104 protein-coding genes (1 of these 104 running past the window's edge) are annotated in these 115,343 nt (G+C 33.0%); 48 read left to right on the plus strand and 56 right to left on the minus strand.

All coding sequences use genetic code 11. The annotated features are described in order from the left end of the window. Positions 1-1,029 (plus strand): T9SS type A sorting domain-containing protein (locus ACRHNM_RS04250; RefSeq protein WP_431134030.1); only part of this gene is annotated, 1,029 nt, incomplete at its 5' end. 78 nt (positions 1,030-1,107) lie between these two features. Here the strand turns inward: ACRHNM_RS04250 and ACRHNM_RS04255 are convergent. Both ACRHNM_RS04255 and ACRHNM_RS04260 read right to left on the minus strand, forming a co-directional pair. After that, positions 1,108-1,488, minus strand: coding sequence for a hypothetical protein (locus tag ACRHNM_RS04255; protein ID WP_431134031.1), 381 nt, complete (start codon positions 1,486-1,488; stop codon positions 1,108-1,110). Between the two features lie 27 nt (positions 1,489-1,515). Continuing rightward, a complete protein-coding gene (locus tag ACRHNM_RS04260) occupies positions 1,516-2,715 on the minus strand; it encodes an alanine dehydrogenase (RefSeq protein ID WP_431134033.1) in 1,200 nt (399 codons plus the stop codon). 99 nt (positions 2,716-2,814) lie between these two features. On the opposite strand from ACRHNM_RS04260, the gene ACRHNM_RS04265 reads away from it, so the two are divergent. Further along, positions 2,815-3,417, plus strand: a complete 603-nt coding sequence (locus ACRHNM_RS04265; RefSeq protein ID WP_431134035.1) for a hypothetical protein — start codon at positions 2,815-2,817, stop codon at positions 3,415-3,417. Further along, the gene (locus tag ACRHNM_RS04270) at positions 3,418-4,035 is read left to right on the plus strand and encodes a hypothetical protein (protein WP_431134037.1); all 618 of its coding nucleotides are present in this window, start codon (positions 3,418-3,420) and stop codon (positions 4,033-4,035) included. Positions 4,036-4,040: 5 nt separating this feature from the next. On the opposite strand, the gene ACRHNM_RS04275 is transcribed toward ACRHNM_RS04270, so the two are convergent. The 5 genes from ACRHNM_RS04275 to ACRHNM_RS04295 all read right to left on the minus strand — a co-directional run bounded on the left by ACRHNM_RS04275 (position 4,041) and on the right by ACRHNM_RS04295 (position 7,638). After that, positions 4,041-4,397 carry a hypothetical protein gene (locus ACRHNM_RS04275; protein ID WP_431134039.1) on the minus strand — a complete coding sequence of 119 codons (357 nt, stop codon included), beginning with the start codon at positions 4,395-4,397 and terminating at the stop codon, positions 4,041-4,043. A gap of 303 nt (positions 4,398-4,700) precedes the next feature. Further along, complete coding sequence (locus ACRHNM_RS04280) at positions 4,701-5,255, minus strand: hypothetical protein (protein ID WP_431134041.1); 555 nt, start codon at positions 5,253-5,255, stop codon at positions 4,701-4,703. Then, positions 5,197-5,340, minus strand: a complete 144-nt coding sequence (locus tag ACRHNM_RS04285) for a hypothetical protein (RefSeq protein ID WP_431134043.1) — start codon at positions 5,338-5,340, stop codon at positions 5,197-5,199. The genes ACRHNM_RS04280 and ACRHNM_RS04285 overlap by 59 nt, the downstream gene beginning before the upstream one ends. A gap of 155 nt (positions 5,341-5,495) precedes the next feature. After that, positions 5,496-5,963, minus strand: a complete 468-nt coding sequence (tsaE, locus tag ACRHNM_RS04290; RefSeq protein WP_431134045.1) for a tRNA (adenosine(37)-N6)-threonylcarbamoyltransferase complex ATPase subunit type 1 TsaE — start codon at positions 5,961-5,963, stop codon at positions 5,496-5,498. Positions 5,964-6,084: 121 nt separating this feature from the next. Further along, complete coding sequence (locus ACRHNM_RS04295; RefSeq protein ID WP_431134047.1) at positions 6,085-7,638, minus strand: response regulator; 1,554 nt, start codon at positions 7,636-7,638, stop codon at positions 6,085-6,087. A gap of 35 nt (positions 7,639-7,673) precedes the next feature. Here ACRHNM_RS04295 and ACRHNM_RS04300 point away from each other — a divergent pair, with 35 nt between their 5' ends. The 15 genes from ACRHNM_RS04300 (at position 7,674) to ACRHNM_RS04370 (ending at position 26,131) form a co-directional block, all read left to right on the plus strand. Beyond that, positions 7,674-8,897, plus strand: a complete 1,224-nt coding sequence (locus ACRHNM_RS04300; RefSeq protein WP_431134049.1) for an HD domain-containing protein — start codon at positions 7,674-7,676, stop codon at positions 8,895-8,897. Positions 8,898-9,083: 186 nt separating this feature from the next. After that, positions 9,084-10,112: a UDP-3-O-(3-hydroxymyristoyl)glucosamine N-acyltransferase gene (gene lpxD, locus ACRHNM_RS04305; RefSeq protein WP_431134051.1), complete on the plus strand. Its 1,029-nt coding sequence runs from the start codon at positions 9,084-9,086 to the stop codon at positions 10,110-10,112. Beyond that, positions 10,099-11,505: a bifunctional UDP-3-O-[3-hydroxymyristoyl] N-acetylglucosamine deacetylase/3-hydroxyacyl-ACP dehydratase gene (locus tag ACRHNM_RS04310; RefSeq protein ID WP_431134053.1), complete on the plus strand. Its 1,407-nt coding sequence runs from the start codon at positions 10,099-10,101 to the stop codon at positions 11,503-11,505. The genes lpxD and ACRHNM_RS04310 overlap by 14 nt, the downstream gene beginning before the upstream one ends. A 46-nt stretch (positions 11,506-11,551) precedes the next feature. Further along, the gene (lpxA, locus tag ACRHNM_RS04315; protein WP_431134055.1) at positions 11,552-12,337 is read left to right on the plus strand and encodes an acyl-ACP--UDP-N-acetylglucosamine O-acyltransferase; all 786 of its coding nucleotides are present in this window, start codon (positions 11,552-11,554) and stop codon (positions 12,335-12,337) included. A gap of 131 nt (positions 12,338-12,468) precedes the next feature. Further along, positions 12,469-13,035: an elongation factor P gene (gene efp / locus ACRHNM_RS04320; RefSeq protein WP_431134057.1), complete on the plus strand. Its 567-nt coding sequence runs from the start codon at positions 12,469-12,471 to the stop codon at positions 13,033-13,035. Beyond that, positions 13,035-13,973, plus strand: a complete 939-nt coding sequence (locus ACRHNM_RS04325; protein ID WP_431134059.1) for a UDP-3-O-(3-hydroxymyristoyl)glucosamine N-acyltransferase — start codon at positions 13,035-13,037, stop codon at positions 13,971-13,973. Before efp ends, ACRHNM_RS04325 begins: the two co-directional genes overlap by 1 nt. Further along, positions 13,970-14,374, plus strand: coding sequence for a nuclear transport factor 2 family protein (locus tag ACRHNM_RS04330; protein ID WP_431134061.1), 405 nt, complete (start codon positions 13,970-13,972; stop codon positions 14,372-14,374). The genes ACRHNM_RS04325 and ACRHNM_RS04330 overlap by 4 nt, the downstream gene beginning before the upstream one ends. A gap of 81 nt (positions 14,375-14,455) precedes the next feature. Then, positions 14,456-15,328, plus strand: a complete 873-nt coding sequence (sucD, locus tag ACRHNM_RS04335; RefSeq protein WP_431134063.1) for a succinate--CoA ligase subunit alpha — start codon at positions 14,456-14,458, stop codon at positions 15,326-15,328. 105 nt (positions 15,329-15,433) lie between these two features. Then, positions 15,434-18,406: a M16 family metallopeptidase gene (locus tag ACRHNM_RS04340; protein ID WP_431134065.1), complete on the plus strand. Its 2,973-nt coding sequence runs from the start codon at positions 15,434-15,436 to the stop codon at positions 18,404-18,406. A 132-nt stretch (positions 18,407-18,538) separates the two neighbouring features. After that, positions 18,539-21,811, plus strand: a complete 3,273-nt coding sequence (locus tag ACRHNM_RS04345) for a glycosyl hydrolase (protein ID WP_431134067.1) — start codon at positions 18,539-18,541, stop codon at positions 21,809-21,811. Between the two features lie 140 nt (positions 21,812-21,951). After that, complete coding sequence (locus tag ACRHNM_RS04350; RefSeq protein ID WP_431134069.1) at positions 21,952-22,320, plus strand: hypothetical protein; 369 nt, start codon at positions 21,952-21,954, stop codon at positions 22,318-22,320. A gap of 84 nt (positions 22,321-22,404) precedes the next feature. After that, on the plus strand, positions 22,405-22,956 hold the full coding sequence (locus tag ACRHNM_RS04355; RefSeq protein WP_431134071.1) for a DUF4251 domain-containing protein: 552 nt from the start codon (positions 22,405-22,407) through the stop codon (positions 22,954-22,956). Between the two features lie 135 nt (positions 22,957-23,091). After that, complete coding sequence (locus ACRHNM_RS04360) at positions 23,092-23,637, plus strand: Pycsar system effector family protein (RefSeq protein WP_431134073.1); 546 nt, start codon at positions 23,092-23,094, stop codon at positions 23,635-23,637. Positions 23,638-23,683: 46 nt separating this feature from the next. After that, the gene (locus ACRHNM_RS04365; RefSeq protein WP_431134074.1) at positions 23,684-24,274 is read left to right on the plus strand and encodes a hypothetical protein; all 591 of its coding nucleotides are present in this window, start codon (positions 23,684-23,686) and stop codon (positions 24,272-24,274) included. Positions 24,275-24,457: 183 nt separating this feature from the next. Further along, complete coding sequence (locus ACRHNM_RS04370; RefSeq protein ID WP_431134075.1) at positions 24,458-26,131, plus strand: adenylate/guanylate cyclase domain-containing protein; 1,674 nt, start codon at positions 24,458-24,460, stop codon at positions 26,129-26,131. A 17-nt stretch (positions 26,132-26,148) separates the two neighbouring features. Here the strand turns inward: ACRHNM_RS04370 and ACRHNM_RS04375 are convergent, their stop codons facing one another. The 9 genes from ACRHNM_RS04375 to ACRHNM_RS04415 all read right to left on the minus strand — a co-directional run bounded on the left by ACRHNM_RS04375 (position 26,149) and on the right by ACRHNM_RS04415 (position 42,671). Continuing rightward, complete coding sequence (locus ACRHNM_RS04375) at positions 26,149-26,706, minus strand: hypothetical protein (protein ID WP_431134077.1); 558 nt, start codon at positions 26,704-26,706, stop codon at positions 26,149-26,151. Positions 26,707-26,748: 42 nt separating this feature from the next. After that, positions 26,749-26,985, minus strand: a complete 237-nt coding sequence (locus tag ACRHNM_RS04380) for a YceI family protein (RefSeq protein ID WP_431134942.1) — start codon at positions 26,983-26,985, stop codon at positions 26,749-26,751. After that, the gene (locus tag ACRHNM_RS04385) at positions 26,982-27,314 is read right to left on the minus strand and encodes a hypothetical protein (protein WP_431134079.1); all 333 of its coding nucleotides are present in this window, start codon (positions 27,312-27,314) and stop codon (positions 26,982-26,984) included. The genes ACRHNM_RS04380 and ACRHNM_RS04385 overlap by 4 nt, the downstream gene beginning before the upstream one ends. Before the next feature lie 104 nt (positions 27,315-27,418). Further along, positions 27,419-28,423: a PorP/SprF family type IX secretion system membrane protein gene (locus ACRHNM_RS04390; protein WP_431134081.1), complete on the minus strand. Its 1,005-nt coding sequence runs from the start codon at positions 28,421-28,423 to the stop codon at positions 27,419-27,421. Between the two features lie 31 nt (positions 28,424-28,454). Further along, entirely contained in the window at positions 28,455-36,674 is an 8,220-nt protein-coding gene (locus ACRHNM_RS04395; protein ID WP_431134083.1) for a T9SS type B sorting domain-containing protein, read from the minus strand. A gap of 74 nt (positions 36,675-36,748) precedes the next feature. After that, positions 36,749-39,070 (minus strand): PorP/SprF family type IX secretion system membrane protein, encoded by a 2,322-nt coding sequence (locus ACRHNM_RS04400; RefSeq protein WP_431134085.1) that lies wholly within the window; start codon positions 39,068-39,070, stop codon positions 36,749-36,751. A gap of 1 nt (position 39,071) precedes the next feature. Continuing rightward, complete coding sequence (locus ACRHNM_RS04405) at positions 39,072-40,535, minus strand: gliding motility-associated C-terminal domain-containing protein (protein ID WP_431134087.1); 1,464 nt, start codon at positions 40,533-40,535, stop codon at positions 39,072-39,074. Between the two features lie 95 nt (positions 40,536-40,630). Continuing rightward, positions 40,631-41,944 (minus strand): hypothetical protein, encoded by a 1,314-nt coding sequence (locus tag ACRHNM_RS04410; RefSeq protein ID WP_431134089.1) that lies wholly within the window; start codon positions 41,942-41,944, stop codon positions 40,631-40,633. A 271-nt stretch (positions 41,945-42,215) separates the two neighbouring features. Beyond that, positions 42,216-42,671: a hypothetical protein gene (locus tag ACRHNM_RS04415; protein ID WP_431134091.1), complete on the minus strand. Its 456-nt coding sequence runs from the start codon at positions 42,669-42,671 to the stop codon at positions 42,216-42,218. Between the two features lie 440 nt (positions 42,672-43,111). Here ACRHNM_RS04415 and ACRHNM_RS04420 point away from each other — a divergent pair, with 440 nt between their 5' ends. Continuing rightward, a complete protein-coding gene (locus ACRHNM_RS04420; protein WP_431134093.1) occupies positions 43,112-43,729 on the plus strand; it encodes a hypothetical protein in 618 nt (205 codons plus the stop codon). Here ACRHNM_RS04420 and ACRHNM_RS04425 read toward each other — a convergent pair whose 3' ends face one another. Beyond that, on the minus strand, positions 43,730-44,638 hold the full coding sequence (locus ACRHNM_RS04425) for a peptidoglycan DD-metalloendopeptidase family protein (protein ID WP_431134094.1): 909 nt from the start codon (positions 44,636-44,638) through the stop codon (positions 43,730-43,732). Between the two features lie 239 nt (positions 44,639-44,877). Between ACRHNM_RS04425 and ACRHNM_RS04430 the strand changes: the two genes are divergently transcribed. Continuing rightward, complete coding sequence (locus ACRHNM_RS04430) at positions 44,878-45,504, plus strand: SDR family oxidoreductase (protein ID WP_431134097.1); 627 nt, start codon at positions 44,878-44,880, stop codon at positions 45,502-45,504. Positions 45,505-45,558: 54 nt separating this feature from the next. Next, on the plus strand, positions 45,559-46,065 hold the full coding sequence (locus ACRHNM_RS04435) for a peroxiredoxin-like family protein (protein WP_431134099.1): 507 nt from the start codon (positions 45,559-45,561) through the stop codon (positions 46,063-46,065). A 96-nt stretch (positions 46,066-46,161) separates the two neighbouring features. Here the strand turns inward: ACRHNM_RS04435 and ACRHNM_RS04440 are convergent, their stop codons facing one another. Both ACRHNM_RS04440 and ACRHNM_RS04445 read right to left on the minus strand, forming a co-directional pair. After that, entirely contained in the window at positions 46,162-47,559 is a 1,398-nt protein-coding gene (locus ACRHNM_RS04440) for an NAD-dependent succinate-semialdehyde dehydrogenase (protein ID WP_431134101.1), read from the minus strand. An 18-nt stretch (positions 47,560-47,577) separates the two neighbouring features. Then, positions 47,578-48,318 carry an SDR family oxidoreductase gene (locus ACRHNM_RS04445; protein WP_431134103.1) on the minus strand — a complete coding sequence of 247 codons (741 nt, stop codon included), beginning with the start codon at positions 48,316-48,318 and terminating at the stop codon, positions 47,578-47,580. A 184-nt stretch (positions 48,319-48,502) separates the two neighbouring features. Between ACRHNM_RS04445 and ACRHNM_RS04450 the strand changes: the two genes are divergently transcribed. Together ACRHNM_RS04450 and ACRHNM_RS04455 are read left to right on the plus strand one after the other, a co-directional pair. Continuing rightward, a complete protein-coding gene (locus ACRHNM_RS04450) occupies positions 48,503-50,533 on the plus strand; it encodes a M13 family metallopeptidase (protein WP_431134105.1) in 2,031 nt (676 codons plus the stop codon). A gap of 165 nt (positions 50,534-50,698) precedes the next feature. Continuing rightward, on the plus strand, positions 50,699-50,890 hold the full coding sequence (locus ACRHNM_RS04455) for a cold-shock protein (RefSeq protein ID WP_431134106.1): 192 nt from the start codon (positions 50,699-50,701) through the stop codon (positions 50,888-50,890). A 53-nt stretch (positions 50,891-50,943) separates the two neighbouring features. Here the strand turns inward: ACRHNM_RS04455 and ACRHNM_RS04460 are convergent, their stop codons facing one another. The 3 genes from ACRHNM_RS04460 to ACRHNM_RS04470 all read right to left on the minus strand — a co-directional run bounded on the left by ACRHNM_RS04460 (position 50,944) and on the right by ACRHNM_RS04470 (position 53,307). Next, on the minus strand, positions 50,944-51,687 hold the full coding sequence (locus tag ACRHNM_RS04460; RefSeq protein WP_431134108.1) for an acyl-CoA desaturase: 744 nt from the start codon (positions 51,685-51,687) through the stop codon (positions 50,944-50,946). 82 nt (positions 51,688-51,769) lie between these two features. Further along, entirely contained in the window at positions 51,770-52,339 is a 570-nt protein-coding gene (locus ACRHNM_RS04465) for a Crp/Fnr family transcriptional regulator (RefSeq protein ID WP_431134109.1), read from the minus strand. Positions 52,340-52,563: 224 nt separating this feature from the next. Next, positions 52,564-53,307 carry an arylesterase gene (locus ACRHNM_RS04470; protein WP_431134111.1) on the minus strand — a complete coding sequence of 248 codons (744 nt, stop codon included), beginning with the start codon at positions 53,305-53,307 and terminating at the stop codon, positions 52,564-52,566. 26 nt (positions 53,308-53,333) lie between these two features. Here ACRHNM_RS04470 and ACRHNM_RS04475 point away from each other — a divergent pair, with 26 nt between their 5' ends. The 3 genes from ACRHNM_RS04475 to ACRHNM_RS04485 all read left to right on the plus strand — a co-directional run bounded on the left by ACRHNM_RS04475 (position 53,334) and on the right by ACRHNM_RS04485 (position 57,318). Further along, the gene (locus ACRHNM_RS04475) at positions 53,334-54,026 is read left to right on the plus strand and encodes an ABC transporter ATP-binding protein (protein ID WP_431134113.1); all 693 of its coding nucleotides are present in this window, start codon (positions 53,334-53,336) and stop codon (positions 54,024-54,026) included. 48 nt (positions 54,027-54,074) lie between these two features. Continuing rightward, positions 54,075-56,570, plus strand: coding sequence for an ABC transporter permease (locus ACRHNM_RS04480; RefSeq protein ID WP_431134944.1), 2,496 nt, complete (start codon positions 54,075-54,077; stop codon positions 56,568-56,570). A 178-nt stretch (positions 56,571-56,748) separates the two neighbouring features. Next, positions 56,749-57,318 carry a hypothetical protein gene (locus ACRHNM_RS04485; protein WP_431134115.1) on the plus strand — a complete coding sequence of 190 codons (570 nt, stop codon included), beginning with the start codon at positions 56,749-56,751 and terminating at the stop codon, positions 57,316-57,318. A 37-nt stretch (positions 57,319-57,355) separates the two neighbouring features. Here the strand turns inward: ACRHNM_RS04485 and ACRHNM_RS04490 are convergent, their stop codons facing one another. From ACRHNM_RS04490 to ACRHNM_RS04525, 8 genes are all read right to left on the minus strand, one after another. After that, positions 57,356-58,477 carry an ABC transporter permease gene (locus ACRHNM_RS04490; RefSeq protein ID WP_431134117.1) on the minus strand — a complete coding sequence of 374 codons (1,122 nt, stop codon included), beginning with the start codon at positions 58,475-58,477 and terminating at the stop codon, positions 57,356-57,358. Positions 58,478-58,600: 123 nt separating this feature from the next. After that, complete coding sequence (locus tag ACRHNM_RS04495; RefSeq protein WP_431134119.1) at positions 58,601-59,707, minus strand: ABC transporter permease; 1,107 nt, start codon at positions 59,705-59,707, stop codon at positions 58,601-58,603. 70 nt (positions 59,708-59,777) lie between these two features. Continuing rightward, positions 59,778-60,506, minus strand: coding sequence for an ABC transporter ATP-binding protein (locus ACRHNM_RS04500; RefSeq protein ID WP_431134121.1), 729 nt, complete (start codon positions 60,504-60,506; stop codon positions 59,778-59,780). Positions 60,507-60,579: 73 nt separating this feature from the next. Then, positions 60,580-61,482, minus strand: coding sequence for an ABC transporter ATP-binding protein (locus tag ACRHNM_RS04505; RefSeq protein WP_431134123.1), 903 nt, complete (start codon positions 61,480-61,482; stop codon positions 60,580-60,582). Between the two features lie 63 nt (positions 61,483-61,545). Next, positions 61,546-62,028 (minus strand): hypothetical protein, encoded by a 483-nt coding sequence (locus ACRHNM_RS04510; RefSeq protein WP_431134125.1) that lies wholly within the window; start codon positions 62,026-62,028, stop codon positions 61,546-61,548. A gap of 11 nt (positions 62,029-62,039) precedes the next feature. After that, the gene (locus tag ACRHNM_RS04515; RefSeq protein ID WP_431134127.1) at positions 62,040-62,948 is read right to left on the minus strand and encodes an HlyD family secretion protein; all 909 of its coding nucleotides are present in this window, start codon (positions 62,946-62,948) and stop codon (positions 62,040-62,042) included. 11 nt (positions 62,949-62,959) lie between these two features. Beyond that, complete coding sequence (locus ACRHNM_RS04520) at positions 62,960-64,210, minus strand: TolC family protein (RefSeq protein WP_431134129.1); 1,251 nt, start codon at positions 64,208-64,210, stop codon at positions 62,960-62,962. A 1-nt stretch (position 64,211) separates the two neighbouring features. Further along, the gene (locus ACRHNM_RS04525; RefSeq protein ID WP_431134131.1) at positions 64,212-64,829 is read right to left on the minus strand and encodes a TetR/AcrR family transcriptional regulator; all 618 of its coding nucleotides are present in this window, start codon (positions 64,827-64,829) and stop codon (positions 64,212-64,214) included. A gap of 243 nt (positions 64,830-65,072) precedes the next feature. On the opposite strand from ACRHNM_RS04525, the gene ACRHNM_RS04530 reads away from it, so the two are divergent. Further along, a complete protein-coding gene (locus ACRHNM_RS04530; RefSeq protein WP_431134133.1) occupies positions 65,073-65,318 on the plus strand; it encodes a hypothetical protein in 246 nt (81 codons plus the stop codon). A 63-nt stretch (positions 65,319-65,381) separates the two neighbouring features. Further along, a complete protein-coding gene (locus ACRHNM_RS04535; protein WP_431134134.1) occupies positions 65,382-67,454 on the plus strand; it encodes a glycosyltransferase family 9 protein in 2,073 nt (690 codons plus the stop codon). Positions 67,455-67,540: 86 nt separating this feature from the next. On the opposite strand, the gene ACRHNM_RS04540 is transcribed toward ACRHNM_RS04535, so the two are convergent. The 4 genes from ACRHNM_RS04540 to ACRHNM_RS04555 all read right to left on the minus strand — a co-directional run bounded on the left by ACRHNM_RS04540 (position 67,541) and on the right by ACRHNM_RS04555 (position 71,334). Beyond that, on the minus strand, positions 67,541-68,242 hold the full coding sequence (locus ACRHNM_RS04540; protein ID WP_431134136.1) for a TVP38/TMEM64 family protein: 702 nt from the start codon (positions 68,240-68,242) through the stop codon (positions 67,541-67,543). A 2-nt stretch (positions 68,243-68,244) separates the two neighbouring features. Then, complete coding sequence (locus ACRHNM_RS04545) at positions 68,245-69,123, minus strand: SdiA-regulated domain-containing protein (protein ID WP_431134138.1); 879 nt, start codon at positions 69,121-69,123, stop codon at positions 68,245-68,247. A 258-nt stretch (positions 69,124-69,381) separates the two neighbouring features. Further along, positions 69,382-70,662 carry an ATP-binding protein gene (locus ACRHNM_RS04550; RefSeq protein WP_431134140.1) on the minus strand — a complete coding sequence of 427 codons (1,281 nt, stop codon included), beginning with the start codon at positions 70,660-70,662 and terminating at the stop codon, positions 69,382-69,384. Continuing rightward, positions 70,663-71,334, minus strand: a complete 672-nt coding sequence (locus ACRHNM_RS04555) for a response regulator transcription factor (protein WP_431134142.1) — start codon at positions 71,332-71,334, stop codon at positions 70,663-70,665. It lies immediately after the preceding gene. A gap of 199 nt (positions 71,335-71,533) precedes the next feature. Between ACRHNM_RS04555 and ACRHNM_RS04560 the strand changes: the two genes are divergently transcribed. From ACRHNM_RS04560 to ACRHNM_RS04590, 7 genes are all read left to right on the plus strand, one after another. Then, on the plus strand, positions 71,534-71,971 hold the full coding sequence (locus ACRHNM_RS04560; protein ID WP_431134144.1) for a PepSY-like domain-containing protein: 438 nt from the start codon (positions 71,534-71,536) through the stop codon (positions 71,969-71,971). 119 nt (positions 71,972-72,090) lie between these two features. Further along, positions 72,091-72,753, plus strand: coding sequence for a DUF2490 domain-containing protein (locus tag ACRHNM_RS04565; protein ID WP_431134146.1), 663 nt, complete (start codon positions 72,091-72,093; stop codon positions 72,751-72,753). Between the two features lie 244 nt (positions 72,754-72,997). Then, positions 72,998-73,852, plus strand: a complete 855-nt coding sequence (locus ACRHNM_RS04570; protein ID WP_431134148.1) for a CPBP family intramembrane glutamic endopeptidase — start codon at positions 72,998-73,000, stop codon at positions 73,850-73,852. Positions 73,853-73,870: 18 nt separating this feature from the next. Next, positions 73,871-74,905 (plus strand): serine hydrolase domain-containing protein, encoded by a 1,035-nt coding sequence (locus ACRHNM_RS04575; protein ID WP_431134150.1) that lies wholly within the window; start codon positions 73,871-73,873, stop codon positions 74,903-74,905. Between the two features lie 266 nt (positions 74,906-75,171). Next, positions 75,172-76,149 (plus strand): AAA family ATPase, encoded by a 978-nt coding sequence (locus ACRHNM_RS04580; RefSeq protein WP_418638712.1) that lies wholly within the window; start codon positions 75,172-75,174, stop codon positions 76,147-76,149. 3 nt (positions 76,150-76,152) lie between these two features. Further along, positions 76,153-78,624, plus strand: coding sequence for a S8 family peptidase (locus ACRHNM_RS04585; protein WP_431134153.1), 2,472 nt, complete (start codon positions 76,153-76,155; stop codon positions 78,622-78,624). Between the two features lie 163 nt (positions 78,625-78,787). Further along, a complete protein-coding gene (locus tag ACRHNM_RS04590) occupies positions 78,788-79,585 on the plus strand; it encodes a hypothetical protein (RefSeq protein WP_431134155.1) in 798 nt (265 codons plus the stop codon). Positions 79,586-80,274: 689 nt separating this feature from the next. Here the strand turns inward: ACRHNM_RS04590 and ACRHNM_RS04595 are convergent. Further along, positions 80,275-80,994, minus strand: a complete 720-nt coding sequence (locus ACRHNM_RS04595) for a hypothetical protein (RefSeq protein ID WP_431134157.1) — start codon at positions 80,992-80,994, stop codon at positions 80,275-80,277. 197 nt (positions 80,995-81,191) lie between these two features. Here ACRHNM_RS04595 and hpf point away from each other — a divergent pair, with 197 nt between their 5' ends. The 5 genes from hpf (at position 81,192) to ACRHNM_RS04620 (ending at position 86,395) form a co-directional block, all read left to right on the plus strand. Further along, positions 81,192-81,494: a ribosome hibernation-promoting factor, HPF/YfiA family gene (gene hpf, locus ACRHNM_RS04600; protein WP_431134159.1), complete on the plus strand. Its 303-nt coding sequence runs from the start codon at positions 81,192-81,194 to the stop codon at positions 81,492-81,494. 124 nt (positions 81,495-81,618) lie between these two features. Then, positions 81,619-82,446, plus strand: coding sequence for an OmpA/MotB family protein (locus ACRHNM_RS04605; protein WP_431134161.1), 828 nt, complete (start codon positions 81,619-81,621; stop codon positions 82,444-82,446). 186 nt (positions 82,447-82,632) lie between these two features. Next, entirely contained in the window at positions 82,633-84,813 is a 2,181-nt protein-coding gene (locus ACRHNM_RS04610) for a T9SS type A sorting domain-containing protein (RefSeq protein WP_431134163.1), read from the plus strand. Between the two features lie 46 nt (positions 84,814-84,859). After that, on the plus strand, positions 84,860-85,150 hold the full coding sequence (locus ACRHNM_RS04615; RefSeq protein ID WP_431134165.1) for a DUF3817 domain-containing protein: 291 nt from the start codon (positions 84,860-84,862) through the stop codon (positions 85,148-85,150). After that, positions 85,151-86,395, plus strand: coding sequence for a mechanosensitive ion channel family protein (locus ACRHNM_RS04620; protein ID WP_431134166.1), 1,245 nt, complete (start codon positions 85,151-85,153; stop codon positions 86,393-86,395). A gap of 3 nt (positions 86,396-86,398) precedes the next feature. Here ACRHNM_RS04620 and ACRHNM_RS04625 read toward each other — a convergent pair whose 3' ends face one another. Together ACRHNM_RS04625 and ACRHNM_RS04630 are read right to left on the minus strand one after the other, a co-directional pair. Further along, the gene (locus tag ACRHNM_RS04625; protein ID WP_431134168.1) at positions 86,399-86,794 is read right to left on the minus strand and encodes an acyl-CoA thioesterase; all 396 of its coding nucleotides are present in this window, start codon (positions 86,792-86,794) and stop codon (positions 86,399-86,401) included. A gap of 24 nt (positions 86,795-86,818) precedes the next feature. Then, positions 86,819-87,703 carry a DUF72 domain-containing protein gene (locus ACRHNM_RS04630; RefSeq protein ID WP_431134169.1) on the minus strand — a complete coding sequence of 295 codons (885 nt, stop codon included), beginning with the start codon at positions 87,701-87,703 and terminating at the stop codon, positions 86,819-86,821. A gap of 173 nt (positions 87,704-87,876) precedes the next feature. Here ACRHNM_RS04630 and ACRHNM_RS04635 point away from each other — a divergent pair, with 173 nt between their 5' ends. Together ACRHNM_RS04635 and ACRHNM_RS04640 are read left to right on the plus strand one after the other, a co-directional pair. Continuing rightward, a complete protein-coding gene (locus ACRHNM_RS04635) occupies positions 87,877-88,290 on the plus strand; it encodes a glyoxalase (protein WP_431134171.1) in 414 nt (137 codons plus the stop codon). Further along, positions 88,287-88,736 carry a hypothetical protein gene (locus tag ACRHNM_RS04640; RefSeq protein ID WP_431134173.1) on the plus strand — a complete coding sequence of 150 codons (450 nt, stop codon included), beginning with the start codon at positions 88,287-88,289 and terminating at the stop codon, positions 88,734-88,736. The genes ACRHNM_RS04635 and ACRHNM_RS04640 overlap by 4 nt, the downstream gene beginning before the upstream one ends. Here the strand turns inward: ACRHNM_RS04640 and ACRHNM_RS04645 are convergent. The 7 genes from ACRHNM_RS04645 to corA form a co-directional block, all read right to left on the minus strand. After that, the gene (locus tag ACRHNM_RS04645; protein ID WP_431134175.1) at positions 88,729-89,409 is read right to left on the minus strand and encodes a DUF2461 domain-containing protein; all 681 of its coding nucleotides are present in this window, start codon (positions 89,407-89,409) and stop codon (positions 88,729-88,731) included. The two genes, ACRHNM_RS04640 and ACRHNM_RS04645, sit on opposite strands and share 8 nt — an antisense overlap. Positions 89,410-89,489: 80 nt before the next feature. After that, entirely contained in the window at positions 89,490-90,035 is a 546-nt protein-coding gene (locus tag ACRHNM_RS04650; protein WP_431134176.1) for a hypothetical protein, read from the minus strand. A gap of 175 nt (positions 90,036-90,210) precedes the next feature. Then, positions 90,211-90,381: a hypothetical protein gene (locus ACRHNM_RS04655; RefSeq protein WP_431134178.1), complete on the minus strand. Its 171-nt coding sequence runs from the start codon at positions 90,379-90,381 to the stop codon at positions 90,211-90,213. Between the two features lie 43 nt (positions 90,382-90,424). Further along, positions 90,425-90,586: a DUF1328 domain-containing protein gene (locus ACRHNM_RS04660; RefSeq protein WP_431134180.1), complete on the minus strand. Its 162-nt coding sequence runs from the start codon at positions 90,584-90,586 to the stop codon at positions 90,425-90,427. 122 nt (positions 90,587-90,708) lie between these two features. Then, positions 90,709-91,611 (minus strand): mechanosensitive ion channel family protein, encoded by a 903-nt coding sequence (locus ACRHNM_RS04665; RefSeq protein WP_431134182.1) that lies wholly within the window; start codon positions 91,609-91,611, stop codon positions 90,709-90,711. 144 nt (positions 91,612-91,755) lie between these two features. Beyond that, positions 91,756-92,259, minus strand: coding sequence for a Dps family protein (locus ACRHNM_RS04670; RefSeq protein WP_431134184.1), 504 nt, complete (start codon positions 92,257-92,259; stop codon positions 91,756-91,758). Between the two features lie 131 nt (positions 92,260-92,390). Next, a complete protein-coding gene (corA, locus tag ACRHNM_RS04675) occupies positions 92,391-93,461 on the minus strand; it encodes a magnesium/cobalt transporter CorA (protein ID WP_431134186.1) in 1,071 nt (356 codons plus the stop codon). Positions 93,462-93,664: 203 nt separating this feature from the next. Here corA and ACRHNM_RS04680 point away from each other — a divergent pair, with 203 nt between their 5' ends. The 3 genes from ACRHNM_RS04680 (at position 93,665) to ACRHNM_RS04690 (ending at position 96,285) form a co-directional block, all read left to right on the plus strand. Beyond that, positions 93,665-93,889: a hypothetical protein gene (locus tag ACRHNM_RS04680; RefSeq protein WP_040249025.1), complete on the plus strand. Its 225-nt coding sequence runs from the start codon at positions 93,665-93,667 to the stop codon at positions 93,887-93,889. Positions 93,890-94,017: 128 nt separating this feature from the next. Continuing rightward, positions 94,018-94,440 carry a hypothetical protein gene (locus ACRHNM_RS04685; protein ID WP_431134188.1) on the plus strand — a complete coding sequence of 141 codons (423 nt, stop codon included), beginning with the start codon at positions 94,018-94,020 and terminating at the stop codon, positions 94,438-94,440. Between the two features lie 114 nt (positions 94,441-94,554). Continuing rightward, positions 94,555-96,285, plus strand: a complete 1,731-nt coding sequence (locus ACRHNM_RS04690) for a sodium:solute symporter family protein (protein ID WP_431134190.1) — start codon at positions 94,555-94,557, stop codon at positions 96,283-96,285. On the opposite strand, the gene ACRHNM_RS04695 is transcribed toward ACRHNM_RS04690, so the two are convergent. From ACRHNM_RS04695 to ACRHNM_RS04715, 5 genes are all read right to left on the minus strand, one after another. Continuing rightward, entirely contained in the window at positions 96,278-96,640 is a 363-nt protein-coding gene (locus ACRHNM_RS04695; RefSeq protein ID WP_431134192.1) for a methylglyoxal synthase, read from the minus strand. The two genes, ACRHNM_RS04690 and ACRHNM_RS04695, sit on opposite strands and share 8 nt — an antisense overlap. Positions 96,641-96,643: 3 nt before the next feature. Beyond that, positions 96,644-97,504 (minus strand): N-acetylglucosamine kinase, encoded by an 861-nt coding sequence (locus tag ACRHNM_RS04700; RefSeq protein WP_431134194.1) that lies wholly within the window; start codon positions 97,502-97,504, stop codon positions 96,644-96,646. A gap of 77 nt (positions 97,505-97,581) precedes the next feature. Then, positions 97,582-98,574: a type I glyceraldehyde-3-phosphate dehydrogenase gene (gene gap, locus ACRHNM_RS04705; protein WP_431134196.1), complete on the minus strand. Its 993-nt coding sequence runs from the start codon at positions 98,572-98,574 to the stop codon at positions 97,582-97,584. Between the two features lie 41 nt (positions 98,575-98,615). Beyond that, entirely contained in the window at positions 98,616-99,602 is a 987-nt protein-coding gene (pfkA, locus tag ACRHNM_RS04710; protein ID WP_431134198.1) for a 6-phosphofructokinase, read from the minus strand. Between the two features lie 137 nt (positions 99,603-99,739). Continuing rightward, on the minus strand, positions 99,740-104,149 hold the full coding sequence (locus ACRHNM_RS04715) for a translocation/assembly module TamB domain-containing protein (RefSeq protein WP_431134200.1): 4,410 nt from the start codon (positions 104,147-104,149) through the stop codon (positions 99,740-99,742). A 106-nt stretch (positions 104,150-104,255) separates the two neighbouring features. On the opposite strand from ACRHNM_RS04715, the gene tsaD reads away from it, so the two are divergent. Then, positions 104,256-105,278 (plus strand): tRNA (adenosine(37)-N6)-threonylcarbamoyltransferase complex transferase subunit TsaD, encoded by a 1,023-nt coding sequence (tsaD, locus tag ACRHNM_RS04720; RefSeq protein WP_431134202.1) that lies wholly within the window; start codon positions 104,256-104,258, stop codon positions 105,276-105,278. Positions 105,279-105,284: 6 nt separating this feature from the next. On the opposite strand, the gene ACRHNM_RS04725 is transcribed toward tsaD, so the two are convergent. Continuing rightward, positions 105,285-106,067 (minus strand): tRNA pseudouridine synthase A, encoded by a 783-nt coding sequence (locus tag ACRHNM_RS04725; RefSeq protein ID WP_431134204.1) that lies wholly within the window; start codon positions 106,065-106,067, stop codon positions 105,285-105,287. Positions 106,068-106,168: 101 nt separating this feature from the next. On the opposite strand from ACRHNM_RS04725, the gene ACRHNM_RS04730 reads away from it, so the two are divergent. Both ACRHNM_RS04730 and ACRHNM_RS04735 read left to right on the plus strand, forming a co-directional pair. Next, on the plus strand, positions 106,169-106,966 hold the full coding sequence (locus ACRHNM_RS04730) for a LytTR family DNA-binding domain-containing protein (RefSeq protein ID WP_431134206.1): 798 nt from the start codon (positions 106,169-106,171) through the stop codon (positions 106,964-106,966). 96 nt (positions 106,967-107,062) lie between these two features. Further along, the gene (locus ACRHNM_RS04735) at positions 107,063-108,304 is read left to right on the plus strand and encodes a S41 family peptidase (protein ID WP_431134208.1); all 1,242 of its coding nucleotides are present in this window, start codon (positions 107,063-107,065) and stop codon (positions 108,302-108,304) included. Between the two features lie 111 nt (positions 108,305-108,415). Here the strand turns inward: ACRHNM_RS04735 and ACRHNM_RS04740 are convergent, their stop codons facing one another. From ACRHNM_RS04740 to hisB, 6 genes are all read right to left on the minus strand, one after another. After that, a complete protein-coding gene (locus tag ACRHNM_RS04740) occupies positions 108,416-111,547 on the minus strand; it encodes a GEVED domain-containing protein (RefSeq protein ID WP_431134210.1) in 3,132 nt (1,043 codons plus the stop codon). Positions 111,548-111,644: 97 nt separating this feature from the next. Continuing rightward, positions 111,645-112,280, minus strand: a complete 636-nt coding sequence (hisIE, locus tag ACRHNM_RS04745; protein WP_431134212.1) for a bifunctional phosphoribosyl-AMP cyclohydrolase/phosphoribosyl-ATP diphosphatase HisIE — start codon at positions 112,278-112,280, stop codon at positions 111,645-111,647. A gap of 8 nt (positions 112,281-112,288) precedes the next feature. Next, positions 112,289-113,044: an imidazole glycerol phosphate synthase subunit HisF gene (hisF, locus tag ACRHNM_RS04750; RefSeq protein WP_431134214.1), complete on the minus strand. Its 756-nt coding sequence runs from the start codon at positions 113,042-113,044 to the stop codon at positions 112,289-112,291. Between the two features lies 1 nt (position 113,045). Next, the gene (gene hisA / locus ACRHNM_RS04755; RefSeq protein WP_431134216.1) at positions 113,046-113,762 is read right to left on the minus strand and encodes a 1-(5-phosphoribosyl)-5-[(5-phosphoribosylamino)methylideneamino]imidazole-4-carboxamide isomerase; all 717 of its coding nucleotides are present in this window, start codon (positions 113,760-113,762) and stop codon (positions 113,046-113,048) included. Beyond that, complete coding sequence (hisH, locus tag ACRHNM_RS04760) at positions 113,759-114,340, minus strand: imidazole glycerol phosphate synthase subunit HisH (protein ID WP_431134218.1); 582 nt, start codon at positions 114,338-114,340, stop codon at positions 113,759-113,761. Before hisH ends, hisA begins: the two co-directional genes overlap by 4 nt. Further along, a protein-coding gene (gene hisB, locus ACRHNM_RS04765) for a bifunctional histidinol-phosphatase/imidazoleglycerol-phosphate dehydratase HisB (protein ID WP_431134220.1) crosses the window boundary here: on the minus strand, positions 114,340-115,343 show its 3' portion. Its footprint extends 130 nt past the window's final position; 1,004 of the gene's 1,134 nt are visible here — the last part of the coding sequence; the start codon falls outside the window, past its right edge; it ends in the stop codon at positions 114,340-114,342. Before hisB ends, hisH begins: the two co-directional genes overlap by 1 nt.

Consider the following 115,343-nt stretch of genomic DNA (forward strand, 5'->3'; position numbering starts at 1 on the left):
CCTGCAATTACAACGACTTATACAGTTACAGGATATGCAAATGGTTGTGAAGCTACAGATGAAATTTTAGTGACTGTAGAGCCATTTATTTTTACTGCAGACGCTGGTGATAATCAATCGATTTGTCAAGGTAGTTCAACAATTCTTACGGCTTCTGAAGGTGATGCTTATTTATGGAGTACAGGAGAAACAACTCAAAGTATAGAGGTAAATCCAGGGACTTCAGAAACGTATACAGTAACAGTATTTGAAGGAGATGAACAGGCTCAAGATGAGGTAACTGTTTTTGTAAATCTCAATCCTAATGTTGTTATTTTGAATGGTGGAGAAGTGACGATTTTAGAAGGAGAATTTATTACACTTTCTGCAAGTGGAGCGAATTCTTACCAGTGGGATAATGGTGCAACACAAGCAAATATAGCGGTAAGCCCTTCAACTTCCAGAACCTATTCAGTGACAGGATTTATTAACAATTGCTCTGATGAAAAATCGATACAGGTCAATGTGGTAGAAACGGTTGAGGCATATGCAGGAGAAGACCTTACAATTTGTGCTGATGAAATGGTAACGCTTACAGCAGATGGAGGCGTTAATGGAGAAGAAGCGTATTTATGGAATAACGGTGAAACGACTCAAAGTATAAATGTAGCTCCAGGAACAGATACTGAATATTCAGTTCTAATTTATAATGAATTATCTTCAGATGAAGCAACTGTTATGGTATATGTTAATGATTGTAGTGCTGAAGAAATTCCGCAAGTCGAAGATGAATTTGATTTCCTTATATATCAGGATGTTAATGCAGATGTACTGAAACTTAAAATCTCAGGCATGAATAGAGTAGATGTTGATCAAATTGTCATTTATGATCTTTCAGGAAAAATTATACATAGAGAGAAAATCACAACCAATGATAATGCGAATTCTTTAGATAAAGAAATTGACAGCTCTCAGTTTTCGAGAGGTATTTATGTGGTACGACTCATTTATGATGATACTGAATTACTGAAAAAAATCCCGATAAGGTAATTTTAATTTGTGTTAGTTAAAAATGCCAATACTTTCTAATGAATGTATTGGCGTTTTTTTTAGTATAAGAGCTTTTTCTTAATTTTTATTTGCAAACTCAAGAGATAAAACCGTTGCTGTAGAATCACAATTCTTGATGACCATTTCTAGGTCATTATCGTTATATGTATTTTCGATGTGGTATGTTTTACAACCTTCAACCCGTGTTTCACTTTTAGAAAAATTAACATCTCCAGTTTTTATAAGATTGGACACCATTAAAGTATCTAAGTTATAATTAGTCATCGATACCATGGCAGCATCAGAATAAGTCCTCTTTTTAATCAATATGTTTTTTATAGTTCTGGCATCAGGTCCATAATCGCAAGATGTCTTTTTTCCGCTTAAAAAAAAGGCAAGTACGATAAGTCCAATTGAAAAGCCGCCTAAGTAGTAGCCAATTCGGTGTATTAATTTCATAAATGAAGCTTAAGATGTTTGTTTTGTTTAGAAAATTAACAGGTTAACATCGCTACAGTCTAAATCAAACCAGTCTGCAACCGATTTATTAGTTAAAATTCCGTGGTAAAAATACAACCCATTTTTTAAACCACGATCAAAACGGATGGCATTTTCAATTCCGCCATCTTCAGCTATTTTTAGTAGATATGGTGTAAAAATGTTACTAATAGATACAGAAGCAGATCGAGAGTAACGTGCAGGAATATTTGGTACACAATAATGTGTAATCCCGTTGTAATCAAATGTAGGTTTGTCATGATTAGTCACTTCACTCGTTTCAAAGCATCCACCCATGTCTATACTAACATCAATGATTACTGCACCAGTTTTCATGCTATCAACCATGGGTTCTGTAACGATAACAGGAGATCTGTTTTTTCCTCTAACTGCTCCAATAGCGACATCACAGCGTTTTAATGCTTTGATTAAATTTTTAGGCTGTAAGGTTGAGGTATAGATGGTTCTACCTAAATTAGATTGAATACAGCGTAATTTCGTAATAGAATTATCAAATACTTTAACATTTGCACCCAAACCAAGTGCAGAGCGAGCAGCAAATTCGCCTACAGTTCCAGCTCCAATAATCACAACTTCTATAGGAGGAACACCACTTATATTGCCAAACATTAATCCGTTTCCACCATTAACGTTAGATAATAATTCTGAAGCAATTAAAATAGAAGCAGTTCCGGCAATTTCACTTAACGAACGTACAGCTGGATAGGCACCATCTTCGTCTTTTATAAACTCAAAAGCCAAAGCTGTTATTCGTTTGGAAGCTAAAGCTTGAAAGTAGGATTTATGTTGTGTTTTTAGTTGTAAAGCAGAAATGAGAATCGTCTGCGGATTAATTAGTTTGATTTCATCAAGAGAAGGCGGTTCCACTTTAAGAATAATAGGGCAGGAATATACTTTAGCGGTATCTTTGGTGACCTCTGCACCAGCTTCACTATATGTTTTGTCTTTAAAATTAGCGCCTTCTCCAGCGCCAGATTCAATCATCACACGATGACCATTAGTTACTAATGCTGAAACAGCATCAGGAGTGAGGCACACACGTTTTTCCTGAAAGTAAGTTTCTTTGGGAATCCCAATAAACAGATTGCCTTTTTGCTTTAATATTTCAAGGGTTTCTTCCTGCGGAAGTAATTGCGCTTTGGTAAAAGGAGATCTTGACTTACTCATTTAACTTTGAATTGAAAATTCAAATTACAAATAATTATTTGAATAGTTAAAATAAAAGTTCATATATTAGACGTAGATAATTTTCTATGTTTGATGATTATGAAAGATTTTAAATTATATGATGTACTGATGTCGGTTTTGATTATTTTCATAACATTAATGTATTTTTTTACAGATAGTTTATTTCCTCCAGGTTTAAAAACAGTTAATGTTTTAGGTTTTGAAGTTGGTAGTTTTGGATTTCCGGACACTTCTAGTTTTACTAATTTTATTAAAACAAAAATATTAATTTTGTTATATGCTTCTATTTGGTTTATTACTTGTAAGTATTGGTGGAAATCAGCAATTTTAATTCCTATAATTATAGAGTTAGTCAAATTATTTTTAGCCTTTAATTCAAGCGTTGACCGTATTGATGTTATTGATTATTTAATAAGTTTACCTATAACTATTCCTTTTATTTTTTTGTTATTTTATATTTCACATAAACTTAATTCTTATAATCTTAAAAAAGAATTAAGAACCCAAATTGATGATGAAATAGATGAAGTTTTTTTTCAGATTCAGAAAATAAAAATTGATGAGCTAAAAGAATTAAAATCTTCACTTACTGAAATTAAAAATAAAAGAACATTGATTAATTCAGAAGATTATTTAAAAAAAATAATTTCGATAAGAAATAAATTTTATAAAACTCAGTGAATGAAAATTATTTTTAGGTTAGCACATAACAAAAAGTTGAAAAGAGATATCCTTATTATGATTCTAATTATAATATTACCTTTTCTTTTTTACCTACATACATTAGTTCCTCAAAACACAAAAGTTTGGATAACACAATTCTATACTTTTAATTCAGGATACTTCGAAAGTATTGATTTATATTTTTGGACATTAAGTATTAAATTTTTAACGTTAGGAATTTTGTCTGTTTGGTTTGTAAGCTGCAACAAAAAATGGAAATATATACTTTTATTCCCTATTGTTTCAGAATTATATAAAGTGTTTATAAATATTAATTATGCTGAAAATGGTAATCAAAATATAAATATTATAGATACTTTGTATGTTTCAATTCCGTATATATTATTTCTATTATTGTTAAGTTCTAAACTAAAGTTTGTTACGAATAAAAATAAAATTAATAAATTGATTAATGAAGAAATTAATGATCAACTAATTAGGGTTTCCAAGTTTAAATCAAAGGATTACAAACTTATCAAAAAGGATTTTGATTTGATTCTAAAAACAAATAAGGATATTAATGAAAGAGAATATTTAGCAAAATTAATTGCTTTAAGAGATCGGCTATCACTTTAGCATAATTATTTTTTTGAGTTCTCAATTTCCGTTAAAATCTCATCTAAAAGGGCTTTCTTTTCATCAGAAAGATTGGACTTTAACCGTTCGTCAATATAGGCTTCAATTTCTTGTTTGCTTCTTGTATTTGGTTTTTTCTGCTCTGAAATGAACATATCACCTTTTCCTGTAATCAACCAAACTAAATTTACTTGAGGGTATTCCTTTATGATTCGCTCTATCACATCACTTCCAACAGAAGCATTGTTTTTTTCCATTCTTAAAATATAACCATTGGCAGTACCAATGGAGATATCAAATTGTCGAGCACTTAAATTTAACTCAGAAACAAGTTTTATTATGCGATGTATGGTTTTACTCATTGTTATATAGGGATTAATTTAGAGTAAATTATAAACTATAATTTTTACAAATGTAATTTTTTTATCTGATATAGCTCATATTAATAGATTATTTTCTATATTTACAGTGTCGCTTTTAGTCTTGGATTTTAAAAGTCATTCAGTTTTAATAGTGATATAAGTAGTAATTCATAAACTAACGTTAGTTTTTATTCAGACTTTGAAATCGCTTTAAGGTGTTAAGACCAACAACATCAAAGTTAATTTAAAAAAAAACACAGCTTATAATTAGCTGTGCGTTGTATTAAAAAATATGAAATCTATTTAGAAATATTGTTTTATTTTACCTAAAAAGGATGTGGGCTTGAACATAAATTCTTCTTCAAGTTCTTGCATGGTTTTGTCAGCATCATTAATTTTATTAAACATTTTAGCTCTTACTAAATATATAGAAGGAATGATTATAGCCATTACAGGGACCATATACATTAAATCAAAATTATCAAAGAAAATAACATCATCATTAATAGTTCCAATTATTTGATAAACATACATGGCGATAGGTACCAATATTGCATGATACCACCAATGGCGACATGTAAAAAACCAAATAAATAATAAAGCTAAAGGAGTAGCTTTTGTCATAATCATCCAAAAACTAGTTCTAGCATCTTCATAAAAGCCACTGTCGTAAGTGAAAATAAATGTATCCCAAGTTTTCTCTTCAGGAACATAAAAATAAGAATAAAAGAAAATGGGAGTTATGGCGATAATAACGCCAATAATACTCCCATTTACTATACTCTTACTGTTAAGTCTATTATCCGTGTGTTGGAATTTTGACTTTTCTTTTGTCGATTTCTGTTTTAATTTGTCCATCTAGATCGATTAAATCAGTTGCTTGAGCTGTAAATAACATACCTCCGAAAATCGCAATGGCTAATACATACTTTTTTGTTTTCATAATATAAGGGATTAATTAATTAATATGTTCAAATATACTTCGAGAATACACTTTTGAACAGTTAAACGAGTGTTAAAAACAACTCAATTAATCGCCTTATGGTTACGGTTTTTCCGTACTTGCCAGTAATTATGCGGTGTAAGGTGGTCTATTTATTACTGCATTTTGCAGCGCTCATAAGCAGGTTTTTGGGTTAATAATTCGTTTTGGCTCAATTTGAGGGTTCTTGAGGTCTTATCTTTTATTGAAATTGTTATCTCACTTACATCTTCTGGAAGTAAGTTGGCAACGTTTTCTGGCCATTCTATAAATAACCAATTTGTATCTAAATTTAAATAGTCTTCAAAACCAAAGTTTAAAGCTTCAATTTCATCTTCTATGCGATACATGTCGAAATGAAATATGCTTCCATTTGAAGACTCATATTCGTTAACTATAGAAAATGTCGGACTAGTAACATCGTCTGTACTGCCTAAAGCTTTTGCCATAGCCTTTATAAGGGTTGTTTTACCAACTCCCATACTGCCATGAAACAACACAATTTTTGAATTGATTTGCTCTAACAGCCTAGTCGCTACCGATTCTAATTCGTTTATACTATAGTTTAATTCCACAGTTAACATTCTACATTTCAAAACTTAAAGTATATTATAAGCTTAAATTATAGGCAATAATACGTATAAAAATTGAAAAAAACTAAAAAAATGTGTATTTCAACGGATTTTTGTGCATTACACGGATATTTTACTTCGGGTTCATTACCACAAACGGAATGATCATTTCTTCTAAAGACACACCTCCATGTTGGTATGTATTTCTATAATAACTCACATAATGATTATAGTTATTAGGATAGGCCAGAAAATAATCACTTTTAGCAAAAATGAATGAGCTACTCATTGTAATACTAGGTAAACCAATGCTTGTCGGGTCTTTTTCTGCTAAAACTTCTCTGTCTTCATAGGTAAGACTTCGTCCTGTTTTATAACGTAAATTTAGACTTGTATCCCGATCACCAATAACTTTTGAAGGATTTTTAACGTTAATCGTTCCATGATCTGTCGTTAAAATCAATTTAAATCCTAGTTGTTGTGCTTGCTGAATCATTTCAAGTAATGGAGAATTCTTAAACCAACTTACCGTTAAAGAGCGGTAAGCTTTATCGTTTGAAGCTAGTTCCTTGACAACATCCATTTCTGTTTTAGAATGTGAAAGCATATCTACAAAATTGTAAACAATCACAGATAAATCGTTATCTTTTAAGGTCTTAAAATTTTCTACTAATCGTTTTCCAGATTTGAGGTTAGTGATTTTATGGTATTCGGTTTTTAAATCCTGAAGGCCAAGACGTTTTAGCTGTCCTTGTAAAAATTCATCTTCGTAAAGGTTTTTTCCACCTTCGTCTGTGTCGTTTTTCCAAAGTTTAGGATGCAAGCGTTCCATGTCACTTGGCATCAATCCTGAAAAAATTGCGTTTCTGGCATATTGGGTTGCAGTTGGTAAAATACTATAAAATGGAGTTTCAGAAACTTTTTTATAGTAATTATTAACGATAGGCTCAAAGGCTTTCCATTGATCATACCTTAAATTATCAATTACAATTAGAAGAGTCGGTTGGGTATCACTTAGCTCAGGAACAATTTTATCTTTAAATAAGGTGTGTGATAGGGTTGGAGCATCACTTTTATGATCAAACCAATCTTTGTATTTTTTTTCGATAAACTTTCCAAATTGGTGATTGGCTTCAGTCTTTTGAGATTCCAGAATTTCAGTCATACCAACATCTTCTATGTCTTCAAGTCGTAATTCCCAGTAGACTAGTTTTTGATAAAGTTCGCTCCATTCTTCATATGAATTTACCATAGATAAATCCATCGCTATTTTTCTGAATTCCTGCTGATAATTAGATGTTGTTTTTTCAGACACTAATCGCGAGTGGTCTAGATTTTTCTTCAAACTCAACAAAATCTGATTTGGATTGACAGGTTTTATAAGATAATCGGCAATTTTATTACCAATGGCTTCTTCCATAATATATTCTTCTTCACTTTTGGTTATCATCACAACAGGAAGATTGGCGCGCTTTTCTTTGATCTCATTTAAGGTTTCTAATCCTGTTAAACCTGGCATGTTTTCATCTAAAAAAACAATATCAAAATTAGAATCATCAATGATTTCTAGTGCTTCAGTACCACTTTGGCAAGTTGTTACATTGTACTGTTTTTGTTCTAAAAAGAGAATGTGTGGTTTTAAAAGATCGATTTCATCGTCAACCCAAAGAATATTTATAGTGTTCATGTATATTTGTTTAAAATTAATGTAAACTTTAATGTTTGATGGTAAGTAACAAACTTAAAATCTTTAACGACCCAATTTACGGATTTATTACTATTCCAAATTCTCAAATATTCGATTTAATTGAACACAAATACTTTCAAAGATTACGTCGAATCACGCAAATGGGTTTATCTTATTTAGTGTATCCTGGAGCAAATCACACTCGTTTTCATCATGCAATAGGTTGTATGCATTTAATGCAAAAAGCAATCAATGTACTTCGTTTTAAGGGAGTTACGATTTCTGAAGATGAAGAACGTGCCTTATATTCTGCCATATTATTGCATGATATTGGTCATGGTCCTTTTTCTCATGCTATGGAGCATAGTATTGTAAATGGAGTATCTCATGAAGAAATTTCATTATTATTCATGGAAAAACTCAATAAAGAATTTAACGGAAGTTTAACGCTTGCCATTAAAATATTTAAAGGAGAATACGAACGTCCGTTTTTATGTGAATTAATATCCAGTCAGTTAGATATGGATCGTGCAGACTATTTAAAACGCGATAGTTTTTATACTGGAGTTGCTGAAGGAAATGTAAATAGTGAACGCTTAATAACCATGCTTAATGTACAAATTGATAGGCTGGTAGTAGAAGAAAAAGGCATTTACAGCGTTGAAAAATTTCTGGTAGCCAGACGGTTTATGTATTGGCAGGTATACCTTCACAAAACAAGTTTGGTAGCAGAGCAATTGTTAACACGAGTTTTAAAACGAGCCAAAGAACTGACTAATTTAGGAGTAGAACTATCATCCAGCCAAGCATTACATTATTTTTTAACCAACGAAGTGTCTTTAAATAATTTTGATGATGTCACTTTAGAAACTTTTTCAAAACTTGACGATACTGATATTATTTCAGCAATGAAAGACTGGCAGTTTCATGAAGATTTTGTACTTAGTCATCTTTGTGAAATGATAATTAATCGAAATCTTTTGAAAATTAAATTGAAAAATAAGCCTATTAAACAAAAACTATTGAATGATCATCTTCAGAAGTTAATGGATAAATATACTATTACAAAAGAGGAAGCTCAATACTTTGTTTTTATTGATAGCATTTCAAATCAAGCATATCAATCTAAAATGCAGGCAATTAAAATTCTTCAAAAGTCTGGAAAGGTTGTAAATATCGCAAAAGCTTCAGATCAATTCAATATAAAAGCATTATCAAAACCAGTTACAAAATATTATATCTGCTTTCCAAAGAAATAGTATTGTCAATGAATCTTCAGTAACCATTATCAGTGATATTTCTTAAATTCAGGATAAATATTACAACACATTATGATAAAAAAAATGATAGCTAATAACAACCAACATTACATCTTCTGTTTTTAAAATATAAACAACTCAAAATCTACTATTAATATGTGATACATTTTTTCTATTTTTGCGAGAATGAAGTTTACAGCACAACAAATAGCTGGAATCTTAGAAGGCGATATTACTGGCAATCCAGATGTTGAAGTTTCTAAGCTTTCTAAGATAGAAGAAGGTACTAAAGGCTCTCTAACCTTTTTGGCTAATCCTAAGTACACTTCATATATTTATTCTACCAAGGCTTCTATTACTATCGTAAATAAAACCTTTAAGCCTGAACATGATATAAGTACAACCTTAATAAAGGTTGACGATGCTTACAAGTCATTTTCTAAACTTTTAGAATACTACAACCAAATAAAGCTCAACAAACAAGGTATTGAAGAGCCTTCATTTATATCACAATCGGCTACTCTGGGAGATGATATATACATTGGTGCATTTTCATATTTAGGAGATAATGTAGCCATTGGTAATAACGTTAAAATTTATCCAAATGCGTACATAGGAGATAATGTTGCCATTGGAGATAATACGATTGTTTTTTCAGGAGCAAAAATATATTCTGAAACGAGTATAGGTCGTAACTGTATTATTAATTCTGGAGTTATTATTGGAGCTGATGGTTTCGGATTTGTTCCAGATGAAAATGGTGTATATAGCAAAGTTCCTCAAATAGGAAATGTAATCATAGAAGATTATGTAGATATTGGAGCAGCAACAACGATAGACAGAGCGACTTTAGGCTCTACAGTTATAAGAAAAGGTGTTAAACTAGACAATCAAATTCAAATTGCACATAATGTTGAAATCGGTGAAAATACTGTCATTGCAGCGCAAACAGGTATTGCTGGTTCTTCTAAAATTGGGAAAAATTGTCAAATAGGTGGTCAGGTGGGAATCGCTGGTCATATTACCATCGGCAATAATGTTAGAGTTCAAGCCCAATCTGGTATTGGTCGACATGTAAAAGACAATGAGATTCTTCAAGGTTCACCATCATTCAATTATGGTGATTGGAATAAATCGTATGTGTATTTTAAAAATTTACCTAAAATTGTCAAAACAATTAATGATTTAGAAAAGAAAGTAGATGGCAATAATTAAAACAGACGTCAAGCAACGTACAATAGAAAAAGAAGTCTCTCTCACAGGAGTTGGATTGCATACTGGAAAAGATGTAACGCTTACGTTTTGTCCAGCACCAGTAAACAACGGATTTTCGTTTAAAAGAGTAGATCTTGAAGGTGCTCCAGTTATTGAGGCTGATGTCAATTATGTAACGAATACTCAACGTGGAACATGCTTAGAAAAAAATGGTGTTACTATTCAAACTTCTGAACATGTATTAGCTGCGTTAGTTGGTCTTGATATCGATAACGCAATTATCGAATTAAATGCATCTGAGCCACCAATAATGGATGGTTCTTCAAAGTTTTTTGTAGAAGCTTTAGAAAAAGCAGGCATTGCTGAACAAGACGACTTTAGAGAAGAATATGTCGTTTCTGATGTTATATCGTATGCCGATGAAGAATCAGGTAGCGAAATTATAGTCATGCCAGCCAAAGAATACCAGGTTACGGCTATGGTAGATTTTGGAACAAAAGTATTAGGAACGCAAAATGCAACTTTAAATCATATTCTGGATTTTAAAGATGACATTTCAGATTCTAGAACATTTAGTTTCTTACATGAACTTGAAACGCTTCTGGAAAACGGACTAATAAAAGGAGGGGATTTAAATAATGCCATCGTTTATGTAGATAAAGAATTGTCTACAGATACTATGGAAAAACTTAAAATAGCATTTAAAAAAGATTCAATTGCTATTAAACCTAATGGTATTTTAGATAACTTGACACTTCATCATCCTAACGAAGCAGCCAGACACAAATTATTAGATGTGGTTGGAGATTTAGCCTTGGTTGGCACAAAGATTAAAGGAAAAGTTATAGCGAATAAACCAGGACATTTTATCAATACCCAGTTTGCTAAGAAAATTTCCAAAATAATAAAAAATGAACGTCGTAACAATGTTCCGCAAATAGATTTAAATCAAGAGCCTTTAATGGACGTGATTCAAATTATGGACATGTTGCCTCACAGACAACCATTTTTACTTTTAGATAAGGTGTTTGAGCTTTCAGATTCTCACGTAATCGGAATGAAAAATGTGACCATGAATGAAGAATTTTTTAAAGGTCATTTCCCTGGAGCTCCTGTAATGCCTGGTGTGCTTATTGTTGAAGCTATGGCGCAAACAGGAGGTATTTTGGTGCTTAGTACAGTGCCAGATCCTGAGAATTACTTAACATTTTTTATGAAAATTGACAAAGTTAAATTCAAACAAAAAGTAGTTCCTGGTGATACCTTAATATTTAAATGTGATTTAATTACACCAATACGAAGAGGAATTTGTCATATGCAAGGTTATGCCTATGCTAATGGAAAACTTTGTGCTGAAGCTGAATTGATGGCCCAAATTTCAAAAGTAAAATAAAAAACGAGCACATTTTTACTGCTTTATTAAAATAAAATTTATAAAAATGAACCAACCTTTAGCATATGTACATCCTGGAGCAAAAATAGCTAAGAATGTAGTCATCGAACCTTTTACAACGATTTACAGTAATGTTACTATTGGTGAAGGCACTTGGATTGGAAGTAATGTAACCATTATGGAAGGTGCTCGTATTGGTAAAAATTGTAATATTTTTCCTGGTTCGGTAATTTCTGCTGTGCCTCAGGATTTAAAATATAATGATGAAGATACTTTAACCATAATTGGTGATAATGTTACCATTAGAGAATGTGTTACAATTAACAGAGGTACAACAGACAGAATGAAAACCGTTATTGGTGATAATTGTTTAATAATGGCTTACTGCCACGTTGCTCACGATTGTATTGTTGGAAATAATTGTATTTTTTCTAACAACAGTACTTTAGCTGGACATATAAATGTTGGAGATTATGTTGTTTTGGCTGGTATGACCGCAGTTCATCAGTTTTGTTCTATTGGAAACCATGCTTTTGTAACTGGAGGTTCTTTGGTTAGAAAAGATGTGCCTCCTTTTGTAAAAGCTGGTCGTGAACCCTTATCCTATGTAGGTATTAACTCCGTTGGATTACGTCGTCGAGGTTTTTCTACTGAAAAAATTAGAGAGATTCAAGATATTTATAGAATGTTATATCAAAAAAATTATAACAATACGCAGGCTTCAGATTTAATTGAAGCAGAAATGGAAGCCACTACTGAGCGTGATGAAATCCTTCAGTTTATAAAAAATTCTCATCGAGGAATTATGAAGGGTTATTTTAAATCGAATTAATGTAAAATTTTAAATAGTGATAATAACTGTTTGTAAATCAAAAAAATATAATGTAATTAGGTTTGAGTTTCCTGATTGCTATTTAAGTTTAAAAAACAACTCAACGAATAAACAATTTTAACAATTAAAATATGGCAAGTACTTCAGATATAAGAAACGGATTGTGCATTAAATACAATCATGATATTTATAAAATTATTGAATTTTTACATGTGAAGCCAGGAAAAGGTCCTGCTTTTGTAAGAACAAAATTAAAAAGTGTAACAACAGGAAAAGTGATTGATAATACGTTTTCTGCAGGTCATAAAATCGACGATGTGCGAGTTGAAACTCATAAATTTCAATACTTATATAATGATGGTGAGTTTTATCATTTTATGAATGAAGCAGATTATACTCAAATTCGGTTATTAGAAGCTGCAATTGATAGAACAGACTTATTAAAAGAAGGTGAAGTTGTGACCATACTTATCAATACTGAAGATAATATGCCTCTTTCAGTAGATATGCCTGCAACAGTCATTTTAGAAGTTACAGCTACTGAACCTGGAGTGAAAGGAAATACAGCAACCAATGCAACTAAACCCGCAACAGTTGAAACAGGTGCTGAAGTAAATGTGCCTTTGTTTATCAATGAAGGTGATAAAATTAAAATTGAAACAGAAAAGGGAACTTACAAAGAACGTATCAAGGAATAATGAAATTTCCTAAACCTTACACACTTAAAGACATTGCTGAAATTATTTCCACAGAATATGTTGGAGCAGAGGATTTCCCTGTTTTAGGAATGAACGAAATACATGTCGTTGAAACTGGTGATATCGTTTTTGTTGATCATCCCAAGTATTATGATAAAGCACTGGAGTCTGCAGCAACTATTGTTCTTATTAACAAAGAAGTTGAATGTCCTGAAGGAAAAGCACTATTAATAAGTGATGATCCTTTTAGAGATTTTAATAAGCTTACACAGCATTTTAAACCATTTCAATCTTCACAAACGTCTATATCTCCTTCAGCAAAAATAGGAAAACATACAGTAATACAACCTAATACATTTGTTGGTAATAACGTAGTTATTGGAGATAACTGTATCATACATGCCAATGTTAGTATTTATGATGATACTGTTATCGGACATGACACAACGATACACTCAGGTACTGTTTTAGGAGCTAACGGATTCTATTATAAAAAACGCCCTGAAGGTTACGATCAGTTATTGTCTGGTGGACGAGTGGTTATTGGAAACCATGTAGATATTGGTGCGTGCTGTACCATTGATAAAGGTGTTACTGGAGATACAACCATTGGAGATGGTACAAAGTTAGATAACCAAATTCAAATTGGTCATGACACCATTATTGGTAAAAAATGCCTGATTGCATCTCAAACAGGAATTGCAGGATGTGTTGTTATTGAAGATGAAGTTACTATTTGGGGACAGGTTGGTACTGCAAGCGGAATTACAATTGGAGCTAAGGCTATCATTCAAGCTCAGGCTGGAGTCACTAAATCCATTGAAGGAAATAAAACATATTGGGGAACGCCAATACAAGAAGCACGATTAGAGTTAAAACGATTGGCTTCAATAAAACAAATTCCTAAAATATTAGAAGAACTAAAAAAGTTAAAATGAATCCTAAAGACATAGTTAGAAAATTTTACGAATCTGATTTAGCAAAAGATGAGAACATCATGGATTTCTTTCACGAAGACTGTGAACTAAAGTGGACCAGTAGTAAAGGATATAGCAAGCTGGATTTTCAGGGCATTAAACAAATGCTTGAAGGTGTTCAAAAATCGTATCATTCATTCAAATATAGTATTAGCCATTTGTTACAAGATGGTAATACCGTAACTGTGAGATCTACCATTTATGCAACTACCATTGAACAATCAGAAAATGAAGACGCTTTAGCACATTTTATTTCTATCTGGGAAGTAAAAGATGGTAAAATGTTTAAAGGTTTTGAAATAAGTCAGTTAGCAGATATCAGTTCTGATAGTTTAAATTCGTATGCTGAAATAAAAGTTTAAAAATATTTAAATATCAGTATCAAAAACTTATTTTTGCAGTACGATTAGCAATTTAAAATTCAATAAAAAAATCAAACACAAATGAGCGTTTTAGTTAATAAAAATTCAAAAATAATAGTACAAGGGTTTACAGGTAGTGAAGGTACTTTTCATGCTGGTCAAATGATTGATTATGGTACCAACGTTGTTGGTGGTGTAACTCCAGGGAAAGGCGGACAAACGCATTTAGATAAACCTGTTTTTAATACGGTTCAAGAAGCTGTAGATAAAGTAGGAGCAGATACAACTATTATTTTTGTTCCACCAGCATTTGCTGCTGACGCCATTATGGAAGCTGCTGAAGCTGGCATAAAAGTGATTATAACTATTACTGAAGGAATCCCAGTTGCAGACATGATTAAAGCTTCAAATTATATAAAAGGAAAAGATTGTCGCTTAATTGGTCCTAACTGTCCAGGTGTTATTACACCTGAAGAAGCTAAGGTTGGTATCATGCCAGGATTTGTTTTCAAAAAAGGAAAAGTAGGTATTGTTTCTAAATCAGGAACTTTAACATATGAAGCTGCTGACCAGGTTGTTAAACAAGGTTTAGGAATCACAACAGCTATTGGTATTGGTGGAGATCCAATTATTGGAACGACAACTAAAGAAGCTGTTGAATTATTAATCAATGATCCAGAAACAGAATGTGTGGTGATGATTGGTGAAATTGGTGGACAGTTAGAAGCAGATGCTGCTAAATGGTATCAAAACAGTGGAAGTAAAAAACCTGTTGTTGGATTTATTGCAGGTGAAACTGCTCCAGCTGGACGTACAATGGGTCATGCAGGTGCCATCGTAGGAGGTAGTGATGATACAGCTCAGGCTAAAAAAGCAATTATGAGAGAATGTGGAATTCATGTTGTTGATTCTCCAGCAGAAATTGGAAAAAAAGTAGCAGAGGTTATTAGTTAATCTGCTGTTAAAATATATACAAAAACATCACGTTATCATTCCGTTAGCTTTATTTTAGCTAACGGAATTTTTTTTCAACACTAATTAACATTATCACTAAAACACATGAAGTACATTAAATTATTTGCTCTGGTTGCATTTGTAACATTTGCTTACAGTTGTAAAACCGAGAACAGCAACAAGGATTTAGCCTATGCTGTCGAATCTAAAAAAGACGCCAACGGATTTTCATATGAAACTGTAGCGAACGACCCAACAGGTTTGAGATTATATACATTAGACAACGGTCTTAAGGTGTATTTAAGTAAAAACAGCGATGAGCCAAAAATTCAAACTTATATTGCTGTTAGAGCAGGTTCTAACTATGATCCTAAAGAATCTACAGGATTAGCGCATTATCTTGAGCATATGGTATTTAAAGGAACAAGTAAAATTGGAACTATTGACTGGGAAAAAGAAAAAGCGTATTTAGATCAAATTTCAGATTTGTACGAACAACATCGAGCAGAATCTGATCCTGATAAAAAGTTAGCGATTTACAAAAAAATAGATGAAGTATCTTTAGAAGCATCTAACTATAGTGTTGCAAATGAATACGACAAAATGACAAGTTCTCTTGGAGCTACAGGTACAAATGCACACACATGGTTTGAAGAAACCATCTACAAAAATAAAATACCTGCTAATGAATTAGATAAATGGTTAACCTTAGAAAATGAGCGTTTTAGTGAACTGGTATTGCGTTTATTTCATACAGAGTTAGAAGCTGTGTTTGAAGAATTCAATAGAGGGCAAGATAATGATGGTCGTAAAAGTTATGCAGCAATGCTGGAAGGGCTTTTCCCAAATCATCCTTACGGACAACAATCTACGATTGGTATTGCTGAGCATTTAAAAAATCCTTCTTTGGTAGATATCAATAACTATTTTGATAAATACTATGTTCCAAACAACATGGCAATGGTTTTAGTTGGTGATTTAGATTTTGATTCAACTATTAAAAAAGTAAATGAAACATTTGGTACGTTAGAAAAGAAAGAAGTTGAACATCCAACACTTCCTAAAGAAGAACCAATTACATCTCCAGTAGTTAAAGAAGTATTTGGACCTACTGCTGAAAGCGTTTCTATAGCCTTCAGATCTCAAGGTGTGAATACTGAAGAAGAAAAATTAATGACAGTTGCAGATATGATTCTGGCTAATGGAAATGCTGGATTAATTGATTTAAACTTAAATCAAAAACAAGCAGTGCAATATGCTGGTTGCTCTCCAACATTTTTAAATGATTATGGATATCATTCATTCAGTGGAGCTCCAAAAGAAGGACAAACACTTGATGAAGTTAAAGATTTATTATTAGAACAAATTGAAAAGCTCAAAAAAGGAGAGTTTGAAGATTGGATGATTGAAGCGGTTGTAAACGATTTAAAATTAAGTCAGACACAACAATATGAAAATAGTACTGCATTAGCATCTATGTATTACAATGCGTTTATTCATCATGAAGATTGGGCTAATAAAGTTAAATTTTTGGACGATTTAAAAAAGGTGACAAAACAAGATGTTATGGATTTTGCAAACCGATTCTATAAAGATAATTACGTGTTAACTTATAAACGTAAAGGTGAAGACAAATCCATTGTGAAAGTTGCAAATCCAGGAATCACACCAGTCAACCTTAATAGAGATAAAAGTTCACAATATATGCAGAATTTCAATACATTAGAGTCTGAACCTCTACAACCTAAGTTTGTTGATTATAAGGAAGCTATCAAAGAAACAACAATGGATAACGGTATCAAAGTGTCTTATATTGAAAATGAATTAAACGATTTATTCGAAATGAATATCATTTTTGATATGGGAAGTGATCATGATAAAAAATTATCACTAGCTGTTGGCTACATGGAATATTTAGGAACCGATAAATACTCAGCAGAAGACATTAAAAAGGAGTTTTACAAATTAGGAATCAAATATTATGTTAGTTCTGCTCCTGATAAATCTTATGTAGGATTGAATGGATTAAAAGAAAATTTACCTAAAGGACTTGAATTACTTGAACACCTTTGGGCTAATGCAATTCCTGATGTCGATGCCTATAATAGTTATGTAGACCAAATCTTGAAAGGAAGAGAAGATGGTAAAACTCAGAAAAGTAATATTCTTTATGGTGGCTTGATGAATTATGGGAAATACGGAGAGAATTCTCGATTGCGAAATATCATGCAGGCAAACGAGTTAAAAGAAATCAATCCACAAACATTAGTAGACATTGTTAAAGATTTAAAAAATTATAAACAACGTGTCTTTTATTATGGTAAAGATGTTAATGCGGCTGTAGCTGCTCTAAATACAAATCATATTGTACCTTCAGAACTTAAAGATTATTCTGAGCCAATGGTTTATGTAGAAAAGGAAACTGGTGGTAATGTGTATTTTGTAGATTATGATATGGTACAATCTGAAATGCTATTCTTAGCTAAAGGTGAGCCTTTTAAAGCTGAAAATATGGCAGCTTCAACCTTGTTTAACACGTATTTCGGAGGAGGCCTGTCTTCGATTGTTTTTCAAGAAATCAGAGAATCTAAATCCCTTGCTTATTCTGCTTGGTCCAGTTATTCTAATGCTTCTAAAAAAGATGATTCTAACTATGTTATGGCATACATTGGCACACAGGCAAATAAAATGCCTCAGGCTGTTGAAGCAATGATGGAACTAATGACGAATATGCCTGAAGCTGAAGAACAATTTAATGCAGCAAAAGAAGCAACATTAAAAAAATTAGCTGCTCAGCGTATTACAAAATCTAATATTTTCTGGACCTATGAAAACCTTAAAGAATTGGGTATTGAAAATGATAATAGAGAAGCGATGTACAACACCATAAAAGAGATGACAATGGATGATTTGCGTGACTTCTTTAATTCAAATATTAGCGGAGAAACTTACAATGTAATGGTTGTAGGAAATAAAAAAGATATTGATTTCAAATCATTAGGTAAATTAGGAAAAGTTCAAGAAATGGATATTGATTATCTCTTTAATTATGAAAAACCTGAAGAGGTTAAAATGTAAAGTAATACCATATCGATTTCTAAAAGACAGCTTTATTATAAAGCTGTCTTTTTGTTTGTTAACCTATGAGATATAAACCTAAAACCAAATTACTTTCTTATCTTTAGAACCTTATTTAAACTAATTTTTAAAATGAAAAAAACAACTATCCTTTATCTTCTTTGCACATTGTTTTGTTTACAATCTGTCGTTGCACAAAAATCAAAAAAAGAGGACAAACAACCATTAGATGATATTAAAATTACCGGATTAAAATGGCGAAGTATTGGTCCATCATTAACGTCAGGACGCATTTCAGATATTGCTGTTAATCCTGATAATCCATTTGAATATTACGTTGCATCTTCTGCTGGTGGTGTATGGAAAACTATAAATTCTGGAGTAGAATTTAAACCAATTTTCGATAATGAAGGCTCTTATTCTATAGGATGCATTACAATGGATCCAAACAATACCAATGTAATTTGGGTTGGTACTGGAGAAAATAACAACCAACGTTCTGTGTCTTATGGTGATGGAATCTATAAATCTATCGATGGAGGAACTACATGGAAACATATGGGTTTGAAAATGTCTGAACACATTGGTAAAATCATTGTACATCCTGAAGATTCAAATGTTGTTTACGTTGCTGCAATCGGTCCTTTATGGAGTAAAGGTGGTGATCGTGGTTTATATAAAACAACTGATGGTGGAGAAACCTGGGAAGCTGTTTTAACTGTAGATGAGCATACAGGTGTTAATGATGTGGTTATGGATTTAACAAATCCAGATGTGCTTTATGCTTCAACGTTTCAAAGAAGACGTCATGTTTATACCTATGTTGGAGGAGGACCAGGTTCCGGACTTCATAAAAGTACAGATGGAGGAAAAACATGGAAAGAATGTCAAACGGGTTTACCTAGTGTTGAATTGGGTAGAATAGGTTTGGCTATTTCACCAGCCGATCCCGATATTATTTATGCCATTGTCGAAGCAGCTGATGGCAAAAGTGGTTTTTTCGCTTCTACCAATAGAGGAGCAAGTTGGGAAAAGCGAAGTTCACATGTGACCAGTGGTAATTATTATCAGGAAATTATTGCAGATCCTATTGATCCTCATACAATTTATTCCATGGATACCTGGATGTCTGTAAGTCATGACGGAGGACGAACTTTTGAAGGTGTTGGTGAGGTGTTCAAACATGTGGATAACCATTGTATGTGGATTGACCCTAACAATAATCAACATTGGCTTGTAGGTTGTGATGGTGGTATGTATGAAACATTTGACGCTGCTAAAACCTGGGATTTTAAAGAAAATATTCCTGTGACACAATTTTATAAAGTTGCCGTAGATAACGATTATCCATTTTATAATGTGTATGGTGGAACTCAAGATAATTTCAGTATTGGTGGTCCTTCAAGAGTATTAACCAATCACGGAATTACAAATTTTGATTGGTTTATTACCAATGGAGGAGATGGTTTCGAATCACAAATAGATCCTGAAAACCCAAATATTGTCTACGCGCAATCTCAATACGGATTTTTAGTACGTTATGATAAATTAAGCGGAGAGATTGTTGGTATTCAACCAGCAGAACGAGAAGGTGAAGATGCTTATCGTTTTAATTGGGATTCGCCTTTGGCTGTGAGTAAACATAAATCAGGTCGTTTATATTTTGCGGCAAATAAAGTGTTTCGTTCAGATGACTATGGAAATAGCTGGAACGTAATTAGTGATGATTTATCGCAGCAAATTGATAGAAATAAATTAAAAGTATATGATCGTGTTGTGAGTATTGATGCTGTTGCAAAAAATGGTTCAACATCTTTATATGGAAGTATTGTTGCTTTATCAGAATCTCCTATTGACGAAAATTTACTGGCTGTCGGAACAGATGATGGTTTGATTCATATTTCTGAAAATGGAGGGAATTCTTGGCGAAAAGTATCAAATATTTCTGGAGCTCCTAACCAATCATACGTCAACGCAGTATATTTATCAAAACATGATGTCAATGTCATGTACGTCGCATTTAATCATCATAAATATGGCGATTTTAAGCCTTATTTGTTTAAGTCTTCAGATAAAGGAGCAACTTGGACAAATATAAGTTCTAACTTACCTAAAGGCAGTGTTTATGCTATTGAAGAAGATCATGTTGATAAGAATTTAATTTTTTGCGGAACAGAATATGGAGCATTTTTCTCTCCAAATCAAGGACAACGCTGGAAAGAATTGTCTGAAGGCTTACCAACAATAGCAGTGAGAGATATTACAATACAAGAACGAGAAAATGATTTGGTTTTAGGAACCTTTGGAAGAGGGTTTTATGTCATGGATGATTATTCTGCATTGCGAACTATTGAAAATAGCAAGCCTTCTGAAACAGCAATATTATATCCAGTTCGTGAAGCCTTAAGTTGGGAACGAAGTTCTCCATTAGGATTGCCAGGAAAAGCATTCCAAGGAGATAATTTTTATACCGCTGAAAATTTAGGGCCTGAAGCTATGATTACCTATTACTATAATGAGACCTACAAATCTCTAAAAGATCAGCGTTCTGAAAAAGAAAAAGCGCTTATTAAAGATAGAAAAGACACACCTTATCCAGATTACAATCAGTTAAAATCTGAACGTGAAGAAGAAGACCCACAACTTGTATTTACCATTAAAAACAGTGCAGGAACTGTTGTTAAAAAGGAATTTAAAACGCCTAAAGAAGGTGTTCAGCGTTTTCATTGGAATTTAAGATATACGCTTCCAAACCCAATAGATTTAAGTTCATCTTCATTTTACAATCCATGGGAACCTATTGATGAAGGTACTTTAGTAGAACCCGGAACTTATACAGTTCAGATGGATTTATTTAAAGATGGTCGTATGACGGCTTTGGTTGGTCCTAAATCATTTTCTGTTAAAGCTCTTAAAAATACGGTAATGCCAGCCGATGATAGAGCGGCTAAAGTGGCTTTCCAAAAAGACGTGGCACAACTTGAAGCAGATTTTGCTGCGACACAAACAATTATTAATGAGACAAATAATAAGTTACGCTATATAAAATCTGCAATAAAGCGTTCAGAACAACCTTATGAAACATTAACAGCTTCTGTAATGACCATTGAAGATAAACTTCAAAATATTAATGTTGAACTTTATGGAGATCCTGTGAAGCGAAACTTAGATATAAGTCAGCCACAATCACCTGCAAACAGAATAGGTACTATTAGTTATGAACAAAAGTATTCTACATCTGCACCAACAGAAACGCATAAAAATAGTTTCGGTATTGCAAAACGAGAAATAAGTGCTATTAAGAAAAAGGTTGAAGCTATTTACAATACAGACATTAAAGAACTTGAACAAAAATTAATTGCTTCTGGAGCTCCTTACACGCCTGGACGTGGTTATAAGGATTAATTGGAACTGTTAAATCGGTTATCAAATCAGCTACTGTTTTAAGTAGCTGATTTTTTTTATCAACTGTTAAGATTTTTTTAAATGATTTGTGTAAATCTATAAGGTTTGTTATCTTATTATAAATCAACATTATAAAAAAAATGAAAACTAAAATAACACTCCTAATTCTTTTTTTAAGTTTAACTTTCGTAAATGCACAACACTATCCACCAGTTTCCGATAGCAGTCAGAAAATTGAAGAACAATCAAAGGATATTGTAGATGCTTACGATAGAGAGTTAGCCATGACTGCTAAACAAAGAGCATTATTTCAACTTAAAGTAGAGGATTACTTAATGTTAAGGAAAAAAATAGAGTCTAATTATGATGGGAGAGAAGAACTTGATGCACTAGTCGAGATGCAAGCTCAGGAAACTTTAGATATGAATGACATATTGACAAGAATTCAAATGCAGCTTTATAAAAAAATAAAGCCAACGATTCAACCGCTTAAAGAGGTTGAGAATTGATAAAAGTTAAATCATTTTATTTACTTTTTTAACTGATAACTCACAAAACTTATAACTCTTATTTGTCATTTAAAACGATAACTTATGAAATCGATTTTTTTTTCAGTTATACTATTTTGTTTTATTGTTTTGTGGTCATGCAGTTCAGGTAAAACCCAAGCGACTCCAGAACAATTAAACAGACTGGCGCAATTGGTACAAAGTAAGCATTTCAAGATCTCTTCAGATGTGGCTTACCCAAGAGTGACCACAGCTATGAACTCATTACAGAATACAGGTTTGATACCTCAGGGAAGCACAATCAGCCATATGAGTTTAATCGGAAATGAAAATTATGTCAAAATCATTGGCGACAGTGTATATGCAGAATTACCTTATTTTGGAGAACGTCAAATGAATGTTGGGTACAATGGTTCTGATAATTCAATTAGTATTGCAGGACTGTTGCAAAACTACAATGTCGAAAAAAGTTCTAAAAATGACAGTTATACAATTTTGTTCGATACTAGAACTAAAACAGAACGATTTCAATTCAATATTGAGATTTTCTCAAACTTAAAAACTTCTATGTTAGTTAACGGAACGACACGCTTTCCTATTCGATATTCAGGTTCAGTGATTTTAACAAAAAAATAAGAATTTAACCAAATTTTAATCAAAACAGCAGATATTTAAATCTATTTGTCGGAAAAATCTTATATAAAATTTATTTATATTGTAATTTGATATCTAGTAGATGTTACTAGTTTTAAAGTATCACTAAAAATATAAATGAATCAAAAACAACCAACCACAAGGTCTAAAAAAAAGAATAAACAAGACCCAGGAGTTTATTTCAGACAATTAGGTCGTTTAGAAAAATTGAATAAAAGTTCAGAAGTTAAAGCAGGAGTTGTATTTTCATTCCACAGTTTAATTATAGGACTTTTTGCAGATCGCATGGACTATTTTAAAGTTCTGTTTGATGAAAACCCATTGATATTGGTACTGACAACCCTTTGGATTATGTCAGCTCTGATATCTATTTTTTTTGCTTTTAAATGCTTTAAACCCATTATCATTAATTTGAAATATGACGATAATGTCTTTTTCTTTGGAGATGTCGTTTCAAAGTTTAAAAGTGTTGATGACTATGTTAATCGGGTTATTGATGTTAATGAAGATAAAGTAGAACTCTTTGTTCAACTTGCTCAACAAATGCATGTGGAAAGCACTATTGTTGCCACTAAGTTTAAAAATGTGCAAAATGCTATAAAGTTTTTCATGTTTAGCGTACTCTTCATAGTGGTTACTTTAATTGCTATTGCAGTTACCTGAAAATAAAAATATTAAATCGCTATTAATAATTAATCAACTCAATCTTATGAAAATTTCAAAATTTATTTTACTTGTAGTTCTTAGTATAACCATCTTTTCCTGTGGAAGTGATGATGATGATAATGATTCTCAAGAGCCACAAAATGTAAATATTAATCCAACGATAACTATAAATACTGATGCTGTTATTGCCTTACCTCCTGATTCAGATATCACTGGTTTAGTTGATTTTGGACAGCCAAACGGTGTATCGACCAGTGATTATTTAGTAGAATTGACTTTAAATGATTTATTTACTTTAAAACGACCTGAAGGATTGTTACCTGGAGATGTATTTTTAATTTTTGATATCGAATTTTATGATGAACTTGATGGACTTGTAGATTATGAAGATGATGTAGAGCCATTTTTAGGGCTCGTTATTCCAGACGGACAACCTTCAGATTATTACACTAGTACTGAAGCGACTAATGAAGGCGTACCTGTAGTTATATTTAGAGCAGATAACGCATTAGATAATAATGATTTAGACTGGAAGTATAACATTATTTGTTATATTACAAGAGATGGTACAGAATATGGACCTTACATTATTGATCCGAAAATCAAAATCAAGTCAACAAATGGCTTGAGTTAATATATATTTCTAAATCTTATAGTGACTTATACAGATAACACAATAAAACCAATATAGATTAAAGCCTTTCTACTAGGCTTTTTTTGTTTTTGCCATTTTAATCTTTCAACTCAGAATCAAAAACTTAGTGACAGTTTAGAAATCCTTTACAAGAGTGGAGCGTATACAGAATCAAATGAGTTAATGCTTTTGCAAGAACTGGTAGACGCTGAGACTAATGCTGAAAAAAAATTAACTTATAGCTTACAGCTTATTGTTACAGCAAATAGTATGGATTCTAATGCGTATAAATATTCAGGTTATTTGCAAAAAGGGAATGCTTACCAAATGAAAGGCGATTTAACTAAAGCCTTGGAAAGTTATTTTGAAGCATCAAGGATAGCAGATAAAAATGATTTAATAGATAAAAAAGGTTCCATAAATATATCTATAGCAGATGCCTATTCTATAATGGGTGACAATGAAACCTCAGTAAGATATTATAGAGAAGCTTTGGAATTACTTGAAGAAAGTGGAGACTCTATTAACTTAGCATCAGCACAACTTAATTTAGGTGACGAATATTTTAATCAGAAAAAACTGGACTCTGCCTTGTATTTATTTAGTGAGTCAGGTAAAATTTTTAAAGCTAAAGATTTTGAATTAGGAGAAGCTTACAATATTGGAAATGTTGGACTGGTATATGCTGAAATGGGAGAAATTGAAAAAGCAGAAGAAAATCTTAATCATGCTGTCGATGTTTTAACGAAACTGGGTGATTACCAGCCAATATGTGTCTATTTGAATGCAATTTCAGATATTTTTGAAGAAAAAAATAATACCTCTAAGGCCCTTGAGTATGCATTAAAAAGCTTAAATATATCTAAACGTTTTGGTCTTAAAGATGAGATTGGTGAGGCAAATCTTAGATTATCAGATATCTATGAAAAACGAGGCGATTTTAAAGAATCCTTTAGTTATTATAAAGAGCATATTAAGTACAGAGATAGTGTTGCAAATGTAAAAAGTGTTCAGAAAATGGCTTCAGTTCGCGCAGATGATGAAATTTCGAAAAAGCAATTAGAAGTCGATTTAGCAAATCAGCAAACAAAAACTCAGAGAATCATTGTTTTTGCAATTGCACTTGTATTGTTATTTATCATATTTCTTGCCATTTCTCTATTCAAGCGTAATAAATTCATGAGAAACGCTAATGAAACGATAGCGATAGAGAAGCAGCGTTCTGATGATTTATTAACCAATATTTTGCCTGAAGAAACCGCTGAAGAGCTTAAACAACACGGAGTTGTAAAGGCTAAACAATTTGATTCAGTTTCTGTATTGTTTACAGATTTTAAAGGATTTACCGAAGAAGCAGGAAAACTAAGTCCGGAAAAACTCGTAGAAAGTATCAATTTCTACTTCTCTAAATTTGATGAAATTATTGAAAAGTATGAATTAGAAAAGATCAAAACCATTGGAGATGCTTATATGTGTGCAGGAGGATTGCCGTTTCCTGTTGAAAACCATACAGCAAAAATGTGTCAAGCCGCTTTAGAGATTACCGAATTTGTGAAGAAAACTAAACGCAGTATCAATCATAAACTTGCAAAGTTTGATATCAGAGTTGGTATAAATACAGGATCTGTTGTAGCTGGAGTAGTAGGTACTACTAAATTTCAATATGATATCTGGGGAGATGCTGTTAATATAGCAGCCAGAATGGAAAGCGCGAGTGAACCTGGCAGAGTAAATATTAGCGAGAGTACTTACCAGATTTTAAAGCAATTTGATGTGTTTCAATTTACGCCTAGAGGAGAAATTGAAGCTAAAGGAAAAGGAAAAATACAAATGTATTTCGTGGACTATGTAGATTAGATGATTCGCTATTTATATTAATTGCAAATGTCTGACTTCAGTTTAATTTTTTTAAATCGTTCCCAAATGTCATGATCAAAATTTTGAGGTGACAATCTAAATACAACAGTAGATGACTTTTTGTCTTTGCAATAATACTCTTTCACTCTTACGTTTAAAGTTATCATGTCCTCAGTGATAAAAGAATCATAAACATATATTTTTCCTAAAAAGTCGGTATCTTCATTACGTTCATCAGTTTTTAAGAATAAGACTGTTGTTTCTGGAACTTTAAAATGTTCTTTTTTATTAACAGCAGTCATTAAACCATCGTAATAGGATTTGATAGTTTCCTCTAACATATTAGTACTTTGTTTTTCCAGTTTTTTTATATGCCATGCGAAGGTGTAGCACCAAAAATCTTCATGAGTTTCTTCTCTCCATTTTTTTGCAAACCTAAGATCCTCGTAACCTTCATATTTGATTTCTGGAGCAAAATGGATTGGAAATTTAATAATTTCTTTCAACCAAGTTGTATCAGACTCAAAAACACCTAATGTATTTTCTTCTTGTCCAAAAAATAGTAACGAACTCATTAAAAATGGGATTAATAACAGACTGTTTTTCATGATTTAAAATTATAAGCTTAATTTAACATTGAATCCTATAGCATCAGAAATAGTGCTGTCCTTAATGTCACTATTGTAAGTAATTCCACATTTCATTCTATCAATTTTAAATTTTGTGTTCATTTGTTTCTTGTCAAAATCAACTTTTGCTTTAAATTTAATAGGATTTGTAATGTCCTTTATAGTTAAGTTTGTATAGACTTCTATATGTGTCTGATTGTGATAAATGACATTGGTAATAGCTATACTAGCTTTTGGAAATAACTAACATTAAAAAAATCTGGATATTTTAGATGTTTTACTAAACTTTTATTTGCTTCTTCTTTTTTGATATCTATACCTATTATTGTATGCATATCAATAATAAATTCTCCTCCTGTAATAACATCATCAGTTTTATTAAAATAACCTTCTTCAAAACTTATATAGGTCATTATGGCCTTCAAAATAGGACGTGTATTCAACACACCATTTGATATGACTTTTTTTGAAGTATCAATGTTCAGTTTTTCTTGAGAATTAAGAATTGAAATGGTACCAATAAGGATTACTACTGTAATAATAATAGTTTTCAATGTGTTCGTTTTTAAGATTGAACAGTAAAACTATAAGAGATCACATTAATAAGCGTAAAAATAATGTAAAAGAAGTGTCAATAAATGCCAAAATATATACAAGTTTAATTTCTATTGGTTCCGTTATATCTATGCTTTCTATAACTAGTTCCTCTTGTACATGCACATTCACTAATCCCTTGTAATAAATTGAGACCTATAGTTACGACGTGAGTTCCTGAATTAAAACCTGAAAGATCATTCATTGTTATTTGATAAGCATAGGCAAAGTATAGTCCGTTTTTCATAATTCCAGCCATCGGACCAACATTTAAAGGTTTAAAAAACTGGTCGTTTAAAAAACGGTAAGATCCACCTACCCAATAGTAATCTCCATCTCTGTTAAATTGTCTGTATTTCAAATTAATATCGGTACTAGAACGATTGTCACTATCAAACATTTGATAAAATACAGAAGGTTCAAATTCAACAGTATTATTTCTCTTAGGCGAAAACACATAACCAGTATAGACTTGGTAGTTTAATAATTTACTTGGCTCTAAGCCAATAAAATCATCAAGATCTTTATTTAAAAAGTTATTGGCATTAAAACTGAAATAAAAATCTTTATATCTGTATAGGAAGCCAACATCAAAATTATTGTTAGATATCGCTCTGTCATCAGTAATACTGGGATCGACAATAGGAATATCTTCGGTTGGACGAAAGTTTTCAATATCAATTCTAAAGCTATTGATGTTGTAAGAAATTCCGAAAGATAAAAATTGTTTTGACGTGTAATCTAAAATAAGATGATGTGCATAAGAGAACTTTACACCTTTTTGACGGGTGTTTCCGTTTCTATCATTATAAGCTGATATTCCAACTCCTGATCGACTCGCAATTCTAAAATCGGCATAAACAGATTGATTATCTGGAGCATTTTTTATGCCTACCCATTGTGTTAATCCGTTAGCTCTAATCTTTAAATTATCTCCAATACCTGCGTAGGTTGGCGAGATAACAAAATTGTTGTCAGCTAAGTATTGTGTCCAAACAGGTAAATTTAATTCTTGTCCATAACTTGAAGTAAAGACCAAAAAAAGAATATATAGTGTAATTTTTTTCATTTGATTATAGTTTATAATTCTTTAGGTATCATTACCTGTAAAGTGTAAAGTGTCCGACATACTGTTTATCTAAAATTGGACTATTTGGATTCACTACGTACCAGTAATCTCCAGTTGGTAATTCTGTGCCATTATATCTTCCATCCCAGTATTCGCCTACACTGTAAGTTGCCACCTTTCGACCATATCTGTCAAAAATGTCGAAGGTTAAATTTGGGAAGTCTTCAATACATCCAGGAGCCCAAGTATCTGTAGTTCCATCGCCATTAGGAGTAAAATAATTTGGAATACATGGTCCTAATATTTCAATATTGATGCTTGCTATAACTTCACAACCAGCACTATCTACAACTCTAACAGTATATGTGCCTTCTTCTGTTACAGTAAATTCATGTGTATCACCATAATCTTGTCCGTTAAAGTAAAATTGATAAACACCAGTTCCACCAGTTGCGTTTGCAATAATTTCTCCAGGATCATCTCCTTCAGTTAAAATCAGAGATAATGGCTCATAAGACTCAATATCAAATAATTCTGTAGTTCTAATACACCCATTTGTGTGTCTTACATCTATATAATGACCAATTCCAGGAACAACATTTGTAAAGACATTACTTAACTGATAAGAACCACCATTTAGTGAATAATCTAATTGTGAAATGTCTGTGATATCTTGATCAATAATAACAGTCACAGTATTTGTAAGTGTATTATTTTCACACAAGTATTCAATTTCTAGAGTTGGCTCTATAACAATAGAATCAGGAAATGTGATATTCCATTCTGTTTCACAACCTTCAGCATCACGAACATAAACTAGGTGATCACCACCACTTAAACCATTAAAATCAAAATTAGTTTGATTTAAAGAACCTGTTGTATAAGGACCATCGTAATTATCTAAACTTACACTGTATGGTAAAGTTCCTCCAGAAATCTCTATACTGAATTCACCATTGTTTTCGCCATCACAGGTTTCTTCCAATAATGAATTTGGAACAATGCTAAGAATTACTTGCTCTGGATCTGTAATTGTAAAATCAAAAGTGACATAACAACCTAAAGTATCCTGAACAATAACATTATAAGTACCAGCTGCTAAATTTTCAAATACATTCGTTTCAAAAAATTGATTTAATTGAGGAGAAATTGCATATTGAATAGTACCAGTTCCTCCAGTAGCATTAATGACTAAGCGTCCATCATTACTTCCGCTACAAGTGATGTTGTTTATTGTAAAATCAACTTCTAAAGGAGCAGTTGGTTCTGTTATTGTGATTGGCGCAGAAGTCGTTTCACAATCACCACTTTCTACAGAAACGATGTAAGTTCCAGCAACCAATTCAGTGAAAACACCTGGACTATTTTGCGTTGCAGGAATCACATTTCCAGTGGCATCTTCTAAGCTATAAACATAATTGCCTAATCCACCTTGAGCTGTAGCTAAAATATTTCCAGTATTATCACCATTACAATTGATTGTAGGATTTGTAGATTCTAAATGAATTATCAATTCAGGAAGTGGGTCAATAGTAATTTCATTTGAAATATCTGCTATACAGCCATTTGCATCTCTAACATAATATTGATATGTTCCAGCAGATGCTGAAAAGGTAGTAGAAGTATTAAAGGTTCCTAAAATCGTAGAGAAAGAACTATCAGTACTATATGAATACGTTCCAGTTCCTCCTGACGCGCTAAGGGTTAATGTTGACTCTGTTACACAGGTTTGTGTTGTTGCTGTTACTAAACTAGCTTGTATTGGAGTAGGTTCAGTAATAGTAATATCTACTGAAGATAAGTCACAACCAAGACTATCTGTAATAGTAATTGAGTATGTTCCTGCACCTAAACCGCTAAAAACGTTTGAGGTTTGTGGACCAGATGTACTCGTTACTGGTGAAATTGTATTTAAAGTGTAAAGATAATCTGTTCCTTGCCCTCCAGTTACATTAGCAACTGTTATGGTAGCATCCTGATCACCAAAACATGATAATACTGTTGTACTCGGAACAAACGTGGCATCAATTGGAGTTGGTTCAACTAAAACTATTGAAGCAGAAGTGATACAACCTTCAATATCTCTAACATTGACGACGTAGTTACCTGCTGATAAATTTGCAAACGTGCCATTAGGTGAATAGGCAACAGTAGCATCGCCAGTTAATTCATACTCATACGTTCCCCAACCACCATTTGCAACTGCAGTAATAGTACCTTGACTATTATCACATGTTACATTTGAAGTTTCAGACACTACTAATCCCAAAGTTTCAGTTGGAGATGAAATAATGACATTTGAATTTACAATACAAAACGGACTCTCAGTTTCTGTAATGACTACTGAAAAAGATCCTGCTGACATTCCAGAAACAATTAAAGGGTTCGTAGCTGTATTAGCATTTACAATACCTGTTACTGAAGCTCCTAAATTATCAAAAACCTCATAAGTATAAGCTCCAGAATAGCCGTTAATATTAATTTCAAAAGCTCCTGAATTATCACCAAAACAAGTTAAAGATGTTGATGTTGTTGTAACAACAGGAGGTGTTGCTTCAGGTATAGCTACAGTTATTTCTTCAATACAAGAGGTTACAGTATCGGTTAATGTTACTGTGTATATTCCGGAAGGTACTCCTGAAAAGATATTTCCAGTTAAGCTTATTGAAGCAGGATTCGGGCTGATACTATAAGAATATGAGCCAGAACCATTTGAGCCATTAACCGTGATTTCACCATCATCATTACTACAGGTAGACATTGAAGTAACCTCAGCTGATATTTCTACAGGAGCAGGAATATCTACCGAAACTAAATTTCCACAACCATTTACATCTTGTATTTCGATAGTGTGCGTTCCTGAAAATAAATTTGAAATCGTGAATGGAGTAGTTTGTGTTTGAAATGCACCTCCATTGATACTAAAACTATAGGGACCAACACCAACGGTGTCTAATGTGACTTCTATTTCAAAGTTTCCTTCAGTAACAGTACAGATATTATTTGCTACTGCTGAAATTACAGGAACTGGATCCATTGGTAAAACCAGAACAGGACTACTTTGGATACAACCATAGGCATCTATAACATGAACATAGTAATTTCCTGAATCTAAATTAAAAACACTAGCTGAAGCCCAAGCTGTATCTGAAGCAAGTGGTGTAGTAGGTGTTGTAGTAACTTGGTATTGGTAAGGTGCTGTACCATTTTGAGCGACAGCACTAATAACACCAGAATTTGCATTACAATTCGCATTTTGATCAATAGAAACTGTTAAATCTAAAAGAAAGGCAGATTCTGTAATATTAAAAGGAGTCGTGACTACACCACATCCAGAATTAGGTCCTGATGTTTCTGTAATAGATACAAAATAATTACCAAAAGGCAAAGGGCCTAAATCAGTTACAGAAAGTGATCCATTAGAAGGAACACTTCCAGATCCTGTAACACCTGTAGTAACAAGAGTTAAAGAATCAAAAATTTCATAATTAACACTTACAGGTGTTCCATAAACACTGTTAATTGTAAATGATACATGACCATCAGCACTACCTGTACATGTTATATTATTAGAAGATACAGCACTTAATGTTAATGTAGAGCTAGTTGGTATTGGTGTTGTAGCTGGTTCGTAATATGTACAATTTGTAGATGCATCATATACTATAAATGTGTAAGTAACACCAGGAGTTAAGCCTGTAAAGGTTGCAGTTTCACTGTTTGGAGCATCTTCAGGAATCCATGTTCCACTTGGAGGTGGAGGAGGAATAAATCCTTGATAAATATCAAAATAAAATGGCCCAGCACTACTTAAAGTAGTTCCAATGCTTACTACAGCTTCACCACCAGTAAGACAATCTACCGTAGAAACGATATTAATATCTAAATCTGTTGGAGGAGAAGCAACTAAGACATCCTGAACTAAAACAGAGCATCCATTGGCATCAACAATATTAATTTCATAGAGTCCAAAATCAACAACATCAAAATTTACAGACGTTGTTCCTAAGTTATTGAGCTCTGAATTAGAATATCCATTTGTTCCAGTAACGAAATAATTATAAGGCGGTGTTCCTCCATTAACTGAATTTATGATTACAGAACCTTGAGAAATCCCACCAGAAGTACAAGTGATGTCAACAGATGTATGATCTACAACAATAGGGTCAGGTTCAGTAATAACAATTGTTTCGGTTGCAGTACAAGATTTGGCATCTGTTACAGTAACAGTATATGTGCCAGCAGATAAACCTGAAGTTTGTGTTCCATAATCTATTCCTGTGGTATCATTGTTGACATTGATAACAAAAGGAGGTGTGCCTACAGACGTGTCTATAGTTATTTCAATAGCACCAGTTGAATTTCCATTACATTGGATATCTTGCGTTAGAACCACTAGACTTAAATCTGGTAATGAAATTGGTTCAACAATAATTGAGGTTGATTCTGCTATACATCCATTGGCATCAGTAATTTCAAATTGATAAGTACCAGCAGTTGCTGTTGTAAAATTAAATGTAGCTCCTGTAGTTCCTAATGATGCATAAGCACTACCATTAGTAGAAACAGCGTATGTATAAGGAGAAGGACCAGAAATAGTTCCAGAAATTATGGCATCTGGAGATGTTGTACAATTTAAATCTTCTGTTAATATAACATTTACTGTTGGAGTAGGTATAGGGTCAATAGTATAAGTCTCAACATATGCACAGTCATTTTCATCTTTAACTTGAAACGTATAAGTTCCAGGTTCTAATCCAGAAAACACATTTGATACTTGATAAGGAGTTGCATGAACAGTTGGAGCAATAATTTGATATTCTAAAGTTCCTGTTCCTCCAGTTGTTCCGGTAATTGTAACTGTTGTTGTATTTGTAGGACAGGTCACAGGTGTGTTGTCAAAAAATAAATCTGTAGGAGGATTTAATGCCTCTATTATAATATCATTTGTTACAGATGTACACGTATTAGCATCTTGGATTACTATAGTATAAGTTCCAGCGGTTAAGTTTGTGAAAATGTTACTCGTTTGAAAATTGACACCATCGATACTATAGGTATAAGGAGCATCACCTCCAGAAACTCCAGTAACGGTTATTGTTCCGTTAGCATTACATGTGAAACCTGAAGTCAATTCTGCTGTTCCAGAAATGGCATCACCAGCTAGGATGGTAACTGTTTGAGGAATGCTTGTACAAATGGTTGAACCAGTTGCATACTGAACCACAACATCATAATCACCTGCTGAAAGTCCGGTAAATGTATTATAATTGAAGAAGGTCAATCCACCATCAATACTATATTCTAAATTAAACCCGTTTGTTGCAGTCACATCAACTGTTATAATACCTGAGTCATTAGCATCTGCACAAGTAATATCTGTAGTAACAATATTAAATACAGGTTCAGGAATGGCATCAACTGTGATTGATGTATTAGCACTACAATTGTTAGAATCAATTACTACAATATCATAAACTCCAGGCGAAGTAACTACTATTTCTGGAACCGTCTGAAAATCTGTTGAACCATTTATAAAATAAAAATAAGGAGCTGTTCCACCTACTGGATACACTGTAATTTCACCTTCAGAACATGTTAAAGGAACTGTAATTGCTGCAGTAACTGTCAATAATGGAGGCTCAACTATTGTAATATCTTCAGAAAAAGTACAGCCATTTTCAGTTTCAAGTGTTGCTGTGTATGTTCCTGGATTTAAATTTTCAAAAATATATGTATTCTCTAATATTGGTCCAACACTATTTACTAATGTTGCTCCTTGGTATAAGGCATATGAATATTGTGGGTCAACATCATTAGCTGCTAACTGAATACTTCCTAAGTCTCCATTACAAAGTGGTTGTAATATTGTTGTTGACGCTGTAAAGTCACGATCTCTAATAAGCACATCTAAAACCGTAAATATACATGGATTGGTTGCTACACCAATTTGTCTTACATAAACGGTATAATTTCCAGCTGTATTAACTGTAAACACATTACTTGTTTGGTAGTTTACATTATCTAAACTGTATTCATAACCTGAAGGCACATCATAAACTGAAATACTTCCAGGAGTAGTACAAATAATATCAGTTGCGACTACTGTTGGTTCTAATAAATTTTGATAAACATTAAAATAAAACTGTACAAAACAACCACCTTCATAATTGATTGTTAATCTGAATTGACCTGACGTATCCACTAAAAAGTCTGAACCATTCCCAACTTGATTCCAAACACAAGCATCATTTTCGTTAGCACAGTCAGAATTCGAAACAGCAGTACAGCTGGTTTCATCTAATTGTTCCCAAATAATAGATTGTGCGCCAGCAATATTGGTTTGTATGAATCTTGAGTCGTTTGCACCACATAAAAAGATATTAGGTAATTGTTTTCCATCGTTCGGACAAATAACGACTTCATCTGCATATGGAATAACAGGATTTTCAATCGTTCCACCAAAAAGTTCTACCACAAACACCTGATTGATTGATTGACAAGGAGCAACAGCATTATTAACTGAATAATACGTTCCAGTTTCAGTGACTGTAATAGTTTGACCTGTACCTATAACAGGGGTTCCACTTGGATTCGTTGACCAAGAGTATGAATCATATCCACTAGCGGCTGTTAAATCTACACTATCACCACATAAAACAATGTCTTCAGTAAATTCACAATCAAGATCAGCTAAAAAATTTGTTGCTTGAGGAGAAAGCAAACACCCTGTATTACTATTGACACTTGGGTCGTCGGTGATTTGAAATGTTGGATTAAAAAAACCATTGTATGTTGCAAAAGCTTGATTGTTAATGATGTTTGAACAAGCATCGGCAAGTTTATTACATTCATCAACAACATGAGCTTCAATACGAATTTCATAAACAGGATCATTTTCTTCAACCAGAGAATTATCTATATCAAAAATGAGTTCACGAGTAGTAGGATTATAACTTGAGACTGAAACTCCAGGAGGAAGGATTAAATCATCAGGATAATCAAAAAGAATATTTACAGGAAGGATGTCTCTGATTTGAAAATTTGTTGCATTGTCATTTCCTGTATTTTGAAAACCGATTACATAATTTAATGAGGCTCCCAGACTTACTGTTTGTCCGCCAATATCATTACCAGCATCATCCTCAACAATTTTAGTGAGCACAATATTAGGTTCTATAATTTCAACAGCAAAAGCAAAAAAGTAAGGAAAATATGTGTCACCACTTGTTTCTAGTCGAATTGTTCCAGAGGTAGCGTCATTGGCAATCACTGAATTACCAGGATTTGGAATGGCTATAACTCCTGTGTCAAAACCTAGAGTATTTGTACTGTTTGGGACTCTGTTATTAACAGGCGTTGCACTTAATTGAGTCACAGAACTATTAAAAAAGTTAGACGCTGGTCGGTCTGCAGTAGATAAACTAATACCATTAAGTCTTAGGCGATCTCCTAAAATCGGACTGTCACCTTCTAACGTTGCAAAAGCAAAATTTGCGCGAACAGGAGCAGGAGCAGGTACCGTTCTAAATCCGTTAACTGGAACATCAAGATTAGGATTCATACCAGGAACACTTATAGCACTAAATCCGTCAAAACTTGTGATAGATTTTCCTGGTAAAGTAGGGTCTTCATAAACAATAAACAGTGACCATCCTGCAGATTGTCCAGTACCGTTATAAGGACTGAAATTTGCTGTTTCACCAACTGCTGAAGAAACGTTTGCTACTGTATAGGTTCCTAAATCTACACCTGAACCAAAACTTCCTACAATATTTGTTACATCTGCAAAACAGGCATATGAAAAACTATCTCCACCATCAACAGTTGTTCCATTGGCATCATAAATTACAGTTCCTTGTATGTCATTGTAGCCACCAACGGGTCCTTTAAGTTTTACTTCAGTAATGGGTTCACTACCAGGATTAACTGCGCCCCAATACAAACCAGCATAAATGATTCGGTAGCAATTTGGATTTGGGATTTCCAGATCTGCACTTGATGAACTGAACGTAGACGGATCTCCATCAATGTCAATATATTGCATATCAACATTATGGTTGTATACCGAATTATCATTGAAGGCATTATTGTCTGGACCAAGAATATTGTTTCCAATTAATACAATATCACCTTTTAAATCTTGATTAAATCTTGGTGTGAACGGTTCATAATTTTGCGAATACGATTGAAGGCCAAAACATAATAGCAAAACAATTATGGCGATTCTAGAAAATGTAGGTCTTTTCATGATACTTAATTTTTTATTAATTCTGTTTTCAATGAGGGCATTATTGAAATTAGAATTGGGCCTTAGTAATTTTTTTAATTCTCAATTTTTACGAGGGACATTTTTTTGTTGTATGGTCTGTTTCCTTTTGATTTCAATGCTTCATTAGCTTCTTCTATACTATTAAACTTATCGTAGTAGATATAATATTCACTGGTATTGACATCGTAAAAGAAGTCTACATTGGTTCTCCCAGATGCTACTACTTTGGTTACAAAATCATCTCTCTTTGCTTTATCAGTATGCACTGCTATAATTAGATAATAACCATTCTCAACGTTTTTTATATTCTTGAGAATCTGAATATTATTGGTTTGTTCTTCTCCAAAATCAAAGTCTTCTTCTTTTAAAACAGAACTATTAATAGCGGTTGTTTGCTTAATATTTTTTAATGTTGCTCTATCTTGTGAATAACGTTTCTCTTCATTGTCGAATGCTGCGCGCTTAATACGTCGTCGTCTCTCAAATTCAGTAGCAACTTTAATATCTTCAAGTCTTTTTTCTAACTGAGATTTTGTAGCAACAGCCTCAGCTTGTTCTGTTTTTAATCGTTTTAAGGTTTTCTTATAGTGCAAATACACTTCATCATTATAAATGGTGTCAGTTTCAAAGTTCTCATCATATAAATCTTGTAATTCATTAATCTTCTCATTCCTTGATTTAATGATATTATCTAAATTGGTTTTTATAGTATTTAATTTATTATTTTCTGCCGTAATGCTCTTAAAAGGTTTAGGTTGTACAGCAATACCTTGTTCACTTAAATCATTTTCCTCTTTTAAGTCTTTGAGGTCTTTGTCTTTAATACCGACAATGTCATCAAATTGCTTTAATAAATCGCTTTGTGATTTTTTAGCATTTTCAGTCTGCTGGGTTATGGCTAACATTGATTTACCCAATTTGTCTTTTGGATTTGTGATTAATTCATTTTTAGCTTCTTCCGCTTTTTGTTGTGCTTCTAGTTTTGCCTGAGCTTCTGCTTCTTGCTGTGCTTTTTGTTGTGCTTCTAGTTTTGCCTGAGCTTCTGCTTCTTGCTGCGCTTTTTGTTGTGCTTCTAGTTTTGCCTGAGCTTCTGCTTCTTGCTGTGTTTTTTGTTGTGCTTCTAGTTTTGCCTGAGCTTCTGCTTCTTGCTGTGCTTTTTGTTGTGCTTCTAGTTTTGCCTGAGCTTCTGCTTCTTGCTGTGCTTTTTGTTGTGCTTCTAGTTTTGCCTGAGCTTCTGCTTCTTGCTGTGCTTTTTGTTGTGCTTCTAGTTTTGCTTGAGCTTCTGCTTCTTGTTGCGCTTTTTGTTGTGCCACTAGTTTTGCTTCAGCTTCTTCAGCTTTTTTCTCAGCTGCTAATTTTCGATTGGCTTCAGCTTTTGTTTTCGATATTTTTGAAATAATTGGTTTTCTTTTATTTCCTGAAATTAATCCGGCAACTTCATCACCACTACTATAATCGTAACGGTCTCTATTCTTAAATCTGTAAGCGAGTGTAATATCATGTGAAGGACCAAAATCTGTTAAATCACCAATAGCCTTTTCAAAATTGTATTCAATCGCGATTTGCGGAGTGATGTTTATACCAGCACCACCAGACATTCCGAAGACAGAATTATAACCTATTTGAGTCCAAATTCCTTTTGGAACAGTAAGCATTACTTGCGTTGAGATAATAGTTTCATCTGTTTTAAATTCAGATTTTAAAAGCCCTGAAAATTTAGCATCGTCAAAAAAACCTCTACTGGATATATAACCAGTATACATTAAGTGTGCTTGAATACCTTGTTCAGGATTGTCTTGTAGTAATTCAGAGGACTCAAAATTATAAACAGCCAAATTGTTTATCGAAAGTCCAAGATCTATAAAAGCTAAACCATAATTAATTCCAGGATTAATTGTTAATAAGAAGTTATCTGGAATGTTTTGTAGCGCAGGATCATCTACATTAGTAATGACATTTCCAGAATTAAGTCCGCTTTTATAAGCACCTATATTAAGTCCGAAAGTTAAGTTACTATCTCGATCTAATCTAACATTATAAGCAAAATTAGCAATTCCTCCAAACGTAGTCAATACACCATAATCTTGTTGAAAAAGTCCAAGACCAGCACCAATATTTTCACCAAACCGACCTGAAAAACTTGCTAAGTAGGTGAGAGGCGCATGATCAAATTGAACCCATTCTCTTTTATTGAAAATACTAATGTATTTATGTTGTTCTCTTACAAAACTGAATGTAGGGTTGATTGCAAAACGATTAAAGGTTAAAGAGTTTCTTACAGGAAGGCTAAGCGAGACCACTCCATCATCTTCTTGAGAATGGAACATCTGTATAGAACAGAAACATAATACTAAAACCATAAGTATTGTTTTCATATCATCTTACTACTGTTATAGAGCCTTTTTTAGTGTCATTATCTGGTGTTGTAATGACATAGTAAAACACTTGATTTACAGATGTTAAATTCAAATTGGTTTCTGGCCAATTATTGAGATAGTTATCTGTTTGTAAGACTATTTTTCCTCGATTAGTCATAATCATCACCTTGGTATTAGTTCCGTTTACATATTTTGTTGGAATAATCCATGTGTCATTAAATCCATCTCCATTCGGACTTACGATATTTGGAATCTTTTCTACATCTGGAAAAGGATTGATGGCTTCAATAATTTCAAATTCAAATGCTCTTGAAGCAATACAACCCGAAGTTTCACTGGCAATTACTCGATATGTTCCAGGTTCTGAAGCTTCGTAATAATCTTCAGTGGCATCCGTTATTAATTCATCATCTAAATACCATTCGAATTCAGGATCAATAGCTGTGGTTGTTATGATAATGGATAGCATTTCATCTTCTTCAATTATATTTTCTTCTGATACGTTAATTGAGGCATCAAATAATTCGCTTACCAATTCTATTGCACCTGTGGCTGAGCAATTTCCTAAATCGACTTGAACAGCGTAAGTTCCAGATTCATTAGTTTCATACATTTGATTTGTAGCTTCAGGGATAACAACTCCATTTTTAAACCATTGGTAACTATTTCCTGCTAATGTTGATAAGGTTGTAAAACCTTGACCAGGACAAAACGGATTTCCTAAGCTGGATGAAATTCCAGCTTCAGCTTCACCAGAAAGGACTTCGCTTATGGTAACACGATTTGAAAATGAATTAGAGGTACATGTACCATAATTTGTTTCTACAAAATAGGTGCCTTCCTCATTTACCGTTAGCGAAGCGCCTTCAGCAATAAAGACAGATGTTGTAGGTCCTGTTTCTTTAAACCAATTAAAGGTTAAAGAAGCATAATTAAGAGGAGAATCATTTGTTCCAGAGCCAGGATTATCGATAGTTAAAAGATAATTTCCACCAGAACAATACGCAGCTGTAGCTACCAGATTATTTATAGTAAATGGAGAATCTTGAATTTTATAGTACGCAGCAAAAGTTGTTGAACCAGAACTTGAGGCAACAGGAGCACTGCTTTTAATTTTTATTTTATAGTTTTCGCCAGCTGTTGTTTCTGGTAAAGAAAAACTTAATGTAGCAGGTGAAGTTGTTATGCTACCAGGACTTGAAGTGTATATTACTGTTGCATTTGAAAAATCGCCATCAGCATCAGACATTTCTATGGTAAATTGATTTGAGGCATTTAAGGCACTTGCAGGTGAAAACACAAAAGTTGTGCTATAGGTATTAAAAGTATCACTTGCACATGCTTGACTAAATCCCAGATTGGGAGTTCCAATAACTATTTGTGCATTTAATTGGCCTTGATTTAAAAGGACAAAAAAGCATAATATAAAAAATAGTTTATATGCAATTTTAGTAGTATACATTTTAGTTTGGGGCTGTAGTTTTTTATTCTATAAGCTTTAGTAATTAAATGAGGTTTTGAATTGTTAGAACTGAAAAATTTAAGTGATACGATTGATTAATCATTATCTTCAATATCGTCATTAGCAGCAAAAATTCTATTGATTCTTAATCTGAAATCTGGTCGCTTAGAATCTTTAGCATCGATGAATGTTTCAGAATCAGGACCTTTAGAGTACACATTGTTAAATGCTCTGTTTCCATACCAATTTTCAAGATCTTCATTATTTGAATTATTTTTAATAAAGATGTTGCCTTTGCAATTGTTAAAATAAGTTCTTGTAAACCCAATTTTGTCTAAGTTTTCACTGTTTATTGAAATCTTGTTATCTAAAATTACAGCAGGATTAAAACCAGAGATTACACTTTTATCAATTGTGAATGTAGTATTTTCACCAATGTAAATGGCTTCATTAACCAATCCAATTTTGATATCATAGTTGAGATCATTGCTCAGATTTAGCAGTGTTAGATTTTCTGCTTGGATATTAGTTTGATGTTTAGACAAATCAACATTTTCTTCTTTATCGTATGCTATAGCATTAATACATCTTGAAACTTCTGCACCAGAAGCATAAGGAGATCTCACAGCTAAAGAATTTGATATTTTACATTGGGCACCATAATTAAATTCATAATCGTTAATACTCGATTTGTACGACACTAATTTTTCTAGGTTAACATTACCTCCTAATACACTAAAAGAGTTGCCTTCACAGTAGCTAACCATAACATTTTCAATAATGGTTTGTTGTCCGACACCTGCTAAAGTCAATCCGTTAAAGTAACCATAGTCTTTGGTTCTCTTTCCAGCGAATTCTATTCTTACATATTTCAGAATACCTGAATTGCTATCAATGTTTTCACCTCCATAGCTAATGGCTTTTGAATTAGATGTTGCTAAACCGTAATTTAATGCATCTTCATTTCCAAATTTATTAGTTGGTGCATCACCAAGAATAAAAAGTCCACCCCAATCACCTGGTTTTTTTAGACTTCTTCCAGATGTAAACACGATTGGGTCTGTATGAGTTCCGTTGGCAATTAGTTTAGAGCCATTAGTTATAGTAAGAGATCCTTTCGTCTTGAAGTCACCAAGGATAATTGTGCCAGGTTCAATAGTAAGTGTTGTGCTATCTGTAACAAACACATCACCTAAAAGCAGATAGGTATCACCTTTATATAATTTTGTGTCTCTGGTAATATTACCACTTAAGATTTGAGTAGGTTGAACGTAATCAATTTTATTTGGTTTAAATTCAGTCCAAGGGTTTAGCCAATTATCATAGCCAATTATTCCCTTTTCTTGCTGAGCACATACATTGCTATACACTAAGAAGAACAAAAGTGCAATTTGAGTAATTTTTTTCATAGTCGTTAAATTCATTTAGTTTAGATAAGTGGGCTCTTAAATATTGTATCAAACATATGATTTATACTTATGAAATGCAAATAATATCGACAAAATGCATTGTTTTAATATGTTAAAAAGAATTTTCTTACAAAATAAATAAATATGTAAGTGATAATATTTGAAAATTGTTAATCACCATAAAATCAAAATCTTTAAAAATAGAAGTAATAAGTATAAAAAAACCTCAACACATGGTTGAGGTTTGATAATAAACTAAAGTTAAGCTAGACTAATCAGTTTTATAATCGTTATAAGTGTGTAATGATTTTAAAGTTTCTTCATAAAAAAGAATTGCTGCAATTAAATCTCTTGTATCAGAATAAGGTAGTATTGTTTTCTGAAACTCAATAGTACTATCGAAGTAATTCACCGACGCTTCAATATTATTTTCCAAAGCTTTTTTATTTTCTTTTGTATCTGGTATACCTAAATCAGACATAGTAATACCTGGTTTTGTTGCAAAAGCAATATTTGGTAAAATGTTTACTATAACTTTAATACGTTCTGTATACAAAGTAAGTAATTCTCCTTTAGACATTCTGTCTAATTCATCATGGTTGTGGTATTTTGAAATATTTACCTTACCACTAATGATATTCATTGATGTGTCTTTCTTTTTTTGAGAGAAACCCATGCTTGTCATCAAGAAAAAAATAAGGATTAATAAAGTAGATTTTGTTTTCATTTTTTGGGTTTTTAGTTAATCTGGGTGAAACAAATCTATACATTTTATTAAAAAAAACAACTTAATTTTTAAATTTTTTACAAATTATTTTGGTATATGAAATGCATATTTCTTGGATAAAGTGCATTTTCACTAGATTAAATGCAATTTTTTACGACGAAATACTTTTGTTTGTTTTAAATCTTTAAAAACGTTTATTTTTTATTTTTTTGATACAACTTTTGATATTTTTAAAATGGATTTATAAACATACTCAGACACATGATTTTGTGTTTTTAAACCTCAAAGGTTATGTGTTAACTACATAAAATAGATGTAATTAATCGGTAGATTTTGCAAACTGGGTCATTTCGTCGTACTATTCATACGTTAATTCGATTTTTTTAAGATTTTGGGTTTAAATCATTGAAATTTGATGTAACCCAAAATGCTTATTTATAATGAAATACCTATTCAATATTGTTTGTTTTCTGTGTTGTATTGGAGCTAATTATTCAATTAGTGCTCAAGCCTCTACTGATGATTCAAAAGATTATTTAAATCGAAGTCCTATATATGATTATGCAGAACTTCAATTAAACAATACAGATACTATTCCTGGTTTTGAATCTAAACCAAATAAACTTAAAATTTCGGGAACTATCTACGAAGGCGATGGTGTGACTCCTGCAAAAGGAGTTATATTATACATTGACCAAGCCGATGAGAATGGTGATTTCGACTTGCGATACTCTAAAGAAAAGCGTTATGTGCATAACAGAGGTTGGATAAAGACAAACGCTGATGGTTTGTATACTTTTTATACCTATGTACCAGGCAATGACAGACGTTATAATATGTTGCAACAGTTATTCCCTGTTGTAAAAGAACCTACAAAAGAAGCATATGCTTTGGCTTCATTTCTTTTTGATGAGGATTCTTTCTTAACTAAAACATGTCGTAAGCGAATAACAAAAAAAGGCGATCCTACAAGAATTCTTAAACTCAAAACAGAAGATGGAATGTATGTTGTTCAGAAAGATATCGTATTAAATTCGGATACCAATTCAGTAAAATAATTAGTTTTCAATAACTAATTTCTGTCCTGGTTTAATCACAGAATTTTTACTTATCGAATTTGTTTTGCATATGGCAGCTATAGAGATGTTATTCCTTCTTGATATTCTGGATAGTGTGTCACCACTTTTAACAACATAAATTTTCTTAAGCTTTTTTAAGCTGGCCATTGCATCATTTTCAGATAATAAAGGAATAATTTTACTTTGTCGCTTTGAATTGTGAACATATGGACGTGTCCATTGTTGTGTTACCCAAAGTTCATTAGCTCTGATAGAATTAGACTCATTGAATTCAAATAGATACTCAGGATTTATAGCAATCCCTTTATAATTGATAACCAAATGCAAATGGCTGCCTCTGGCATTTCCTGAAACACCGCCTTTTCCAATATATTGTCCTTTAAATACAGAGTCGTTTTCTTTAACACCATATTTAGATAAATGGGCATATACTGTTTCCAAGCCATTATAATGTCTGATGACTACAGTTTTACCATGACCTTTTGAGTACCTTGACATTCTGATAATCCCATCAAACATAGCAAATAAACTGTCTCCAGTAACTAAATCGATATCAATACCTTTATGAGCACGACCTCTTCGCCAGCCATAGCGTGATGTTACAACTTTATTTCTACTGATAGGAGAAGCGTAAGTAGAATCTCTAAATTCTAATTGTAACGGAAAAACGACTACGTCATCTTTAAAGGGGTTGTAAACCGTATGATCCCAATGTTCTGCTTTGATATCTATAGAATCAACAGTGTTAGTCTTGGCGATTGCGTCTGTAGAATCTACTTTTTTTATAACCTCAAAATCAAACTTATCTATGATTTTTAGATTAGGTTTTTTTTGAGCATAAACACTGAAACACATTACAGTTAAGAAGCAGATAAAAAATGATTTCATAAATTTTAATAAAAATGCTAATTTTTGATTGCCGAATATAAAAAATAAAATGTTGAAAAAATGTTAAATTTTTTATAGCTAAAAATCATGCTTTATAAACTCCCATTATTTCCCGCACGCGATTTACAATGTATTTAATAAAAGAACTGATTTTTCCTCCTATTTTGATTTGAGTTAAAGTTTTCATGCTTAAAATTAAAATTATCTCTTCAGATGCTTCATATTGAAATAAAAACAAAATGGAAAATATATTAGTTGCTGGTGCCACAGGCACAACCGGAAAGAAAGTCGTAAAATTATTAAAATCATCCCAATATTTTGAGCCTATTGCAATGGTTAGAAAAGAGCATCAAAAGGCTCAATTTGAAGCACAACATATTGAGACTGTATTAGGCGATCTTGAAAATGATATTTCACATACCATAGTCAATGCAAATAAAGTTGTTTTTGCTGCAGGATCTGGAGGTGAAAAAGTTAAGTCAGTCGATCAAGAAGGTGCAATAAAAATGATTGAAGCTTCTCAAAATTCGAATATTAAAAAATTTGTCATGCTCAGTTCAATGGGAGCAGAGCAACCTGATTCCAACAATGATCTTTATGAATATTTAATGGCAAAGCATAATGCTGATGAATTTTTAAAGTCTTCAAATCTGAATTACACTATCGTAAGACCAGGAAGTTTGACTAATAATAAAGGAACAGGGAAAATAAAATTGGCAAAATCACTTAACGAATTTGGAAATATTTCCCGAGACGATGTGGCTCAAACTTTAGTTCGCTCTTTGCATGATGACGCTGTAAACCAGTCGACTTTTGAAATTTTAGAAGGAGAAACGCTCATAGGTAAAGCGTTAGAAGATATCTAAACACTACTATGAATTATCAAATAAATGAAATTCTTAACTTAAAAAAAGATAAAAATGATAAAACCAAGAACAAAAACACCAGATTTACATATAAATTTAGTTAATAGTGCAAAATGGAGATTGAGTGATCAAAACCCAGAACATTTTACCATGGTTGTATTCTATAGAGGTAAACATTGTCCTATCTGTAAAACATATTTACAAACCTTACAAAAGCATTTGGAAGCATTTGATGATAAAGGTGTGAATGTAATTGCTATAAGTTCTGATACAGAGGAGAAAGCTAAAGCATCCTATAAAGAATGGAATGTTGGAGACTTACCAATAGGTTATGACTTTCCTTTAGAAAATGCAGACGACTGGAGTTTATATAGGTCAAATGGAATTAAAGATGAGCCAAAGCAGTTTTTAGAGCCTGCCTTATTTTTAATTCGACCTAATCAAGAACTTTATGCATCCTCAATACAGACTATGCCGTTTGCGCGCCCGAAAATTGAAGACATCTTGAAATCTATAGATTTTGTTTTGGAAAATGATTATCCAGCCCGTGGAGAAGTGTAAGTCAGAATTGGAAACGATTATTTTACAATAAAATAATAAAAACACCCAGATAAGATAATTTGGGTGTTTTTTTAATATGTTAACTATTAAAAAGAATTAGTCTTTACTAATCATTATCGACTTCACATTCACAAATTCTTTCATTCCAAAGCCACCATGTTCTCTTCCAAAACCTGAATCTTTAACACCTCCAAAAGGCATGTTAGGTTCAGCTAATCCAAAAGAATTGATAAACACCATTCCTGTATCAAAATGAGTTTCAGCTAATTTAGTAGCACGATCTACATCTTTCGAAAAGATACCTCCACCTAAACCAAATTTACTATCATTTGCAATACGCATTGCGTCTTCATCATCTTTAGCTTTAATTAAAGAAGCGACTGGTCCAAAAAGCTCATCATCATAAGCGGGTTGTCCTGGAGTAACATTTTCTAAAACGGTTGCCGGATAAAAGAAACCATCACTTTCTTTTGGCGAACCACCACAAAGTATGGTTGCTCCCTTTTCAACACTTTCAGTAACCTGATCATGTAATTTTTCTCTTAAATCTTTGCGTGCCATTGGACCGAGATCAGTATCTTCATGTTTAGGATTACCCAGTTTCAAGTCGTTCATAGCATTTACAAAAGCCTCTTTGAATGTATCATAAACAGATTCAACAGCAATAAAACGTTTGGCTGCAATACATGTTTCTCCATTGTTATAAATTCGTCCTTTTACCGATTTTTCCACAGCTTTTTCAATGTCTGCATCATGAAGTATCAGGTAAGCATCATTACTTCCAAGTTCCAAAACAGTTTTTTTAAGTTCTTCTCCTGCTTTTTTACCTATAATCTTTCCAGCACTCGGGCTTCCAGTTAATGTGACACCTCTTACTAATTTATGTTTTATAATCGTATCAGATTGTTCATGATTAATGACTAATACGCTAAATAAACCTTCAGGTAAACCTGCAGCTTTAAAGATGGATTCTAAAAGTTTTGCTGTTCCAGTAACATTTCCAGCATGCTTTAACAGGACACTGTTTCCTGCCATAAGATTAGCAATAGCATAACGTATGACTTGATATGAAGGATAATTCCATGGTTGAATACCATAAACAATTCCGATAGGAGCATAGGTAATAATCCCTGTTCCTCCATCAGATAATTTCCGTTCTTCATTTTTTAAGTTTTCTGCTGCATTACTAGCACAATAGTTACATATGGCTTGGCACAAATCAATTTCCTGTTTGCTTTGCGTAAGCAATTTTCCCATTTCATCGGTCATTAGTTCGGCAAGTTCTGATTTGTAATTTTGAAGCTCTTCTCCAATAGATGTAATGATGGTTGCACGATCTTCAAACGACTTGAGTCGCCAGTTTAAAAATGCCTTATGTGACTTTTCGATTATAGATTCAACAGCATCATCTGTCATATATGGATAGGTTTCCAGAGTCTTTCCGTTGGAAGGGTTTACAGTTTTAATAGTATCTGTTTTGGTTTCAGTTTGCATATTTTTAGTTTTAAATTATTATTTCTGTTCACTAGGAACAATGTATATATCGTTTATGTTTACGCGCTTCGGTTGCGATAATGCGTAATAAATTGCATTGGCAATATCTTCAGATTCAAGCGTAGTCATCTTTTGCATTTCGGACATCTTCTCTTTAATGTCTTCATCTGTTATAGTGCTTGTTAAATTAGTATCAACAGCACCAGGCTCAATAGACGTGACATTGATATTGTATTTAGGCGCTAATTCCTGACGTAGGCCTTCAGAAAACATTTTTACTGCAGATTTTGTCGCACAATACACAGCACCTCCAGGGAAATATCTATGTGCTGCCATTGAAGAAATATTAATGATGTCTCCTCCATTGTTTTCAATGAGTTGTGGTAAAACAGTTGATACACCGTTTAAAACACCGTTAATATTGACATTAACCATTTGCTCCCATTCATCTGTTTTCAATTTCTCTACAAATGATAATGGCATGAGGCCTGCATTATTGATAAGTCCGTCTACTTTTCCAAATGCAGCAACAGATTTAGCCACTACCTCTTCAAAATCACCTTTGTTTGTCACATCACCAGGAGTAACTAAAGCATTTCCTCCATTTTGTTCAATATCTTTTTTTAAATCATTCAATTTTTCAGTACTTCTTGCCATTAGTACTACATTGGCACCATGACTAGATAGTTTTTTTGCAGCTGCTTCTCCAATTCCACTTGATGCTCCTGTTATAATGATGGTTCTGTTTTCTAAATTCATATTTTATATTTTGGTTAAACTAATTTGATTTAATGTAAGTATACTAATATGAATGACTTATCGTATTTGTAATCGATATTAACGCATATGAAGAAATTTTGAAAGACCAAACAGTTTAAAACAGATAAAAATGATTTTGAGCAAATAGAAATATATATCTTTGAGTACTAAAACATAACAAGCCATGAAAAATATTTTATACATGTTGGTTATCCTATTCATTTTTGCGTCATGCAAAAACGATAAAACCTCTCAGATGTCTCAAGTTGAAAAACCAATAGCACCTATAGTTATTGATGGTATAGATTCTTCAATAAAACCTGGAGATGACTTTTTTAATCATGTAAATAAGACATGGTTTGAAAATGCTGTTATTGCTGAAGATCAGGTAGGTGTTGGAGCTTATCGGTTTTTAAATATTCCGCAACAAGAATTGCTTAAGAATATTCTCGAAGAAGTTTCAAAAGAAAAACATCCTGATGGAAGTATTGAACAGAAAGTTGGTGATTTTTATGCCTCAGGAATGGATACTTTGAGTATCAATAAGCGTGGCATTGACCCTATTCAACCTATACTTGATAGAATAGATGCTATCAATGATATATCTTCTTTAACCAAATTTGTTGCCACTCAAATACAATTTGGAGATTACTCCGTAATTAGTCCTTACATTTCTCCAGATCAGGAAGACAGTTCCATTAACATATTACATTTTAGCCAGACTGGTTTGGGTTTGCCAGATCGTGATTATTACTTTGCTGATGATTCTTCTGTGAAACAAATACAAGACGCTTACAAAACCTATTTGACACATCTTTTTGAATTGGTTGGTGATGCTGATGCAAAAACTCAAGCTGATATCGTTTACAATATAGAAAAACAACTTGCAGAATCTCATAAAACTAGGGTTCAACGCAGAATCATTAAAGAGAACTATCATAAAATGGCAGTTTCCGATTTAGAAGAAAAGCATACCAATATTGGTTGGAAAAGTATGCTAACTACTTTAGGAGTGAAGGTTGATTCGGTTGATATTGCACAACCTGATTACTATGATAGATTGAATGAGATGTTAGCGTCAGTATCTTTAAGTGATTGGAAATTGTTTTTAAAGGCAAATTCTATTGGTTCACACGATAATATTTTGAGTAAACCTTTTCAGGATGCTTCATTCGAATATTCTAAGGTATTATCGGGACAGTCAGAACAACAATCACGTACAAAGCAAATGGTACGTCGCGTTGACGGACAATTAGGTTTTGCTTTAGGGCAATTGTATGTGGAGCGTTATTTTAATGAAGATGCTAAACAACGTGCTTTAGATTTAGTGAATAATTTTCAGAAAGTATTAGAAAAACGGATTGAGAATCTTGATTGGATGAGTGATAGTACTAAAGTAAAGGCGATAGACAAGCTCTATACAATCAATAAAAAAATAGGGTATCCAGATGTATGGAGAACCTATGACGTCACTATTAACAGAGATAAATTTTTTGAAAATGTAGTTGCTTTACGCAGAGATGCTTATGAATATGAATTGAAACAATTAAATAAAGCGCCTAATAGAGATGAATGGCATACAACGCCTTCTACTGTGACAGCATATTATAATCCTTCATTAAATGAGATTGTATTTCCTGCAGGTATTTTACAAGCACCTTATTTTGATTTATATGCTGATGATGCTCTTAATTATGGAGGAATAGGAATGGTAATAGGTCACGAATTTACACATGCTTTTGATGATCAAGGCGCTCAGTATGACAAATATGGTAATGTTTCTAATTGGTGGACTGAAGAAGATTACACTAAGTTTAAAGCTAAAACAGACCAAATAATCGAGCAGTACAATGCATTTACAGTCTTAGATAGTGTGCACTTAAAAGGCGCATTAACTGTTGGAGAAAACACAGCAGATAATGGAGGGATTGCTATTGCTTTCGATGCTTTTAAATTGACAGAACAAGGGCAAGACACCACTAAGATAGATGGTTACACTCCAAAACAACGCTTCTTTTTATCGGTAGCTAATATTTGGCGTGTTAAAGTGAGAGATGAATACCTACGTAATTATGTTGCTACTGATCCGCATTCGCCTCCAATCTGGCGAGTTAATGGACCATTGATGAATTTTACACCATTTTATGAAGCGTTTAATGTAAAAGAAGGAGAAGTAAATTATAGAGCAGAAGATGAACGGATTAAGATTTGGTAAGACAGTAGCTGGTAGTCTGATTACTTAAAAATTTGTTCTTTTTCGTTCAGGGGTTTTATATTTTATTTATAATAAATTGAAAATAAATGAATTAATATGTTGAATGTCTAATAAATGGCATCATCTTTGTCATTCAAATACTATTATAAATTAAAATATATTACAATGAGTAAAGGAACAGTAAAATTTTTCAACGATGCCAAAGGATTTGGTTTTATCACTGAAGAAGGAAAAGACAAAGATCATTTTGTCCATATTTCAGGATTGGTAGACGAAGTTCGCGAAGGCGATATCGTTGAATTCGATTTACAAGAAGGAAACAAAGGATTGAATGCAGTAAACGTAAAAGTTATCTAATACATATACTACAAGTTTTGAAAAGCCCGTCAATACGATGGGTTTTTTTGTGCCTATTTATTTTTAATTCTGATGGGTTTCAATTGAATAAATCCTATTGCATCCAGTAATTTGATAATTACATAGGTCACATCAATTTCATACCACTTAACTCCAAAATTTGCTCTACTGGCATGTTTATGATGATTGTTATGATAGCCTTCTCCCATCATTAAAAAATCGAACCGAAACAAGTTTTTGCTGGTATTTTTCATTTGGTAATTTACATAACCATAAATATGACCAAACCAGTTGATAATCACACCATGAATTGGAGCCATTAAAAAAGTGATAGGTAATAACAACCATTGCCACCAAGCAGTCGTAAAGTAAACAAAGACTAAAATATAAAGAGAAATCCATAGTAAGCGAGAAAACCTTGAACTGGCGAATGTATCAAAAGCTTTCCATTGTGGAACATTTTTAGTAAAGCGTTCATCTACACTAATACGTTGTTTATTGATGTCTTGATAAATGGTTTTTGTTTTCCACATCATGGCAAATAAATTGGCATCATGAGATGGCGAATGCGGATCTTTTTCGGTGTCTGTGTAAGCATGATGCATGCGATGCATAATTCCGTAGCCATAAGCACTTAAGTAACTTGATCCTTGAAAAACCCAAGTTAGGATAAAGGTGATGCGCTCCATTGGTTTTGACATGGTAAAAACTTGATGTGCAGCATAACGATGCAAAAAAAACGATTGGAAAAACAAGCTTCCATACCAAAGCACTAAAACAAAAACAACTATAAACATATTTTATCTTTTTGCAAAGATAATTTGATGTTTACAGTCAAACAATGAACCTAAATCAATAAAAGTGATTCGTTTGTAGAAATCAAACACGTTTTCTAATTCTGCTCAAAGCCTGAGCAGTTACACCAATATAAGAGCTGATGTATTTTAAAGGGATGACCTTTAGCAATTCAGGGCGTTCTTTAAAGAGTTTCAGGTAACGCTCTTCTGCAGTGAGATTTAATAGGTATTGTTCCCGTTTTGATTTTAATAAAAAAAGACGCTCTGCTGTTAATCGTCCTATAAGATTGCCTATTTGTGTTGTTTTGTATACCTCCTGTAAATCGCTATAAGTGATACTTAAAACAGTTGTTTCTGTAAGGGCTTGAAGTTGGTAAACAGAAGGTGTTTGGGTTAAAAATGAATCGTAAGCACTTATGAATTGATTTTTAAAACTGAAACCAAAGGTTATCTCCTTTTCTGGATTGTCTTTAGGAATAAATAGTCTTACTACACCAGACTCTATAAAGGAAATGTGGTTTTCTACCTCATTAACTTTGAGAAATATGGTTTTTTTCTTAATTACGCGACGATGTAATTTAGAAGTAAAAAAATCCCAATCGGTTTCTGAGATATTGGCTATTTGTTCTAAATAAGCTTTAATTTGTTCCACAATTTTTAATGCTAAGGGGTTAACGTATCAACCTACGTATGATCTAACGAATTTAATGAAATAGGTTTACAATTTGGTCTGGTAGGAATTTTCTAGGGCTGACACGGATATGATACGGGTTTAATACGGGTTTAATACGGCTATGATATGAGTATGAATAGGATGTGTTTTTAGCTATAATGAGATAATTAATTAATCATATACGTTTATAGATGATAGTATTACTACTTGGTAATTAGTGGTTTTAAAGTGTCCCAAACCGTATTTGCCAGTATTTTATGACCTTCAACATTTGGATGAATACCATCATTTTGATTGAGTTCTTTAATGCCACCTACGTCTTTCAGAATAAAAGGAATGAATTCCAGATTGTTTTCTTCGGCTAATTCAGCATAAATTTGTCTGAATTCACTTGTGTAATCTTGTCCCATATTAGGAGGCAATTCCATACCAGCAAGGATGATGGTTGTATCTGGACTTTTCTTTTTTACGCTATCTATAATGGCTTGCAAATTTGAGCGTGTTTCTGTAAGTGGTACACCACGTAAACCATCGTTAGCACCAAGTTCGAGTAGGAATATGGAAATATCCTGATTTAAAACCCAATTGATGCGACTTTTACCACCAGCTGAAGTTTCGCCACTGAGACCTGAATTAATAACGGTATAATTTAAGCCTAAGGAATCAATCTTTTGTTGTAATAATGCAGGATAGGCATCATCACTATTTTCTAATCCGTAGCCTGCTGTAATACTATCTCCAAAACATAAAATAGTTTTTGTTGAAGTCGTTGTTGCTTCTTCAGTTTGTTGATTTGATTGTAATTTTTTGGTGGACTTTTCAGATTTAGTGTCACCACAAGTTAATAACAAGAATGGCAGTGACATAATATAACAAAACTTTAAGAGTTTGTGGGCAATTGATTTTGGTGAGTTTAAATTCATTTGTTTATTTTGAGCCTTCGGCATAAGCTATCATCTAAATTAAAATTAATATGTCAAAGATATTAAAGATTAACGGGCTAGAAAAGACATACTCTAGTGGTAACAAACAATTAACGGTTTTACAGAATATTTCTTTTGATGTTGAAAAAGGACAAACTTTTTCAATTGTTGGACCATCAGGAAGTGGAAAAACAACACTATTAGGTTTGTGTGCAGGTTTAGACCAACCTAATGCTGGTACTGTAGTGTTATGTGGACAAGATTTAAGCACTCTAAATGAAGACCAGCGTGCACAATTGCGCAATAAGGAAGTGGGATTTATTTTTCAAAACTTTCAGTTATTACCAACATTAACAGCTCTTGAAAATGTTAGTGTGCCACTAGAGTTACAAGGTGATAAAGAGGCTATTACAAAAAGCAAAACCTTGTTAGAAAAAGTGGGTTTGGAAGATCGTTTTCATCATTATCCATCGCAATTATCAGGAGGTGAACAACAACGTGTTGCATTAGCCAGAGCCTTTGCCAATGCACCATCAATTTTGTTTGCAGATGAACCTACAGGAAATTTAGACGAGGACACTGGAGAAAAAGTGATTCAGTTATTATTTGATCTAAACAAAGAAGCTGGAACAACTTTAGTGATAATCTCACATGATTTGGATTTAGCAAACCGAACGCAGCAAATCTTAAGACTTAAAGGCGGACAGATATTAACCAACGAGCGTACAGATAGTGTACTTTAATTCTATTTCATAAAATCTATGAATCAACATACAAAATGGCTTTTTAAGATGGCATGGCGAGATGCCAAAGCGAGTAAGGTACGTTTGCTTTTATTTATGGCATCAATCATTCTGGGTATTGCTGCTGTTGTATCGATACAATTATTTAGTATTAATCTTAAAGACAATATACAACGCCAATCTAAATCCTTAATGGGAGCAGATTACATTATTGATACACGACAACAACCTACAGCTCGCGCTCAAGCTATTATTGATTCCTTAAAACCAGATGCTTCGGAAGTTAATTTCGTGTCTATGATTGCCTTTCCGAAAAATGGAGGTACCAAGTTGGTAAAGGTGCGTGGTATTGAAGGAGACTTTCCGTTTTATGGTTCTATGGACACCCAACCAGCTTCAGCAGCAACGAGTTACCAAGAGTTAGGAGGAGCTTTAGTTGATGCTACGTTATTGCTTCAATTTAATATTCAACCAGGTGATTCTATAAAAGTAGGTGAAATGACAATGCCTGTTATTGGTGCTTTAAAAGCCATTCCTGGAAGTACAGCAATTGCAACATCTGTAGCTCCTCCTATTGTGATTCCGTATCGTTTTATAGAAGGCACTGAACTATTACAATTTGGTAGCCGCAAGGAATATCAGTTTTTTTATAAAGCAACAGATACCTTAAACTTAACTCAATTTGAAGACAAGATAGAACCTATGCTTGACAAAGAAAAGGCCGATTTAGATACTCACACGAGTACCAGTAGGCGTTTAGGTAAGCGTTATGAAAATGTTAGTAAATTTTTAAATCTGGCAGCTTTTATTGCTTTGTTATTAGGTTGTATTGGTATAGCAAGTTCTGTTCATATCTATATAAAAGAAAAACTGAAATCTATTGCTGTTTTAAAGTGTATGGGAGCTTCAAGACAACAGAGTTTTTTGATTTTTGGGATTCAAATTGCAGGTATTGGTATTGTAGGAGGCTTTTTAGGTTCTATGATTGGTGTGGTCTTGCAGGAGTTATTTCCGTATATCTTAAAAGCATTTTTACCTTTCGCGGTTGACGTTAGTATCACTGCTCAGCCTATTGTGATGGGTGTTTTCCTGGGCTTATTTATGTCTGTGTTATTTGCCTTATTACCACTGCTTAGCACCTGGTATGTATCGCCATTGGAAGTCCTTAGAGTTGATGAACACGCTTCCCAAGGCCCTAAAAAGGCACGTGTATTTGTTTTTGCTTTAATCTTGATATTTCTATTTTTATTTTCGTTTTGGTTATTAGGTAATTTAATGTATGCTTTAGGCTTTGTCGTTGCCACACTTTTTACGTTTGCTGTTTTAGCTGGTATCGCATTACTCTGTATGAGAGGTATTCGTAAGTTTTTTCCAAAGCGATGGGGTTTTACAGCACGTCAAAGTTTACTTAACTTATTTAGACCCAACAACCAAACAGTTGTATTAGTGGTAGCAATTGGCCTGGGAACTTTTTTGATTAGTACCTTGTATTTTACCAAAGACATCTTGCTGGCAAAAACAGAAGTTGGTCAAACCAGTACTAATGCTAATATGATTATTTTAGATGTGCAAACCGAGCAACGTGACGCCATTGAACAAGCTGTTAGCGCTAAAGAATTACCAGTTCTTGATGATATTCCGTTGGTGACCATGCGAATGCATAGTTTAAAAGGCCAACTGGTTAATGATTTACGTCAAGACAGCACACGACAGGTGAGAGGTTGGATTTTAAATCACGAATTTAGAACGACGTATCGCGACACCCTTATAGCTTCTGAAGAAATCATAGAAGGTACATGGATACCAGAATTAAAGACTGGTGATCCTGTTGCTATTTCTATTTCAGATAATCTTGCTGCAGATGCCAAACTGAATGTAGGAGATGCCATAGTTTTTAATGTACAAGGTGTGCTTATGGAAACTACAGTTGGGAGCATACGCAAAGTAGATTGGGGACAATTACAACTTAATTTTACTATCGTTTTTCCGAAAGGTATATTAGAAGATGCACCACAATTTAATGTGATTACCACTGCTGTACCCGATGAACAGACTTCAGCTAATTTACAACGGGATTTGGTTGAGAAATTTCCTAATGTTACCGTTATAGATTTGAGGCAGGTATATACCATTATAGAAGATATCTTAGACAAAGTATCATGGATTATCAATTTTATGGCATTTTTTAGTATTCTAACAGGAATTATTGTTTTGATAGGTTCAGTTAGAACCAGCAAATACCAACGTATTAAAGAAAGTGTATTGCTACGAACACTTGGTGCCACTAATAAGCAGATATTAAATATTTCAGCACTAGAATACGTGTTTTTAGGCTTGCTTGGCAGTCTTGTCGGCATTTTACTCGCTTTATTAAGTAGTTTATGTTTAGCGTTATTTGTGTTTAAAGAACCATTTGTGCCGTCTATTATTCCTTTTGTAGTCTTTTTACCAGGTATTACGCTATTGGTCTTAGGGATTGGTTTGAGCAATATACAAACCGTATTGCGAAGTTCACCTTTAGAGGTTTTACGACGAGAAGGTTAGGTGTCTGTTTCTATTTGTGAGAATTTTCGATGCTTGACCCTAGGATAACCCGCTTATGACCCGAATTAAACCCGAGTATGACCTGAGTATGATATGAGATAAGTGTAATGATTATTTTATTTGATCACATGACTTTCTATATTTGGTATAACTTACCTTTTAACAAAAACAGAATATTATGCTATTTAAACGTATCTTATATTTGATTGCTATTCTTATTTCTTTACAAAGCATTGGTCAAGACCAGACACCTTCACTTACTTTTTGGAAGACATTACAATCTCATTGCGGAAAGGCTTATGCTGGAACTCTGGAAATTCCGCAGGATGATGAGGCGTTTGGAGGGAAAGTATTAAGAATGCACCTAAGGTCTTGTACTGAAAATGAAATACGAATTCCTTTTTATGTAGGAGAAGATAAGTCTCGCACATGGATTTTATCTATGCAAAACGGAATTATTTCGTTAAAGCATGACCATCGTCATAAGGATGGTACAATGGATGCTATTAATTTTTACGGAGGCACTGCAACCAATCAAGGGAAAGCAGATGTACAATTTTTTCCTGCAGATGTTCATACACAAACCAGTATTCCTGAAGCAGCAACAAATGTCTGGTGGATTACTATAGATGACACTAGCTTTACCTATAATTTACGTCGTTTAGGAACAGATCGTGTGTTTAGAGTGGTTATGGATTTAACCAAACCTATTGACACTCCTGAGGCACCTTGGGGATGGAAGGATTAAATGCTTTTTCAAATAATTATGAGGTCACTTTCTACATTTAAGAGGTCTTTTTATAACTCCAAACAGCTAAACCATTCATAATTAAAGCAAACACGATTGTTTTTGATATTTGCGGAAGAATATCTGCAAACCCAGAACCTTTAAGCATTACCATACGCATTACTTCTACAAAGTACTTTATTGGGTTGAATTCTGTAATCACTTGTGCCCATTCTGGCATGCTTTCAATAGGCGTGAATAAGCCACTCATCAATATAAAAATAACGGTAAAAAACCAGGCAATAAACATAGCTTGCTGTTGTGTGTCTGTAAAATTTGAAATGAATAACCCAATTCCTAAAACTACTAAAATATAAATAGAGGTGTACAAATACATAAGCGGTAAACTACCTAGCATTGGCACATTAAAGATTACGCTTGCTAAAATCAACCCGATTGTTAATAAGCCCATTCCAATAACCCAAAACGGAAAGAGTTTGCCAATAATAAACTGACTCTTTTTAATTGGAGTCACATTAATTTGTTCTAATGTACCAATTTCTTTTTCTCGAACGATATTCATTCCTGAAAGGAAAAGCGTAATCATAGTGACCAGCAATACCAAAATGCCAGGCACCATAAACGTTTTATAATTTAGGGTTTCGTTATACCAGAATAGCGGAATGGTTTCAATTGCAATTGGCTTAATGTGTTGATCTGAAACTTGTAGTGCATCAACTTTTAAATGCTGATTGAAACGTTGTATGATTTGTGTAATGTATACATTTTCAACACCAGCTGTGGCACCATCGATAGCGTTAATGGTAATGCCTAAACTATTGTGTTTTTCTTTTTGTAGATCGCGTTCAAAATAGTGTGGTATTTCTAAGATGACATCTACATCTCCTTGTAACATTGCTGAACTTGCTATGGTTTGAGAAGGAAAATCTCTTAGCACATCAAAATATCTTGAGGCATTAAACTTTTCTATCAATGCTCTCGATGTTGATGAATGGTCGTTATCGATGTAGCCAAATTTGATGTTCTTGACTTCAAAAGTAGCTGCATTAGACAATATTACAAGTTGGAGTAGTGGTAAGATAAAAATGATAGGAAGCATGCCTTTATTTCTAAAAATTTGCTTGAATTCCTTTTGTATGATGTATAAAATTGTTTTCATATATCGTCCTTTACCTCTGGACTCTCTTTTTGGTTATAACTCTTGTTTTTCAAAACAAAAATTCATTATTTCATCTTCTTTTATATTTATGACTTCCTACAGTTTGAAAACTGTGACTTATTTTTATTCTAATCTAATTTTATATTTCTTTACACTTAATGTGATAAAAAACACCGTCATACCTATTAAAATTAAAGTTTCTTTCCATACAAATTGCAGACCTACACCTTTGAGCATAATGCCTTTAATAATGATGATAAACCATTTGGCAGGAATGATGTTGCTTATAATTTGAAGAGGTACTGGCATGCTTGAAATAGGGAAAATGAATCCAGAAAGGAGTATTACAGGAAGCATTAATCCCATTAAGGAAATCATCATTGCTGTTTGCTGTGTTGCAGAAATGGTTGAAATTAAAATTCCTAAGGCTAAAGATGTAACAATGAATAACACACTTTCTAATCCTAATAAAAACAAGCTACCCTGAATTGGCATATTAAAAATGAATATGCTCAGAACGACAATAACTACAGCATTAATAATAGATAGAAACACATATGGAAATACCTTGCCAATGATAACCTGAAATGGTTTTAATGGTGATACCAGGAGAATTTCCATAGTGCCTAATTCTTTTTCTCTGGTAATAGAAATGGAGGTCATCATGGCAGACACTAACATTAAAATAATAGTCATTACTCCCGGAACAAACATATAAACACTTTTTAATTCTGAATTATAGACCATTCGTATTTGAGGAATTATTTGATATGTTATTGTGATGTCTCTGTTTAATTCCTTTTGGTATTGTTGTAGCATTGCATTAACATAATTACTAATGGTATTTGCTGTATTTGGGTCTGTGGCATCTGTGATTATTTGAACTGTTGCTTTGTGTTCTTTAATAAGGTTTTTACTAAAGTCCTGTTCAAAATTTAAAACGGCTTTCACTTTTCCCTTTTGAAATACCGATTCTATATCAGCTTCACGATTAATTATTTGCTTGATGCTAAAATATTTTGATGCTGCTATTTTATTGATAATTTCTTTTGTTGTTGCATCTTTTGAATGGTCTAAAATAGCAATGTCTACATTATTGATCTCGTTAGTTATAGCAAAACCAAATAGTAAAATTTGTGCAATAGGCATTCCGAAGAGAATAAACAGTGAGCGTCTATCTCTAAAGATGTGGTAGAATTCTTTTTTTATGAAGCCTATGAACCGTTTCATTATTCTTTATTTATGACAAAGAGGTTTATGGAGTATTTTGAATACTGTGTGTTTAAAATGAAAATTCTTGTCATCCTCTTGCCAGTTTTAAAAACACATCGTTCATACTCTTCGCGTTGAATTGTTGCTTTAATTTTTTTGGTGTATCTAAAGCTTCAATTTTACCACTTACCATGATAGATACTCTGTCGCAGTACTCTGCTTCATCCATATAATGTGTAGTCACAAAAACGGTTGTGCCTTGATGTGCAGCTTTGTAAATGAGTTCCCAAAACTGACGTCTGGTTATAGGATCAACACCTCCTGTTGGTTCGTCTAAAAACACAATTTTTGGGTCGTGAATTAAAGACACAGAAAAGGATAGTTTCTGTTTCCAGCCTAAGGGTAATGAGCCTACTAATGTATGTGCAACATTCTGTAGGCTTAATTCTTCAATTAAAGCATCTGATTTTTCTTTGATTCGTTTTCTGGACAATCCGTAAATACCACCAAAAAATGAAATATTTTCTTTAACTGTTAAATCGTCATACAGCGCAAATTTCTGACTCATATAGCCAATGTTTTTTTTAATGTCTTCAGCATTTGTAAACACATCAAATCCTGCAACGTTTGCTTTTCCAGATGTTGGATTAGATATGCCGATTAACATTTTCATAGCTGTTGTTTTTCCTGCACCATTAGCACCTAAAAAACCAAAGATCTCACCCTTTTTAACTTCAAAAGTTATGGCATTTACCGCTGTGAAATCACCAAACATTTTAGTTAACCCTTCTGCTTGTATGACATTATTACTATTCATAATTTTAACTATTTTGTTTCATCGAGGTCAGTCGTGATGTCTTGTGAGTTTCAGACTGTACTCGAACAGACATTTATGTTGCTAATTCCATAAAGGTGTCCTCAATGGTCGCTTCGGTTTTTTCAATTTCAATATTGATAAGATTATTTGATTCTAAATACATTTTTAAATCTTTCGGATTAAAATCTGCTCTTGTATCTGTATAATGCACAAACTCGCCAAAGGGATAGACGCTATGGTGGTGTTCATAAGCGTTTAAACTCTTAATAAGTTGATACATCTTATTGGCACGTACGTTATAAATTTGTTTTGGATACTGATTTACAATTGCTTCAGGTGTATCAATTTTTAGAATTTTTCCATCTTGAATCAATGCTATTCTATCACAAAGTTCAGCTTCGTCCATGTAAGGCGTAGAGACCAAAATGGTAATGTCTTTTTTTTGCAGACGTTTTAACATGTCCCAAAATTCTTTTCTCGATACAGGATCTACTCCTGTTGTTGGTTCATCTAAAAACAAAACTTTAGGTTTGTGGATTAAGGCACAGCACAAAGCCAGTTTTTGTTTCATTCCACCAGATAATTTTCCAGCACGACGTTTTTTAAAGGGTTCGATTTGAACATAAATATCTTTGATTAAATCGTAGTTTTCTTCAATGGTTGTTCCGAATATAGTCGCAAAAAAGCTTAGATTTTCTTCAACAGTTAAATCCTGATAGAGTGAAAACCTGCCTGGCATATAGCCAACACTATTGCGTATTTTTTTATAATCTGTAATGACATCAAAACCAGCAACCGTTGCAGTACCTTCATCTGAAAATAAAAGTGTTGTAAGAATCCTGAATAGTGTCGTTTTGCCAGCTCCATCAGGTCCTATGAGTCCGAAAAGCTCATTCGGTTTTACTTCAAAAGAGATGTCCTCTAAGGCTTTTACCTTTTTGTAGGATTTACTGATATGATGGACAGAAATACTCACGTTCTTTTAATGTTGAATTATAATTTTAGTATTCATGGTAATTTTAGACGTCATAGGATTGGATTATTGAAAGTAAGTATCGTAAGCATTGATATTTTCTGTAATGCTGTGTTTTAATTTTGAAGCTTCTTTTAAAGTTTGAGTTTCAGAAAGCGCATCAATTTTATCCATTAAAGGTAAAAGCCAGACGTGTAAATTGTCATGAGAATCCCCTTTCATGGTACAATTTTTAATCACGTAGTTTTTATCTTTATTGAGCAGTTCTGCCAAATTGTAATACTCTTCTAAGGTATTTGTTGGCTGTGTTTTGATGGTGGTTTTCATTCTTTCTACACCTTCATTTGTTTCTGTATTGGCTGTCCACTTCTGACCTTCATTTAATGTAATGTCGTTGGTCCATGCGTTGGCATAAACACTTGCTGTTTCCTCGATTTGAGGTTTATGTGTGTCTTCAACAACATCAGTGTTGTTTGAGGTTTCTTGCTGTTTAGTGTCTTTGCAGCTCATTAAAGCCAATAGACTTAAGGTAAAAATTACGTGTTTCATTGTCCTGATATTTAGTTGTTATGTTGTTCTGAATTGTTTAACCATAGCTCAGCTGGCATTCCTATTTTTAGGCTTCCATCATTAATCACATCTATTTTAGCGGCATATACTAATGCTACACGTTCTTCTTTGGTTTGAATAATTTTTGGAGTGAATTCTGCTTCTGAAGCAATCCAACTCACAGTACCTTTGTAAGATTTCATAGACTCAGCAGCATCAATTTTTACAGTAACGTCTTGCCCGATTTTAATGTTAGCCAATTGAGTTTCGCTAATATAGACGCGAAGTTGCATGGTATTTAAATCTGCTATTTTATAGAGTGGTTTCCCAAAAGTTGTGATTTCATTTGGTTCTGCGTATTTGGCTAAAACGGTTCCAAGTATTGGGTTGTAAATCTTGCTTTTATGAATTTGATCATCAATTTGTTTGAGCTGTACATCAATAGATTTTAATTCGTTAACAACAGGCGCATTTTGAATTTCTACACTTCGTATCTGATTTTTAATAACATCAATTTCACCAGTGATATCATCAAGTTGCTTTTGTGTACCTGCATTATCTTTAATTAAATTTTCAATTCGGTTTTTGTTGGTAATTGCCGTTTTTAGTCTGGAATTTAAAACGGCTATTTGTGAGAGTACACCTTTAGATTTTGAACTGATTACAGCTTTAGAAACTTGCAATTGTTCTTTTTGTAATGCTAATGGAATGGTATCAATATATCCAATCAACTGGTTTTTTATGAGTTGATCACCTTCATCGATTTTAAACTGCATTAGTTTTCCGTTGTTTTCTGCTGAAATGGTAATTTCTGTAGCTTCGAAATTACCGTAACCATCTGCTTTTCTGTTATCGTTTCCACAGGAAACCAAACTGAAGGCTATAATGTTTATTCCTAAGAGGTATATATAATATTTCATATTTTAATTTTTTATTGCCCTTTAATCACATTGTAGTTCGCTTTTGCAAGTTGTAACTGAATGTTATGTGTTATCAATGTATTTTCATCTTCATACAAATTTGTAAGTTCTGTAATGTATGCTGAAGAGGTAATTACCCCATTTTTAAGCTGAGAATCTGCAGTTTTCAAGATGTCTTTTCTAAGGTTTATAATGTCTAAGTCTGAAGAAATAAAACCTTCTATTTTAAGGATTTCTCTTTGTTGTTTGTTAAGTTCTATATGGGTGTTTAGTTCAAATATTTCAATTTCGTTATCTATAATATCTTTATTAATAGCTAAAGATTGACGCTGTTTTTTGTTGGTATTCCAGTCAAATACATTCCAGTTCAATTTAAGACCAACAGTATAGAAAGTTTGAAATGAATTATCTAACATGTTTAATCCAGGATTGCCATAACCTCCAGTTGCAAAACCCAAAACCTTTGGTGCATTTTGCTTTGCTATAAAGGCTTCAGAGGTTTCAATGGCTTCTTTTTTATATTGAAACAAGTCCAGCTCAGGACGTGCTAACTCGCTTTGTAACTGAGTGTCTATAAGCGGTTTTTGAAAGAGGGTAGAAGTGTTTAAAGATTGCTTTATCAAACTAGAAAGTGTTTCAATTAGTACAGCTTTGTTACTTTCTAATGCTTGAAATTCTTGACTGATTTTTAATAATTCGGCTTCCAATACTTTATCAGAAGACGGTAATATTACGCCATATTTAATTCCAGATTTTACTTCTTTTAATTTTGCCTGTAACTGTGTTTGTTTAGCATGCAGTAAGGACTCTGACTCCTGAGCTAACAATACAGAAAAATACAATTGATTGATTTGCTGTTTTAGCTGGTATAAGCTGACTTCAACTTGTTTCTGTTTGGTTTTTAATTGCGCTAATTTTACTTGTAATGATGCATCTGTTAAACCTCCATCATATATCAATTGATTAACAGAAAGCGTTGCGCGATATTGATCTTGGTTTAAAGGTTCTATGCTTGAGTCTGGAATTGGGACTTCAATCACATCAGATTGATACGTTGCCTGAGCATCTAAACTAAACTGTGGTAGTTTTGCAGTAGAGGTTATTTGAGCTTCTAAATGGTTTTGTGCTTCTAATAGTTGCGACTGTTTTACCAAAGGATAGTTTTGAGTCACTAAGCGATAACATTCTTCCAGTGTAATGCTTTGTTGTGCTATACTAGGAAGCGCTGTGATTGAAATAAGAAAGACTATGATGCGTTTCATTTTAAGTGTTCTTTATAGAATGGATGATGAAATTGGCGACTTCAGTTTTACGTTGTTCTATGAGTTGTTTGAAAGCTTTGTCGTCTACATTTGTAAATGCCATAATAAGAGGCTTAGCGACAAAAGGAAAAATATTAAGCGCTAAAATATTAATGAATAGTTGTTCAGCACTTATAGGTTTTAAGGTTCCATTTTCAATCTCTTCGTGGACTTGTTTTTTGAATTTTTCAATGTTTGGAAAGCTTTTGTTTTCCCTGAGTTTAAGAATGAAATCCTGATTTCTATTTAATTCTTGAATGATGAAATTTGGTAAATATGGATGTTTTATGATAAACGAAATGTAATTAGAAGTAAAGTTTTTAACCTTCTCCTCAATAGACGAATCATCATTTAGGATGGCGTTTAATTGAGGTGCTAATAGTGAGAATGCATTTTTAAAAACAGCTTCAAAAAGTAATTGTTTACTTCTGTAATAATAATGCAGCATCGCTTTATTAATACCTGCTTTATCTGCTATTTCTTGCATACGAGCACCATCCATTCCTTTTGTTTGAAATATGTCTTTTGCTGCGTTAAGTATGTGTGCTTCTGTATTTTCGTCTTTAGCTTTTGCGCTCATAACTATTTGGTTTAACCATTTGGTTAACAAATTTACGATTATTTTTTTAATGTTATAAAAACGAACTCTTAAATTTTTATTAATGCAAGTAAAGCATGTAAAATCAATCAAGTGTAAACGCTGTAAAATGCAATTAGAACCAAGACGAAGGTCAGAGTAAGCGCTGTAATACTAAAAGTTCTTTAAGATTTATTAATATTATTATATTTTTTTAATATCTTAGTAGAGCAAAAACTTCATATTATGAATAGACGTAAATTTATTAAAAAGACAGGTCAGGCACTTTTGGTTGTTTCTTCCATTTCCATTACTGGCGCACTTCATACATCCTGCTCATCAGATGATGATAGTAATGATGGTGATTTCTTTGACGATGGCTATTATGATGATGGTTACTACGATGATGGTTATTACGATGATGGCTATTACGATGATGGCTATTACGATGATGGCTATTACGATGATGGCTATTACGATGATGGCTATTAATAATAATCAGCTATATATTTCTATTCCAAGACACTAAAATTATAACTAATCTAATACCTTGTATTGAGTATCGTTTTATTTCTTCATGACACCTCTTTATCAACTCCTCGAGGTGCAGAGTTAACTATTAATGAACTTATTTTACTAGGAAAACATAAAGGATATTCAACCAAAATAGACTTACTTAAAGATTTTGAGTTGACTAAAAAGTATATGCATGAGGCTTCTTTAATTGTAGTGAACAGTACCTCACGCTGTGATTATGAAAAACCTCTTATACAGTATTTATTAAGACAAAACACTCCCTACATAAAAGTCGAATATGATTATAATTTTTGTATTCGGAGAAATATACTGTGTACTGTAGATGCTGCTATTAAAAGTTGTTGTGATCCAGATAAGTTTCATTTATTTCGAAGGCTTTTTGCAAAAAGTAAGCTAACTGTTTTTCAATCTCCTAAACATTACAAAGCGCATTATAATTTCTATGGTGAAGCTTTAGGCGAACCTCTTATTATGCCACCAACAGTAAACGTAGAGTATTTGAAAGTTTCAGCTACTAAAACCGAAGGTGTCATTCCTTTTTTTGGTGATTTAAATTATTTAAAAGGAGGAGACGCTTATGTGAACTATGCGAAAGCACATCCAGAATTACAGTTTCAAGTATATGGAAATAATAGATTAAGAGGTTCACTACCTTTAAATATTTCGTTTTATGAGCCTATAGAAAACGCAAAGGTTCTTGAAATTCTGGGAAGAACTAAACAATTTATATGTAAACCTGTTTGGCCAGAACCCTCAGGACGATTAGCAGCAGAAGCTTTTTTATCGGACTGTGAACTAATAACCAATGATAGAGTAGGTACTTTTTCATTTGACTTTTACCCAAACGATAAAGACAAAGCCATTACAGAAATGAAACAAGCTCCAGAAGCATTTTGGTTGGCTATTTCAAGGATTATAGATGAAACAAATGGCTCACAAAAAGTTTCTAAATTAGGAGCTATTTTAGTTTACAAAAGTTATGGTGGTTTGGGAGATATCTTTTTTGCCATTCCTGCCATTTATAAATTATCAAGAGTATCTCAATCGCTTCATTTTGCTGTAGCTCCTCGCTTAGTAGCGTTTTTTAAATCACATTTGAAAGGGGTAACTGTTGTAAACGAAGATTTAGTTAAAGATCAAGAATCAAAGTATAATGCGATATATGAATTGGGTAATTATCCTGCATTTAGAGGTTATGACTTGCCTCACGCCTTAAAATATCCAACACACAAAAAGGTAAAGCAGCACGCTATTCAGCATTATATAGATACCGTTTCTAAATTACATATTGAAATAGATAATCAATTTAAAACGTATCCATATTTTAAAAGACAACTTGATGCGACAAATACCTATTATGTGGTTCATCCAGGAGCAGGATTTCTATTAAAAATATGGCCAACAGATAAATTTGCTCAACTTATAGAGCGCTTACATGTGTTATATCCTAATTTAGATTGTAAAATCATACAAGGACCAAAAGACCCAGATATTTCAATATACTTCACAAAAGAAATGACGCATATTCAATATATTAAAGGAGGTATGGAAGAGGTAGGACACATCATGTCTGGTGCCTTATTTCATATTGGTAATGATGCTGGTATTACTCATGTAGCAGGTAGTTTTAATCTGCCTACCGTAGGTATATACGGACCTACAGGTCCAGGTAGTTGGGGAAGTTTTGCAGAGCATAACGAATTGATTTGGGGTAAAAAAGGGGTTTGCGATATACGCTGTAACTATGATGTGATTATAAATTGTGAACACCACATTTGCTTAAATTCTATTACAGTAAATCGTGTTATTGAAGCCTTATTTAAAGTGTTACAAAAAGCATATCCTAATGAAACGTATGTTTTAAAGGTCAATCCACAGACTGAAAATACATTTAATAAAAAGGATTGTATAATTAAATTAAATGATTCGGAATTACTTTTAGAATATCATTCCCCATTGATGAAATCTAAAATAGAAGCCCTTTTAACAGATGACATAGAACCAAACGAAGAAGATGAAGACTTATGTCAAGTTATTCAGGTTTTAAATCAGCATAATATTATTTTTAAGGTTCCGGATTTTAGACTATAGTTTTTGAAAAGTACATTTATAATGGTTACGCTAAACAAATTTGTGAATATTCGGAAGGCAAGAAGAGATAAAAGTCTGTTTAAAGCCTATTCGCTCTTTCTTTTACGATTGTCCCAGTAAACATAAATCCCAAAAAGCAATAAACTAACCAATGAGCCATAGAGCAAGCCAGACTTTAAGCTTTCTGTGCTTTTACCTACAATGGCTATAAAAATGGTAAGTGGCAAAATACCAATTAGTGTAGCACCAATAAATCGCCAATACCCAATTTTTAATAATCCGCCAACAAAACTGATGGCATCATTGGATAAAAACGGATTTAATCGTGTAACAATAACAGCCCAAAATCCATAATTTTTAATAAAGCGTTCTATTTTGTTTTCTGTTTTTTGTCCTAAGATTTTGAGAACAAAGGTCTGTCCGAAATACCGACCAATGATATAACCAACAGTTGAAGCAGAGAATACAGCAACCAGTATAATGAGACTTCCCCAAACAGGACCATAAGCTAATATGGAAACCACCATTAGCAAGACAGTTGGTATTATTAATAAAAACATTTGAGCAATCATGGCAAGCACCAAAACAACAGGTCCAAACGAGCCAAAGCCATCGACCCAGTTTTTTATTTTTTCTTCATCATCACTGGTTAGAATATCCCAGGCATTATTAAAGAATTGCTGCGCATCGGGAATTAGAAAATAGGAAGCAAAAATACTTCCTATCAATAATAGAGAAAGATATAATGGCCAATTGCTTTTAGAGGCTTGGTTGTTGTTTTTGCTCATTTCTACTTAAATGTGATTTCCATAATTGTGGCAGCATCGTAAACCGCTTCATTAGAAATATATAACTTTCCGTCGTGACTAAATGTGATACCTTCGGGTTGCGGAAATTGCTTTTCATCTAATTTATATACTTTTTTTAAATTGCCTTTTTGATCTAAAATCAGCAGTTTAGGACGCTTGCCTTCAAGCATATACATGTCTTTTGTTTTGGGGTGAATTGCAATATCTGAAGGGTTCAATGTTTTATGGATGTTTTTATGCTGAAAGGGTTTGAGTTTGTCATTCCTTAAATCAATTTTTACAAGAGGTCTCGTTTCTAATTTTTCATTAGACAAGGAAATTTCATAAATGGACTTATAATTATCATTGCCTAAGTCTTTTTCTTTTGGAGCGGTAAGCAATCGGTTGTTGTCAAGATCAAAACCTAAACTCTCAATATCATTATCTGAAGAAAAATTAGTTTGTATTTCGGTAACAGTTCGGTTTTCAGATTTATAATTGATAATGTGGTATAATAAACCATCACTTCGCATTACAAAAGCATCGTTTTTTACAATGGCAATGCCTTCGTAATCGCCAGAATGTGCGAAAGGGTAGGTGTTTGTTATTTTATTTTGGTTGGTATCATATATAAAAATTATACCATCTTCATCTTGCACGCAGGCAAAGGTATAGTTAGTTAACCAACTTAAACCACTAATCTCATCGAGCTGTTTTGGCAAATTCCAAATTGTATGAATAGTGTATGATTCTTTTAAATTAGTTTGTTTTTTCAATTGACTTTTTACCATTGCCCTTGTAGCAGGACCTTGTAATAATAATAGTAAAATTCCTATAATAGTGCAAATTATAGCTGTGCAGTGTGTTTTTAAAAACTTCATAGTAATATAGATTATTCTAAACGATTAATTTAAAAAAGCTCATGAGCAGCATTGGGTTCGCAGTGCTTTACAGAACTCCATCAAACGAAGAGACTTCTTAATAACTAAAAATGATCTCCAAAAATTACAATGTTAAGCTGAGTACAAAAACGATTATAATTATTAATACTAAGTTTTTCAGTTTGCTTTAATTATTAATTTCATACAAATGTCTATTGTAAAACTGAAAAGAAATGGGAATTAAAAGTTTAAGAAATTTTAATGTTTATATGGGAAATGAAGTGTAAACACGTGTTGGTCGTTAAAGTGATAATTGATATCAATATCATATTTTGTAGCAATTGCCTTAGCAATGGCGAGTCCGAGACCTGTTGACTTTTGTGTGGTATTTGTATTTTTAAATCTTGTGAATAGCTGGTCTTTTGGTAAAGCATTTTTCTTTCCGTTGTTGGAAACAGACCAGATTGATTGTTCAATGTTGATAACTACAGTAGTATTGCTTTTACCGTGTACAATTGCATTTTTGACTAAATTGGTAAGTAGAATTATAGCAAGATCCTTGTTGATTTTATAGATGAAAGGTACTTGTGAAACCAACTTAATTGTTATGCTTTTGTGTTGTGCAAAATCTTCAAAATCTTTTATAACTTTATGAGATAATATTACGAAATCTACCAATTCTTCATCCAAAAATTGCTGATTTTCGATTTTAGAAAGCAATAACATAGAGCGGTTGAGACGTGTTAACCGACCCAAATTATCCAATACCGAAGCAAGTTCTTTACTCTGTTGATCATTTAATTCATTGTTTTCGAGAAACAATTCTAACTTATTAATACTTATCGCCAGAGGTGTTTGGAGTTCGTGCGAGGCGTTTTCAATAAAGTGTTTTTGAGCAATGTAACTATCGGAAGCTTTTTTTATCAATTTATCTACGGTATCATTTAAAAGAGAAAATTCTTCAATATTGGTTTCAGGAATGGTGATTGGTGTGTTTTTTTCAATTTTGAAGTTTCGTAGTTGGTCTATGAGATTATTAAACGGTTTCCAAATTTTTCGTAATAATACATTATTGAGCAATATTATACAGGTGACAAGAATTAAATACAATCCTAATAGATGAAACGCTAAATCATGCATAAGATCATCTTCTTCAACCATAGATGTGATGATTTTAAGCTTGTAGTACTCATCGTCATAAGCCACAGCACTTTCGTAAACACGCACAGGCTCATAATCCTTCTCATTAAGCATGTACATTAAGGTATCACGATAACTTTCTTTAAAATTGGTGTAGCTCTTTTTTGAAATAGAGGTAAAATTATAGACGTGCTTTTTAAATTCTGGATCATCCTGTGTTAGTATACTTGGGTCCTCCAAAGCACGTTGCACCATTAACATTTTCTGATTTTCCAAACCATCATCCAAGCTATCGTAAATCTCATCTAACATGGCATAATAAAGCAATACTGCCCAAATGGTAATGAGCAGTAACAGTAATAATGCAAGATAGCGTGATGTATAATTGAGTAACTTCATCTAATCGATTACTAATTTATAGCCAACACCATACACAGCCTCTACGGTAAGGGTTGCAGCTTCTAGTTTTTTGCGTAGGTTTTTTATTTGCGAATAGATAAAATCAAAACTATCAGCTTGGTCAATATGGTCGCCCCAGACATGTTCAGCCAATGCAGCTTTAGTTACCAATCTGTTTTTGTTAGTAATAAGGTACATCAAAATATCGTATTCTTTTCGGTTGAGTTCAATGTCTTTATTATCTATTTTCAGCTCACGATTTTCGATGTTAATCATCGCATTTCCAATGGTTATAGTGTCTTGACCTTTAAAATTCAGACGCCTTAAAACCGCTTTAACTCGTGCGTTCAATTCTGCATTATGAAACGGTTTAGGCAAATAATCGTCAGCACCCAAATTAAGCCCTTTTAAGCGGTCGTCTAGAGAGTCCTTGGCAGAGACAATAATAACTCCATCGTCCTTGCCTTGTGATTTTATTTGCTGCAACAAATCCAATCCGCTACCATCTGGCAAAGTAATGTCCAGCAAAATACAATCGTAATCATAAACACCCAATTTAGAGCTTGCAGTTTTATAATCTGAAGCGGTTTCCACTTGGTATTTTTCCTGCTCTAAGGTTTGGCGCATGTTATCTAACATTTGCGGTTCATCTTCAATGATTAAAATTTTCATAAGTCATCATTTTCAATAACAATATAGCCTAAATCTAAAAACATTTGGGAATTATTACAATCACTATGCTTTTTTAATTCGAAACTATACAATCTTCAACTTTTAGAAAACATTAACAGTCAAGGAGCTATAATTCCCAATTCTTTACAGGTTTTAGTTGTTAGTTTATGATAAATCAGTAACACAAAAACAATTAATTATGAAAACTTTAAAAATAACAGCATTAGCCTTATTCGCAACAGCGATGGTTACTGCGCAAGATTTAGACATGCACGAAGTACCAACAGAGTTGTCTGAGACGTTTCAAAACGAATATAGAAACGCTATGGATGTAGAATGGGAAAAAGAAGGTGCCAACTACAAAGTAGAATTTGATGTCAATGATATGGAGCACGAAATATGGTACACCAATGATGGTACAAAGGTAAAATCAGAAATGGAAATTACTAAAGCAGATGTACCAAATGCGATTACCAAAGCCATAAAACATAACTATGCAGACTATAAAATTGATAGTGTAGAAATGACTGAAATGAATGGTAAAAAAACTTATGAAGTTGAACTCGAAAAAGGATGGTTTAAAGATATGGACGTCGTTTTTGATGCCAATGGAAGTGTTTTGAGTTCTGATAAATAATAGTTGGTTTCTTATAAACCGATGGTTGGTTGCAAAGGGGTTGGATGTTTTCTAACCCTTTTGTTCATTTTTCAACCTTACATATTTCCTAACACCAACAATGATCTTCGTTAATTAAAATGAAATACCTGTTTTTTTTAATCTTATTATACTGCGGAAGCCTAAAAGGAAAGGCACAAGAAAGTCTTACCCTTTTTTTTGAGCCTGAAGTTGAATTTAACTACAACATAACTTCTAAATATTCCCATAGTTTTGGTATCGAAAACAGAAACTACATTTATAGAATGGATGATTTCCAATATCAAGTAAAGCATCTAGAATTTGCACACACGTCCACCTATGCTTTAAACGAAACACAAGCCCTTTCCTTAGGATTACAATACCGATTTGAAGAACACTTTATAGCCTCTGAAGAAAACGAATTTAGACTATTACAAGCTTTTGAATGGGCATCCAGTTCATCACAACTCAATTTAAAGCAAGAGCTACAAACCGAACTACGTTTCTTTAAATCTACTACAAAATATAGATTACGTTATGAATTAGGGTTGAAATTTCCACTGTCTAAAACCAACAATTATATTATTACAGAAACCGAAAGTCTGTTCGAGATTGCCAAAACCCAAAAGCCAGAATTAGAACAGCGCCTAAGCCTTATGCACGGTTGGAGTTTCAACCCAAAAACAAGTTTAGAAATAGGCTTACAATACCGTTTGGCAGATTACATTCAAAATTCTGAACACGAATTGTTTTTGGTTTGTAGCTATGAGATTGATTTGTAAACTAAACCTTTTACCAAATGATATAGAGATCCATACAAAGCATGGTTGCTATCGGGTATAAAAAGTAATTTATTATTATTAATTTTAATACATGAAATTTATAACTCTATTTGACTTGCACTTGGTTATTTACATAGTGACAGTGCTGTAAATAAAAGGTTTCAACACGTACTTTTTTTAAATTTATAGTAGTAGCAATGTAACAAGGTTTATACTTGCTCGTCGGTCAATAAAATAACCAACCATGACAACACCAAAAGAAAGCAAAAAGGAAACCTGGATAACAATCTTTATATTTCTCGGTCTTGTCATTGCTCTTACTTCACCATTGCATTATGCCATTGTTAATTTATATCCCTCAAGAATCTATGTTGGAGCCATCATGTGGTGTCCTGCAATAGCTGCCATTATAACCTTAAAATTAAAAGGGCGTAAAATGTCATCTCTACATTGGAACTGGGGAAAATGGAAATACATCCGATGGTCTTATTTTATTCCTGCCTTATATGGCATTATCACTTATCTATTAATTTGGATTTTTGAACTCGGAAGCTTAGCTGATGAAAACACCATTACAGAATGGGGAAAAGAACTTGGTTTGTTTGGCATAGGGACTTTAAATCCAACCTCAATAACCATCATAGCTATTATTTTATTAAGTACTGTTGAAGTGATCAGAGCCTCTGCAACCACTTTAGGAGAAGAAATAGGGTGGAGAGGGTTTTTTATTTATGAATTGAGAAAAGTACTGTCTTTTTCTGGTGTATCTGTTTTTAGTGGTATTATATGGGCTGCTTGGCATTGGCCACTGCTTGTTTATTATAGTAATAATGTGCTATTAGAATTCATCACCTTCTTTACCGTAATCATTTCTATGTCGTTTATAATGACTTACTACACATTTAAATCTAAAAGCCTCTGGCCAGCAGTAATTTTTCATGCCGTAAGTAATGTGTATATTCAAAAAATAATGCCTCCGCTAACACTAAAAGTAGAAGGTACAGAACATTGGCTTGGTGAAAACGGAATTATGTTTGCCATCGTTACCAGTGCTTTTGGCATTTACTTTTGGGGCAAAGCAATAAAAAACAACTTATAACAAATTCACTTTTGTGTTATGAAGACAAAGAAAAGCACACAACGAATCATTAAAATCACCTTGTTGATTGCAACCATAGCATCACTGTTTTTCGTACCATGGTTATTGGTAAAAGCATGGATTCTTCCACTGCCTGATACAGTTCAGGAACAAGTAGATGAAGCCATTAATCATGGGTTTGACGGCATGATTGTTTACGTAGATCAAGCGGGTAAACCACCTCAGTATTTTGCTTCCGGTTGGCATAATCGAGAATCCAAAATTCCTGCTAAACCAAAAGCTCTTTTTAAAATTGCAAGCATCAGTAAGCTATATGATGCTGTGGCTGTTACCAAACTAGTAAGTGATAGACGGCTTTCTCTAGATAAAACCATTGCTGATTATTTACCAGAACTTGTAGGAAGAATTGAAAACGCAGATAAAATCACTTTAAGAATGATGATACAACATAGAAGTGGTATCCCTAATTTTACAGATGCTCCAAATTTTTGGGCAGCTCCAACCAATACTTTTGAAGAAAGTTTGGCATTAATTCAGGGCAAGCCCGCCAACTTTAAACCCGATAAAGACTATGAATATTGTAACACCAATTACCTTTTAATCAACAAGATAATGGATGATGAATTGGGTTATGATAATTTTCAATTCATTCAGGAAGAAATTCTAACACCTTTACACCTTAACCATACCTTCGGTTCACTAAGTGAAGTAAATTTAGATGATGTGATGAGCGGCTATCATGTAGGGCATCCTTTTGATTTAAAAGCAGATGAACATGGCATGTTAGCCACAGCAGAAGACATCGGGACTTTTCTAAGAGCATTAAACGATGGTTCATTATTTAAACCAGGAGAACAAGAAATTTACACGTCCATTTATGAGTATGAACATGCAGGATGGGTTCCTGGCTACCAAAGTTTTGCAAAATACTATAAAGATATTGATGCTGTTATTGTTGCGCTCTACAATACAACCGACCCTAAGCTGTACAATTGGAACTTATCAGAAATCATTAATAAAAGAATTTACAAAATAGTAAAAAAGCAAAGCTAAAATAACTCTAGTGGTGTTACAGGTAGTACTTTTTAGAGAATTAGCCACTTGGCGCTTTGGCAAACTTCACAGTTTTTATATAAAATTTATTCTCAAGAGTTTCTTCTGCAATGTTAATGGAACACTTTTTATGCAACGACGTAGGAGGGAAGCGTAATATGTGTGGAATGGAATTATTAATAAATTTAATTTTAAAATTGCACTATAGCATAATTAATTGATGAAACTTTTGTATATTTTTACGGCAAATAGCATGATAATATAAAATGGCAGCTGCAGAACAAATAAAAAGCCTAATTAAATCTTTTAGTGATGGAGATGATTCTCGATTCTATGCTACTGCAATGCAAATAGCTGCAGCAGAGGCAAGAAAGGGTCGTCAAGAACTAGCTGAAGAGCTAAAGAAGTTAATTAAAGATTCTAAAAAGTCTAAACTTGATGTTGGAAGTCTAAAAAACTTACCAGTAAATGCTGCTCAAAAAGAGTTGAATGATTTATTAGAATTTACAAGACCTAATGACAAATTGAAAGATATGGTCTTAAATGATAAACTAAAAAAAATCATAATCAGAATTTTAGATGAGCAAAAGCAAATTGAAAAATTAAGACAGCATAACTTATTTCCAAGAAAAAAATTACTTCTTACAGGACCACCTGGTTGTGGTAAAACAATGACTGCAAAAGTATTATCAAATGAGTTGGGAATACCTTTATTTGTTATTAGACTTGATGGTCTTATAAGCAGATATATGGGAGAATCAATTGCTAAACTTCGTTTAGTTTTTGATACAATGAAAGAGTTTAGAGCTGTTTATTTATTTGATGAATTTGATAGTATAGGAACAACAAGAAATCATGGTAATGATGTAGGAGAAATAAAAAGAGTTTTGAATAGTTTTCTTTTACAAATCGAAAAGGATGAGTCAAATAGTTTAATTATTGCTGCTACAAATATGCCAGAAAATCTTGATGAGGCACTTTTTAGAAGATTTGATGATATTATTAATTATCCACTACCAACAGAAAAACAAATTTATCAATTTTATAAAAGAGAATTAAACGAAAAGTTATCTGATTCAGATAATATACTTCTAAATCTATCCAAAAAATCTATTGGACTTAATTTTTCGGACTTAAAACGAGTTTGTGAAGATTTCCTGAAAAATATTCTTATTTACGGAGAGGAAAAATCTAATTTAGAATTTATAACTGAAATAATAAATTCTAGAAAAAAGCCTTTCTAATAAATGTCAGATTTAAATCATATTCGTCTAAATGGATACACTTCTTCATTTCCATATAGTACACATGGAGGTGGAGGTTTCAATTTAAAACCTAGAACAAATAGGCAACAGCACGGAACACATTTACAACAATCATTTAATCATGCTGTTACCGAATTTTCAGAAGGAGATGCTGATTATGAATTTGTATATATTGAATTTGAATCAGCAGTTAATTTTGAACTAACATTTGATAGGTTTGAAGATGCTGGAGATAACATTAGATTAGCTTCATGTAAAGCCATATTTACTAACGATGTTGATGGACAGGAACAAGTTGTATATAAAATTGCAGTTTATTTAAACAAAAGAGCTGTTTCTAATTTTCTAACCAAGATTGAACAATATTTAACCGAAGACACCTCTGGTGGAAATCCACGTAATCAAAATTTAATTTCAAACATTGAAAACATTAGAGCAGCAACTCTAGAAAGTTTTTGGCAAGAGCCTGAAATTGATTTCCCTTCAGCAGGTCAAGATGTTTGGTGGGAGGTTTGGTATAGTAATGTAGGTAGAGAAGAAGTTTTATCATCTATTAATTCTTTGAGCGATAGTGGACTTATAACAAACGAAAGAATATTAGAGTTTCCAGAAAACATTGTTGGTTTAATAAAAGGAACACCTGAACAATTGGCTAGAACTTTATTATACCAAAATAATTTAGCTGAATTAAGAAAGCCAATTGAAACTTCAGATTTCTTTACAAATTTGGATAAAACTTGGGAAGGTGAGTTTATTGACGATTTAAAAGGTAGAATTAATAATGAAATTGATCAAAGTAATGTAGTTGTGTGTCTTTTAGATACTGGTGTCAATAGAACTAATCCTCTTTTAGAAGATTTAATTCCTGTAAGGAATTTGGATTCTATAAATCCAGAATGGACAACAGCTGATTCATACAGGCATGGACATGGAACACCAATGGCAGGTATCATTTTATATGGTGATTTAAATGAACCATTAAGTAATACTGGAATCATTAACATAACAAATAATGTTGAAAGTATAAAAATTATAGACGCTAGTACAGCAAATGATCCTGATTTATATGGGAAAATTACATTGGAAGCCATTGCAAGCGCAGAAGTAATAAATCCATTTTCAAAAAGAATAGTATGTTTAGCTGTAACAGCACCAGATAATGAATATTTAGGTAGACCTTCTTCTTGGTCTGCTGCTATAGATCAAAAATCATTTGGTACTATAAATGAGAGAAACGATAACACATTATTCCTAATATCTGGAGGTAATTTACCATTAAATGATAGATTAAATTATCCAATATCCAATGAAGATTTTTCCGTTGAAGATCCTGCTCAATCATTTAATGCAATTACAGTTGGTTCATTTACAGAGAAAGACAGGTTAGATCTTCAAGAATTCCCTGGAGCAGAGTTACTAGCTCAAAGAGGTCAAATGTCACCTTGTAATTCTACTTCTTTAAAATGGAATAAAAGATGGCCTCGAAAGCCAGATGTTGTATTTGAAGGTGGAAATGACGGAATATTTAATTCAGGCATTCTAGATCATGATTCATTAAAACTTTTATCAACAGGTGTAGGAGGGGTAGGAAGATCATGGTTAACAACATTTTCCGATACAAGCGCATCAGTCGCTTTGGCTTCAAAATTTGCTTCTGAATTATATCAAATGTATCCAAATTATAAGCCAGAGACAATAAGGGCTTTAATGATACATTCAGCTGAATGGAGTAGTGCATTACTAAATAATTCAAATATTAGTGACTTAAGTTCAGATGAAAAATGGAATCTTATATCTAAAATTGGCTATGGAATTCCAAATTTAAGCAAAGCCAAGTATAGTGCTGAAAATTCTTTGACTATGATAGCAGAGAGGTCTTTAAGGCCTTATAAATACGAGCAAAGTAGGGCTAAAACAAATGAGTTTCATCTATTTGATTTGCCTTGGCCTAGCGACATATTAACTGATTTAGCAGAGACGAATGTTAAATTAAAAATAACATTGTCATATTTTATTGAACCAAATCCTGGAAATAGAAGATACGCAAGTGATCAATCATATAAATCACATGGTTTGAGATTTAAAATGATAGATAGAAATGAAGGTTTAGAAAGGTTTAAAGCTCGTGTAAGCAAAGCTATTAAAGAAGAACAAGTTGATTACGTGCAAGAAGGTAGTGAAAATTGGTTATTAGGTAGTCAAGTTAGAGATAAAGGAAGTATTCATAAGGACTTATGGGAAGGTTCAGCTGCAGATTTAGCATTAAGAAATAAGATTGCAATCTATCCAATTGGAGGTTGGTGGAAAAACCGAAAAAAGCTAATGAGATATAACTCCGATGTTGATTATAGCTTAATAGTTTCTATTGAAACAGAATCTATAGAAGTTGATATTTACAATAATGTTTTAGCTCAAATTCCTGTTCCTGTTAGTATTCCAATATCAAATGAATAGGTAATTCTTAAATATATTATGTAAAGTAGAATCTCGATTTTAACTTGACCCATAAAATTTTAGCCAATACAATAATAGAATAGGCAAATAAAACACATAGAAAATAGTTTACAGGTGTCGTTTTTTTCCTTATCTTACAACAAGGAAACAACACCATACCATCATGTCCAAACCAAAATTCACCATCACAGACCTGTTTGGTAACGACACAAAATTCATTAGCTACACACTCAATGGCAAAACCGTCATCAGGCGTTCATCAGCACCAAGCAAAGAGCGCATCAACACCGATCCTGCCTATCATAAGGTCAAAATGAACAACCAGGAGTTTGCAGCAGCAACAGCACTCTCTAAAGCCATCAGAAATCAAAACCTTAAAACAGTGTTTCAAACCTTTAAAGACACCTATATGGCAGGTCGTTTAACAGGAGTCTGTCGTAAAATCATACAACAGGGCAGTGGTGAGTTGGGAAAACGAGAGGCATGTATCGCCACAAATGGCAGCATATTAGAGCAATTTCCACTCAACAAACAACGTCCGCTTGGCTATACTGTAAAAGTAGCATACCAACTACAAACCACACCAAACCGAGACACCATTACAATGAGTACCAGCATTGCTAAAGCAAACCTCACAGGGCAACCCAAAACCGCAACACATGTGCAGCTCACATTAGCTTTGGCAACAGTATCAAAACACAAGTTCAATACCAAAACCAAAAACTATCAACCAGAGCATCCCAGTCAAAATGCACTCGGCGTGTACATACAAAGTCAGCCCATCGCCATTTCAAATACACCAATACCTGTAAACCTCGAAACCAGTGTACCATTTAATGAACCACTGGCAAATACCACAGCCGTAGTCGTCGCTTTAGGAATTTCCTTTAGTAGCTTAGAAAATAACACCATGTACGAGTTAAAATCGGCAAATGCGATGAATATCATAAAAATTTTGTAACTTGCTAATGGTAAGGGTGTTAAATATGATCAAAACCATAAATAAACACAATACAACACCATCAATAGCATAAAAAAAACCAATAATTAGCCTAAAGTTCACTCGAAGTTCACCCATAGTTCAGCCGTAGTTGTCTCGTGTCAAAAGCGTATAATCCTCGTGTCATCGCCATGATGTGCACCTTAAAACGCCATACCAATCCCAAAGCAAATCCATTCAAGACCCAAATGCATTCAAATTGAAACCAATTGATAAATCATGCGTACATCATATTAAAATGTCATCATGTTTAAACGATTCAAAAATCCAACCATCATATAAATCGCTTAAACGTAAAATCCTGTATCAAATTACAGAATACGCAATTCTTGAGCACCAGGTCAAAACACAAATCCAATCCATAAGAATGAGTTCAGCTGTTAAAACACAGCAATCTGTGAGCGTTTTATAAATGGCACAAACAATAATATACCAATCATGGTTTGGTATACGCTAACTATAACAAGCCATAATAGCTATATAATCAACAATCAAGATTTATTGGCGAAGAATTACAATTGTACTATAATTTATATTATGTAAAATAGAAATAAACAGTATTTTATCAAGTCTACTCCTCATATGTAAATCAAGAATTAAATCGGTTGGGTTGACGTTTATAGAATTATACAAGATCACGTTAGCATTTATTATTCAATAAGGCTTTCCAATTCAGCTTTAGCCGAAATTAAATCATTTATAAATCCATCAATAATACTTCCGTAACCACTAACATATAAAAAACGCAATGTTGCAATTCTAGATTTATGACCTTCATCCGTTAATAAATACGTAATACAATCATTTCTACATTTAAAATCAGTGATCAATTCTGCATACCAAGATTGAGTCGCTTCAATTACAGCCAAATTATTGGTCATCTTTTCATAAATAATAGCCTCAATATCATCAATATCCTTTAAGTATATCTTATACATACTATTAATATCAATCATTTTTTGTGAGGCTTTACTATTATCTAATTTAGCATTGTCAATTAAATTATTTAAATGCTTGTCTAAAGATAACGTGTTCACAGAAAATAACACAGTGCTAATCATACTGCCTTCATTGAGCTTATCTTTGTCATAATCTCGTCCCAGCACTTTAAGATAGGTTTGATTTAAACCCACGATATCCTCTTGAAAATCTTTAAGAAACCCGATATCCTTATCCAGTTGTACTATAACTTTTTTCTGAAGCTCCTGGTTTGCGTTTTTAAGCTGTTTTTGCTGATTCCAGTTATTAATAGCCAAAGCAATTAAAATACCTATAATGACTAAGATAATTTCACCTGTGGCATACAGCATATACTTTCGGAACTGTTTCAAATTCATAAATTCATAACGTTGCTTATTAAAGATCTTCATCTGCTCATGTGATTACTCCCAAATATAACCTAACTATTCAGAAATAAAAAACACCTGTAAACTCAATGAACACTGACTCTTAATTCATATGAGATAAAAATCTTAAGAAATGCGTCACGTATTACCAGTAATTTCCAGTATCATTATGTAAAATGTACTAAATTAATTAGTTACATAATAATTTAAAGCTAGAACATATGAAAGTAATATTTGAATATCACGATGTCTCTCCAAGTGAATCTTTAGAGGCATTTACTAAAGAAAAATTAGAACCACTATTCACTCGTTTCGAATTTGTGATTCGTGCAGATGTGTTTTTTAAAACAGAAAATACGTCCAGCGACGAAACAGGTAAGATTTGTGGCATTAGACTTAGTGCTCCTGGTCCTCGCCTATTTGCTGAAGCTTCTCATGATGAATTTCATGCTTCAGTCGTCGAAACTATCGATGAATTAATGCGACAATTAAAAAAACGTAAAGAAAAAATGAAGACGTATTAAATTTAATTTGAGGGTTTTACGTGAAATACAAACTCTAAATTATATTTTAAAACAGGTTTTAAAACATCTATATAGACTTTAGAACCGTAAATAAAACATAACTAATAACATTTAAACTAAAATTATGAAACGAATTTCAATAATCCTATGTACTGCAATTTTATTCACAGCTTGTGTCTCAAAGAAAAAGTATGTGGCTTTAGAGCAAGATAATAGTGAACTAAAAAGCGAACTGACTAAAACTAAAGTTGAAAAAGAAGAGCTTGAAGCTAAATTTGCAGCCATCGAAGAACGCGTAGATGACTACAATCAGAAAATTAACTCTCTTACAGAAGATAATAACACCAAGCTTGTTAATGTAGATGGTGTTGTCATATCTGAAAATCAGAAAAAAGCATTAAGAGAATCTCTTAAAAACGTACCTCCTGCATACTTGGCAACTGCTAAAACACTTAAAGATTCTATGAATTTAGCATTGCAATTCAATTTAAAAGAATCTATGGATACCATTGAAGAAGATGACGATATTGCAATAAAAATTGAAGAAACGGTAGTGATGATATCCATTTCCGACAAGATGCTATTCAACTCAGGAAGCTATAAAATAAGCGATAAAGCGGATGCGATCTTACAAAAAATAGCCAATGTTGTAAATTCTGAGGAAAGCTTAGACATTATGGTCGAAGGACATACCGATAATCAAACATTTAAGCAAAATGCTTCTATAAAAGATAACTGGGATTTAAGTGTGTTGCGTGCCACTTCAGTTGTAAAAAAGTTACAGGATAAATATGGTGTTGCACCAGAAAAACTTATTGCTGCTGGACGTAGTTTTTACCAGCCACTAGTTGATAATGACACTAAAGAAAACAGAGCGACAAACCGTAGAACACGTATCGTTATATTACCAAATATTGATAAGTTCTTTGCGCTTATGAATTCTAATAATTAGAACTTACCCTCTTATTACAATTAATTAATCCATTAAGGACTACTGTGTAAGCAGTAGTCCTTTTTTTATAAAACCATCCTAATAGTCTATATATTAGGGTTTTTCAACGAAGTTAGTAGAAACATTTCTTTGTTAATTCAAAATCTTTCCTATTTTTGGAGTATAAATCATAACCTACTGACCATTATGAAAAAAATTACCTTACTCCTTTTTATATGTTTTTCTGTGATTACAGAATCACAAGCACAGCAATCTGTCGCTCGTGAATGGAATGAAGTTTTTTTAGATGCTGTTCGTTCAGATTTTGCCAGACCCACAGTTCATGCCAGAAATCTATTTCACAGTTCTGTATTGATGTACGATGCTTGGGCTATTTTTGATGCACAAGCTGAAACAATTTTTTTAGGACAAAATTTTAATGGCTACAATTGTGCCTTTACAGGCATTACTCCTCCTTCAGATGTAGATGCTGCAACCCATGAGGTGATTAGCTATGCTATGATGCGATTGCTTAAACACAGATTTGCTAATTCTCCAGGGGTAACCGAAATAACTCAGGAAATTGATGATTTATTTACAAGTTATGGCTACAATGAAGCCATTACCTCTGAAGATTATAGCACTGGCTCTTATGCTGCCTTAGGAAACTATTTAGCCGCTCAAATGATTGCTTATGGTTTAGACGATTTTTCATATGAACAGTTTAATTACCCAAATGCATTTTACACACCAGATAATCCGCCTTTAATTTTAGAATTGTATCAGGATAATACTGCCATTGACCCAAACAAATGGCAACCTTTAGCATTTGACACCTTTATAGATCAAGGAGGAAATATTCTTCCTGATGAAACACCTGCGTTTTTAAGTCCGGAATGGGGACAAGTAAAACCTTTTTGTTTAGTTCCTGAAGATTTACAGGTTTTAAACGATGGATTTGATAGTTATGTTTATAACGATCCAGGACCTCCAGCTTATATCCAAAATTCAAATGAAGATGGTTTTGATGATCCATACAAATGGCATTTTGCTTTAGTGGCCTCATGGTCATCTCATTTAGATCCTAATGACCCTACACTAATTGATATTTCACCAGGTGCTATTGGTAATTTTGATTTGAGTAATCTTCCTGAAACGTTTGAAGAATATAAATCATTTTATGACTTTACCAATGGTGGTGACGCAAGTACAGGCCATGCTTTAAATCCAGCAACAGGACAACCTTATGCTCCCAACATCGTTAAGCGATCTGACTATGCCAGAGTTCTGGCTGAGTTTTGGGCAGATGGTCCAGACTCTGAAACACCTCCAGGACATTGGTTTACGATATTAAATTACGTAAGCGACCATCCAGATTTAGTAAAGAAAATTGGAGGGCAAGGTCCAGTAGTAAGTGATTTGGAATGGGATGTGAAATCCTATTTAACCCTTGGTGGAGCCATGCATGATGTTGCGGTTAATGTTTGGGGAATTAAAGGCTATTACGATTATATTCGTCCGATTTCAGCCATAAGATACATGTCCGGAAAAGGTCAAAGTAGTGATGCTTCTTTACCAAACTACGATCCGCATGGCATGCCATTAATTCCAGGTTTGATAGAACAAGTTCAGGCAGGAGAAGAATTGGCTGGTGGAGCGAATGAAAATGTTGGAAAGATTAAAATATATGCTTGGAGAGGTCCAGATTTTATTAACGATCCAGAAACTGATGTTGCTGGTGTCGACTGGATTTTAGGGGAGCATTGGTGGCCATACCAAAGAGGCACCTTTGTGACACCTCCTTTTGCTGGCTACCTATCTGGTCACTCTACGTTTTCTAGAGCTGCTGCTGAAGTATTAACACGTTTAACTGGTGATCCGTTTTTTCCAGGTGGAATGGGAACATTTGACTTAACTCAAAATGATTTTCTGGTATTTGAAGTTGGTCCTACAGAAAACATGACCTTACAATGGGCAACCTATCGCGATGCTTCAGATCAAACCAGCTTATCGCGAATTTGGGGAGGAATCCATCCTCCTATTGATGATATTAGAGGACGAATTATTGGTGATAAAATAGGAAATGAAGCGTATAATTTAGCTGTAACTTATTTTGAAGGCACATTACATACTCCAACAGTTACTTTAGAAAATACCATTAGCCTCTATCCTATTCCATTTAAAAATGATCTTAACATAGTTCATCATGGACATGAGAGTTTGCGTGTTGAACTGTACGGTCTCGATGGAAAGCGAATATATCAATCTGATGTATTTCAAAACAGTACACAATTACAGTTATCATCTTTAGCTGCTGGTTTATATTTTGCGAAAATTATAGATATCAATAACACCACTGTATTCGTTAAAAAAGTTGTTAAAAACTAGATAAAACAAGTCATATAAGGTATTTTTGCACTCAAATGATGTCTTTATGTTTTCAGTATTCAATAGCTTTAAAATTATAGCTTTATTAGAAGGTATATCTTATATTTTACTGCTCTTTGTAGCAGTGCCAATCAAGTATCTTGCAGATGATCCACAATATGTAAAACTTTTAGGAATGCCACATGGCATTCTATTTGTAGCGTATGTTGTATTAGCTGTTCTACTTTCGGCTCAACTCAAATGGAATGGTAAAACGTTATTTATAGTATTAGTGGCATCGATCATTCCTTTTGGTACCTTTTACGTGGATAGAACTTATCTAAAACAAGCGAAATAAATGGAACACATACGTCATTTTTTTTACGACCATTTCATATCATTAGGGCTTTCTGAGGTTGGAGCAAAGTACCTCAATATGATCTGTTTGTTAATCATATTGGCCATATTTCTTTTTATTGCTGACCGCATTACCAGAAGGCTCATTATAAGCTTCTCTAACCGTTTTTCTGAAAGAACACGAACAAACTTTGATGACTTACTGGTTAATCATCGTGCGCCAAGACGTATTGCTCATTTGGTGCCTTTGGTACTTACCATTCAACTTTTTCCTTTGGTGTTTCATGATTTTCCGCAGTTTGAAAGTTACATCGTGATGCTGATAAAAGTTTATGGTATCGTATTGACCATATGGATTATTAGAAGTGTGCTTAAAACGTTTGAATCGTATTTTAAAACCTTACCACGATTAAAAGATAAACCCATTGACAGCTACATTCAGGTTGCGATGTTATTTATTTGGATTATTGGTTTTGCTTCAATATTAGCGATTTTAATAAACCTGTCCTTCCTTAAGTTTTTTACAACCCTAGGTGCTGCTTCAGCTATTTTGCTATTGATATTTAAAGATACCATTTTAGGATTTGTTGCTAGTATTCAAGTTGCCATTAATGATAGTGTGCGAATTGGTGACTGGATTACTATGGAAAAATATGGAGCAGATGGTGAAGTTATTGAAATAAATTTATCTACAGTGCAGGTTCAGAATTTTGATATGACCATTACTAATATTCCAACGTATGCATTAATTTCAGATTCTTATAAAAACTGGAGAGGTATGCAATCGTCAGGAGGTCGACGCATAAAGCGCTCTATCATTCTGAAAGCGAAAAGTATTAAATATTTAACAGAAGCTGACATCAATAAACTAAAAGGAATTCAATTAATTTCTGCCTATTTAGAGTCGCGTCAAAAAGACATTACCAGCTTTAATACAGAGAAGCATATAGATAAGTCTGTTTTAATTAATGGTCGCAATATGACCAACGTAGGTGCCTTTAGAAAATACATGCAAACCTATATTGAAAATCATTCTGGCGTTAATAAAGACATGACTATTATGGTCAGACAATTAGAACCAACGCCTCATGGTTTGCCTTTAGAAATTTATTGTTTTAGTAGTGATAAGCGCTGGGAAAACTATGAATATATCATGGCAGATATTTTTGACCATGCACTAGCTGCTGTTCCATTTTTTGATTTAGAAGTCTTTGAGTATCCAACCAAGTTTATGGATGTTACCTAATTGCTACTCCTCTCCTGCTAACCTGTCTTTAACATACTCTACCCTCGTTTTTCCATGTGGTTTTGATTTACCATCATCTCCAAGATTAACCATTATGATATTATCGACCGTTAATATGGTTTCTCTGGTCATTTTATTTCGTACTTCACATTTTAAAGTTAAAGATGTTTTTCCAAAGTTTACAACTTCAATACCAATTTCAACAATATCTCCTTGATTAGCTGATGCCATAAAGTTTATTTCAGAAATATACTTGGTAACAATTTTAGAATTCTCTAATTGAATTGTTGTATAAAGCGCAGCTTCTTCATCAATCCATGCCAGAAGCTGACCTCCAAATAAGGTCTGATTAGGATTTAAATCTTCGGGTTTTACCCATTTTCGTGTGTGGAATCTCATTGTTGTCTTGTTGTTTAGTTGAATTTAAAAAAGCGTGTCATTATCTTCATTTGGAATTTTAAGAGTGTAACCCAATTCTGAATTGAGTTTCTTTATAAAATAGGCAGATAATAAAGGAGATTCTTTTTCAATGTTTTGATGAATAAAAAAATCAATTTCCTTTATGCCTTGCTGTTTCCACTCTTTTAACCTGATAACCCATTCATCTAATCGTGAATAATCGCTTTTATGATTAGCACCAACATAGCGTACAAAAGCTGTAGGATTGGTTAATCGCATATGCATTAAGTCACGTCTTCCTGCAGTATCGACGATAACATTTGAAATGTTGTTTGTTTCAAGCAAATCATATAACTGGTTAGAAACACGTTCATCATTATACCAATTGGTGTGGCGAAACTCTATGGCTAATGCGATGTCTTTTGGCCAACTCTCAACAAAGTGAACTACTCTGTCAAAATCTTTAGGCGCAAAATTTGAATGCATTTGTAAGAAAATGGTTCCGAGTTTTTCTTTAAGATGTATGGCATTTGACAGGTAATGATCTACAACAGCACTGACTTCGTTTAAGCGTTTCCAATGACTGATTTCTTGATTCAGTTTCGGAAAAAACTTAAAGCCTTCAGGTGTTTTATGATACCAGGTAGTAAACTGTTCTGCAGGAAAAATTCGGTAAAATGTTGCATTCAATTCTATTGAATTAAACTGATGCGAATAATAGCTCAATTCATCCTTAGTGCCTCGTGGATAAAACCCTTTAAGATCTGCTTTATTCCATTTGGCGCATCCAACATAAATTTCAGGAATATTATCATCTTTAACCTTATCTAAAACTCGTGCTGTATCAATGTGGTCTTGAGGTAAACTTAAATCTAAATTTTCGGGATTATCAACACTTCCAAATTTCATAATCTACTTTTTATCAAATATAATTGTTTGTGATTTTAAATGGAACACATTGATATTATAATATTCTATATCTTGATGTGTATTGCGTATTTGTTAATAACACAGTTAACAAGATATAGGAGACTCATCATATAAGGCAATCATAATTTTTATTTTTAATTAAAATTAAAGCCATGAATGATCGATCTACAAATTTAAAATCTATCAGACCTATTATTGCTTCAGCTCGAGTCAGCGACAATATGTCTGATGATGAATGCTTTCAAAATGCAACCTTGCGTCCGATTATAAAAATGCAAAATCACTTGCTGGTTGTTGTGTTTAGAAATTATATTTCTAAACGAAAAAATGTGTTTTACGATTTGTCCTTGCCTAAGCAATTAGCTTATATAGAGAACGCTATCAATAAGGATATGAAATTCAGAAATTCTGTAAAGGGAATGATTATAGGGCAATTTACTGTGGAAGAATATCAGCTTTATATTCAAAACTCTTCAGCTTTAAACAAACGAATGATGACTATTGTTAAAGAACGTTTGATTAGTAATATTCAGTTGTTTGTTCAACCACTAGCTGAGGCTATATGAACACGATTAAAACCAAGTTACATGAGGTATGCTTATCTCATGTGAATAAGCGTATTTCTAGTTATAAAGATAAAATTGAAACGATTAAAGACGCTATAGAAAGTAATGATAAAAGTTCAGACGAGGATGATGATTCTGGTCATGGGAAACTGCTTAATGATTTAGAGAAAAATGCTCAATATTTAAGTGACGCTTCAAAAATGATGGATGTGATTAAACTCATCAATCCAAAAACCATTCATCCAAATATCGTTTTAGGGAGTTTGGTAAAAACAGATTCTTCTAACTTTTATATTGCAGTAAGTATCGGAAAAGTAGCAATCGATGAGGAGTCTTATTTTATCATTTCAAAATCCTCACCAATTGGCCAATTACTACTTAATAAAACTGTTGGTGATGAGATTGTTTTTAATGACAGCAGATATAAAATTCTGGAGGTTAAATGATCGATTCACCATTAAGATTGGTTGTTAAAACATCACTCATATAATCAAAGAAAGGTCGAACGGCTTTAAATGAAGCATTAACATCTTCTAAAAAGGTATCACTTACCACTTCTTTGTCAGTGTATTTTTTAGTGAAAATATATTGTTTTTTTCTAATAAGGTCAATAGCTGGATGCTCTTTATCAAAATCTCTGGGAGCAGTTTTTAACTCATCTCCAACAAAATCTCCCCAAACAGATTTAAATGGTTTAGCATTTATAATCGCTCTAATCTCTTGATCGTCTTGCTCAAATTCGCGTCTGATTCTCAATAAATCCTCTTTATTAGGTTCCCAGAATCCTGCTGCTATAAATGATTCGTCATCAGGTTGAACATGTAAATAGTAACCACCTCTTAATTCGGGTTTTTTTCTGCTAAAAGCCCCTCCAAAATGAGTTTTATAAGGCAACTTATTTTTTGAAAACCGAACATCTCTATAAATTCTGAATAATTTGAAACCATCAACAACATCATGCTTATTTAAGGCTTCATAAATGTATTTATAAGCTGCTTTAGCTTTAGCTTCTAGGTTTTTGAATTCCTTTTTGTGTGCGTTGAACCAGTCTCTGTCATTATTTTTTTCTAATTGTTTAAAAAAGTCAAGAATATCATTTGAAAGTTTTGGAGTAGCCATTGTGGTGATTTTATGTTTAAAAGTACAAAAAAAGTCCCGATAGTGATATCGAGACTTTAGTATAAACAACAGACTTATTTTTAAAACTTGGTATCTGTTTTAAATTCTTTATTGACAAGCATTTCTAAATCTGAATTATAATACTCAACGACAAAGTTGCCATCATTGTTAAAATATCCAACTCCAGAATAATTGTTCATATTAAGAATATAATATTGATTGTTTGTTGATCGTGCTGCAAATCCAATAGTATTGTTTTGAGCATCACTCATCGTAAATCCTTTTTTATTAGATGTAAATAAATATTTTCCATCCTCATTGGTGTAGTATTCAATTTTATCAGTTGAATCGTAAAAAGGATCATTGTCATTATCTACACTTACAGTTTTTGTAACTTTAACCTTTGGAAATACTCTATCATTGTTGATCGTACTATTCTTTTCAGCTTTAGTTTTTACCTGTTGCTCCTTTGTGGTAGTTACTTTAACTTTGTTTTCAACGACTTCTCCGTCTTTTTTAACTTTTATTGTTTTCGTTTTTGTTTCCTCTACCTTGTCAACTGGTTTATTTTGAGCGTAAGCTCCAGTCACCATTAGTAAAGAAAATGCATAAATTAAATTTTTCATTTTGTTTGTTATTAATGGTTCTACGTGTATTAATTAGACTTTCTAATTAATAATAATTGTCATTACCTGATTCTTCTTTTATTTTTTCAACTACAACTTCAACGATTCATCAGGTGTTTTCTATTCTCTTCAGCCTGTAAATACAAGACTTAGAGTTATTAGAGTCATGAAAGTTTTAGTTGTCATCAATAGCATCTTCAACATCGTCTGCTGCATCTTCCATAGCATCTCCCGTATCTTCGACAGCTTCTTCAACTTTTTCTCCAGTAGATTTTTCTTCTCTACAGCTTGTTGTTAGTATACTTAAACTAAACAGCGCGATAAATAAATATGTTAATTTTTTCATTTTAAATTAGTTTTAGATTAATGTGAGTTTTAGATTTTTTAGTTTACTTCTTTACAAGTCCTTTCAGTAAGGATAATACAAAAAGTACTATAAAAATGTAGAAGAATATTTTAGCTATTCCTGCTGATGCTCCAGCAATTCCGCCAAATCCTAAGATTGCAGCAATGATTGCTATGATAATAAATGTGATTGTCCAACGTAACATAATTTTGTGTTTTTAATGGTTTATATAATTGAGTGTCTGACTTTCAGAACTCTTAAGTTAGGCTATTAGTGTATTACCCTATGCCACATGACATAAGAGACTAAAGCAGTTCACTTAGTAATTTAGTTATTTGAGTAGGCTTCTTTTAATTCTGGAGCATGTATATTTAACTTATTGTCAAATTGTAAAGTTCTGATTGGGAATGGAATATTAATTCCTTCTTTATCATATGCTTTTTTAATTTCAATAATAGCTCTGGTTTTTGCTTTAAGTTTTTCAAGCATGTTTTCAGCATCAATCCAAAATCTACATAAATAATTTATAGAGCTACCTCCAAATTCAGTGTAATAAAATTCTACATCTTCTGCACTTTCAACCTGATCAAAAGTATTAGCAATGGTTGTTTTGGTTAGTTTTTCAACTAATTCTAAATCTGATTCATAACCAACACCACATTCTAAAAACACTCTCATTTTAGTGGTTAAAGAATAGTTTTTAATTGGATTTTCTAAGATCATTTTGTTAGGAACGACAACAATATTGTTATCTGCTTCTTTTAAAATAAAGGTATTCAGATTAATGTCCATAACTTCACCTGAATAGCCATTGGTTTCCACCCAGTTTCCTATTCTGATTCTGTTTCTGAATGATAACACAATTCCAGATACGGTATTTGATAGCGTTCCTTGCAAAGCAAGACCTACAACTAAACCAATAACTCCTGCACCTGCAAGAAGCGAGGTTAATGCCTGACTTAAATTAAGAATTCCTAAGGCCAGAAATAAACCAATTAATACTGTAATTACTGAAGCTATTCTAGAAACTACCAAGCTTATAGATTTTTGTTCGACACGTTTACTGACTAGTTTTTCAACGAATCTGCTCACGTATCTGGCTACGAAAAATGCAGTAGCAAAAACTAATATTGCTAAGATTAAATTTGGTAAGTTTTCTATAATGGCATTAAACCAACCTAAAAGTTTTTCTTTTAAATTACCGAATGCTGTATTTAATTGTTCTTTCATTGTTTTATCTAATTTGTAAGTCGTTGTTTGGAGTTCGTTAATATCTATCATACCAACACTACAAATATCGTTATACTGGTTTGATAGACTTTGCTTATATGATTATTATGTTAACTCTAATAAGCATTGAAGTCGTTGTTTAGGTTATGATTCAATGACGTCAACCTTCAGTTTGTCAGATGTGTTTTTAGTCCATGCATTTAGCATCCAACTCGATTTTTCCATCTCTCTAATATAAGCGCCAATTAAGTCTATGGTACCTTCATCTGAAGCACTTTCGGCTTTTTCAATAACAGTACTCATTTGTTTAAGCAGGATTTTGTGGTCATTAAGAATTTCTAGAACCATATCTCTATCAGATTTTAAAGGAGACACTTCTTTTACTTCTGAAATTTCTAAATAGTCACTCAATTTACTCATTGGATGATGCCTCAAGGTCAGTACACGTTCAGCGATTTCATCTATTTTAGTTCGTGCATCGGTATACAATTCTTCAAATTTATTGTGTAAATCGAAAAAGTTTTCTCCCAGTATATTCCAATGGAAACTTCTTAATTTTTGGTAATATACATGGTAGTTTGCCGATAGTGTGTTTAACTCTACTACGACAGGTATTAAATTTTCATCTTTCATATTCAAATAGCTCATAATGTGCATTTTTAGTGTTAATATTTTAATGTTAATAAATAATTACACTATATAAACTATGGGATATTTGAGCGTTGTCAAGCGGTTTAACGACCTTTAACGGAATTAAGATTTATTTAACATAAATTATGTTAAAGCCACTTCTTCTTTCTAAAATAAATTAACATTAAAATGAAAAGAACAAACATAATACCAAGTAAAATGAAGTATCCGTTTTCAGCTTGGAGTTCTGGCATATAGGAAAAATTCATACCATATATGCCTGCAATAAAGGTCAGCGGAATAAAAATAGTAGCTATAATGGTTAGTACTTTCATGACTTCATTCATTTTGTTGCTAATGATAGTCATGTACATATCCATTAAACTCCAGACCATTTCACGATATAAATCGATAGATTCATTAACTTGTATGATATGGTCGTACAAATCTCTGATATAACTTAGAGATTTTTCATTAATAATTTTGTTGTCTGATTTTTCGAGTCGATTAATAACTTCTCTTAGAGGAAAAATGGAGCGTCTTATTTTTAAGACCTCTTGTTTTAATTGCTGGATTTGGTTTGGTGTTTTATCATTATCTGTTTGAGATTCAAAAATACTAGCTTCTAAATCTTCAATTTTATCACCTACAGCTTCAATAACAGTAAAATAGTTATCTACTATAGCATCTAATATGGCATACATTAAATAATCTGCTCCTTGAGAACGTATTCGACCTTTAGCAGCTTCAATACGATCTCTAAGGTCGTTAAATACATCTCCATCAGCCTCTTGAAAAGTCAGTACATAATCTGAACCCACAACCATGCTTAAATGCTCATAATGTAGTTCTTCATTATCCTTAAAATAGAGCATTTTAAATACGATAAAAATATAGTTTTGAAACTCTTCCAGCTTTGGTCTCTGACTCGTATTTACAATATCTTCTAAGGTTAAAGGGTGTAAATTGTAATGCGTTCCAAGCTTTTCAATATCTTGTATGTTGTTGAGTCCGTTTATATTAATCCATGTTACCTGTTCGTTTCCTTCAAAATTGAAACCATCTTCAACATCATTGCAATCAATTTTAGTAAACGTCTGATTGGAGTAATTAATAATATCAATTACAGTCTCTAAAGAAACCTTTTTGCCTTTATAAGCCATTGTTCCCGGAGGCAAATTTGTAGCTTTATATGCTCTTTTTTTCTTTTTGACTTTCATCGAGTGCGTTGTTGATTAACCTATGGTTAAATATATAAAATCTTTTTTGGTATAACATTAGTCAATTAATTAATAACTTTTAGCTATCAATAAAGCTGTTTTATGAGTCTGAATTGTTTTAATTTTGTTAAATTAAACGAAGGCTTGCATATTGATTTTATTTTCACTAATATGCAAATTGAATCCTTCATAAAATATAATTCATGGGAAGACCTCCAACTAAACCTATAAAATTCAGAGACGGATTTTATATCGAAATAAGAAACAAAGGAAAAAATACTGGTATTAAATTACATAGAGATACTAAAGAACAAATGTTAAGAACCATCAAAGAGTACGAGCAAACTAAAGACGTACTTATTCTTGGGGAATCTAAAAATGGAAAATGGGTAAATAAGACTCCTGTTTTACATGTTGTAGAAGATTAAAGACCTGTTTTTTTATAAGTTATGCCTTTCTTGAGTTTGTGAAATTCACAAACTCAAGAAAGGTTTTTTTATGATTTAATATTTATTTTCATAAATTGTTGCCAATAACCAACTAAAATTTAAATATTATGACTGATTATTCAAACACGAAACCAACTGTTTGGTTTTGGATTATTGCCGTTGTTGCCCTAATCTGGAACGCTATGGGAGTTATGGCTTATCTTTTTCAAGCTTTCATTACTGATGAAGCTATTGCAGCACTTCCAGAAGAACAACAAGCCGAATTTTTAATGGAACATCCTGCTTGGTTTACAGCTGCATTTGCTTTGGCTGTTTTTTGTGGTGCTTTAGGCTGTTTAGCGCTTTTAATAAGAAAAAAATGGGCTTTTATATTATTTGTAATTTCATTTATTGCAGCGACCATACAGCAAGTATATTTAATGACCACTGTTGAAGGTGTAAACCCAGTGATGCCAATAATGATTATTGTAGTTTGCGCATTCTTAGTCTGGTTTTCAAAGATGGCTACCGCTAAAGGATGGCTTAGATAAACTATTAATTACCAAGCAAAATATTCTAAAAGGTATTAGTTAAACACTGATGCCTTTTTTATTTCAATTTATATCTTAGATTTGTTAGTACTAACTAAGACTTCAACTTCAACTATGATTATTTCTACTCTTGATTGGATAATTATCATTTTCTTTCTCATCCTATTCGCAGGCATTGGTATTTATGTATCTAAACAGGCTGGTAAAAATTCAAAGGCATTTTTTCTGTCGGGACGAAACATGCCTTGGTGGTTGCTTGGTGTTAGTATGGTAGCAACAACTTTTGCTGCAGACACGCCTGGATTAGTAACACAACTCGTTAGACAAAATGGAGTTTCTGGAAACTGGGTTTGGTGGGCAATGTTGTTAACTGGAATGCTTACTGTATTTTTTTACGCAAAACTATGGCGTAAAAGTGAAATTACTACAGATTTAGAATTTTATGAATTACGCTACAGTGGAAAAATCGCAGGTTATTTAAGAGGTTTCAGAGCTATTTATTTAGGAGTTATTTTTAATGTTATTACTATGGCTGGTGTTTGTTTAGCTGGTGCCAAAATAGCAAATATTCTCTTAGGAATTTCCCAAGGTGAAATGCTTCTCTACTCTTCTATTATTGTAGTTATTTATTCGGCTTTTGGAGGATTAAAAGGGGTTTTAATTACTGATTTTATTCAGTTTATTATAGCAATGGTTGGAAGTGTTTGGGCTACTATTTATATTGTAAACTTGCCAGAAATTGGCGGAACATCAAATTTATTAGCGCATGTGAATGTTAGTGATAAGCTAGCTTTTTTTCCTGACTTTAATAATACTGAAGCATTAGTGACCATGCTCATCATTCCATTGGCTGTGCAGTGGTGGAGCACCTGGTATCCAGGAGCAGAACCTGGAGGTGGTGGTTATATTGCGCAACGTATGCTTGCTGCAAAAGATGAGAAACACGCTACTTGGGCGACACTTTTTTTTAATGTAGCACATTATGCTATTCGTCCGTGGCCATGGATTATAGTAGGACTGGCATCGTTAATTGTATTTCCAAACTTAGAAAGTATAAATCAAACATTCCCTGGCTTATCTGCTTCAATGCAAGGTGAAGATGTTGCATATGCAGCAATGATGACCTATTTGCCTTCTGGTTTGATAGGAATCGTTTTATTATCACTAATTGCTGCTTTTATGAGCACGATTTCAACACAGTTAAATTGGGGAAGCTCATATATTGTGAATGATTTTTATAAACGGTTCTTAAACCCGAATGCTACTGATAAAGATGAAGTGTTGGTTGGACGTGTTTCCACTGTGGCACTTATGATTTGTGCTGCATTATTTTCGTTCTTTTTACAATCGGCTGGAGAAGTTCTTAATTTGCTATTGCAAATTGGAGCAGGAACAGGTTTGTTATTTATTTTAAGATGGTTTTGGAGTAGAATTAATCCTTACAGTGAAATTGCTGCTATGGTTATTTCTTTTGTGATTGCTGTCTTCTTTTTTATCAATGGAAAATTAGAAACTCCTATGGTAACTATTGCTGGCCATTGGCAATTGGTGTTTGGTGTGGTAATTACTACAATAGGATGGTTAATTGTGACTTTAATGACAAAACCTGCTAACGATGATACCTTACAATCCTTTAATGCTTTAATCTTTGGAAAACATTCTAAATTTAAAGGTTTCGGAATGAAAATTCTAGGTTTCTTTAGTGGAGTTATTGGCGTGTATTGTACTCTTTTTGCAATTGGAAACTTTATCTACGGAAAAACAGCATTGGCTTTCGGATTGTTAGCAATAACTGTTATTTGTGCTCTTGTAATTATTAAATCGTTTAAAGCAGAATCTAAATAGCCTTAATTAGCAACTCTGCTGTAGCTGGATTTGTGGCCAAAGGAACATCATGGACATCACAAATACGAAGAAGCATTAATACGTCTGGCTCGTGAGGATGTTTTTCGAGTGGATCTCTAAAAAACAAGACCATATCACACTTACCTTCAGCAACTCTAGCTGCTATTTGTGCATCACCTCCTAAAGGTCCAGATAGCAAACACTGCACTTCAAAACCAGCTTTTATTGCTTTTTCACCAGTAGTCCCAGTAGACACAAGGCTGATACTTTTTTGCTGCAAAAGTGATCTGTGTTCATTTAGAAACTGAATCATTTCAACTTTTTTTCCATCGTGAGCTATGATAGCAATCTCCATAATTTATAATTGTTTGATGTGATAACTTACTAAACCTTCAATTGGACGTCTTTCAAAGTTACCAACTGTAAATCCTAATTCGTTAGCGACTTCATGTATTTCTTCTTTTGCGAAGAAAGCAATAGATCCTGCAAAGTGAACAGGAACCGTTTTTAATTCGTCTCTATATTGAAAAATCATGTTCTTGGCAAAGAGACGAAATCCTTTTTTAATTAATTCAATGACGTATTCAGAATCTTTATTTAAAAACATAAACTCAGCAAAACTCGCCAAATAAGCATTTGGGTTTGGTTGTTTATACAGGTTGTATTTAATGTAATCGGCTTCCGTGTTATACTTATGTTCAAAAGCCATTTTAATGTCTTCTGGCATGTGATTAAAGTAGTAATCTTTAATTAATTCTTTTCCGTAGTAATTTCCAGAGGCTTCATCCATTAAGGTATATCCTAATGATACGACCCGTTGATGCAATTTTTTACCATCAAAATAACTGCAATTAGAACCTGTTCCCATGATGCAAACAACAGCAGGTTCACTACTATGATTAATAGTAGCTCTAACTGCAGCCATTGTATCTTCCTGAACATCAATAACAGCATTTTTGAAAATGGATTCTAAAATATTACGAAGCATTAGCTTGGGTTTGGTTGTGCCACAGCCTGCACCATAAAAAAAGATATGAGTTACTTGATCTTTAATCTGCATTAACTCATCACTGTTTTTAATAATTTTTTTTAGCTTTTTCTCTTTTAAAATGGCTGGATTAAGTCCTTTAGTGCGTATTTTTTCATGAATTTGATTTCCGTTTTTATCAATCACAATCCAATCACACTTTGTAGAACCGCTATCTGTTATTAAAATCATAAAGATGAGTTTAAAAATAAATCCGTAGCATATGACACTGATAACTTCAATAGCTACGGATGTAATGATAATACAAATTATAGAGTGTTAACCTTTTTTGCTAAGTCAACTAATTTATTAGAATAACCAAATTCATTATCGTACCAAGATACCAATTTAAAGAATTTTGAATTTAATTCAATTGATGCATCAGCATCAAAAACACTGGTTCTTTCTTCACTTACAAAATCTTGAGACACCACGGCATCCTCAGTGTATCCCAATACACCTGCCATTGATCCATTTGCTACATTTTTAATTGCTGTTTTAATAGCTTCTAAAGATGTTTCTGTTTTGGTTCTAACCGTTAAATCAACAACAGAAACATCTACAGTTGGTACTCTAAAAGCCATCCCTGTTAATTTTCCATCTAATTCAGGAATGACTTTACCTACAGCTTTGGCAGCACCTGTTGATGTTGGAATGATATTATTTAAGGCACTACGTCCTAAACGATAATTTTTACGAGAAGGAGAGTCTACGGTATATTGTGAAGATGTTGCAGCGTGAATGGTTGTCATTAAAGCTTCTTCAATACCAAAATTGTCTTCAATTACTTTAGCCAGTGGAGCTAAACAATTAGTTGTACATGAAGCGTTAGATACGATTGTGTCTTGAGCTGTTAATTTATCATCGTTTACACCCATTACAAACATTGGAGCATCTTTACTAGGTGCTGATATGACCACTTTTTTTGCGCCACCATCAATATGATACTGGGCAGTTTCTAGAGTAGTAAATATACCTGTACAATCGGCTACAACTTCGACACCAGCTTCATCCCATTTTAGATTTTTAGGGTCTTTTTCAGCAGTAACTCTAATTGTTTTTCCGTCAACGATTAGATTACCATTTTTAACTTCAACCTTTCCATCGAATCTTCCGTGAACAGAGTCATATTTTAATAAGTATGCCAAATGCTCTACATCTAACAAATCGTTTATAGCAACCACCTCTACATCATTACGTTTTACAGTGGTTCTAAATACGATTCTGCCAATTCTACCAAATCCGTTTATTCCTAATTTCATTTTTTTAGTTTTCTATGTTAATATTAGTATATAGCCATTACTTATATAGACATGATATCTGATACTCGTAATAGTTCTAAATTTATTTTTGATTTTCCTTTTACAGCTTGATCAAAAGGAGTTAATGTCATCACATCATTTTTTAATCCAACCATACAATTTGTTTCTCCTGTAATTAAACTTTCGACAGCTTTTACTCCCATTCTGCTTGCCAGTACACGATCAAAACACGATGGAGAACCACCACGTTGCATGTGTCCTAGAACAGATACTCGTACTTCATATTCTGTCATGTTTTCTTCAACATAATCTTTGAGTTCGAACACATTTTTACCAATTTTATCACCTTCAGCGACAACCACAATACTCGATGATTTTCCAGATTGCTTGCTGCGTCTCAACGATTCTAAAAGACGATCCAGTCCTAGGTCTTCTTCAGGAATTAATATTTCTTCAGCTCCTGCTCCTACTCCTACATTTAAGGCAATGTGTCCAGCATCTCTTCCCATAACTTCTATGAAAAATAGGCGGTTATGAGAACTTGCAGTATCGCGAATTTTATCAATAACTTCGACCACTGTATTTAAGGCAGTATCGTAACCTAAAGTATGGGTCGTTCCGAAAATATCGTTATCAATGGTTCCAGGAATTCCCATAACAGGCATGCCATATTCCTGATTAAAAATCATAGCACCTGTAAAACTACCATCTCCACCTATAATTACAAGGGCATCAACACCAGCTTTTGAGAGTTGTTGGTATGCTTTTTTACGACCTTCGGCTGTTCTAAATTCTTTAGAGCGAGCAGATTTTAAAATGGTTCCACCTTTATTAATAATACCTTTAACACTTCTGGCATTCATAGATTTAAAATCACCTTCAATCATGCCTTCGTAACCTCTATAAATCCCTATACATTCTATATTGTGAAACGCACAAGCTCTAACAACAGAACGGATACCTGCATTCATGCCTGGCGAATCTCCACCAGAAGTCATAACTCCTATTTTTTTTATGGTATTCAACATAAAAAGTTGTATTTGTTTTAGTAAAATTAGTAAACATAAATAAGAAATGCTGTTGTATTTGAGATAATTTAACAGCACGAAAGAATTTCAAACGTTTTCGTTAATAACTCATTGTGAATTACGAAATAAAAAGAAGCTTATTTGTCTTTTTTCTCCTTTTCTGACTTCATATTTATAAAATCTGGGAGTAATTTTTCTTCTTCTTCTTTCGATTTAAGTTCTTTAAGTTTTTCTTTAGGCTTATTTTTTCCAGTGAAGATAATTTTAATCAATTCCTTAAAGGTGTCAAACTCTACATTATACGATAAACCAACACCTTGTGTGTACCCTATTTCTTCTCCAAAATTTCTAATATTATTTTCTCTGTTAAAAAACTTGGCAGTTAAGGTACCTTCTTCATTTAAAAGCACATCAATTTGTACATCTCCTGCAATAACAGTTTCACTGACGCCTCCTATTGGAACTCCAACTTTTCCGTTAACAAGTACTCTGTCGCTAATTTTAGTGCTTAATGTTAATCCGATTTCATCATTAGTTTCATATTCTGTAGTTTGCTGTCCTACCTGGTAATTGACACCAATGTTAATTTTGTCACTTCCATCATTTCCTAAAATACTATTAAATAGAGAATTTACACGATCTGAAATCGTTCCATAAGCACTTTGTCCTAAGTTAAATTCACTTGCAAAAGAACCAAATGATAAAACGTTGAGTGCCTGAAACTCTCTCGATTCTTTAGTTTCTAATCGGTATTCAAGCTCAGACCTGATGTTAGAATCTACATTTGGAAAATCGAAAGAGAAGTCTGGATCAGGTTGCTCTAATTGACCAGCCAGATTTATTTTAACTTCAACATCTATATTTCTATTGATAGGATTGTCTAATAGTACTGAAGGATTTGCTTGTGCTTTATAAATTGCTGTTAATCCGATTTGTGCTTTTAAGGGGTCGCCTTCCCAGCGAATAGATCCACCAGGAACAACAGTTAGCTTTTTTTGAACTAATCCACCATAAGCGAAATTATAAGTTCCTTCAGTGATTTGAAAATCCCCAAACATTTGAAACTTTCCGTTGGTGTTTATATCAAAGAGCAAGTTACCATTACCTTTACCTTGAATTGTGCTTCCTGAGTTTTTATCAATTACAATTTCGATATCTGCATACGGATTTACATACAGGTTAAACTGCAATTGCAGACCTTTAAATACATTTTCTCTAATAACATCTCCTTTCCCTCTCATGTTCTTTTCTTCTGGTGTTAAAAAATGAATGTAAGAGTTGTCTCCATAGGTTTCTAAATCACTTAATGGAATTTTAAAAACTGTACCTTGTGCTGTATTTCCATTAAATTCTATTTTAAGAGCATCTGTTGGACCAATAATATCGGCCTGACCATCAACAAAAGCTGTTCCGTAATACAGTTCTTCCTCGTCATATTCAGTGTCTAAAACCAAAAGTCTTGATGTGTCTATTTCTAAACCTAGTTTCCAGTCTGAAAAGTTTTTATGACCTATAAATCCATTGAGTATTGCTTTTGAAAAGTATTCAGAATCTGTAATTTCTACATCTTGAAAAATAAATTTTTGGGATTCTAATTTTACACGAGAATCAAAATCAAAACTATAATCTACATTAAGATACGGAATTGTAAGTCCTGCATTATCAAGAAGAAGATCACCATTAATCTGAGGATCTTTTAAGCTACCAGTAACCTTAGCATTACCTGTAACCAAACCTCTGATATTTGTTATAATGCCTTCTCCAAACGGATTTAAAGGATCAAGTAAGAACTCATCAAAATTGACATCTAAGTTTATACTGGAGTTGCTGTCACTAACGTCAATAGTGCCTTTGGCAGCTAAAGATTTTAAGTTGTCATTTTTCAGATTTAAATCTACAATGTAATTGGTTAAGGATTCATTACCAACGACATTGGCTTTGAGTTCTCCTAACTCATATTTATTAGCTCTTAAATCACTAATAATCACATTTGAGCTTGGCATATAAACACCATCATTTTGTAGCACTTTTAATTGACCATTTACGTTTCCAGCCAGACTTAAACTATCTATTCGAGGTGTGATTTTAGTCAGATCGACATCTGTAAAATTGAGATTAAGATCTTTTGTATTGGCATCTTCAATTTTGCCATACAATTCAATTTGTTCATCAAAATGGGTCATTATGATAGTATCAATATCAAATGACACTAAACTTCGATCAAATGTAATTTTATTAGCATTATTTTTTTCTTCGTTAATGGTCCATGTATTCCCTTTAAACGTAATATCCGATTTTCGAAAACCCACAACCGACTTCTGCTCTTCGTTAATAGTATAATATAAACTAAGGTCAAAATCATCGGTGTTTTGTTTACCACCTTTAAATTCAGATTTAATGAATAAGGTATCTCTTTGGGTAACATTAATCAAACTAAAATCTGACACATTGTAAAAATTTGTTCGCAATGAATCGATCTCAATATAAGTATTGAATACAGGATTACTATTATCTACCAAAAGTGATAAATCACTGGCGAAATAATCTTTGAGTTTGATATGAGGTGATTTAAATGTGAGGTTGAAATTCTTTTCATTAGTTTCAATACGTCCTTTTATGGTTGTGTTTGGACCCAATTCTAAATCGTTGTAAAAGGCTTCAACAATTTTGTTATAAATTTTAAAATTGAATTCCACATACTGATCGGTTTCAATTTGATAAGGCGAATAATTTGCATAAATACTTCCTACAGAATTTTCTGCCAGTTTAGCGAGATCTTTAAACCTGAAGTCGCCTTTCATCGTACCTTCAATAATATCTGGAGAGTTTATTTTAAGGGTTCTTTGCGTTCCGCTAAAGGTTGATGTTACTATGAAATCTTCAAAGTAGTAATCGTCATTTTCATTAATATAGGTTGTGTTTTTAAAATTTAAAGTACCAAAAGCATCGTCAACACCAGAGCCTTTCATAGACATGGTCACGTTACCTTTAAATATGGAAATGCTATCTTTCTCAATAAAATGAAGTGCTTTCAGGTTTGCATATGCTACGTCTGCATTGAAATCAAAACTTTTAATGTCTTGTGATAAATCTGCTAACCCATTAAATTTAAATTTAAAATTTTCGTCTTTAGATTCTAAAAGACCATTAAACACCTGATTTCCAAGCTTGCCAGACACATCAATGTCCTGATAATTATAATCGTTATATTCAATTTGAAAAACTTTACCTGTAACCTGAGTGCTAAGATTTTCGACAGTAAATCCTTTTCCATTAACATCTAAATCAAAAGATGTTGTTTTAACATTAGGATCATTAAGTAACACCCCTAAATCAAAAGCGTCAAAAACTACATTTCCTATGTAATCTGCATTGTCAATATCATCAACATGAGTCATTTTCATATCAGAGATGATTATTCCTAAACTGGTATTAATCCTAAGATTAGCGTCTATGGTTGTATCTGTGATATACGATGTTCCTGTAATTCTGAAATCACCAAGTTTTGAAAATACACTTGGAATGGATTCCCCTAAAATATTAGGAAGTAAGGCTTTTAAATCGTAGTAATTTGAAGTAAGGTTATCATAACGTCCATTCATTGAAAAATCACCTTCTGCTCTACTGAATAGATTCTTGAAATTTAAGTCCCCAAAAATCTGTGTTTTACCACTTGCATTCAATTGAAGGTTGTTTGCATTCAAATCATTTAGTGTTCCAGTTAAATTGACATTGAATTTCGCTTTTTGATCAACACCAAATTCATTGTAAAATGTATTTAGGTCGTTTAAAGCCACTTCGGAATCTGTAAAATCTGCAGTAACCTGAACTTTGTCTTCAAATTCTTTAAAATCTTCCCGATTGTAATCAAAACGCAATTGACCTTTTAGTGTTGATTTTTCAGTTTTTATAATTAGGTTATTAAAATTCATATAGGTTAAGGTGTATTCAAAATCTGTCATTAAATTTTGAACATGAGCACCTCTACTATCTTTAAAAGCGAGAGTGTTTATTCGAGTTTTTACATCACTGCCATCAATAACAAAGTTTGTAGCATTTACATTTAAATCATTAAATTCTAAAACGTTTTGAGTTTCTCTGTTTTCGTCAATTAGTCTAAATGTACTGTCATATATAGAAACATCACTTGAGGATAGTAAGAATCCGCTTTTTTCAGGACGAGGATTATCTTCATCAAATCTGGCAACGAACACATCAAGATTGGTATCGTCTTCACCTTTGTAGGTTTTAATATTGAATGTTAAATCGTAAATATCAATATCGCCAAAATTAAGTTTACCATTAGAGAGATTTCTGTAGTTAAGAATAGATGTGTTTAACTCTTGAATGGCAATAAGCGTATCTTTTTTGTAATCTTCAATATAAATTTCTTTAAGTTCTACATCACCATTAAACTGGAGTCCGACTTTTCCTATATTGATATTGGTTCCAAAGTCATCATTAACCCAATTTGTGACATATTTGCCTAAAGCCGTTTGAACTGGAGGAATAGACAGTATCAGCACCAAAATGATGAATAATAACAAAATAATTGCTATTATTTTAGATAGTATTTTTAGGAATTTTTTGATACGCCTTTAAAGTTATAACTTTGACCTCAAAATTAACAATTATTGTGCCTAATTTATATTAATGAGCTCACAAAATATATATATTCTTGCTATTGAATCTTCATGCGATGATACTGCAGCTGCTGTGATGCATAACGGGAAAATTTTAAGCAATGTTGTGGCCAGTCAAAAAATACATGAAGAATATGGTGGAGTCGTTCCTGAATTAGCTTCCAGAGCTCACCAGCAAAATATTGTTCCTGTAGTTGATCAGGCACTTAAAAAAGCACATATTGATAAATCGCAATTGAATGCCATTGCGTTTACACGTGGTCCAGGACTCATGGGTTCGTTACTGGTAGGAACATCCTTTGCAAAATCATTGGCTTATGGATTAGATATTCCTTTAATTGATGTTCACCATATGCAAGCACATATTTTAGCACACTTTATTGAAGAAGCAGATTTCGTAAAGCCTTCTTTTCCGTTTTTGGCAATGACCATTTCTGGTGGACATACCCAAATTGTTAAGGTATCCTCTTATTTTGATATGGATGTTATTGGTGAAACTATTGATGATGCAGTTGGAGAGGCTTTTGATAAAAGCGGAAAGATTCTAGGTTTAGGATATCCAGCAGGACCAGAAATTGACAGACGAGCGCAACTTGGCAACCCAAAGGCATTTCAGTTTACTAAACCAAAAGTTGATGGACTTAACTTTAGTTTTTCGGGATTAAAAACTGCTATTTTATACTTTATTCAGAAAAAAGTCAAAGCAAATCCCAATTTTATAGCAGAGAACTTGAATGATATTTGTGCGTCTATTCAATATACGATTATAGGCATCTTAATTGATAAACTAAAGCTGGCATCAAAACAAACTGGGATTCATCATATTGCTATTGGTGGAGGTGTTTCGGCAAATTCTGGGATACGTCAAGCCTTAAAAAATGGAGAACAGAAATTTGGTTGGACGACTTACATTCCGAAGTTTGAATACACAACAGATAATGCCGCGATGATTGCTATTGTTGGATATCTTAAATTTTTAGAAGGTAATTATGCTGAACAAAATGTGATGGCTTCTGCCAGATTGAAGATATAGGAATTGTTATTCAAATGCTACCGAATTTAAAATCAATCCCGAAGCAGGAGCAATAAAATCCATCACTTCTGAACTTTCAGGTTTTAGCGAGTTTTCAATATAGTTTAAACTCACCTCTCCTCTACCTAGTTTAATAAGTGTTCCCATCATTAAACGAATCTGGTTTCTGCCAAAGCCTTTTCCTTTTACAATAAGTGTGTAGGTGTTCTTCGGAAAGAAATTTGCTGTAAATAACGTGTTTTCAATCAGTTTGCAGCTGTCAACCGTTCTTACATATAAGCCTTGATCTGTCGCTCTGAAACAGTAAGGTTTGAAATTATGCTCACCTTCAAACAGTTGCGCACCTCTTTTCATAAGTTCGATATCTAAATCGTCGAGAATAGTTGTCATTAAAGGAGCACAAAACGGATGGCATTTTTGTCCGAATGTAAACAAATACACATATTCTTTAATTTTAGAATGCTGAATGATATTAAACTCAGCATCAATTTCTTTAATGTCTAAAGCTCTTATGTCCTGAGGAAGATTGTGATTAAACAATTCTAAAAATGCAGTTTCATCTTCAATTTTCTCATAAACAAACAACTCAAAAGCAGATTCATTAGCTGAAACCATCGCGTCTGTTCGTCCAGAACCAAGCGTTTTAAATTGTTTTCCATCGAGAATAAAATTAAGCGTTCTGTCAATCATGAAATGTATGGTTTTCAATTTTGGCTGTTTTTGCCAACCATGAAATCGATACCCTAAGTATTGGATCTTAACTAAATAATAAAATCGTTTCTTGAACATATGAGCAATAACGCCATTTTATGAGTTTTTACAAAATTTTTGAATGCATACTTATTGGTAGTCTTAGATTGATGTTTTACTTTTAAGCATAAAATTTTTCAGTGCATAAACAATACCCATTTGACCCTTCTTTAAAACACCACCTGCTCATTGCATTAGGGTTATTCGTTTGGATTTTTGTGTTTTTATATTTTACAGAACCTTTAGATGTCAATGAGTTTGCTAACACTGAAAAACTCATTTACTTACCAATTTACGGATGTATTGGAGCATTATTATATATGAGTGTGTTTCCGTTTCAAATGTGGTTGTATAACAAACATAAATCAGTATGGAAACTGTCAAACGAACTCATACTCTTAGGTTTATTTATTCTTATTTCTATTATTACCTTACGCCTTTTTTACTTACATTTTATTGTAGATTGGCATCCTAATGCATATGATTTCTGGTATCATTTTAAATCGATTATGCTTCCTGCCATCTTTACTATATTACCAATTATTGTGATTGGTCGTTTTGCTTTCGGAAAGTATAAAGAGAAAAAATTGGAAGCCCAAAAAATAGAAATTCAAGGTGAAGGTCAATATGAGGGTTTAAGACTTCAGCTGGATGAATTGATATGTATTCAATCGTCTGATAATTATATTGAAGTGTTTTATTTAAATGGAGCGCTTTTGAAGAAAACTCTCATTAGAAATAAATTATCTGTTATTGAAGATTCGTTTCCCGAAGTATTAAGAACACATCGCAGTTTTATCATCAACCCTTTTCATTTTCAATCCTGGAAAACTGAAAAAGGAAAACATTTTTTATACTTATCTCACAACATTGAAGTTCCAATTTCTAAAACGTACTTAGACCTTGTAAAAAAGACTTTAAATTTCACCACAGACTAAGGTCATTTCACCCCAAACGCCTATTATTATTGAGTTTTATATGATTTCTGAAATATATTTGCTTCAGAAAGTTTAATCACATAAAACCATTTAATCATGAAAAATTTAACAACACTTAGTCTTATTGTACTGTTTACTGTAACCTCAGTTTTTTCGCAATCTCAGACTTGCGATTGTAAAGCGGATTTAGATTTTTTAGTTGAAAAAATAAAAAAGATGCCATCTTACAAAAAGCAAATCAAAGGTGAAATATCTAATCAATTTGAACAGACATATACTGCGCTTTCAGCAAAAATGCAACACCCTGTTTTAATTGAAGACTGCTATAAAATGTTATTAGAGCAAATGTCTTTTGTCAACGATGGACATGCTTCTATCAGTTTTAATAGTGTTTTTTTATCTGAAGAAGACGCAAAAAACCAACATGCGTTAACAAAGTTTAAAGCTTCAGATCTATTTAAAAACCATCCAAGAACCAATCGTAATCTTTCAGAACTAAAAGAAGAATTATCTAAAAAACCATTAGAAGATTTAGAAGGGATTTATGATTACTATGTAGACAGACAAAAAATTGGGATGTATTATGCTGACAACCAAAAAGATGTAATAGGTGTTGTTTTAGAAAGCAGTTTAAGTCAATGGGAGCCTGGAGAAATTAGATTTTATGCAACTCACATCAACGGAAATAAATATAATGTGTATTACTATGATGGTATCACAAGAACTCCAGGTCAGGTCAAAAGTTTTTCTTTTGAAAATGGCAGATTATGGTCTTATAAAAAAGTTGGCAATACTAATAATTATGAGTTTCGTGAAGATGGTGAACCTGAGTTAGATTTCAAACAAATTAATGAGCATACACAGTATCTGTATTTTGGAAATTTTAGCAACAGAAAGAAGAGTGCTCATCAAAAATTCTATAACGATGTGAAGCAAAAACTAACTGCTCAACATATTATCGTAGATCTTAGAAGTAATAGTGGTGGAAATAAAAAATTCTCAGATCGCTTTTTAAAACTGTTAAAAAACAAACATGTTTACGTATTAACTAATTGCTATACAGGAAGTAATGGTGAGCAATTTACAGTTAAACTTAAGGGCTTGAAGAATGGAACACATTTGGGTCAAACGACATTTGGCATCATCGCTTATGGTACGAATTATGGAAGAAGTTATGATACACCTTCTCGTCATTTTAGAATGTTGCCAACAGATATGGATTTTCATGAATTTTATGAGTATGAAGGAAAAGGCGTCTCACCTGAAATAGCATTAGATTTTAATAGAGATTGGATTGAACAAACTTTAGAAATTATTGAAAGTAATACTCACCAATAAAATAAACGCTATGTGGTTCTAATGCACAATTGATTAAACTTTCTACATTAGATAAAAACAGTCGCTAGTTTGATGTTAGCGACTGTTTTAATGATTAACTTATAGGAACACTTATCGTATGACTAGTTTTTGAGTTTTAACGGTATTTCCATCTGTAACTTTCACAATATAAACTCCAGCACTAATACCATTTACATTAATTGAATTGACCGTATTTGAAACGTTTAAAATTTTATTGAAAACAATTCTACCTTGCATATCGTAAAGTGTTGCACTACTGTTAGTAGTTAACTGACCTTTTATAATCAATTCTTTGGTTGAGTTGTTAGAGTAAATCAATATATGTTCTAATTCTGAAACTAAGGATGACAATGTTTCCGAAGAATACCTTAAAAAGAATCGACCTGTACCAGTAAGATCACTTGAAGGAGTAAAAGAATAATCTGAAGTATTTAATAAGGTAAGGGTGTTTTCCTGCGTATCTTCTAAATAAATATTGACATTTGAAGGCACAGATGACGTATCGTCAAGCGTTATGGTTAATGAGCCTTCTGCTAATGCTTTTATACCTAATGGAATTACAACATCATTGAAGTCATTATATGGCAAAGATTGAATAGCAATATCCAGACCTTCATTGTCTTCTACCAGATTAGTGAAAATTGAAAATTCTCCAGCGATACCTTGGTAAGAGCCAGCATCATATCCATCATCTAAACCTCTGGTAGTACCCTCAATAAAATAAATTTGAGTAGTTGCATGATGATCTGAACTTATCAACCTGATCTTACTTAATGCAACATTGATATTATTAGCAGAACGTCCTAATATAAAATCATCATCGCTACCTGTTCGTCTCATAGCAGTAGTAAAATCGATTAATCCACCTGTTGCTTTTGCTTTTACAAAGAAAGCCTGTCCAGGAGCAATTAATTCGGTTACTGAATTATCAAGAATAGTGGCTTGATTCCAAACGGTCCATCCATTTGAAGCATCACCATCATAGCCGTAGATTGCTTGATAAGCACTTGCTGAATCAAATTGAGACTGATTTGTGGCAAAGAAGGTGCTGAAGTCAATATAACTGGCATATGGGTTGCCAATTAGGTTCCAGGCATTACCAGCAGCTGCATCAGAAATCGGAATATCTAATACATCTGAACTCAAAACAGTTCCTGAGAATGTCAATGTACTACCATCTGTTGTGGCAGTCCTGTATCCTGTTCCTGAAGTAATTTGTGTTGCAGCGTTTGCTAATGCATCATAGTTTTGATATGCTCCAGTAATGGTGTTATAAGCAGCAAAAGCTCTTAATGTTCCTGATGCTGGTAAATTCGAATTTACAGCATCAAAAGCACTAAAAATCTGTCCGGAAAGAGGAGCAGAAATTAAATCGTTGGTGCCCACAGGTCCTGTAGAAGATACATATCTGTTATAATTTACGTTACCAATGAGTGTCCCATTTAGAATCAGACTTGAAAATTGTTGCGAGGTAGAATTCAGGTTCACAGTGGTGGTTGTCATAGTGACTCCAGAATTAACAGTTACTGAAGCACCTCCTTCTACTGATAGCGTGTTGCAATCTGTATTGGCAGTGATGTTGATATTACCAGCTACAACTTCAATATGATCAACAGCACCTGAAACTCCAGTAGGATCATGTGGGAACCATCCGTTATTATAGGTGTAAGTTATAGGTCCAGCTGAAGGATGAACGTAAATAGCATAATCTTCAGATTGACCATAAGCTAATGTATTAAAACAAGGTTGGTTATCAATACTACTTAATCCATAACCAGTACTTAATTCAGTGATTAATCGAATTCGAATATAATCTCCATAAGGTATAACCGTAGGATAAGTCAAATCAATTGGAACTATTGTATTTGCTGCTATATTATCAGAATAGTATTGTTTTTCAGCATCATCATTAAAGTCACCATCATCATTCCAATCAATCCAAACTCCTAGCTGTTGAACATTAGTAGTAAACATTGTAACATTTAATGTATGTGTTACAGAGGCATCAATTTCAAAGAAATTAGAACAATTTCCTGAATCATCAATATTTCCACCATCTGAAAATGATGAGAAAGAACTAAACGAATTCCCATTTAATTCAACATTTATTATTCCTGCATAATGATTATTAATAGTCGTTGCTGTATTTATTGAACATGCAGTAACTGGAGCAGCGTAAGTTATGTCTAATGGTTGAGATGCATTAGAATTAACTATAGATGTTCCTTCCATAGCAGCTCTAACTCTTGTTTTTTGGTCGTTAGTCATTAAATCGGTACACGAATAATAACTCATAATGTTATTAATGGTGTTGTTATCTACCCAAGGACTTCCTGTACATGCATTATTTGTAGGACACGTACTGGTTTCTCTTTGGTGTGGAACAGTATCTGCACAACCATCACCATTAGTTCCAACATCACTATCATCTGGACATTGATCTGAAACACCATCTCCATTAGCATCGTCACCTTGAAAGGTATGATATAAATGAAAGTAGTGACCAACTTCATGGCTAACTGTACTATTGTCTCTTGCAAAATTTAAAGGCCAGCCTGGATTTGCATTTGTAGGATCATATCCAAAAACAGAATACATCATTACAGAACCTTCATATGGATTTCCATTAAAAAAGTTAGCATAGCCCTGAAAACCTCCACCTCCATTGTTGCCATCAATTTCAGTAACTATCCATACATTAAAATAATCGGTTTCGGGCCAACGACTCAAATCTTTCAAGACATTTTCATCGGCACCTGCTCCTAAAAAAGAAACACCATCAGAAGCATAATTAGGAACTCCAGAAGCATTAATTCTATTAATACCAGTTGTTGCATTACAATTTGGATCACGTTGTGCCAGAGTAAATTCAATTTCAAAATCTAATGGACTAGCTGCCGTTTGACCTCTGTAGAAATCATTGAGGTTATCAATGCTGCTTTGAATCTGAGCATCAGAAATATTTGTTCCTGTACCTTCATTTTCTCCTAAATGTAATACGTGAACCACAATTGGAATTGTTAAGACTCCAGAAGCTCTGTTAAACATATTCTCTGAAGCAATGAAGTTTTGAATTTTTTCTTCAGATAATTGAAGCTGCCTGAGATAATCAGTACTTTGACGAAGCTTTCTTTGTTCTTGGTCAAACCCACATTCTTGTGAAAACGACGTTAAGAAACTTAAAATAAAAATAATTAAAATTGAAAATGATTTGGGTGTCATAATGTATGTAGGTTTGTTGTTCCCAAATATAGTAGAAATTATCAGTTAAAAACGATGATTTCTGATTTTTCATCACATTAACTACTAAAAACATAGATTATCTGCTTCTTTTTTGTAGTATTTTTATTACATCTTTTAAAGTAAAACCTTTTGCTTGAAGTAAAATTAAATAGTGAAAAAGCAAATCGGCACTTTCATTTAAAAACAGTTCATCATTAGAATCTTTAGCTTCAATAACAACTTCTACGGCTTCCTCTCCTACTTTTTGTGCTATTTTGTTAATGCCTTTAGAAAATAATGAAGTTACATACGACTTAGCTTCTGAAGTATGATTTTTTCTACTTGCAATACGTTGTTCTAATTCTGAAATAAAACCATATTGTTGCGTATTATTTTCATTCCAGCACGTGTCAGATCCTTTGTGACATGTAGGTCCATTAGGATTTACTTTGATTAAAAGAGTGTCATTATCACAATCTAATTTAAGGCTTACTAGGTTGAGAGTGTTGCCACTTTCTTCACCTTTCGTCCATAAACGCTGTTTTGATCTGCTAAAAAAAGTCACCTGTTTGGTCGTTAAGGTTTTTGTTACAGCGTCCTCATTCATATACCCTAACATCAACACATTATTTGTTAGTGCATCCTGAATGATTGCTGGAATGAGTCCGTTGTTTTTATTATAATCTATATTCATCGTGAGTTTAGTTTTGAGATACCAATTCAAGTTCAGCATGACGACAATTAAAGTCGTACTTCTAAGTGGTGTTTTTTTAATTCTTTTTTTAAATCTAAAATGTCAATTTCGCCAAAATGAAAAACACTTGCAGCCAGTGCAGCATCAGCTTTTCCTTTATGGAAGCATTCAATAAAATGTTGAGTCGTTCCTGCTCCTCCAGACGCAATAATAGGTATGTTGACTATTTTTGAAAGTTTTGCTAAAGCCTCATTTGCAAAGCCTTTTTTGGTACCATCATTGTTCATGGATGTGAATAAAATTTCTCCAGCACCTCGTTGTTCGACTTCCTTTGCCCAATCGAATAGTTTTAGATTTGTTGCAATGCTTCCTCCTGCCAAATGAACAAGCCATTCGCCATTAATTTGTTTCGCATCTATGGCTACGACTATACACTGATTTCCAAATTTTTCTGATAATTCATTTATCAGCTCAGGACGATTTACAGCACTAGAGTTTATAGACACCTTATCGGCTCCACAATGTAATAAGTCGTCAACATCTTTAACAGATGTAATACCTCCTCCAACAGTAAAAGGTATGTTGATATGTTTTGCAACTTTTAGTACCATATCATGCATCGTTTTTCTGCCTTCAAGCGTAGCAGAAATATCTAAAAACACCAATTCGTCTGCACCAAGTTCAGCATACTGTTTTGCCAATTCTACAGGGTCACCAGCATCACGTAAATCAACAAAATTGATACCTTTTACGGTTCTACCATTTTTTATATCCAGACAGGGAATAATTCGTTTTGTAAGCATTCTATGAATAAGTTTCTAGATCTCTTAATCTAATATTACCTTCGTAAATTGCTTTGCCAATTATAGCCGCTTCACAACCTAAATTTTCTAATACGTTCAAATCTTCTAATGAGGAAATGCCTCCAGAAGCGATGAGTTTGATGTCTCTTGATTGATTTAATATGCGTTTGTAGAGGTCAAATGAAGGTCCTTCAAGCATACCATCTTTTGCGATATCAGTACAAATTACATACTTCACGCCTTTATTTTCATAAGATTGTATAAACGGAATAAGGTCAATATCACTTTTATCTTGCCAGCCGTTGACTGCTATTTTCTCGTTATTACAATCGGCTCCAAGTATGATTTTAGTACTGCCATATTTTGAAAGCCATTTTTCAAAAAGTTTAGGGTTTTTAACAGCAACACTTCCTCCTGTAATTTGTTTTGCACCAGAATTAAAAGCGATATGCAAGTCTTCATCAGATTTCAAACCACCTCCAAAATCAATTTTCAAAGTTGTTTTAGATGTAATTTGTTCTAAAACTTTATAGTTTACAATATGATTGGCTTTTGCTCCATCTAAATCTACTAAATGTAAATATTGTATTCCTAAGCCTTCAAATTCTTTAGCGACTTCAATAGGATTTTCATTATATACTTTTTTAGTGTTGTAATCTCCTTTGGTAAGACGAACACATTTACCATCTATAATATCTATTGCTGGTATAATTCTCATAGTTCAATAAAATTTTTTAATAATTGTTTTCCTGCGGTACTGCTCTTTTCCGGATGAAATTGCACACCATAAAAGTTGTTTCTTTTTAATGCTGAAGCATATTCTATTCCATAATCTGAAATGGCTATAGTGTCAGAACAATTTTCAGCATAATAACTATGTACAAGATACATGTATTCACTATCATTTATGCCTTTAAAAAGGTCTGATTTTAAATTTTTAATTGTATTCCATCCTATTTGCGGAACTTTGACATTGGCATTGAAGCGTTTTACATGGATATCAAAAACGCCAAGTCCTTTAGTATCACCTTCTTCAGTGTGTTTACATAAAAGTTGCATGCCCAGACAAATCCCTAAAACCGGTTGTTTTAAAGTTGGTATGAGTTTGTCTAATTGATTTATGTTCAGCATTTTCATAGCTGAGCTCGCTTCACCAACTCCTGGAAAAATAACTTTATCAGCTGTTTTAATAACTTCAGGACAATTTGAAAGTAGTGTTTCTACGCCTAATCGATTGAATGCAAACTGTAAGCTTTTAATATTTCCAGCGCCATAATTTATGATAACTAATTTCATTATAAGAGGCCTTTTGTTGATGGTAAAATCATTTTTTCTACATCTCGCTTTACAGCCATTTTTATAGCTTTGGCAAAGGCTTTAAAGATGGCTTCGATTTTATGATGTTCGTTTGTGCCTTCTGCTTTGATGTTTAGATTACATTTGGCTCCATCTGTAAACGATTTAAAAAAGTGAAAGAACATTTCAGTTGGCATTTTACCTATGAGTTCACGTTTGAAATCTGCTTCCCAAACCAACCAGTTACGACCTCCAAAATCGATGGCTACTTGCGCAAAACAATCGTCCATAGGCAATGAAAATCCGTAACGCTCAATCCCTAATTTATTTCCTAAAGTTGTTGCAAACACTTCGCCAAGAGCAATGGCAGTATCTTCTATCGTATGATGCTCGTCAACTTCTAAATCGCCATTGACGTTTATATCTAAATCTAGCTGACCATGACGTGCAATTTGATTTAACATATGGTCAAAAAAGGCAATACCAGTATGGATGTCACTCTGACCTGTTCCATCTAAGTTTAAAGCAATTTTAATTTGTGTTTCATTTGTGTTCCTTTCAATGGAGCCTGTTCTAGTATCTGCTTTTAGAAATTTATAAATAGCTTCCCAATCGTTACTTTCTAAAGCGATGGAGTTGTCTAAAATTTCTCGCTTCACACTAATTTCATCGGTTCCTAAATTGGTGTTGTCGCTTATAAAAATTCCTTTAGCACCAAGGTTTTTAGCAAGCTCTACATCTGTTAACCGATCACCAATGACATAGGAGTTAGCCAAATCATAATCTAAAGAAAAATACTTTGTCAACAACCCTGTATTTGGCTTTCTTGTAGACGCATTATCTTTTGCAAACGTTTTATCGATAAATTGTTCTTTGAACTTAATCCCTTCTGCTTCAAACGTTTTCACTACGAAGTTATGTACTGGCCAAAAGGTGTCTTCAGGATACACCTCAGTTCCTAAACCATCTTGATTGGTAATCATGACTATTTCATAATTTAATT

This window comes from Psychroserpens mesophilus (assembly GCF_050617655.1).
In the GTDB taxonomy this organism is placed as follows: domain Bacteria; phylum Bacteroidota; class Bacteroidia; order Flavobacteriales; family Flavobacteriaceae; genus Psychroserpens; species Psychroserpens mesophilus_A.

Coding starts and splice junctions, on each gene's coding strand:
- ACRHNM_RS04620 (WP_431134166.1), top strand. CDS start 85,151: ATGGAACACATACGTCATTTTTTTTACGACCATTTCATATCATTAGGG.
- hisF (WP_431134214.1), bottom strand. CDS start 113,044: ATGCTTACAAAACGAATTATTCCCTGTCTGGATATAAAAAATGGTAGA.
- ACRHNM_RS04485 (WP_431134115.1), top strand. CDS start 56,749: ATGCTATTTAAACGTATCTTATATTTGATTGCTATTCTTATTTCTTTA.
- tsaE (WP_431134045.1), bottom strand. CDS start 5,963: ATGTTAACTGTGGAATTAAACTATAGTATAAACGAATTAGAATCGGTA.
- ACRHNM_RS04615 (WP_431134165.1), top strand. CDS start 84,860: ATGTTTTCAGTATTCAATAGCTTTAAAATTATAGCTTTATTAGAAGGT.
- ACRHNM_RS04500 (WP_431134121.1), bottom strand. CDS start 60,506: ATGAATAGTAATAATGTCATACAAGCAGAAGGGTTAACTAAAATGTTT.
- ACRHNM_RS04395 (WP_431134083.1), bottom strand. CDS start 36,674: ATGAAAAGACCTACATTTTCTAGAATCGCCATAATTGTTTTGCTATTA.
- ACRHNM_RS04525 (WP_431134131.1), bottom strand. CDS start 64,829: ATGAGCGCAAAAGCTAAAGACGAAAATACAGAAGCACACATACTTAAC.
- ACRHNM_RS04270 (WP_431134037.1), top strand. CDS start 3,418: ATGAAAATTATTTTTAGGTTAGCACATAACAAAAAGTTGAAAAGAGAT.
- ACRHNM_RS04630 (WP_431134169.1), bottom strand. CDS start 87,703: ATGAAATTTGGAAGTGTTGATAATCCCGAAAATTTAGATTTAAGTTTA.
- ACRHNM_RS04420 (WP_431134093.1), top strand. CDS start 43,112: ATGAAATACCTATTCAATATTGTTTGTTTTCTGTGTTGTATTGGAGCT.
- ACRHNM_RS04645 (WP_431134175.1), bottom strand. CDS start 89,409: ATGGCTACTCCAAAACTTTCAAATGATATTCTTGACTTTTTTAAACAA.
- ACRHNM_RS04550 (WP_431134140.1), bottom strand. CDS start 70,662: ATGAAGTTACTCAATTATACATCACGCTATCTTGCATTATTACTGTTA.
- ACRHNM_RS04610 (WP_431134163.1), top strand. CDS start 82,633: ATGAAAAAAATTACCTTACTCCTTTTTATATGTTTTTCTGTGATTACA.
- ACRHNM_RS04365 (WP_431134074.1), top strand. CDS start 23,684: ATGAAAATTTCAAAATTTATTTTACTTGTAGTTCTTAGTATAACCATC.
- ACRHNM_RS04565 (WP_431134146.1), top strand. CDS start 72,091: ATGAAATACCTGTTTTTTTTAATCTTATTATACTGCGGAAGCCTAAAA.
- ACRHNM_RS04430 (WP_431134097.1), top strand. CDS start 44,878: ATGGAAAATATATTAGTTGCTGGTGCCACAGGCACAACCGGAAAGAAA.
- ACRHNM_RS04390 (WP_431134081.1), bottom strand. CDS start 28,423: ATGAAAAAAATTACACTATATATTCTTTTTTTGGTCTTTACTTCAAGT.
- ACRHNM_RS04585 (WP_431134153.1), top strand. CDS start 76,153: ATGTCAGATTTAAATCATATTCGTCTAAATGGATACACTTCTTCATTT.
- ACRHNM_RS04255 (WP_431134031.1), bottom strand. CDS start 1,488: ATGAAATTAATACACCGAATTGGCTACTACTTAGGCGGCTTTTCAATT.
- ACRHNM_RS04700 (WP_431134194.1), bottom strand. CDS start 97,504: ATGATTTTAATAACAGATAGCGGTTCTACAAAGTGTGATTGGATTGTG.
- ACRHNM_RS04590 (WP_431134155.1), top strand. CDS start 78,788: ATGTCCAAACCAAAATTCACCATCACAGACCTGTTTGGTAACGACACA.
- ACRHNM_RS04545 (WP_431134138.1), bottom strand. CDS start 69,123: ATGAAGTTTTTAAAAACACACTGCACAGCTATAATTTGCACTATTATA.
- ACRHNM_RS04435 (WP_431134099.1), top strand. CDS start 45,559: ATGATAAAACCAAGAACAAAAACACCAGATTTACATATAAATTTAGTT.
- ACRHNM_RS04475 (WP_431134113.1), top strand. CDS start 53,334: ATGTCAAAGATATTAAAGATTAACGGGCTAGAAAAGACATACTCTAGT.
- ACRHNM_RS04595 (WP_431134157.1), bottom strand. CDS start 80,994: ATGAAGATCTTTAATAAGCAACGTTATGAATTTATGAATTTGAAACAG.
- ACRHNM_RS04350 (WP_431134069.1), top strand. CDS start 21,952: ATGAAAACTAAAATAACACTCCTAATTCTTTTTTTAAGTTTAACTTTC.
- ACRHNM_RS04345 (WP_431134067.1), top strand. CDS start 18,539: ATGAAAAAAACAACTATCCTTTATCTTCTTTGCACATTGTTTTGTTTA.
- ACRHNM_RS04640 (WP_431134173.1), top strand. CDS start 88,287: ATGAACACGATTAAAACCAAGTTACATGAGGTATGCTTATCTCATGTG.
- ACRHNM_RS04555 (WP_431134142.1), bottom strand. CDS start 71,334: ATGAAAATTTTAATCATTGAAGATGAACCGCAAATGTTAGATAACATG.
- ACRHNM_RS04445 (WP_431134103.1), bottom strand. CDS start 48,318: ATGAATTTAGAAAACAGAACCATCATTATAACAGGAGCATCAAGTGGA.
- lpxD (WP_431134051.1), top strand. CDS start 9,084: ATGAAGTTTACAGCACAACAAATAGCTGGAATCTTAGAAGGCGATATT.
- ACRHNM_RS04520 (WP_431134129.1), bottom strand. CDS start 64,210: ATGAAACGCATCATAGTCTTTCTTATTTCAATCACAGCGCTTCCTAGT.
- ACRHNM_RS04370 (WP_431134075.1), top strand. CDS start 24,458: ATGCTTTTGCAAGAACTGGTAGACGCTGAGACTAATGCTGAAAAAAAA.
- ACRHNM_RS04655 (WP_431134178.1), bottom strand. CDS start 90,381: ATGAAAAAATTAACATATTTATTTATCGCGCTGTTTAGTTTAAGTATA.
- ACRHNM_RS04510 (WP_431134125.1), bottom strand. CDS start 62,028: ATGAAACACGTAATTTTTACCTTAAGTCTATTGGCTTTAATGAGCTGC.
- ACRHNM_RS04540 (WP_431134136.1), bottom strand. CDS start 68,242: ATGAGCAAAAACAACAACCAAGCCTCTAAAAGCAATTGGCCATTATAT.
- ACRHNM_RS04360 (WP_431134073.1), top strand. CDS start 23,092: ATGAATCAAAAACAACCAACCACAAGGTCTAAAAAAAAGAATAAACAA.
- ACRHNM_RS04450 (WP_431134105.1), top strand. CDS start 48,503: ATGAAAAATATTTTATACATGTTGGTTATCCTATTCATTTTTGCGTCA.
- ACRHNM_RS04325 (WP_431134059.1), top strand. CDS start 13,035: ATGAAATTTCCTAAACCTTACACACTTAAAGACATTGCTGAAATTATT.
- ACRHNM_RS04575 (WP_431134150.1), top strand. CDS start 73,871: ATGAAGACAAAGAAAAGCACACAACGAATCATTAAAATCACCTTGTTG.
- ACRHNM_RS04735 (WP_431134208.1), top strand. CDS start 107,063: ATGAAAAATTTAACAACACTTAGTCTTATTGTACTGTTTACTGTAACC.
- ACRHNM_RS04570 (WP_431134148.1), top strand. CDS start 72,998: ATGACAACACCAAAAGAAAGCAAAAAGGAAACCTGGATAACAATCTTT.
- ACRHNM_RS04740 (WP_431134210.1), bottom strand. CDS start 111,547: ATGACACCCAAATCATTTTCAATTTTAATTATTTTTATTTTAAGTTTC.
- ACRHNM_RS04280 (WP_431134041.1), bottom strand. CDS start 5,255: ATGGACAAATTAAAACAGAAATCGACAAAAGAAAAGTCAAAATTCCAA.
- ACRHNM_RS04375 (WP_431134077.1), bottom strand. CDS start 26,706: ATGAGTTCGTTACTATTTTTTGGACAAGAAGAAAATACATTAGGTGTT.
- ACRHNM_RS04625 (WP_431134168.1), bottom strand. CDS start 86,794: ATGAGATTCCACACACGAAAATGGGTAAAACCCGAAGATTTAAATCCT.
- ACRHNM_RS04460 (WP_431134108.1), bottom strand. CDS start 51,687: ATGTTTATAGTTGTTTTTGTTTTAGTGCTTTGGTATGGAAGCTTGTTT.
- ACRHNM_RS04560 (WP_431134144.1), top strand. CDS start 71,534: ATGAAAACTTTAAAAATAACAGCATTAGCCTTATTCGCAACAGCGATG.
- hisH (WP_431134218.1), bottom strand. CDS start 114,340: ATGAAATTAGTTATCATAAATTATGGCGCTGGAAATATTAAAAGCTTA.
- ACRHNM_RS04515 (WP_431134127.1), bottom strand. CDS start 62,948: ATGAAATATTATATATACCTCTTAGGAATAAACATTATAGCCTTCAGT.
- sucD (WP_431134063.1), top strand. CDS start 14,456: ATGAGCGTTTTAGTTAATAAAAATTCAAAAATAATAGTACAAGGGTTT.
- ACRHNM_RS04275 (WP_431134039.1), bottom strand. CDS start 4,397: ATGAGTAAAACCATACATCGCATAATAAAACTTGTTTCTGAGTTAAAT.
- ACRHNM_RS04650 (WP_431134176.1), bottom strand. CDS start 90,035: ATGAAAAATTTAATTTATGCATTTTCTTTACTAATGGTGACTGGAGCT.
- ACRHNM_RS04265 (WP_431134035.1), top strand. CDS start 2,815: ATGAAAGATTTTAAATTATATGATGTACTGATGTCGGTTTTGATTATT.
- ACRHNM_RS04695 (WP_431134192.1), bottom strand. CDS start 96,640: ATGGAGATTGCTATCATAGCTCACGATGGAAAAAAAGTTGAAATGATT.
- lpxA (WP_431134055.1), top strand. CDS start 11,552: ATGAACCAACCTTTAGCATATGTACATCCTGGAGCAAAAATAGCTAAG.
- hisA (WP_431134216.1), bottom strand. CDS start 113,762: ATGAGAATTATACCAGCAATAGATATTATAGATGGTAAATGTGTTCGT.
- ACRHNM_RS04530 (WP_431134133.1), top strand. CDS start 65,073: ATGAATAGACGTAAATTTATTAAAAAGACAGGTCAGGCACTTTTGGTT.
- ACRHNM_RS04260 (WP_431134033.1), bottom strand. CDS start 2,715: ATGAGTAAGTCAAGATCTCCTTTTACCAAAGCGCAATTACTTCCGCAG.
- ACRHNM_RS04605 (WP_431134161.1), top strand. CDS start 81,619: ATGAAACGAATTTCAATAATCCTATGTACTGCAATTTTATTCACAGCT.
- gap (WP_431134196.1), bottom strand. CDS start 98,574: ATGAAATTAGGAATAAACGGATTTGGTAGAATTGGCAGAATCGTATTT.
- ACRHNM_RS04480 (WP_431134944.1), top strand. CDS start 54,075: ATGGCATGGCGAGATGCCAAAGCGAGTAAGGTACGTTTGCTTTTATTT.
- ACRHNM_RS04425 (WP_431134094.1), bottom strand. CDS start 44,638: ATGAAATCATTTTTTATCTGCTTCTTAACTGTAATGTGTTTCAGTGTT.
- ACRHNM_RS04660 (WP_431134180.1), bottom strand. CDS start 90,586: ATGTTACGTTGGACAATCACATTTATTATCATAGCAATCATTGCTGCA.
- corA (WP_431134186.1), bottom strand. CDS start 93,461: ATGAAAGTCAAAAAGAAAAAAAGAGCATATAAAGCTACAAATTTGCCT.
- ACRHNM_RS04680 (WP_040249025.1), top strand. CDS start 93,665: ATGGGAAGACCTCCAACTAAACCTATAAAATTCAGAGACGGATTTTAT.
- ACRHNM_RS04685 (WP_431134188.1), top strand. CDS start 94,018: ATGACTGATTATTCAAACACGAAACCAACTGTTTGGTTTTGGATTATT.
- ACRHNM_RS04405 (WP_431134087.1), bottom strand. CDS start 40,535: ATGTATACTACTAAAATTGCATATAAACTATTTTTTATATTATGCTTT.
- ACRHNM_RS04295 (WP_431134047.1), bottom strand. CDS start 7,638: ATGAACACTATAAATATTCTTTGGGTTGACGATGAAATCGATCTTTTA.
- ACRHNM_RS04690 (WP_431134190.1), top strand. CDS start 94,555: ATGATTATTTCTACTCTTGATTGGATAATTATCATTTTCTTTCTCATC.
- ACRHNM_RS04635 (WP_431134171.1), top strand. CDS start 87,877: ATGAATGATCGATCTACAAATTTAAAATCTATCAGACCTATTATTGCT.
- ACRHNM_RS04440 (WP_431134101.1), bottom strand. CDS start 47,559: ATGCAAACTGAAACCAAAACAGATACTATTAAAACTGTAAACCCTTCC.
- ACRHNM_RS04665 (WP_431134182.1), bottom strand. CDS start 91,611: ATGAAAGAACAATTAAATACAGCATTCGGTAATTTAAAAGAAAAACTT.
- ACRHNM_RS04495 (WP_431134119.1), bottom strand. CDS start 59,707: ATGAAACGGTTCATAGGCTTCATAAAAAAAGAATTCTACCACATCTTT.
- efp (WP_431134057.1), top strand. CDS start 12,469: ATGGCAAGTACTTCAGATATAAGAAACGGATTGTGCATTAAATACAAT.
- ACRHNM_RS04340 (WP_431134065.1), top strand. CDS start 15,434: ATGAAGTACATTAAATTATTTGCTCTGGTTGCATTTGTAACATTTGCT.
- ACRHNM_RS04310 (WP_431134053.1), top strand. CDS start 10,099: ATGGCAATAATTAAAACAGACGTCAAGCAACGTACAATAGAAAAAGAA.
- ACRHNM_RS04355 (WP_431134071.1), top strand. CDS start 22,405: ATGAAATCGATTTTTTTTTCAGTTATACTATTTTGTTTTATTGTTTTG.
- ACRHNM_RS04470 (WP_431134111.1), bottom strand. CDS start 53,307: ATGCCGAAGGCTCAAAATAAACAAATGAATTTAAACTCACCAAAATCA.
- ACRHNM_RS04400 (WP_431134085.1), bottom strand. CDS start 39,070: ATGAAAACAATACTTATGGTTTTAGTATTATGTTTCTGTTCTATACAG.
- ACRHNM_RS04415 (WP_431134091.1), bottom strand. CDS start 42,671: ATGAAAACAAAATCTACTTTATTAATCCTTATTTTTTTCTTGATGACA.
- ACRHNM_RS04410 (WP_431134089.1), bottom strand. CDS start 41,944: ATGAAAAAAATTACTCAAATTGCACTTTTGTTCTTCTTAGTGTATAGC.
- ACRHNM_RS04330 (WP_431134061.1), top strand. CDS start 13,970: ATGAATCCTAAAGACATAGTTAGAAAATTTTACGAATCTGATTTAGCA.
- hisIE (WP_431134212.1), bottom strand. CDS start 112,280: ATGCTGAACTTGAATTGGTATCTCAAAACTAAACTCACGATGAATATA.
- tsaD (WP_431134202.1), top strand. CDS start 104,256: ATGAGCTCACAAAATATATATATTCTTGCTATTGAATCTTCATGCGAT.
- ACRHNM_RS04725 (WP_431134204.1), bottom strand. CDS start 106,067: ATGTTCAAGAAACGATTTTATTATTTAGTTAAGATCCAATACTTAGGG.
- ACRHNM_RS04670 (WP_431134184.1), bottom strand. CDS start 92,259: ATGAGCTATTTGAATATGAAAGATGAAAATTTAATACCTGTCGTAGTA.
- ACRHNM_RS04455 (WP_431134106.1), top strand. CDS start 50,699: ATGAGTAAAGGAACAGTAAAATTTTTCAACGATGCCAAAGGATTTGGT.
- pfkA (WP_431134198.1), bottom strand. CDS start 99,602: ATGTTGAATACCATAAAAAAAATAGGAGTTATGACTTCTGGTGGAGAT.
- ACRHNM_RS04285 (WP_431134043.1), bottom strand. CDS start 5,340: ATGAAAACAAAAAAGTATGTATTAGCCATTGCGATTTTCGGAGGTATG.
- ACRHNM_RS04490 (WP_431134117.1), bottom strand. CDS start 58,477: ATGAAAACAATTTTATACATCATACAAAAGGAATTCAAGCAAATTTTT.
- ACRHNM_RS04580 (WP_418638712.1), top strand. CDS start 75,172: ATGGCAGCTGCAGAACAAATAAAAAGCCTAATTAAATCTTTTAGTGAT.
- hpf (WP_431134159.1), top strand. CDS start 81,192: ATGAAAGTAATATTTGAATATCACGATGTCTCTCCAAGTGAATCTTTA.